Origin of the sequence: Paraglaciecola sp. T6c (assembly GCF_000014225.1) — a bacterium.
Lineage (GTDB): Bacteria > Pseudomonadota > Gammaproteobacteria > Enterobacterales > Alteromonadaceae > Paraglaciecola > Paraglaciecola atlantica_A.
The window spans coordinates 1,038,086-1,153,428 of sequence record NC_008228.1 but is presented as its reverse complement, the minus strand read 5'-3'; the positions used below and the strand labels follow the sequence as shown (position 1 = coordinate 1,153,428).

The following is a 115,343-nucleotide window of genomic DNA, read 5'->3' as shown; positions in this document are numbered from 1 at the left end:
CTTTGTGCAGCTTTTTGCTGGCGGCGTAATTTTATGGCCTTAGTGGCGTCTTCGCCCACATGCGCTTCGTTACGTTCGCGCGCAAGGTTCACCTGCTTCTCACGCTCACGAAAGCGTTTAAGTTGCTCTTCGCTATGCGTACCATGACATTTAGGGCAACTGGCTCCAGCTTCAAAAAGTGGGCTTGCCTTATCTTCTTCGGTAATGGGCAAACGACAGGCATAACACTGGTCGTATTCACTTTTTTGTAAGTCATGATTGACCGCAACCCGGTTATCGAAGACAAAACAATCCCCTTCCCATAAGGTGTCGTCTTTCGGGACTTCTTCCAAGTACTTAAGAATGCCGCCTTCTAAGTGGTAAACCTCGTCAAAACCTTGCTCTTTCAAGTACGCGGTTGATTTTTCACAACGAATACCACCCGTGCAGAACATAGCGACCTTCTTATTCTTAGACGGCTCTAAATTGTCTTTAACGTATTGCGGAAACTCACGAAAAGACTCGGTATTAGGATTAATGGCATTTTTGAAGGTACCGATTTCGATTTCATAATCGTTGCGAGTATCGATAACGGTGACATCAGGATCTGAGATTAACGCGTTCCAATCTTTCGGCTTCACATAGGTACCCACAGTACGAAGAGGGTCTATGCCTTCCACGCCCATGGTGACGATTTCTTTCTTTAACTTTACTTTGGTGCGATGAAAAGGCTGGGTTTCGTCCAACGATTCTTTATGAGAAATAGGCGCAATGCGCGGGTCTTCATTCAGGTAATTCAATAACGCATTGATACCCTCGCGAGAACCAGAAACGGTGCCATTGATCCCCTCTTCCGCTAACAACAACGTTCCTTTAATACCGTTATCTTGCATAAACGTTAACAGGGGTTGGCGCATTTCTTCAAAGTTTTCGAGGGTCACGAATTTGTATAAAGCGCACACGACAACCGGCGCAGATGTTTGATTTTGCATTGTAGTTCCTTGCGATTTGGACCGTAAATCCAGAGCAGTTAATGGGATGCTTAAAAAAGCGCCGGAAATATAGCAAAACCGCATCCAGATTAAAAGTGTAAGCGCAGTTGGCCAGCGTTTTACTGACCTAAATCAACCTTTTTTCACGCTTACTACAAAAGCGTACTCTGACTCAGCAACTGTAATGGTCAAAAAAACCATTTTTTAGTCATTTAACAAAACAAACGTTTATATTTCACAACCAAAAAATCAAGGGGAACCCTAACCCATTGTTTTTATTGTATTTTAAAATTGGCACTCGGGTTGCAATCACTAAATTAACAAGACGACACATTGCAAACACTTATTAGAATACTGATTAAAACACTGATTAACTAAAGGAAATACACCATGAAAACATTGACTAAAACGATTGCCGCTTCTCTACTTTCTTTTGCTGTTTTAGGTGCTGCACATGCAAACCAAGAATTGGTCCCTACTGATAACGAAGCTGGCACTAAGTTATGTATTGCAGCGACGACAGGTAGCGTTATCAAAATGAATAAGGCCATGAAATCCAGCAAGGTCACCAAACGTTATGTGACTGAAAAAATGACCTGTAATGGTCAAAACATGGTGGCATTTGTCGAGCAATACGGCGAGAAAGCAGAAAAAATGAATAACTTTCTAACCAACGGTAAGTACAGTGAAGAGCGAAACGTCATCGCCAGTGTAAACGCACACTAATCGTTTGGCCGCTAGGAGGCCGAGCGATAACGCCCCGAAAGCCAAATAAAAAATCCGCCTTGAGCGGATTTTTAATGCGTAGCGTTTACCCTGCGATGCTGAGCTCTCGATGTAACCAAGCCTTACCAAACTGCCCATCGCGCTCTATAGTCCTCGGCGACACCGCATAAAATTGTGCGATGTCACTCACTGTTGAGCCAGCGAAAAACTGCAACTCTAAGATTTCAGCTTTTCGTTTATCAAATTTTGCTAAAGCCGATAACGCCGCGTCTAATTCAACAACATCATGGCTAACGGGTTGCTCTGCATATTTATAATCAACGAGAGTGACACGCCTCACCCCTGCCCCACGTTTTTGACTACTGTGTGCCCGAGCGTGATCAACCAAAATACGGCGCATCATATTACTGGCTAGTCGATAGAAATGGGCGCGATCGGCGAAGTCTAATTGGGCCTGTAGTAAATCGATAAAGACTTCATTCACTAACGCTGTAGCTTGCAATGTATGCCCAGCGCGCTCGTAAGACATGTGCTTTTGTGCTCTGCGGTGCAATTCAGAGTAAACCAACTGACTTAAATCTGTAAATGCCTGTTCGCTTCCTGATTGCCAGTCTCGAAGTAGCTGCGTGATATCGCGATCGTTGTTCATATCTTTACACATTGAATAATGGAATAGAGTTGCATAATTCTAGCACAGGAATAGACTATTTTTTAACCGCTCGATATGTATAAACCCTGCCGTTAATACATTTTGCGTAAAGGATTAAGGCAAATGAAACACAATGAATGGCAAACAGTACAAGACATCTTTCATCACGCAATTTCTCTGCCCGCAGAGCAACGCAGCGCGTACGTTCAGCAGCAATGCAAAAATGACTCATCCCTCTATCAAGAGATCATATCCTTATTAGACCATCATGAGAAAAGCACTGAAATTGACGCCATCGTAGATTACGCAGCCCATTGCGTTGTTAACCAGACACCACAGAAGATCGGTGATCTGGTAGACCGTTATCGCTTAGTTGAAATGATTGGACAAGGAGGAATGGGCGATATCTACCTGGCCGAAAGAGCTGATGAACACTACACCCAACGTGTGGCAATAAAAATTAATCGAAATGCACTTGCCAATGCTGACCGTGCATTACGCTTTAAAACCGAGCGACAAATCTTAGCCAACTTAGAACACCCAAACATTGCGCGCTTGCTAGATGGCGGAACCACGCTTACAAATCAGCCCTATCTAGTAATGGAATTCATAGAAGGCACACCTATCGACCAGTACTGCCAAGAAAATAACCTGAGCCTTAATCAACGCCTTAGACTGTTTCAAAAAGTCTGCGACGCAGTGCAGTATGCTCATCAGCACTTGGTGGTGCATTGTGACTTAAAGCCATCAAACATACTCATTACCTCACAGGGGGAGCCTAAATTACTCGATTTCGGTATTTCTAGATTACTCGACCCACAACAGCCCAGCGAACAACATCCAGTTGATGCCAATGCTGATCGCATGCTTAGCCTTCATTATTCAAGCCCAGAGCAAATTTGCGGCGATCCCCTGTCCACCAGCACAGACATTTATTCTCTGGGTGTGCTCCTATACAAGCTACTGACCCAACAGCTCCCCTACGAGAACGCACCCGGCAGTTTACATGACGCCATTCTAAAATTTACGCCAGAACCCCCAAGCAAATTGCTGCTGCATGATAAATCTCCTCTGGGAAGTGCCCGCAATACTCAGCACACCATGATAAAGGCAAAGGACGTCGCTGGTGATTTAGACGCTATCACTTTAAAAGCGCTGCACAACAGAGCATCCTTGCGCTATAAAAACGTTACTCAGTTTTCTAACGACCTTGATTGTTACCTGAACCATTTTCCCGTCATGGCGCACCGTAACACTTGGCTTGTTCGTAGTAGAAAATTTCTGCGGCGCAATCGACTTTCTAGCGCACTGGCTGCTTTATTCTTGATTACGATGACCACAACAAGCAGCGCTATTTTCATCCAGTCTCAACGCATTGCTCAAGAGCGTGACACCGCTGAGCAAGAGCGCGGTAAAGCAGTTGCTATCACTGACTTTTTGCACAACATGTTTTTTTCTATTCAGCCTGATAAAGCCCAAGGTGAAGTTATCACAGTAAGGGAAATATTAGATAAAGCCAGTGAGGAACTTAATGAGAGTGACGACCACACACTTTTAGCACAACCTATGATACAGGCTGCGGTACGGCGCACCATTGGCGATATATATTATCGATTGGGCGTTATTCAACCAGCAATTGAGCACTTAGAAAAAGCCTTAGCACTGCACAGAAAGCATCAAGGGGATGACGCAGGATTCTATCGAGTGCTCAGGGCCTTAGCTAATTCTTATAATCGCGCTGATAAATTTGATTTGCAGCGGCCAATTTTGGAAGAATCAATAGATGTCGCCAAGCGTATTTTTGGTGAAAATGATGAAAAAACATTGGGCGTCATGTCTAATCTTGCCGGCCTTTACAATGATACAGGCAATTCATTTCTGGCAATTAAGCTGCACAATGAAATCTACGATAAAAGCTTACGCGCTTTAGGCCCGTCCAATATTGTCACCATACTTGCCATCACCAGTCTTGGGGCTGACTATTATGCGTTGGGTGACTATCAAAAAGCCGAAGAATATTTTACCCAAGGGTTAGAAGCATGCTTAAAAGAATGGAACGAGAACCATGGATTGGCTTTGTATAATTTGGCTGGTGTTGGGTATGTACTGGAGCGCTTGGGGCAGTTTGAAGCAGGGTTCATACCTACAAAAAAACGCTTAGAGCGCGCGCTACATGTACTAGGTGAGCAACACCAAGACACCCTAGACGCCAAGCTGAGTATGGGCCGTATTCAGCTCGGGTTAGGCGAATTCGCTCAAGCGGAGGCTCTGTTCAATAATATTCTACTGGCTTTAACGCACCGTACCGGTAGCCATCACGCCCTCAACTATTCGACGCGCTTTGCCTTAGCACAGCTATATATAAAAACAGATCGCGCCGCTTTAGCATTACCCTTAGCTCAGCAAACCTTAGTTAAAGCCAAAGCAGTATGGGCAGAAGATAACTTGAAGGTACTGTTTGGCACCCAGATATTGGCCGATGCGCTCGTCGCTGAGCAGCAATACCAAAAAGCTATCACGCATTATCAACAAATTTTGAACAGTCGCCAGCGCAGTATCGAAAAGGAGCAAATGCAAAATAAACAATTTGAAATTGATCACCAGCAGGTCAAATACGTCGAAGCGTATAATGCCCACTTAGGGTTGGCCAAGGCGTATATAAAGCTAGAGCAAAGTGCCGACAGCATCGAACACTTGCGCGGTGCATTGAGATTGAATCAAGCCCATCCGTCCATGGTAGCGACTGACCTACCATGGGTGTTGGCCTCCTTACTTAACGAATACGAAGACTCAGGAAGCACAAAACAAGCTTCAAACATACGTGCTCAGCTTATCGCACTAGACCCGCGCTCTCCCTAACTATCCGCATTTAAAAGGTATACTTAACCGATGCCCACCACCGTGAAGCGTCTTTGAATTGCCCGAACTGACCATTGGGATCTCCAAACGCCCAATCAATTCCGGTTTGTAGTTTCAAGTTGTCACTGTAATCATAAGAAATACTCGGTCTTAGTGCGCCATCACCTTGGTTAACACTTCCCATAAGTTCCATTTTAAATAGCAGCCTAGCGTTAAAAAAACTGCGCTGGGCGCGCAATGTGAGCAAGGTATCCGTACTTGGACGCACCAATTCAAATTGCTTTTTGTCCAGATAGTCCACGACTAACTGGGCATTTACAAACCAGTTGTTAGGAGCGCTCCAGTCAAGTCCCCCCCCTATTAGCAGCCGCTTGCTGCGAGCTTGCGCTAATGGCACTTCAGCAAGCACATTTAACGGCTGGTCGGGAATGTAAGCCAGCTCCATTCGCCACACTAGCGTATCTTGAGTAACATCATAAGTGGCGCCTATCACAGTGCGGCGCAAGTAATCGAAGCTGACGTTTATCGGTGCATTTGCAGTAATTGCCGTGGCGAGCCTAAGGACAGGGTCGGTATCAGGGCCTCGATATAACATAAACGACATATCACCTTCGCCCAGTGCATGGCCGACTTTTACTCCTAGGGTACTATGAGCGATTATATGTTCTCGTTTTGATGTGTTTATCATCAAGACTTGCTCTAAACGGCTATGGCTTTCTTGACCCAAAAGACCTAAATCAGTAATTGATAATCCACCAGTAAAGCGGGTCGAGGTTAAAAAAAAGGTATCACCAACTTTTGCCTGTTGCGTGCTCGTTCCATCGAATGCAAAAGAGGTATCTACTCGCCAGCCATCAAATTTACTACGCCAACGTACACCCCACCGTGCGATCCGTTCTGGGCGAGTATCAGTGAAAACAAAGTCACGGCGGCGCACAGGATCGAATCGATCCGTCACTTGCACGCCATCCAGTACGCCCCAAGGCGTAACTTGCTTGCCGATAACGAAACTGGTGGCACGTTTACGCCACATTAAAAATGCCCGAGTTAGCTCCACACGCGTCTCTGAATTATCGACAATGGGGCGATTAAACGAGGTGTAATTGTCTGTGCTTCCCAGACCAGTTTCTTCAAAAGCGACTTGAGACAGGGTGTCTATCTGAGCGCTCCATTGCGGGCTCAATCTCAACTTATGCTTGGACCATAAACTCACTCTAGACAGATCCAACTCACTGTCTCTTAAATTAATCGCCCCGCGATATTCCAAAGAAACTTGGCTTGACTGCAACGTCACTTCTGCTTTGACTTGAAGAGCAAACACCCCAGCAACTGCGAGCAATGAGCACACGGCTGCATTATTCAATCCTTTTCGCGGGATCTGACGCTTATAAACAAACGAATGACTGTTCATGTTATTCCCTTCATTCTTTAACGGCGTTTCGCTGCCACCATACCCAACCATCTACAACCCTGCGATATTGGGCACGCCGTAACTGAGCTCATCAGCGCTCAAAATACTTTCAGGTAAGTCTGGAATGTGTTTCACATCACTTAGCACAACGTCCGTTCTATGCGCGAGTTGCGCATTCATCACAGTGAAGTTGGTTGCCACCCACGCATCGGCTATGCGCTCTAATCGTTTTACCGATATGGTTTTTAGGGGCAATCCGTCGGTATCTGTGTAATCAATTTTCAAAGGGAAATAAGTCTCAGGGTCGATCAGCGCTATAAAACTGCTGTACCCGAGTTCTACTTTTTTGGCGGTCGTTTTCGTTGTCCCTTTTAAGACGTAATATTCCTTTTGCTCAATCACTTGCTTCTCGCCTACAGTGAAGTCCCAATCTGTTAGGGTAAATTTGAAGTTATCTTTAATATCTCCGTAGGTCAGGTCCGTTCCCATAAAATAGTTACCTTTGCTTGACGCGGGTAACTTACGCACGCGATCTGTCGCTGGTAAATACAGCCAATTTTCATCACTGCCCGATACCTTGTCATAACTTAAAAAACCGGTGTTTTGCAGCGCCGCTGGTGCGGTAAAATATATTCCCATTTTGGTATCGCCTTGATCAACAGAATGAACAAATAACGCTGAGCGTTTTCGTACCCCCCCAGCATCATTATGCAAGGTAAAGTGCATATTCCCCGCGCGACCGTCATTCGCCGCTCTGGCTACCACATTATTCGCTAATTCTAAGGCGCTCAACTGGGTATTGGCCTGTGCTGAAACCGCATGCATAGCGAGTAAACAGCATCCCCAAAAACACATGAAAATACGGCTCATACGGTCTTCTTTTTGGCTCACGGTTGGCAATTTTTTTGCGTTAAAGAGTTTCATTACACACTCCCTCTTACATCGATAACAAATGGCGTGGGTGCACACAGGGCGTAACACGCCGGAATAACAATAATTGCCCCTGCTAAGCTACCAATAGACGCAGACGCCACGAGTGCACCAAACCACTGCAATGGCGGTGCTGAACTTAAGCAGATAACCCCCAACGCAAACGCCAAGGCCACAGCTGAAAATACGCACGCTCTGGCAATGACCACATAATGTCCGCTAAAAGCGGCACGAGGGCTCGAGCCTTTTTGTAGTGACTGGCGAACACCAGAGATAAGATGAATGGCAAAGTCGACCCCCAAGCCAGTTGAAATGGCCGCCGTCATGGAGGTAGCAGGGGCTATATCTATCTTTAAAAGCCCCATCATTGCATAGGTAAACAGGACCCCTGTAAGTATCGGAACCAGGCTCAATAATGCGGCCCAAAATGAGCGAAAGGCGAGAAGCGAAGCACAAAAAACAAAGGCAATAGCCAAACCGAGTCCGGCAAAATGAGAAGCTCCGAGTAGCTTCATCCACCCTGAATTAACCGCCACTCGTCCGCTCACGTTGGCCTCTAGATCATATTCCTGAGACCAAATTTCAGCAATTCTCTCAAATTCAGACACCACAGGACTCACCTGACTAAATCGATCTGTCGTTAGTTGTGCGCGAATAAGGGTATGCTGATAGGTAAAGTCAATTTCCTCTTTGAAATCACCTGGGTCTCCTGCCGCCTCATATAAAAACATGTACTGTGCCGGCGCATGCTCAGCGCTAGGTAACTCACCAACAGATGCGTTAGTCAATGCCCGATGCATTAACCCCATGTAATCGCTGATGGAGGTGCTTTTAACCACGAGTGGTAGCTTATTAATACGTTGCTGCAATATGGCTATGGCATGCATCGCATCTGGTGTCATTAAATCGCCAGCTTGTTTACCTGACACCACCACATCTAAAAAATTGAGCCCTTGCAAATGGGTATTTAAGGTCACGTCAGCCAAACGGACCTCTTCATCCGCTTGAAAATAACGTTGGCGCTCATAATCGAATCGCGCTTGAGTAGCAAAATAAATAAAGACGCAAAGTACCAGTATTAAGCTGGAAGAGGTTGTCCAAGGGTGATTAAACGCGTTTTGCGTTAGGCGATAAACCAACGCATCCACTAGGCTGTCTTGTACATATTGTGGCTGTTTTTTGCTGCCCAGCCCAATCAATAACATAACCGCAGGCAAGGCGCTTAAACTCAAGATCCACGCGGCGATCACCCCGGATGCTGCAAACCAGCCAAATTCGGCAATGGGCTGCATTGACGAGCCTATTGCCAGACCCACAAACCCGGCAACGGTCGTTACCGTCGTCAGAGTAACGGGCAAGAAAGTTTGATTGAGCGTGGCCAATAGCAAGTCGGCCTTGCTTTTACTTGGCTCAACACGGCATTTTTCCATAAAGATAGTAGATACATGCAAACTATCAGCTATTGATATCGCCATAATGATCACAGGCAACGCCGTGGTGATTAAGTAATATCTGGCATCCAACCACCCCATCAAGCCTACTGTCATCGCCGCCGAGCCAGCAATAACCAATAATGGGCCGGGTAATCCACGCCATTCACGCAAAGCAATAAAGATCACCAACAGTGCAGTGATAATCGCCATAGGAATGAATATGCGCGTATCTTGATTGACCATCTGCGCCAAACGCCCATTCATTGATGCCACACCGGTCACGTGCACCTCTGCATTCTCAGGCCGGTGCGTTTGGCCAATTGCCAGCACCTGTTGGTAGGTTTGCGTCGCGTGGTTGGCGTCTTGAACCGGTATGATTAAGGTCAGTGTGTCACCGTTTTTGGATGCAAGCAGGCCGTCCATCATAGGCATGCTGCGCAACCTCTCTAACGCTATCACCGCTTTGTTATGTGTCACCTCCCCCGTCGGTAGAATTGGCTCTACGAGCAAATCCCCCTCATCCCCATAGATAGCATTCTCGGTCAAAATACTGATCAGAGCATTTTTTTTAACATTATCTAGCCCGCGTACGTCCTGTTGGATCAAGCCTAACGCTTGAATAATATCGGCGCTAAAGGCAGATTGGTTATCGTTAGCCACAATGCCCAGTACGATGGGATCTTCAATGCCAAACAGTTCACTTGCTCTATCTCTGGCAAGCGCAGCAGGATGATCGTTAGGAACAAACGCATCCACAGAGGGGTCTTTGTGAACATGTTTAAGCCCAACTCCCATGGCGACAATCAGCAGCGTGGCGATCAGTAGGATCCATTTTGGGTTATGGATAACGAAGGTAAAATAACGTTCTTTATAGGTTTTTCTGGCTATTTTCATGGTCATGATTGCTGTCCTTGTTTTAGCTGGGAAACACGCGACAAACTGTTCACTGCCCAAGCTAGCTGCCAATTGAAGAACTTTGCGACCCAGCTACAATGGCTTAACCAGTCATTAATAGCGGATCCCAAGACGTCACATCTTCCATTCTCATCAAGATAAAAGCAGGGCTTCTGCTCTCTTTATCTTGTCGCTTTTCTTATCAGCGAAATTCCCACTACAAATCCGCCAATTTATTTTCATTTTCGATAAATTAATTTATTAAGTGCACTGTAAACGGTGTTATCTAGCCACTTAGTTTTGCGCTTTTTACAGCGCGAAACCTCTGACCAACAGAGCACTGTAGTTGACGCGCAGTACGTCGAGCTAGCCGACGAAACAGACATGCGAAGCTTAGAAAAAGACAACTAACGAAAGCTATTTTGGGCACATCCATCAGCGCCAAGCGCATCACTTCATGTTGTTTATCGCTCAATAGTCGCTTAGCAGACTGTTTACTGCTTATGGCTTGTCTGGGGCGCGCTTTGGCAGGTAATGAAATTGACGTTAATTGGTTGTCCATTGCATTTGCAGATGAGTAAAGTAATGCCGTTGTATCAGAATTAGGGTCTGATTTATTCAGTGAGGCATCACGTAAAATATTCTCAGGGCTGGCCTGAATCGCTATCGCTGGCCAACTAATCAGCCAAGCCGAAAAAAACAAGGCTTTAGTGCCAAACGCTATTGGTTGGTGAAACGCTCTTGAGCACATATCACACTCCTGTTTGTTAAGTCTCACTTCCTATAAGCGCAATTTTTAGAAGGGAACCGCCACATCGTTTGTTATTTCTGCACGTGACGCTTTATTCAGTAGGTCCTGTTTGCCCGTCAATCGGGTTATAATCTGTTTATCAGCAATACACAGGATGAAATATGTGTGAGTTATTAGGCATGTCTGCGAATGTTCCAACTGACATTTGCTTTAGTTTCAAGGGTCTTCGGGAAAGGGGCGGCCGCGTCGGCCCCCACAGAGACGGTTGGGGCGTGGCATTCTACGAACAAAAAGGGGTGTGTATTTTTAAGGATCGCCTGCCTAGTTACGAATCTGAAATAGCACGCTTAGTTTCTGACTATCCGATTAAAAGCACGGCCGTTATTGCCCACGTGCGCCAGGCCAATCGTGGCCGTATCGGCATGGAAAACACGCATCCGTTTAGCCGAGAGCTATGGGGCAGAAACTGGACCTACGCCCACAATGGGCAGTTAAGTGGTTACGCTGATTTACCTATCGACAGGTTTACCCCAGTAGGCACCACCGATAGCGAGCGGGCTTTTTGCTATTTGATGAGTGCATTAGATAATCGCTTCCCTAAGCGCCCAAGTAAACGCATATCCGCATTCAATTTTCTGCAGCGTGAAGCCAAAAAACTGAATAAGCTCGGCGTATTTAATATGCTAATCACTGATGGTGAGTACTTACTTGCATTTTGCTCGACGAAATTGCAATGGATCACCCGTCGCGCTCCTTTTGGCAAGGCACACTTATCAGATATTGATGTAGATATCGACTTCGCTAAAGAAACCACACCGAATGACATTGTGACCGTTATTGCCACCGAGCCACTCACGGGAAACGAAGATTGGCATAAAATGCAGCCCGGCGAAGGGCAGATTTTTCGTTTTGGTGAGCCACTAAAAAAGCAAATTAAGTGAAATGGCTATCGTAGAGTTACGTGAATACAAATTAAAGCCGAATATGAAACAAGCTTGGCTGGCATGGATAATACCATTCCACGTTAATAAGTGATCACTCAGCGAGAGTTTAAAAGGGCTTAAACAAGGCGCATGACTGAATGAATAGTTGTTCTCTTTCGAAGTCATGCAAAGCAGTGTAAGCCCTTTTAAAACTCGCCTGAAAGGAATGCCCCAGCAGCTTTTGCTCTGCGTTCTCACTATTCGAAAGGGAACAACCATTACTTCATAGCGACGCCTTAATCAAAAACTGCTGGACGCATTCTGAGGGGGCACTTATTAATGCGGATTGGTATAAAAGCAGAATTGCTGCCTTATCAAATATCTCAAGGTATGCGCGTCCTGCAAACTTATATTTATAAAGATGAAAACGGTGATGAATGGTTTGTGTGGTTAAGAGAGTTTGACGACGAACAAGCTCGTCAGGCCTTATATAAGAAAACCTATAACCAGTGGTGGAAGGATGAAATTCGCCCTAGGGTGTTTACTATGATTGAGCAGGACGACATAAGAGTGCGCTTGCTCAATCCAGTAAAACTCGTCTGATTAACCAGACTTTTTCAAAAACAAATTCATCAGAGTATTCTGATCTGGCACGCCGGTTTGGGCCAAACCACGATCACGTTGAAAGTGCTTAAAGGCATCTAATGTCTCCTGATCGAAATCATCGCTTCCCAACGCGTTTAAATAGTCCATTTTGATTAATCTTTGTTTCGCGCGTTTGAGAATTTCTACGTAAAAATAGCTTTTAGCGTCATTCACATCTATCACGACCAGTGCAGATTCAGCAGACAAACGAATAGGAAACAATGCTTTAAGCAAGCCATTGGTAACGGTTAAAAAGTGCGTGTCTTTAGCGTTTTCACAATCTTGTTGCAACAGCGCTAGCAGTAGCTCTGTTGTTTGCCACGGCGTTGCATCATAGTTCTGGGGCTGAAATCGGTTATAGGCACTGATATAACCCTCAAGCCATCCGCCATACAAATAATAATCAGTGCTCTTTTGCGCTGACGCTAATAAAAAGTTACTACATAAGCGCTTTCCTGCACCTTTAACCGCAAATTTGCCGTCTTCATCTGCTGCACTAGCAACGCCAACGTGTGTGCTTAGTAACATTGCCAGTGCAATCGCTTTAAAACTGTTCATGCTTTACTACTTACCCTATAAAACCAAAAAACCCAGTTCAATACATCGAACTGGGTGACTTTATACCAATTTCGATAAATTTTTACTAAATGGCAAATTATTTAATGAAGTTGGTATTAATCTCTTAAAAAGTGATTAAAACCTCTTTCGACGCAAACCACATAAACCAATCAGTGATAAGGCAAAGATTGCCAATGTACCCGGTGCTGAAACCGCGACACTGTCATCAACAAATTGTGTGATAGGTGATTGCACCACACCAAACTGACCGCCTTCACTAAATGCCACACCGGTAACGAACGCTAACGGATCAGTCGGATCTAAGGCGAGTTCAACGTTAATACTAGAGATCGTGAATTCAGGCACGGGCATGTCAAATTCAAACGTTTGACCACTGGTTAACGCCACCACTTGTTCAACTCCATTGACTAAATAACTGAGTAAATACCCATCACTGTCATTCACGCTCAGCAAGGTCGGGGCGGTTACGCTAGCAAACATGCCACCGTCTGTTGCTGTATAGGTATAACCAGTGGCAACATCAGGATCGAACCAGATCGTTTCCCCTGCATCGACTTCAGGTAATGTGAATACGAAGTCTCCATCATCGCTAGTTTCATCAGGCATAATAGGGGTGAATTCAGATTCCCCTCCCTCTGAGTCGAAGTTACCAAAGCTGCTTAGAAATATAGTGGTATCTAGTGCCGCATCCGACGCATCCGCCAATAGAAGAGTAAAGGTGTTGCCTGTACTGCCTGGTTCAACAGGGATATCAAACTGCAAAATCGGAATACCATTAGGCGCTAGCATGCCGTTTAACTCTGTTCCTTCGACTGGGGCAAAATCAGGATGATTAATATTGATCAGCGCCGGCGCACCATCGGTTGAACCATCTGTCACTTCAGCACGGGCTAAATTTACACCATTAAGGAACATGCCAAAGCCATCGACAAATTCAGAATTAACCCAGTCAGGGAACTCTTCAGAGCCAAAGGCACCGACAAATGAGATTACTGAAACACTGTCGTCCACATCAAAGGTAATGCTCAGTTCGACGGGGTCGAAATGTTCAGCCTGTCCTGTTATCTGAGTTAAAAGCGCATTTTGCTCATCAGTGGCAGAATTAGTCTGTTCAAAATCGAGAGCACCAGGTACATCTTGATCTTGTGTATTGGTGCCACTTTCTGGGCCTAAATCAGTGCTGCTTGGTTCTACAGTCGATGTTTGCCCTTCACTTTGAGTTGAAAAAGACGGTCCTGAGCTAGCTGAAAATTGAGAAAAACTTTGCAGTTCTACGCAACCACCTTCGCAATCCCCGCCGCCTTCACCATCTCCAGGACCATCGTCGTTGCCAGGGAGCTCGCCATTGCTTTCACCGCCTGAGTTATTATTTGGCCCATCTTCATAGTCATTAACATTACCGGTACTAAACACCACACCGCCAGCACTAGGCAACCCGTAAGTACCAGAGTGATTAGTGTATGTTCCTGCTTGGGTACTGAAATCAACATCGTTCATGCCACCGCTTAATACCGCACTGGTAACAGTGACGCCGCTATTAGGAATGATCAATGTATCTGAAAGAACAGAGGCATCGTCCGTGGATGTGATTTCGATACCGTGAACAACCGACGAGCTAAGTGCTAGTGACACCGCACAGAATGATAAAGACAACTTTTTACTTACGAACATTTCTTATTTCCTATAAATTTCGTATTAACGTCAAAAATAATATTTCCTAGGAAAACGCTTCAGCAAGAATCAAACCAAAACAGTGAAATATAACTCGTTGATTTTAAAGAATAAAAAAGGAAACAAAACTTACCTACAGTTAAATAGTAAAGAAAACTGACAAATGATAAGTTTAAAATAAGACAGGGTGATTTATTTATATAAATCATAATGATAACGATTGAAAAATAGACAAACGCAGGACTCAACCTAAAATAGTCACCAAGCACATACAAATTAATGCAAAGTGTAAAGACACGTACCTAATATGCTTAGATACGTGTTTGTTGCAGGTAGAATAACCCGTGGTTACACGCGAGTACCGCCATCTAGCTCAATGGTGCGCCCAGTGAAGTAATCGTTTTCAAAAATGTACCTCGCTGTATGCGCAAGTTCCTCTACTTCCGCTAAGCGGCGCATCGGGACGGTATTTAAAAATGCTTGGCGCATCTCAGGGCGCATCTGTGCCGCCATGGCGGTTTCAACTAAACCAGGTGCGATACACCCTGTACGAATACCAAAGCGCGCTAGCTCCTTCGCCCATGAGACTGTCATGGTAGCCACCGCCGCTTTCGACGCTGAATAGTTTGTTTGCCCCATGTTGCCGGCCCGAGACACTGACGAAACGTTAATGATCACCCCATCGCTTTTGCTCTCAATCATTTGCTTCGCCGCTTCACGGCCGCACAAAAAGGTGCCTGTTACGTTAACATCGAGTACTGATTGAAACTGTTCTTTGGACATCTTGCTGACAACCTTGCCCTCTTTCACCTTAAGCAGCATGCCGTCGCGCATGATACCGGCGCTGTTAATCAAACCATTTAGCTGACCAAAGTCCATGCCGATGTCAGCAAACGCGACTTCTACTTCGGCCTCATTTGTAACGTTAACCACGTAATATTCAACTTTAACGCCAAGGCTGCGCAGCTCCTTGGCTGCCTGCTGCAACGCGGCCTCTTGCATATCAATCAAGGCGACACTAGCACCTTGTTGCGCGACTTCTTGTGCCATCGCACGACCTAACCCTTGAGCAGCGCCGGTAATGGCAATAACTGAACCTTCTAATTGCATAATTCTACTATCCTAATGTTGATCAATTTGAATCTAGCTTACCAGTGGATCTCCACATGCTATTTATTTGACGCTGAAAATAACTCGAAAATACTTGAGAAATCACGTTGCCCGCTTCCCTGCATGCTGTGCATGTTGTACAGGTTTTGCGCCATCGCGCCCATGGGCGTGCTGGAATGACTTTTAAGGGCAGTGTCCAACGCTAGGCCTAAATCTTTACGCATCAAATCCACCATAAAACCACCTTTATAATCATTTGATGACGGTACGTTTGGCATCACATCTGGACATGGGTTATATAGCTCTAGTGTCCAGTTTCGCCCTGAGCTTTGTAGCATAATATCTGACATGACTTTTGGATCTAAACCGTTATCAATGGCCATTTGTAAGGCTTCTGACGTGCCCACCATCAATACAGACAACAACATGTTATTGCAGATTTTTGCAATTTGCCCTGCGCCATTTTGTCCTGCATGAAAAATGTTCTTACCCATAGCACTCAGTACAGGTAAAGCCTTTTCATAAGCGGTTTTCTCACCGCCCACAATAAAGGTGAGCGTGCCCGCAGCAGCGCCCGCTGTTCCACCGGACACAGGCGCATCAGCAAACACGATCCCTCTTTCAGCCAACGTTTTGGCAACCAAAATAGAGGTTGCTGCGTCAATAGTACTGGAGTCAATCACTAACGTATTTTGCCCAAGCACATCAATCAAACCTGCAGTGCCGCGCTCGCTGTCTCCTAAATATAAACTTTGCACGTGTTTACCCGCAGGCAGCATGGAAATAACGATATCTGCACCTTTCACAGCATCCTCGGCGCTCTGCGCTGCTCGTGCACCTTGGCTTTCTAATTCCGCAACCGCTTGGGGTACTAAGTCAAAAACACAGACCTTGGCGTGAGCTTTAAGTAAATTGCTCGCCATAGGCCCGCCCATATTACCCAAACCAATAAAGGCGATACTGTAATTTGATAATGACATGATTACTCCTTGGCTAAATCTTGAAGAGGGTGCGCATTTGCTTGCCATGGACTATCAAAAAACCACACCATGGTCTCATTTGGCACCTGGTCAATGCTTGTGTAACGCCACTTTGGCTGATGGTCTTTATCCACCAATAATGCCCTAACCCCTTCTTGGAATTCACCAAACTCACCACAGCGGCATGACATGGTTAATTCCATTTCAAAACATTGGGCCAAGGTCAGGCTTTGCCCGTGTTGAAGCTGCTTGAAAACTAAACTGGCGCTAATAGGCGAGCCCGTTTGCAAGGTCTTTTGTGCTTTACTTAGCCACTTATCGCCTTGTGCATCAAGCCCCATGATCTGATCTGCCACGTCAGCGGCGCTGGTTTTCATAGCAAGTTCATCAAGTGTGCTTTGTAAAGGCTGTACCTTTGCTTCTGGCAGCAATGCCTGATGTTGTTGATGCTGCTTGGCGCATAACACACTCAACTGATCGCTGTTGGCTGCGCTATTATTGCCCCACGGCACGTGCTTCAAACTTTCAAGCCATTGGGGTTTTAAATCATTTGGCATAAAGTAGTCAGCCATATTGACGTACAAGGCATCAGTGGCATTCATACTGGCACCTGTCATGCCTAAAAATAGGCCGCAGCCTGGGGGCATATTATTTAAGAACCAACTGCCGCCCACATCTGGGTATAGCCCAATGCTGATTTCGGGCATGGCAAGACGCGATGTATCGGTCACAATGCGATGACTGCCACCATTCATCAAACCCATACCGCCCCCCATCACGATCCCCGCTCCCCATACAGCGAACGGTTTAGTGTAGGTATGGATCAAGTAATCAAGTTGATATTCTTGGGTGAAAAAGGCCTGCAAAGATTCAGGCATACTTTTAGGCTGGCTTGCCATGGCGTTGTGCATGGCCACTACGTCACCACCGGCACACAACGCTTTCTCGCCGCTGCCATCTAAAAGCACCATGCAGATATTTTCGTCTCGTTGCCACGCTAGCAGTTGCGGCATCAGTAGCTGAATCATGTCCATGTTTAGCGCATTGTGGGCGCTAGGCCGATTAAGCGTAGCATGCCCTATTTTCATGCCGCTGTTGGTAGTAAGCTCTTGAAATATAACGCTGTCAGACACAGTCTACTCCTTTTGTAAGATGCAAATGCAAGCCTTAAAGTACAGACTCTGATATGCAAAAAATCCCGATAGCTCAGGATGTTTATACTCGCTCTACAGTATGCTCCCGGCGTCGTCCGCCAAAAGACGTCGACCCACAATCATGCGCATAATCTCATTAGTTCCTTCCAGAATTTGATGTACCCGCACATCACGTACATGACGCTCTAATGGGTATTCTTGAATGTAGCCGTAGCCACCATGAATTTGCAGGGCTTGATTACACACTTCAAAGCCAATATCGGTGGCAAAACGTTTTGCCATGGCACAATAAGCACTGCGCTCAGGGTCTTTATTGTCCAATTTAAACGCAGCTAGGCGCACCATCTGACGGGCCGCGACCAGTTCGGTTGCCATATCTGCGAGTTTAAATTGCAATGCTTGAAAGGCAGCGAGTGGCTTACCGAATTGCGTACGCTCTTTCATGTAAGCGGTAGCGGTATTCAGAGCCTGCTGAGCAGTACCGATGGAGCATGTCGCAATGTTGACTCGGCCACCATCTAAACCTTGCATAGCGAAACTAAAGCCTTGGCCTTCATCCCCAAGCAAATTGATGTGACTGACGCGCACATTATCAAACGTAATTAAGCGCGTGGGCTGCGCATTCCAGCCCATTTTTTCTTCCGCTTTGCCATAAGTGATACCTTGTGCATCTGCTGGCACTAAAAACGCAGATATCCCTTTAGGGCCTTCTCCGCCGGTGCGAGCCATCACCACTAACACATCGGTTTCACCCGCGCCTGAGATAAACATTTTCGAGCCGTTAAGCACATAATCATCGCCGTCCAACTTGGCACTGGTTCGAAGTGCTGCGGCATCTGAGCCAGAACCTGGCTCTGTTAAGCAATATGACGCCAGTAATTTACCTGTGACCAAATCGGGGCACCACTTGGCTTTTAATGCTGGTTTGCCCCATTTTGCGATCATCCAGGTCGCCATATTGTGAATAGTCATCATGGCCGTGGTGGCAGTGCACCCCATGGATAACTGTTCGAAAATAATTGATGAGTCCAAACGACTTAACCCCAAACCACCGTCTTCTTCACTGGTGTATAGGCCGCAAAAACCTAACTCCCCTGCTTGTTGAATAACGTCTTTCGGGAAATGGTGCTCTTTGTCCCACTTAGCTGCATTAGGGGCTAGGGCTTGCTCTGCAAATTGACGAGCGGTATCCGCAAACGCTTGCTGATCTTCGCTTAAATCAAAGTTCATAATGGGCTCCTTTACTTCAATTCGATAGTCATGTTTGGACCACTAGGAATATCGTTCTCAAACCAACGGGCTGTCACAGTTTTGGTTTCAGTGTAAAAACGTACTGCCTGCTTACCGTAGGCGTGTAAGTCCCCATAGAAAGAATTCTTCCAACCGGTAAACGAAAAAAACGGTAAAGGAACAGGAATAGGTACGTTGATTCCCACTTGGCCAACTTCTATTTCGTGCTGGTATTTGCGCGCTGCAGCGCCGCTAGCGGTGAAAATTGATGTGCCGTTACCAAAGGGATTGCGATTAACCAGCGCGATCGCTTCTTCGAGTGTATCCACTACCATGCAACATAAAACAGGGCCAAAAATTTCCTGTTTATATATTTCCATGTCCGTAGTCACATCGCTAAAAACAGTGGGCCCAACCCAATTACCCTCTTCGTAGCCAGGTAATGTGAAATCGCTACCATCCAATAAACATTTCGCACCTTCATCCTTACCTTGCTGAATAAGTGATAACACGCGGGCTTTTGCCTGCGGGCTAATAAGTGGGCCGTAAGCCGCATCTTTGTCATCCCATAAGCCTGGTTTGACTTGGCCAATCATCTGGGCGAGTTCGTCAATCCACTGACTTGATGCGCCAACAAATACAGCCACAGAAATCGCCATACAACGCTGACCGGCAGCGCCAACTGAAGCCCCGACTAGGTTGTTTAGTACTTGCTTTACGTTGGCATCAGGCATGATCACAGAATGATTTTTAGCACCCGCAAAACACTGTGCCCGTTTCATATTATCGGTTGCTGTTTTATATACATGTTGACCTACAGGGACTGAGCCCACGAATGACACTGCGCGCACATCATCATGGTTAAGCAATTTATTGACTTGATCTTTACCACCGTGAACAACATTTAACACCCCTTTGGGCGCGCCAGCTTCAATAAACAATTCAGCCAAGCGTGTGGGCGTAAGCGGGTCTTGCTCTGACGGTTTAAGAATGAATGTATTGCCACAAGCAACAGCCATCGGGAACATCCACAGCGGGATCATCGCAGGGAAGTTAAATGGCGTGATCCCTAGGCACACACCCAGCGGTTGAATATAGCTGTAGGTGTCTATACCACGAGCCACATTTTCCGCGGTCTCCCCCATCATCATTGAGGGCGCGTTCATGGCTTGCTCAACGACTTCAATCCCCCGCCACACGTCACCTTTTGCATCATCAAAGGTCTTGCCGGTTTCACTGCTCAGTAACGTGGCAATTTCATCATGATGCTCTTTTAACAATTGCTGGTAGCGCATCATCACGCGAGCACGCTCAGGCACAGGTACTTCTCGCCACGTTAAAAAGGCTTCTTTGGCACTGGCCACCGCGGCTTCTAGTTCAGCGTCAGTGGCAATGGGCGCCTTGGCGATGACAGAATTATTCGCAGGATTGGTAACGTCGATAAATTGCTGCGATTGGGATGAAATAAACTCACCGTTGATAAGTAAAGGAACGTGTTGCATAAGTAGCCCTATTTAAAGCGCTTTGATTTTAACGGCAAACCAAAACTGTTAACAAAGTGTTATCAAGATTACCAAACAATTTACCTTTACGTTAACGTCAGTTCAATAATTTATTCTATTAACTGACAACTTCTGTATACATAGCTATGGTATTTCAGCAAACTAGGCCTCTAATGTTTCCCTTAAGCAAATAACGACACGTATTCTTTTTCCTTGCTATGCTACTGATTATGATGAAAAAAGATTTTAAAATCCGAAAGGCCCTTCATGTCACTAAGTGATATCAAAGTCGCTATTGTTGAAGACAATGGCATGGCTCGTATCAACCTGCGCAATCATTTAATGGAAATGGGCTTTAGCGAAATCGGCTGTTTTAGCAACGGTCGGGAGTTAAAAGCCCACGCACGCCTGCGTCGCATCGATTTGTTAATAATGGATTATCATTTAGGCCAAAACAAAAATGGCGTAGAAGTGGTACAAGAATTACAAGAGCTGGGATTATTAAAAAGCTCTACCAGTATTATTTTTATCACCTCAGATCGCTTACCTATGATAGTGGGTCAAATCGTCGATGTGCACCCTGACGCACTTGTCATCAAACCGTATACCATTCGCAGTATCGAAAAAAACATTTCCGCATGTTTGAATTTTCACCACTATTTAATGCCCGTTTTCAAACTCATGGACGAAGACGAATTCGCTCACGCGTTAGATAAGTTAAATTACATGCTTGAGCGCAACAGCCGCCCTCGCATGCGCAGTCAAATGGTTAAGCTGCAGGCGCGTTTACTCATAAAAGTAAAGCGCTTCAAAGAAGCCGCAAGCGTGTACAACGATGTACTTCGCGGCTCAAACAAAATCATTTGGGCCAAGTGGGGGCTGATCCAGAGCCTGTATTTAGATGGTCAAATAAAGCAAAGTGAAGACATGCTTTTGGCACTCACGGGGACTCAGCTCACCAGTGATAAAGCCCGGGAGTGGCTAGCGCGAATTTGTATCGACGCCAACCAATATGCTCAAGCAGAAGATCACATCAACGCAATTCGCGAAGGTGAGATGTCGGTCTCTGCTGCTCGCCTCAAAGCTTATATATATCAAGCCCAAGAGCGCAATGACGAAGCGATTCAATTACTTGAGAAAAAGCGAGAGTCGAATCGTGGCATCCGAGAACGTTACGATGAGCTATCTCTAGATTTAGCCCGATGTTATTTGCAAGAAGCTGAGGGTAAAAAAGCCAATGAGCGAGAGAAAACCCTGCAAGTCGCAAAATTTTTGATTGGCTCGGCTGGACGTAAAAACTTGGATCAAAAATTAATCATTAAAAAAGATTTTTTGTATGCGGCAGCAGCTGTCATGGCGGGAAATATAGAGAAAGCCTCAGAGCTTCTCAATCGTGAGGGCATGGATGACATGACCGATAGCGACGTCCTGCAGATGACAGATGCTATTTCCGCGTGGAAAGGCGTAGGTAACGATGAAAAAGCCTCAGAAATATTAGCCTTGTGCAAGATGCGCCTTTCTCAACTAGACGATGGCAATGAGACTACCGTTGCCAACATGCAGGTGGTGAAACGTGAAGAGAGCATTGGCGAACGCCGGCCTGAAGCAATGAAGTTAAACAAAACAGGCTTAGAACATTACATAAAGCAGGACTATCAAAAAGCCACACGGGATTTTTACCAAGCCTATTTACTCTTTCCTCGAGAGGTGGCCTTTAGTTTAAATCTGCTTCAAAGCTTAGTTGAAGCTGAACAAGGGGCTTATAAAACGATTAATACACGGCAGTTTTTATCTGAACTTTCCCGTCGCCAAATGGCCCCTAACAATCAAAAACGTTTGGAAGATATCGCTAAAAAAGTCGAAAAGTCCCCGAAAATTTTTAGCTAATTCTTTTAGGCTACTGTGTTTTATCCGTCAGCGGAATAGACATATAACGCAGCCCGTTACTCTGCTTTTGAGGTAACTTCCCTGCTTGCAAGTTGACTTGCAGGGAGGGATACAGCAGTTTCGGCACCGCCAGCGTAGCATCTCGTTTGTTGCGAAGCGCCACGTACTGCGCCTTATCTATTTGATTATTCACATGAATATTCGCCGCTTGGCTTTGCGCCACTGTCGTTTGATATTGTAGCTCTCTGTTGTCGGGCTGGTAATCATGACATACCCAAATTTTGTAATGTGCCGGTAAGTGATGAAGGCGGTTTATGCTGTCCCATAACAACCCTGCATCGCCCCCAGGGAAATCACATCTTGCCGTGCCACCGTCAGGCATAAATAGCGTGTCGCCGACGAAGACATTGTCATCAATAATGTAACTAAGGCTGTCACTTGTGTGACCTGGCGTACTCATGCACACCAGCGTGGCTGAGCCAAACTGCAATGACTCACCGTCTTGTAATAATTTGTCGAACGCGTCAAAGCGATGGCCTTCCTCAGGTGGAAAATTGAACGTCTTAGCAAAGCGTGCTTCCACCGCCTTAATCCCTTCCCCTATACACGTTTTAACGCCTGTTTTTGAGTGTAAATAATGGGCAGCACTTAAGTGATCTGCATGGGCATGGGTGTCTAATATCCAGTCCAACGTTAGCTGATTTTCGTGCAGAAATGCCAATTGCTTATCAGCAAAAGTAGAGGACACTTCCCCTGAAAAGAGATCAAAGTCTAAAACGCTGTCGATGATCACTGCGTGCTTGCGTTCACTGTCTGACACTATATAACTGACTGTGCCCGTTGCATCATGATAAAAACCATTTACTTGAACTGTCATAAATTACCTCTTGCTAATTTGCACAACAATATCGTATATTGTAAATATACAATATTAATCAAAGTTTGTACAAGTTTATGTTTCTGATGTTGCTATTAAGCGCAGGGTTAATCGGGCTAAGTCTAGGGCTGTTAGGTGCGGGAGGCTCCATTTTAACTGTGCCTGCCCTGACCTTATTTTTGGGGCTAGATGAAAAAAGCGCTATTACCAGCTCGATGCTAATAGTGGGCCTTATCTCAGCAGTGGGCGGTATCAAAGCCTATCGAAATCGGCAGTTAGATTTATCGATCCTTGTTAGCTTCGGCATTGTTAGCTTGCCTTTTGCTGCAGTGGGCGCGCGTCTAGGCATATGGCTCCCTCAAGGTAGTCAAACCCTGTTGTTGGTGGCCATTATGTGCATTGCTGCTTATAAAATGTTTGCCGGGACTGTCCGCGCGGGCTCAGACAATTCTTCATCTTCCCATACCGCTTCAATGGCTACGTCTGTTTCTGCGCCCCCACCGAGCAAGCGCAATCTACTCATCGCCGCAGCCTCTGTGGGGTTGATAACAGGTGTGGTCGGTGTGGGCGGTGGTTTTTTAATTGTTCCCGCTTTGGTGTTTTTTACCGGTGTAAACATGCAAAAAGCAGTCGCAAATAGTTTAGTGCTTATCGTAATCAACGCATTTACCGCTTTTACCACCATCGCGGCAGGTGGGCACGGTGTTGAGCTAAACGGCATCATCATTATCACCATGGCCAGTATCGGCTCTATTTGTGTGCTGGCTGGGCAAAGCATTTCATCTCATTTGGACCAGCGAATACTCAAACGAGGATTTTCCACTTTGATCGTACTTGTTGCCATTTGGCTGTTAATCAACTTACTTTACTGAGGTATCAATGATGCAAAACCGTGTATTAGATTATTCCCAATATATCCAACAAGTGCGACAAACCATCAAAGAAGTGACGTGCGAAGAATACGCCAAAGATCCCAGCGTTTATCCCGTACTGATTGATGTGCGCGAGGATGAAGAATGTCAGTTGGGTGTGCTGCCGGGTGCGCATATAATTCCTCGTGGGCTACTTGAGGCTAAGCTAAGTGGGGTGGCTATTGGTCATGGCGAAATCGAGCCGTTAGACTGGTTAGCCCAACGCAATATACTGCTATATTGTCGCACGGGAGGGCGTTCCGCGCTGGCGGCACAATCGCTGACGCGTATGGGGTTCACCCATATCTACTCACTCGCAGGGGGAACCCAGCGCTGGTGTGAACTTGGCTATGCTATTGCTCAAGAATAAGTACGAAGCACATGCCATTCGTTGTAGTGTGTTAACTAATAAAGGTGTCAACTAATAAGTGTGTTAACTAATAAGTGTGTTAACTAATAAGTGTGTCAACTAATAAGAATGTTAACTAATAAGAATGTTAACTAATAAGAGTGATAGATAACCAGCGTGTTGAATAAAACACGTTTGCATCAAAGCGTAAACCAAGTGCTAGCGCAATGGCTAACAGCAATAAGCAGTTTTAACGGTGAGTGCTTGCGCTTGCGTTAAGGGTATAACTTGACGATACCGCTTTTTCCTTCCCAGTCCCCCACCATCCATATTTGTTCAAAGGGGTGTGCTGGGGGCACATCAATTTCATGCTGCAACGCTTCAATTTGCTCACGATCCCAAGCCGGGTGCGCATTACGGATAACCAGCCAAACACGTTCAGAGCGGTAATACTTGCCTGACTTATTAAGCAATATTCTGTTCAACGCTTTAACCAAACGCGCCTCAGGCTCGGTATGTGCTGTTAGCTGCCTAAGCTCGGCGCATGTTTTGTCATCAAGGTGACGTCCTAAAATCTGTTTTGCTTCTAGCTCAGTTCCGTATAAATGCGCAATTTCGAGATCTAAGCGTTTACCGTCTAACTTACATGACACATCAGGTTTTCTAGGCTTATTATGCCAAAGATGCCTGATTTCATGGCCGCTTTCACGTTCATAACAACGCATAAAAATTTTAGCCGCCTGATGTTCAAGCCCAACCTTTTCTTGCTCGCTACAACTGAGCTGCTTCACGCGTTTCTCCCGATATTGTGCTTCGTTTCATTTAAAACCATTTTCAATAGGTAATTTCGCAAGACCCACTATTTTATTTCAATCATGAACCAGCCCTTGAATATTTACCCCATGCAGTTAGACACTAGGTTAATGCTCTGTTTAACAAGTAAATAAATATAATCAAAATACTGAATTAATGTACACATTCTTTAAATAGGCTATTAAAAACAATAATAATTCGATATTACCGAACGGTAAAGTCGATTTATTGCAGCAATAAAACTATTTTTTTTGATTTTTCGTCCCTATCTAGTAGTCACACATTAACTTAGCTAGAGACACACACATGCGTACACTCCTTATTATTATTGCCTTACTCGGCAGCTACTTTGTTACCCCTTCTGCTCACGCCGCAAAGCAAGGTATCGCGGTTGATTACCTTTTAGGCTCAGATGACATTCAAGGCATACGATTAGCTTATCGCCCTTATGCAACACAGTTAACACAAATTAAATGGTTGGGAAATTTAGACATTTACTGGGAAGTCAGTATGAACTTCTGGGAAGTGGGTGAGCAGAACCGCCATGAAACAAACTACGCTGTAGCGATATCACCGGTCATTTCTAAGCAGTTCGCGACCATCGCCAACAAATATCCCCTAAGATGGGAGTTCGGTATCGGTGTTTCGTTAGTAGAAGACACCCGGTTTGCAGGTAAAGATATTGGCTCTCACTATCAGTTTGAAGACCGCTTGGGCTTAGTGACCGATTTTGGTGAGAACATGAATCACTCAGTGGCATTACGCTACATGCACTATTCGAATGGCGGGTTGAACGATCATAACCCAGGCGTGGACTTTCTTAACGTGTCATACGCGGTGTACTTTTAGTGGTTACCTTTACAGCGTCAACACATCGCAAACGGCTCGCCCAAAAGCTTAGCTAAAGTGGGCGAGCGTATTACTGAGTTACCCTAGCACGTGCTATTTGCTATCATTTTTTACACTTTCAGCATAATCATGAGCTTGTTGTAACACTCTAAGGGCATTGCCGCCCCAAATATCTGCTAAGTCGCTTTTGCTGTAGCCTTCATCAAGTAGACGTTTTGTGATCTTAGGTAGATTAACCACATCCATCATGTCATCAACACCACCGCCGCCATCCCAGTCTGCGCCAATACCAACATGCTTAGGCCCAACAACATTTAATGCATGAAGAAAGTGTTCCATATACACTTCAAACGATGCTTTAACAGCGGGATGCTCATGATCGATTTCTCGTCGTTTCTCGAGTAACACACTGCGCTCACTTCCCTCTTTAACTAACTTCATCAGCCCTTTATAGGCTTCTTTACGCTGTGGATCGTCAGGCAATTTTTCAAGGTACTCACTGTACGCATTCATCTGAATAACACCGCCGGACTCAGCTAGCTGTTTAAGCAAAGCATCGTCAACGTTACGCGGATGATCGTAAATCGCTTTACTGCCAGTGTGCGACAAAATAATCGGTGTCTTTGACAAACGGATCATGTCTTTTACCGTTTCATCATGAGCATGGGAGCCATCAAGCACAATCCCTAAACGATTAGCCTCTGCTACCAGCTCTTCGCCTAAAGGCGATAATCCATCCCACTGTGTGCCACCGGGATCGGTGGAGCTATCACCAAACTGATTGTTTTTGAAATGCACTGGGCCTGCCATACGCAAACCAAACTTATAGAATGTTTCAAGCAAGCTAATATCCGTCCCTAGCGGGTAGGCATTTTCCATGCTCATGTACACAATATGCTTGCTGTTCTTCTTTATTTTTGCGGCATCAGCAGATTCAGTGGCAAATTCAAACACTTGTGGGTTTGCCGACACCATAGTACGAATCGCCAAAGCACGCAGTAAGGCGGTATCACGACTTTGCTCATAGCCCCCTTTGGTCAGCTCACCTTGGGGAGAATACACAGCCCAAAAGCCACCATCCAATGCGCCTTCTTGCATACGCGGCACATCCACCTGAGAATAATCATGCCCATAGGAATGCCGTTCAAGAATATTAAAGCCAGGCACAACCAGATTTGCCGGTGTATCCAGGTGGGTATCCAAAGTGATTAAGCTGCGCTGAATAGCCGTTGCATCTTCTATTGATACAGCGGCATTTGCTGCCTGACAGCACAATAAACCAAGAGTAATGGAAAGCACCTTTTTATTAAATTTATACATATGTTTACTCATATTTATTAAAACGCCACGGTTAGAGAGGCTTGAAAATTACGTGGATTAAGCGGGCGATAAAAGGCCGAGCCGACAAACGCAAAGGACAACACTTCTTCGTCAAATAAGTTGTCCACATTGAAGCGAAGACTCACGTTTTCCGGCATACCAAACGGATTGACGCCGCCTAAATCCACGTACGCGCTGACAATAGTGTAACTGTCCATCGAATAGGTTTCAGCGTAATCGGTAAATCGGCTCCCCGTATACTTTGCTGACATATTCGCCACTAACCACTCTGTTGGCTCATACGTGATCCCAGCGGTCATCAACCATTCTGGGCTGTCCGCTAAGCGGCTTCCTTCGGGATTACTGCCAAAACCATCAGCCAAGGTAGCATCTTTGTAAGATATGTTAGCGTTCAAATACAGCTGCTTGTTAAATGCCTCGGGTTGATAGACACCACTTAACTCAAAACCATAGGCTTCTGATGCGCCGCCGTTGATGTAGAAACTTTCTGGTTGCTGAGTCGCGGGGTTAAAAACGTTGCTGGCAAACAGGCGGTTATCGAATCGCGTGTAGAAAAGTGCCAATGCGGCATTAAACGTTTCTTGATTGGTTCGGTAACCCACTTCAAAGTTATCTGCTTCTTCCCCCTCAGGTGTTTCAGGCTCAAAACTCAAGGCGTTATCGTAAATATCGTCGGTGCCGCTGGGTAGCGCATAGTTTTTAGAGTAAGAAGCAAAGACTTGATCCGTGTCATTTACGCTGTACACAGCGCCGATAGAAGGTAAAAAGTGTTTACTGAACTCTCCACCGACAGATTGCGGACCATAGCCAGCTTCACTGTTTATTTCATAATCCGCATAATCTCGATAGCCATCTAGGGTGTAATCCACACTTAAAGACTTAATACCCAGCTCTAGCTTTAACGCATCATCGAGTAAGCTTATGGTGTCTTTCAGGTAAAACTGAGTGGTTTCTCGTACTGCAGTATAATCACGTCTGTAATAGGCAACTTCATCCCAAATCACGTCCCCATCGACGCTACCGCCGGTTTTGTTCAAGCGTTGTTGGGTTCGATTGTAGGTGTCTTTTTCTTGCCAACCACCAAACTCAATCACATTGTTTTCAAGCTCTAAGGTAAAATCAGCCACAAAGCCTTTACGATCACCGCCCACCGAAGAAAGTCCATATTGCACCCCGCGCGGGTGCACTACATCAAGCCCTGCTGCGGCTTGGCGTTCATAAATACCCAAGGTATTTGTATAGGAATCAGGTGATACGCCGTACCCATCCTTGTCTTCAAAGTAATAGGTACCGGCAAACTGCAGATTGTCGGTTAAGTAAGTTTCAAGTTGCAAAGAGTAGAGTTGATCGTCTCGTACATTCACTCTGTCTTCATAGTAACTTGTACAATTGCTACCAGTGAATACAGGGGTGAAGTCGCTATCATTTATCGAGCCATCTTGATTGAAATCATATACTTGTGGCATCGCCCCGATACAACCTTCGGGGATCGATTCTAGGTAGCTGTAGTAATAGTCGTTATCAAACGTGGCTTCGGTGCCAGAGGGTGAGTCATAGTCGAAAAAGTCGTTTGAAACATAATTAAATGACAGTTTGGTATCAGCACTAAACGCGTAAACCGCTTTGGCCTCAATATGTTCTCGGTCAATGGTGCCGGGGCCGCGCCATAAATCACTGTCGGTTTTTGAGCGGCTCACAAACGCTTTAAAACCATTGAGATCACCCGTTTCTAATTTAATGAACGAGCGCTGTAAATCGTCATCTCCCACGGTTAGTGACATCATACCGCCCATCTCATCTGATGGGTCAACCGAGTAGTAAGACGCGATAGGGCCAAGTGTGGAATAACTAGGCGCTGACACATCTCCTGCACCGGGTGAAGCAACTACAGAGGCTAAGTTCTCGTTGTCCACGTATCTGAAAATCGGACTACCACCAAATGCGTCTGAACGCCCCATCGGCACGCCATTTAATACGAAGCCCATTTGGCTTAAGTTAAACGCTCGCACATTGACCGAGTTACCAAATTCATATAAACCCAGAGCCCCATCTGTTTGCACGTTAAAACCCGGTAGACTCTCAAGCATTTTTAAGCCTGAAATTCCCCCAGGGGCTGACAGCAATGCTTCACGGGTCACGGCCAGCGTGTTAGTTACCTCGCCCGTTCCTATCGCCACTTCGGTTTCAGATATTCGGCGGCCCATCACCTGAATTTTTTCAGGCGCATCTTCCATTGCATTGTCATCAACCTCTTGGGCTAATACAGGGTTAACGGTGAATAACGCGGCAAGCGACACGCTAAGTAAAGTAGGACGAAAATATTGGTTGGCTGTTTTCATGTGCGTGGTTCCTGGTCTATTTACATTGGTGTTAGCTACTTTCAAATACCATTTCGTGGAATAGCGTTTCGATAAATACCTTCTGCGAGGATTAACCAACCCATCACAATAAATGTACCAATCGGATTAAAAGTGCTTGTAAAAAATCAACCGAGGCACGAAAACACACGTTTTTACTGCGATTGAACACAGATCTGACGAGTAAATAAACCTTAAACAAAAGATGGTACTGACGTACCACGGTCAACCGAATACCCAACCCCTGCACCACAAAGAATAAAAACGCACCAAAAATGCAAATTGTAACAAATAATAAATTCGGGCAATATAATTGGCGAAAACCCCGTATTTATTAGCCTGAGCAAGGTCTAACCAGTACTAGAAGTGATTGCGCGGCGTGCAAAACAGGTCGAAACTGAGCTGTTAATTCAATCGCGACATTCCTACAAAGCAATAAGAAGGGATAACCCCTCGAGCATATGCAGGTCCGTCATTTGGGAAATTAACAAGAACGCGATAAAGCGATAGGCATCGCTAAAAACAATTCATTGAAAGGGACACACTATGCAAAGCACACACACAATAAATTTCACCTCTACACCTGTCAGTTCATCTGCCGGTCACTCCTGTAGCACCAGAATATTACGCCATTCAGCCCTAGCACTGATGGTCAGCGCGGCCTTAAGTGGAACCAGTCTGCACGCACAAGAAAACAGTGCCCAAGCACAAAAAGAAGCTGAACCCTACGAGCGAGTCATAGTCACATCACGTAAGCGCTCAGAGTCAATGAACGACGTGCCCATTAGTATTAACGTAGTGGGTGAAGGTTTGATTGAAAATTTAGGCGCCGCTGACTTCACTGATTTGCTTGGTGTGGTGCCCAGCCTTACAGCGTACGAGAATGGCCCCGGCCGGACGCGCTTATCTATTCGTGGCGTAGCAAACGGCGGGGGTAACGACAACGACACCCAAAACCAAGAAACCGTGGGCATTTACCTAGATGAAATTCCCATTTCAATGGGCGGCATGAACCCAGAATTGGCTTTGTTTGATTTAAAACGGGTCGAAGTATTACGTGGGCCACAGGGTACGCTGTTTGGCGCAGGCTCAATGACAGGCACCGTACGCTTAGTGTCTAATGATCCAGACCTATCCAAATTTGAAGGCAAGTACGAACTTAGCGCATCAAAAATAGAGCATGGTAGCAACAATAAATCCGTTAAAGCGTTAGTCAACGTGCCCATTATCGAAAACGAATTGGCCGTACGCGTCAGTGGTTATTATCTTGATAATGGTGGCTATATTGATAACAGCTTAACCGGTGAAAAAAACCTTAACGATGGATTATCCAAAGGAGCCAAAATAGCGGCTTTATATATTCCTACTAACGAATTAAGCATTGAGCTTAGTTACTTACACCACGACTATTCAGATGATGGGCGTCCTGTAGATATCGACTCCACGCCCCTATTTGTGCGCGATTATCCCTCCTTCGATGGTTACGACGATACCATGGACATAGGTAACCTGACCCTAACCTACGATCTAGATTGGGCTGAGTTAACGAGCTCTACGTCCTACTTTGACCGTTCTATCGTTAACCCTCGTTCACTGGATCTGTTATTTGAATCAGCTCTACCACCGGGCATAACACCTCATGAATTGGTCGACTTAACGGACTCAGAAGTCTTCGTGCAAGAGTTGCGCTTAGCCTCAACCACCGACAGTGATTTACAATGGACGGTAGGTGCATACGCTGATAAAAAAGACGTGTTTTATGAAAATACCTTCCCTGTTCCTGGGGCTGATGCAATTCTAGGGGTGCCCTCTTCCGCCTTTGGTGCCCCCGAGGATCACTTATTTTATGGCTTTGATGATTTAACCGTGAAAACCTACGCCTTTTTCGGCGAACTCTACTATGACATTGGTGACTTATCCATCACCGCAGGCTTACGTTACTTTAACTGGGAACAAGAGATTGAATTTTATCAGTCAGGCTTGTTCAATGGCGAAGCCAACAGTGATACACGCCCTAAAGGCAAAGTCGATGGCTACAACCCTAAGCTTAATGTGTCGTATCATTTAAATCGCGATAATTTAGTCTATGTACAAGCCGCAAAAGGCTTCCGTTACGGGGGAATTAACGGCGCTATTCCTGAATCAGTGTGTGCCGATGAGCTGGCACAGGTTGAACGTGATGGTGGCGATACACGCTTCTTCGACCCGGATGAAATCTGGAACTACGAAGTCGGTGTAAAAGGCAGTGACACCCAAGGCACCGTGAGCTACAACGCCACATACTTCCACATCGACTGGAGCGACATGCAAACCAGCCGCAGCTTTGAATGTGGTTTTGGTTTCAAAGAAAATGTTGGGGATGCCACCAGTAAAGGCCTTGAACTAGAAGTCACAGTGAAACCTCTTGATGGCTTGGTGCTATCGGCTGGCGGCGCTTACATCGACACCACGTTGGATGCAGATGTACCCAATCTAGATGCGCAAAAAGGCGACCCAGCCCCTTTCGTACCTGAGTTCTCTTTCACGACATCAGCGGAATACTCCACTGAATTAAACGAAGATCTTGAAGGTTTCGGTTGGGTCAATGTGCAATACACGGATGATCGCTCAACCGAATTCAGTGAGCAAAACTCGAACTATCGCAAGATGGACGCCTACACAGTGGCAAATATGCGCGTGGGTATTCGCTTCTCTGGTTACGAGATATCCTTGTTTGCCAACAACATGTTTGATGACGATGGTGTAGTCAGAGCCATTGGTCGCCCACCGTTTGATCCACCTGCCAGCATACGTGTTACACCGCGTACCATAGGCATGACCTTTAGAGGTGGTTTTTAAGACGTATTACGTCAATCATTAAGCGCGAGATAACCCTATGCGGCACAAGTGCATAGGGTCATCTTTGTGAGTATTATTAGTGAATAACTGAAGCGTGAACCCACAACAGAACAAATTCGTTGTGTGAATAAAAAGAATAAATAAAGACCACAGCCAAACACAACCACATTCAAATGGAGTGACTTATAATGTTTAACCCGCTACGAAAAGGCGCCATACCATTCTTGCTCGCCGCGCTACTATGCTGCTCGTTCAGTGTATTGGCCGACACTAAGAACGCCCCCGAGGCAACCCAAGCCGTCAATAACGTACTCGATGGCTTGCATGAAGCCGCCAGCCAAGCAGACCTAAGCAAATACCTAGGCTCATTTACCGATACTGGCGTATTTATGGGCACGGATGACTGGGAGCGCTGGTCGCGTCCAAAAACATTAGACAAATACGTGGCGGAGCGCTTCGCAAGTGGCACCGGTTGGACGTACAAATCCGTGGAGCGCAACATCAACTTCTCTGCAGAGCAAAACATCGCCTGGTTTGACGAGATTACCGTGTCTGAGAAGTGGGGCCGCTTTCGCGGAACCGGTGTGCTGGTATATGACAACGGCCAATGGAAAATCGCCCACTACGCCATGTCTGTGCTCGTCCCTAATGAAGCATGGGAAAAGGTCGCCGAAATCAATATCAAGACCTTTGCTGAGCGAGCAAAGAAATAATCTTAAACGGGCCTTTAAGGCGCAATTACCAACTAAATTAGTATCTAGCGCAGCAAATAACGAAAAGAAATAGGGCTTATTCTGCTAATTTGCGGCGATAAAATAATCTCTATTTAGTTTATTGCAAATCAAAAGTGTTTAGTATTTACTAAAAAAAGTAGCGACAGAACGCTTCAACAAGAGTGTTTTTTGTTTCTTGCTACTTTTTTAGTTATATATATTTCAGTTCGAAGCCAAATTTTTGAATTGCCTAGAGTCAGGACAAAAATTTCGATCTCTACCACGTAATTTCACTAATTTTTTGTGACGTTTTGTCGCATTTTTACAGGACATTTCCCTCTCAATATTTACATATTTTGGGAGTAACTTTTGTGTTGGTTGATTTCAACCGTGTAAAACAGCGAGGATTAGAAATGCAAGAAGACTTAATAAATAAAAAATCTATCCTTTCGGTTTTTTCAGAGTGCAAGTCGTCCTTAGCTAACGTGGTGCGACGATACGTTAAAAAAGAATACGAGTTAGAAGATATCCTACAAGAGGCCTTCGTAAAGACTTTTGTCGCAGATAGAAAAAATCAAATAAAATTCCCTAAGTTGTATTTATACAAAACCACAAAAAACTTAGCGATCCGTGAAAATAGTAAAATTTCTACCCGAATTACTGAATATATAGAGGATTCTAGTGAGTCATTGCTCATTAGCAAAGAACAAGATGCTTTTGCCCATTTATCGGAGCAACAAGAAAAAGCATTATTGCTAGCCGCATTAAATTCGCTACCAAAACAGTGCCAAGAAGTAACGCGATTAAGGTTGATAGAAGGAGTTAGGGTAAAGGATATTGCGCTAAAATTGAGCATTGCGGTTAGCACTGCAGAGAAGCATATCGCTAAAGGGTTAGAGCGCTGTGATGATTACATTACTAGACAGCAGGAAATAGGATTCACTAAGCAAAGTGATATCGAACGAAATATGAATCAAAGAAAGAGTAAATAGGAATGACTCAGGTAGTTAAATTTCCGAATGATAAAAAAAGAGTGAAGCGCGAAGCAAGTGAATGGATAGCCCGTATGGAGCAAGATGAACTTACAGCCTCAGATAAAACTGAATTAAATGCATGGCTCGCAATAAGCCCCGAACATGAAAAACAGCTAAAGCGACTTGCGCAGTTATGGGACAAAATGTCAGAAATAGGTGAGCGCTCATCACTTCAAGAGCAATCAACTGAGAAACACAAAAAATATTCTCTTTTTGGCCACAGACTTGCTCAACTTTCATATAAAACAGCGGCCTTTGCAGCATTGGTGTTGGCGATTCCAATTATTTTTTATTTGCAGGGCTCGCTAGAGAACTCCTCGAAAAATGGCCAGTACTTTACAAAAATTGGGGAGCAAAAAAATATAATTCTCACCGATGGTTCAGAGCTTTTATTAAACACCAATAGTATTGTTGAAGTGAATTACACTCGCAAGCAACGAAATATTACTCTTTTTCAGGGAGAAGCTAATTTCGGCGTAGCTCGTGATAAAAGCAGGCCTTTCACCGTAAAAGCAGGAACAGGGGATGTTCGCGCATTAGGTACCAACTTTTCAGTGCGTCTTAAGGGCAATTTGGTCAATGTTTTAGTATCTCATGGAACGGTAAGAGTTAGAGCGAATGAAAATATTGATGCAACTCATCACGCAGACAACTTTGCTCATAAAGACAAAAACCAAGTCATTGTTAGTGCGGGTAATAACGTGGTATTTGATGACATTGAAGTCGAGTCTGTTGAACAAGTAAGCGATGAATCTATTGCGAAAAAACTCTATTGGAGGAAAGGCTTTCTGTCTTTCGATGATGAACCACTATCGGATGTGGTAGCTGAATTATCGCGTTACACCAACCTAAATATTGTTATTGCAGACAAATCAATACAAGCGATGAAAGTGGGAGGATTTTACCCTATCGATAATCTCGAAACAGTTTTCACTACATTGGAATTAAATCTTGGTTTGCACGTTAAAAAAATGAGTGGTGGGTATTACTACATAACGAATCCAAACAGCTAAACATATTCTCAATCACGCTATTTCTAGTTATTTCAAAAAAAGTAGAGGATTTATCTTTTTCATTACTCTGTATAAGTAGGTTGAGCTACAGCCAACGATTCGCTGTGAATGCTTCGTTGGAAAATGGTGCTGTTCAACCTGAATTTGGAAAAACATTGATTCGAAAGATACTAAACTTTGTTGCATTTACATTGCTCGTATACAAATCAGCTTTCGCTCTAGCGACGGAAGATTTGACAGAACAAAAAATAACGACTGTGTATTTTGACATTCCTGAAAAATCTGCCGGAGATGGGTTAAGAAGTTTTGCTCAAGCGACTAACTTAGCTTTAATTTTTCCTCAAGCACTTGTGACCTCAGTGACTACAAATGAACTACGGGGTCATTTTTCAGTTGAAGCTGGTCTTCTCGCGTTACTAGCTGGGACGGGCCTCAAAGGGACCATTTACGCTAACTCTACAATTTTTGTTGAATCAAGCGCTGATGATCCGAGAAGTCTCAACAGCTCGCGCAAAGTAGATAACATGAAAAAAGCAACATTAACGAAAAAAACAAAGTCTAGTACTTCGAATAAGAATGCCCAAGCGGGGCTCTCTTCACCTTCATCCTCTATAGAAAATATAGTGGTGACAGGAGTACGGGGAAACCCTAGAACAGTTGTCAAAAGCCCTATACCCATTGATGTTTTCACTGCTGAACAACTTGAACAGCAAGGTCAAGCAGGACTCTTTGAGGCGTTGCGCTTTCTTGTTCCATCACTAAATTTACCGCAACGTTCAGGAGGGGGCACGGGAACGATTATAGCTTCAGCAGGCTTAAGAGGCTTAAATCCAGATCAAACACTGGTATTAGTTAATGGCAAGAGGCGCCACAAGACCGCATTAATCAATACCAGCACTGGCTTATTTAGTGGTTCAGCTGGAGTCGACTTGAATATGCTCCCTACCTCCGCAATAAAGCGTATTGAAGTGCTGCGGGATGGTGCATCAGCTCAATATGGCTCCGATGCTATCGCTGGGGTAATTAATGTTATTTTGAAGGATAAACCTAAAAAGGGTAGAGCTGTCTTTAGCTCCGGAGAGAACTTCGATCGCAGTGATGGAGAAAATATCAGTCTAGGTATAAACAATGGCTTTACTCTAGGTGAAAGTGGTTTTATCAACTTATCCTACGATTATAAAGAAAGTAAATTATCTAATCGTGCCCACACGCTGGCTTTGCCAGAAGATGGAGGACGAAACTTATTTGCCCTTTTAGAAGACGGAAGCTTTGATCCTAGAGAAAGCGGTCTTGATCGTATGGTGACCAAAAATTTTGGTAACTTCCCGCAAGCGACAAATATTTTTGGGGTTAATGCTAAAGCGAGCCTTCAAGACATGCAGCTTTATGGTTTCGCGTCTTACGCTCATCGAAAATCAGATCTAACATTTACTTACCGACTTCCTGGCGACATACGTAATATTATCGATATTTTCCCTTTAGGTTTTCGTCCAGAAGAGCAAATAAAAGAAAATGACTTCGAACTAGTCGCTGGTATTACAAGTACCAAGGCTGAGTTCGATTGGGATTTTTCAATGAGCTACGGTTTTGATGATACTACTTGGAATAATACCAACGGTCTGAATGCCAGTTTAGGCTTAAATAGCCCGACATCATTTTTTCTGGGTAACATGAATTCAGACGAAATGATAATTCAACTGGATACCACCCGCTCCCTCGTAATAGAAAATAGCGATCTGCAATTCTCATTTGGTCTGCAATATCGACGAGAAGGTTTCGAAATACTTAAAGGGGAGTACTTAAGTTACGCAGACGGGAATAATGGTTTAGAGCCTGGTGCACAAGGTTATCCTGGTTTTTCTCCTGAAGCCGAAAGTAACGTTTCTCGTAATAATATAAACGGTTACTTAGATTTAGCATGGGATGTTTCTGAAACGCTCTTTTTGGCAAGCGCACTACGTTACGAAAAGTTTAGTGACTCTGCTGGAGATGAAATTTTATGGAAAGTTAACCTGCGGTATGAGCTCAGTGACAGTGTCGCGTTTCGGTCTTCGGTGAATACTGGTTTTAGAGCACCAAGTATTCAGCAAATAGGCTTCCGGGGTAGTCGTGGGCAATTCACCGATTTAGACAACGACGGTTTCGCTGAAATTATTGTGCTACGTAAGACTTTACCTGCAACTAATCCTGCTGCAAAGGCTTTAGGAGCAACCCCCTTAGCACCTGAGACATCGGTTAATGTTAGCGCAGGCATTAGCTACACCCCGCGAGAGACTATATCGTTTACCATGGATTTTTATCAAATTGATGTAGATGACCGTATCGCTCAATCTTCTCAATTTAATCGCGGTGATAAACGTTTGGCTTTATCTGGCGGTACTATAGGTAATGAAATTTCAGCGCTTCTTGATGAAGCAGGTTTTGACGCATCATTAGGCGCTCTAAACTATTTTACAAATGCCATTGATACACGAAGTCGTGGTGTCGATATCGTTGCTACTTGGTCGCCTAAAATGGTGATGGGTCATCTAATCCTCAGCGGTGCATACAATTACAACAAAGTTGATGTTGTTAATTCGCTCGACAATCCTCAGGAGTTATCAGGTTTGGTATTAGCTGATGGCTCGCAAATAGCACAGTTCGATCGTGAACGTTTAGGTACCTATACCGATGCAGTACCTGATTCTAAACTTAGTATTTCTGCCAACTACGGATTAGATAAATGGCTAATAAATGTTCGCGCCACTCGCTTCGGCCAATGGACAGTCAAAGGTATTACTGAGAACCTCGATACAAAAAACCAAGCAAAATGGATAGTTAACCTAGAAGCCGGTTATCAATTAGAAAACGGACTCGCGTTCTTTGCTGGTGCTAACAACATCCTCAATGTTTATCCAAAGGAACGCTCAGCTAATTCTTTAGGGACTAACTTCTATGATACCTATTCACCATATGGTTTCACTGGAGGAAGCTGGTACATACGTACTTCTTATGTGTGGTAATCAAAATGATTGCTCGTAAGCCAATGATAATAGGAATGTTTAATAATGATGAAAAATAAATTTTTCAAGGCGAGCTTATCAACATTGTTTAGCACTTTGCTAAACAGCATTTCAGCAACTTTTACGTTGATTCAACGCAAAATATTTAATACTGCGGGCTTCTTTTCCTGCGCATGGGGTTAAAACAATGAGTAAGATTTTAAAGAATGGGATCCTAGGGTTAACGTGTTTGTTTTCACTTAACACCATAGCGGAAACTTATACTATTGGTACTGGTAGCCAGAGCGGTACCTATTATCCACTTGGGGGTATGCTAGCCAAGGTCTGGAGCGAAAATATTGAAGACTTTGATATGCGAGCTGAAGTGACGGCCGCTTCCGTAGAAAATACCATCAAAGTTGCTACAAAAAAACAACTCGCAGGGATAGCCATGGGTAATGTGGCTTTACAAGCACATGAAGGCGTTAAGCCTTTCCCTCGAAAAATGGATGTATCCGTTTTATTTGCTTTATATCCAAATGTAGTTCAATTCGTTGTATCAGCGGACTCAGATATACACACAATTCAAGATTTAAAAGGTAAACGTATTTCATTAGGTGCACCAGGCTCTGGTACACGCGTGAGTGCAACTAATATTCTTTTAGCTTTAGGCATAAGAGACAATGATATTGATGCCCAATCTCTAAATTACACTGCAACCACTAATGCTATTTCTGCCGGTCAAATTGATGCAGGTGTAATCGTAGGCAGCATAGGTGTTGGGGCAATCACTGAATTGGCGTTCACTCATAAGATTCGAATTCTATCGTTTACACCAGAAGAGCTTAAAGCTGTCTCTGATAACAATGCTTCATATCAAGCAATTGAAGTAGCAGAAGAAAGCTACAAAGGTGTTACCGCATTTAGGGCACCAGCGGTATGGAATATTCTTATCGTAAACAAAGCTCTTGATACCGACCTTGCTTATCAAATGACAAAAGTTGCTTTTGAGAACATGAAAAAAATCAATCAGGTTATTAGCGTCACAAAATATACGACGCTTGAAAATATGAACAGGCTAGACGGAATCGACTTACACCCAGGTTCGTTAAAATATTTAAAAGAACAAATGTAAGTTGCAGGCAACTAAACAATCACGCTGATGAGTGGTAATTGACGCGAATAATAAATCTTGATTGCAGTAAATAAGCATTCAAACCGCAGCAATCAAGTAACAGCCTAAATTCGAAATACAATAATGAGTGAGTTGGTAGCAATCAAGACTACCTTCGGAGAGTCGCATGACTGATCAAACAAGCTTCAGTAATTGGGTTACAAATAAAGTTGTGTTAATTGCTGCATTGGCAGCAATAGCATTATCTATTTTTCAAATTTGGCAGGGTATAACCTCAGAGTTATCCGCGCCTGTTTTTAGACCTATACATTTAAGTTGGGTCTTAATCCTAGTATTCTTAACTACCCCCCTAATTAAACCTCTACAGTCCCCATTTCTCTATCTATCTGCTCGTTGTATTGACATAGTTTTTATCATTGCCACTGCGTGGGCTTCATATCACATTGTTTCCTTTGATTACGATGATATTTCTTTTCTACTCGATGGGTTAACGACGCTGGATCAATTGTCCGGTTTAATTATTATCGTGTTACTGCTCGAAGCAACACGCCGCACAGTTGGTGTGGTAATGGTATTAATTGCGGCACTATTTTTACTCTATGCAATTTTTGGCGACGCATTGCCTGCAACCGTCGCCAGTAGAGGGTTTTCAGTGGAAGAAATTGTCCGATTCCATGTATTTTCAACCAATGGTATCTACGGTGCTCCACTTGCTATTGCAGCAGGTGTCGTATTTATTTTTGTGTTATTTGGGGCGTTTTTGCAGGTTACCGGTGCTGGTAAGTTCTTTATAGACGCCTCTTTTTCAATTGCCGGAAAGTACAGAGGCGGACCAGCTAAAGCCAGCGTTATTGCATCTGCAGCGCTAGGTTCAATCTCCGGATCCGCTATAGCCAATACCGTGACAACTGGCGCATTAACAATCCCTATGATGAAAAAGCTTGGTTATAAACCAGAGCAAGCTGCCGGTATTGAAGCCGCTGCATCAACAGGTGGGCAGATCATGCCGCCTGTAATGGGCGCTGGTGCTTTTGTGATGGCACAATTTACCGGGATTCCTTACAGTGAGATATTATTAGTCTCTATTGCACCAGCCATATTATATTTTACCTGCACCTTGCTATATGTGCACTTGATGGCGTGTAAGTTAGGTTTACAAGGTATGAAGGTAACTGAAAAAATTTCCGTAGTGCTAAAAGATGGATGGCACTTTCTAGTACCATTGATTTTAATAACCACCCTACTGTTAATGAGTTATTCGCCCATATTGGTAGGTATTTCTGGTTGTGTAGCGATATTAGTTGCGGCAATGTGCAGAAAACATAGCCGAATTAGCATCGCGGTATTTTTTGCTGGTATGAAAGAAGGGGCATTACTTGCGCTTCCTATTTCAGTAGCATGTGGAACCGCGGGCATTGTGGTGGGTGTAGTTGGTCAAACAGGCATAGGTTTACAATTTACACAGTTTTTAATGGCGCTTTCAGGCGGGTATTTGTGGTCGGTACTAGGGCTTATCGCTATCGCGGCCATTATTCTGGGCATGGGCTTACCTGTAACTGCTGCTTATATTGTGTTGTCCATCATGGCTGTTCCAAGCTTAACGGAGTTAGGAGTAGGCTTGCTGGCTGCGCACATGGTTGTATTTTGGTTGTCGCAAACCTCGAACGTCACCCCACCTATTGCTTTAGCTGCTTTTGCCGCGGCAGGTATTGCCAACACATCACCAATGAAGTCTGCAGTCCAAGCTTTTAAACTCGCCCAAGGTTTTTTTATTATACCGATCATGATGGCATTTTCTGGGTTGATCTGGATGGAGGGTCAAAATATTGATTTTGTAATGGCGATTATTCTAACGATTGGTTTGATCATTTCTTTTGCAGGAGCCATTGAAGGAAGGTTAGCGACAATGTTACCAATAGCTGCCAGGGGCTTATTATTGATAGCGGGGTTAACGATGTTGGCCCCTAACCTTTATATCAATATTTTGGGTATAGCCATTATCGTAATCACGATGCTAACCAACTATCGCGCCTCTAGGTTGGAAGCGTTACAACCTTCCCCTCTAAACTAAAAGTAGCTTGGCTCAGCTATTGGACCGAAATGTCCAATAGCTGCTCTCTCCCACATTGACAAAGTTACTTATCGCAGTTCCCAAAAACAAAAAATGAATATAGTAAAGTATGTTGCGCAGCCTATTATGGCGTGAGCTTTAACCGAAACTGTAACAACCAGTCCAGCGTTTAATATTCAAACGCTTCTGCATTCCTCAATATAAAACAAACATAGATTTCATTAAGTTTAATTACCTCGATTCAGTCGAGTTGAATAAACGAGTATCTGCGCACATTGCCTTCTTCACTGACGTTCGGCCCCATCAATACCGATAATTTACACTACCAATAAATGATTGGTTACGGCTAATTTTACAAAAAAGTAGAGGTTTTTTATTTTTCATTGCTCTGTATAGATAGGTTGAATTGAATGGGTAGCTTAATGCGAACATTCGCAGCGACTGTCTGTACATATCAGCCTTAAACTGGAAAAACGTTGATTCGAAAGGTATTTAACTTTGTTGTACTTACATTGCTCAGAAGCCTGTCGGTTTTAGTTTAACAGCCAAAATTTCGACTAAGTGAGCCTCTGAAACTATGTATTTTAACATACCCGAAAAATCTGCCGGAGATAAGTTAAGAGTGTTGCACAGCAACTGGCTTAGCTTTGATTTTTCCTCAAGCACTTGTGACCTCAAAAACATAAAACACACTGAGAGGTCACTTTTCAGTTGAAGCCGGTTTTATTGCTTTGTTAATCGAGACAGGCCTAACAATGACCTTTACTCGAATTTCACAATTCATATTGTGAGCAAATGTTGATGACCCGAGTGCTTCCTAGGACTAACAAAGAGCAGAGAATATGAAAAATAAAAACGTAAAGGGTAAAGTAAAAACTGGCACTTATGGTCTTATCGCATCAATCATGGCCGCTTCGTCGGCAGTAGCTCAAGAAGGTGACCTCCCCTCAAGCAGCGATAATAAAACAACCGACTTAGAAAACATCGTTGTAACTGGGGTACGAGGTAACCCTAGAACGGTTATTGAAAGTCCAACTCCTATTGACGTGTTCTCCAGTGAACAACTCGAGCAACAAGGACAAACAGGATTATTCGAGTCTCTACGATTTCTTGTTCCATCCCTAAATCTTCCACAACGCTCTGGCGGTGGCACCGGAACCTTTATTGCTTCTGCAGGCTTGCGCGGCTTAAACCCCGACCAGACTCTCGTGTTGGTGAATGGCAAAAGGCGTCATAAAACGGCTTTAATCAACACCAGTACCGGTTTATTTAGCGGCTCAGCAGGCGTAGATTTGAACATGATCCCCTCTTCTGCCATTGAGCGCATTGAAGTGCTGAGAGATGGTGCATCAGCCCAATATGGTTCTGACGCAATAGCAGGGGTTGTCAACATCATCCTAAAAGATGACTCTGAGGGTGGAAAAGCAACCGTTAGTACTGGAGAAAATTTCGACCGCGGTGACGGTGAGTTTTTCAGTGTCGCCCTTAACAATGGTTTCGAATTTGGCGATGATGGCTTCATTAACTTATCGTATGACTACAAGGAAACTAAGCTATCTAATCGAGCTCGCACTTTAGCATTACCTGAAGATGGAGGAAAAAACTTATTTTTACCCCTTGATGATGGAAGTTGGGACCCTAGAGAAGCGAGTGTAGACCGTCAAGTCACCAAAAATTTTGGAAACTTTCCACAGCAAACCAGCGCGTTCGGTTTAAATGCGGGGACTAATATAGGAGAAGTAGCACTCTATACCTTTGCTACATACGCTAACCGAAGTTCTGACCTTACATTTACTTATCGCAGCGCATATGATTCTCGTAATATCGAAGAGATATTCCCTCGAGGATTTCGCCCTGAAGAGCAAATTCAAGAGGATGACGTCGAAATCATTACCGGTATAAAAGGGACCCATTTCGATTTTGACTGGGATTTTTCTGTAAGTTATGGCAGCAATGAAAGTAGTTGGTATAACACCAATGGCTTAAACGCAAGTCTTGGCGCTGCAAGCCCTACATCTTTTTTCCTAGGTGAAATGAATGCGGACGAAATGATTGCGCAACTTGATGCTACACGCGCAGTTTCTCTTGATAACAGTGATTTGCAAGTATCTTTTGGTATGCAATTCCGAAAAGAATCTTTTGAGATTATTAAAGGTGAGCTCCTTAGTTACGCTGATGGTAACAATGGCTTAGCGCCTGGCGCCCAAGGCTTTCCAGGTTTTGAACCAGAGGCAGAAAACGATGTATCACGTAATAATATTAACGCCTATATAGATTTAGCCTGGGATGCAACGGATAAACTGTTTATTGCTGGAGCACTCCGCTACGAAGACTTTAATGACTCAGCAGGCGAAGAAGTGTTAGGTAAATTAAATGCTCGTTACGAGATTAATGATTCAGTCGCATTAAGATCATCAGTTAGTACGGGATTTAGAGCGCCGAGTATCCAACAATTGGGGTTTCGCGGAAGCCGTGGACAGTTCACTGATTTAGATAATGACGGTATAGCCGAAACCATCGTATTACGCCAGACTTTACCGCCAACAGACCTTGCAGCTTCGGCGCTTGGCGCAGCTCCTTTAACTCCAGAAACATCTGTCAATTTTAGCGCTGGCATTAGCTATACGCCGGCAAAAAATATGTCATTTACGATAGATGTTTATCAAATTGATGTCGATGATCGCATTGCTCAATCTTCTCAATTTAATAGAGGTGATACTCGATTAGCATCATCAGGCGGTACAATAGGTGATGAGATATCAGCGCTGCTTGATAGCGCTGGCTTTGATGCCTCATTAGGTGCTGTCAACTACTTTACCAATGCAATAGATACACGCAGTAAAGGCGTTGATTTAGTCGCCACATGGACCCCTGAAATTGACGTTGGTGAGCTTACCCTTAGCGGAGCTTATAATTACAACAAGGTCGATGTCGTCAGCATTGACGATAACCCCGAAGAATTGTCTGGTTTAGTCCTCGCAGACGGTTCACAGATAGAGCAGTTCGATCGCACGCGCTTAGGCACTTATACCGATGCTGTCCCTGATTCCAAAGCCAGTTTATCTGCTAATTATCGTCAGGACGGCTGGGTTCTAAATCTGCGTGCGACACGCTTTGGTGAGTGGACGGTGGTACGCAGCAGCGAAGCATTAGATACAACGAACGAGGCGAAATGGATTGTCAATATGGAAGTGGGTTATCAGATGGAAAGTGGTGTAGAGCTTTTTGCTGGTGCAAACAACATTTTTAATACATATCCAGAAGAACGTACTGAAAACTCCTTAGGAACTAATTTCTACGATACATACTCGCCCTACGGTTTTACAGGTGGTAGCTGGTATGCGCGAACATCATATGCTTGGTAATTAGTTGTTTTCTAAGGAGGAGTTGGGATTGTCTCACCTCCTCCGCATTCAACTGTGTTTTATAATTCACAACCACTGTTCCATAAATTTGGTCTATTTTCACGGGGGCCTTACCTCAGTAATAACCGAGCGAAAATTGACAAACAAGTTAGATGGTCGATAGGGGAAATTTAATGTCAAAAACTAGATATCTTAAGATGCATACAATTGCTGCGGTATGCTCTCTCGTATGTGTTAGTGCTATAGCTTCACCGACAAAGTTTACGTCAATTCAAACTGAGACCTTTAATACTCCAGGCTCAGTTTCTAATGCCTGGGGCGATTACGACAAAGACGGGGATCTCGATTTATTAGTCTCTATAAAGGGTGGAGAAGTTCGACTTTATCGCAATGATGACGGTATTTTTGTAAGTGTCGGCAAAGTATTAGGCCTCCCGATTAAAGGTGATCAAATACGTGGTGTGTCATGGGGGGATTACGATAACGATGGGGACTTGGATATATTAGGAGGCTCAAATGAGATGCCAATACCAAGTCGGAGCTATGTTTTTAGAAATGATAATGGAGAAGCGTTTGTGGAAGTCGCTGAGTCCATCGGACTAGCTATACCAGGCCGTATTAGCCGCCAGTCAAACTGGATTGATTACGATAATGACGGAGACTCTGACCTCTATGCAGCCAACCGTACTGGAGCAAACCAACTTTTGCAAAACGAAAATGGCGTATTCAAACCGCTAGGGTATGCATCAGGTGTATATGATTCCAGAAGAACTGTCGGGACTTGTTGGTTTGATATTGATAATGATGGTGATCTGGACTTTTTCTTAGCCAATCAGTCAGGTGACAGCGATACGGTTGGTAGAAACGATATTGATAAGTTTGTTGATATAGCGCCTGAACTTGGCATGGATGAAACGCAACGTCTTTATTCGGAAGGCGGCGTAGGTTGTGCTTTAGGCGACTACAATAACGACGGTTATATAGACCTGTATGTCACTACCTATGGAGATAACCTACTGTATAAAAATAACGGCGATGGTAGTTTTTCTGAGGTAGGAAAATCGATGGGCGTTGTCGATCCAGATCATACAGTTGCCGCCGCTTGGGGTGATTATGATAACGATGGATACCTCGATTTAATCGCGGTTGGGTATCACAAAGTCAATGGAAAATCAGAGCCCTACGGCAAACTTTATCGTAATACAGGTACAAAATTTGAAGTAGATAATAGGTATCCAGAATTAACTTCAGCTGGCGATCATGGAGTGGAATGGGTTGATTTTGACAACGACGGCGACTTAGATCTTTCAGTCACTGATGGTTACGGGGCTGTCGGCGGACATTTTGTTTTTAGAAACGAAATGGATGCAGCAACAAGAGCTAAAAGCATTTCAGTTCTTGTATTGGATAATCAAGGTAACTATACCCAACAAGGCGCTATCGTTAAGTTCTTTGATGCAAAAGGTAAAATACTAGGCTCCAGAATTGTATCAACAGGGGGCGGATACAACGCGCAAAGCGCTAGACCGGTATATTTTACCTTGCCAAGCTTACAACCCATTACGGTTGAAGTGAATTTTATGGGAAATGAAAAACTAAGTGTAGAGGTCAAAGATATCAAAACTCTAGCCAATAAAGCGTTAATGGTGCATAGGCCTGCTAATTCTAAATAACCTCTAAGTGCAAACTTCATAACTGTATCATGAAGTTTGCTGCTTTTTCATCACACCTTCAGCCCGCTCATTTATTCATAAGGAGTTATACATTTGCGGTCTACATATTGAGGTAATATTGCTTCAATTCACGTGCCTAATAGCCTTTTTTGACAATGTTATATATCGCTAAAGCGGCAAGCATACCCCGAGATATATATTATTTATATCTCGTGTTTAAGCACCAGTCCCTCATACAACTACACAGCTAAACAGTTTTAGAATCCCCGGAGTGTCGGCAACACCTTTTCGATGTGTTCATTGTATAAAACTTACTGCGATGGCTATTGACGTCTACGACTTCAAGAATGGGCTATATCTATTGAAATTTATCTAGACACTCACTAGCAATACAAAGGAGTGCGAGTGGTTCTTTGGCCCACTCACACATCACAGACCTAGTTTATTTCACACTTTCTGTAGGAATGATTGGAAGCACTATTTTTGACGGATACTTTTTACTCATATGGATTGTTTGATTGGCAATTTTCATTTCAGAACTCTTGGCAAAACCGGCTCCTGTATTTAAGTTTCTAGCCAATCTTGGAAAATTACTGCTAGTAATATCAATTCTTATACGGTCACCAGGAGATAACTTATAACTGGTTGCCCACATATCAATATTGTACTTGTACACCTTACCTGGCTCGATCAACTGAGGCTTATCAAAACCTTCTCTGTAACGAGCACGAATAACGCCATCGACAAGATTAAGAGCGCTGCCATCAGGTTTAACAACAATTAACTTTGCCATAAAGTCAGTATCAGGAGCGCTGCTTGAAGCATATATTTCAGCACTAATCGGGCCTGTAATTTCTGTTGCTTGCGTAACGGGTTCGGTTACAAATCTCAGGATATCTTTCCGCCCATCTAGTGGCTTTTGGTCAAAAGGTCCGCGTAATTTTGCTGACATAATATTTCCGCCTAACGTCGGCACAGGGTCAGCTGGATCATAGTCATATTTCATACTGGCTGACTTAGCAGCTGAGGCCTCTTCAGAAAGTGAATTGTCAGCATGCATATAGAATGGACGATACGTAGTTCTCGCTAAAGGCCACTCCTGTTCATCCCGCCACACGTTTTCTCCCATAACATAAATTCTAACTGGCGCGTCGCTCTCATTTAAACTATTTGGCTTAGCGTCGCTTTTCATCCAATAGTTGAACCATTCAAGCAACATATCGGGTGCATCTATAAGGGAATTATCACCTAGCTGCATGTCACCAATTTTCGTTTTCTGGTTCCATCCATGAGGCCAAGGTCCAATGATAAGACGTTGTCCATTTCTCGCGGTTTCAGTTGCAGCCTCTTCAGTCATTGTTTTATAGCTACCAATAGTGCTTCGCAAGAAAACGTCGTACCACCCGCCAATATTCATCGCGGGTACTGCCATTTCATTAGCTCGCGCTTCTAAATTCAATGGTTTCCAATACGCATCATCAGATGGATGATCAATCCAATCCTGAAAATGCTTAACGTTGAAACCGATACTTTCAGCCAAAGTATTAAGTGGCAGATGTTTAATTTCACTTACCCAATCGATCGGAAACGACATATTTGTTTTGCTACCAACTAGCCCTATTCCCCAACTAGCACGTGAGAGTAACGAAAATGCCCCCCCGGGATATGCTACATCGCGATAGTAATTCCCAGGGCTTACGGCTGGTGCTATTGCCACTAATGCGGGGTTGCGATTCACGGCAGCAAGCCATTGGACCGAAGCTAAGTACGAGGACCCAAACATGCCAACTTTACCGTCAGACCAGGTTTGCTTTGCGATCCAACTAAGAGTGTCGTCACCATCATTTATTTCCTGAAAGTAGGGATACCATTTTCCATCCGAATCATACCTACCACGAACAGACTGAAAGACAAGCGCATAACCGTTAGTGGTGGCAAATTTAGCGTACTTTTGCCTCCCAGCTGCAGAGCCATTGGTATATATATCCCGTATCAAAAGTGTTGGAAAATGTCCCGTTTCTTTTGGAAGATAAACATCGGTTGCGAGTTCAATTCCATCTCGCATAGCGACTGGGATGTGATACATAGCTTTAACCGTTTCAGGGAAGTCATCGTTATATTCTGCAAAGCTTTGCGACTGCGCCACTGACGTTGATCCTAGCGCCACTAGCAGGCCAAAAATTAGGTTACGAAATCTCATAAAATCCTCACAAGTTATATTTTTTATTAAGGTCCAATATTAAGGAGCAATCACTGGCGTTTTTCCGCTATTGTTTTAGGTAAACTTCGACTAATTATTTTAATTAGCCTAGAAAAACCGAATAACATCAGAAATACAAGAAAACCTAATGACTCTAAAATCCGACTCAAGGCAGTTTTTTGCAGTAAATGTCAACTTCTCAAGTCCAGTAAAACATTACTTGATAAGCTAACCACTTATGTAGAAACACCCAAAGAGCCTTTATGCGCCAAACACTCATTTATTGTTTACTCAGCCTGCCGATAGTGATCATGCTGGGCTGGTTTTATTTCGACAAGCGCAAGCTAAAACGCAAAAAAGCACGGCGCGCTGTATTAAGTGCTAAACCGTTAGCACCTGAATATCTGCAGATTTTAAAAAACCAATACCCATTGTATTCACGCCTGCCTAACGAACTGCAGCGTAAGCTCGTTGGCCACATGCAAGTGTTTTTAGATGAAAAAGACATCATTGGCCGAGGTGAATTCGACGTCACCGATACGGTGCGCGTGTTAATCGCTGCACAAGCATGCACCTTATTGCTCAATCGCCCGGGTGATTACTACCCTGGTTTTCGGACGATTTTGGTTTACCCCGACACTTATGTGGCTAGCAGCACCCAACATGATGGCTTGTTGCAGGTCACGTCCACCAGCACTCGCGCGGGTGAGTCTTGGCATCGCGGGCCAATTGTTCTCGCTTGGGAGCACGTGCTACAAGGCGCCCTTGATAGCCGTGATGGGCACAACGTAGTGATGCATGAATTCGCCCACAAATTAGATGAAGAAAATGCCGCCATGGACGGCCTGCCATTATTACCTACAGCCGAACAATACCAACAATGGTCACAGGTGTTAGGCGCTGAATTCGCCGTGCAACAACAAAAATTGGCCAATGGCGATAACGATGTGATCGACAGTTATGGCGCAACCTCCCCGGCCGAATTTTTCGCTGTTGTGACAGAAACCTTCTTTGAAAAGCCGCATCAACTGCAACGCCACCACCCGAAACTGTATGAACAGTTCAAGCAGTGTTACCTGCTTAACCCATTGGAGTGGCGGGAATTGAAACAGTCGTAAAACATACGTCCTTTTTAATTGAAAACGGCCTATTCGAGCACACAATAACGTTTCTATGTATAAGACTTAAGAGCAAAGGAATGAAATGAATATAAACCTAAGGCCAGTAACTAAAGATAATTTTGAAGAAGTAAGTGAGCTAGCGGTAAGCGAAGGGCAACAAGAGTATGTGGCTGATAATAGCTGGTCATTGCTGGAATCAAAATACCATACAGGCTATACCTGTCGAGGCATATACCAAGGTAGCACGCCCGTGGGCTTTTTTATGTGGGTCGCTGAAAGTCCTCGTAAAATATCTATTTGGCGCTTTATGGTAGACGAGCAGTATCAAAAACACGGTATTGGCCGAGTTGCTATGGAGCTTGCGCTACATGAAATAAAGCAAACAACGGGTTTACAAGAAATAGAGATTTGCTATAACCCTGACAATCCTGTGGCAAAGTCGTTTTACCAAAGCTTTGGCTTTACCGAAGTCGGGATGGATGAAGACGACGATGACATGCTTGCCATCATCAACTTATAGGAAGTTGCCCTTAGGTTGGGGATCTAGAAAGCAAAGTGGTAGCTAGCAAGAAGTGAAACAGGCGCAAAAAACACCAAAGCTGCAGGAAGAATCAAAAGAGCGTGACCATAAGCATCTCTTACGATCACGCGCGATATCTGAAGCGGTCTTGAACAATTACTCTGGCAAGGTAATGTTCAACTCCAAGACAGAACAATCTTCATTGTTGTCTAACTGAACAATCACTTGCTCTTCATCTATGTTCACGTATTTACGAATAACGTCCATGATTTCTTTTTGCATCAAGGGTAAGTAGTCAGGCTGTTGGCGCTTGCTGCGCTCGTGCGCCACAATAATCTGCAAGCGCTCTTTGGCCAGCGATGCTGAACTCTTTTTCTCTTTCTTTAAAAAGTAATTGAAAATGCTCACTATTTACCTCCTAGTAATCGCTTCAAGAATCCTTTTTTCTGTACATCAAGGAAACGGTGTTTGACGTCTTCGCCAAGCAACCGTGACACAGCATCAAGATAAGCCTGACCCGCTTCAGACTCTTGATCTAAAATAACCGGTGCACCTTGGTTAGATGCTTTTAATACCGCTTCAGACTCAGGAATAACGCCAAGCAAAGGTACAGCCAGAATATCTTCAACATCCGCTACACTGAGCATTTCTGCTGAGGCAACGCGCTCTGGGTTATATCGGGTAAGCAACAAGTGCTCTTTGACCGTTCCGCCTTGCTCTGCTTTAAGTGATTTGCTTTGCAAAATACCGATAATGCGATCTGAATCTCGCACCGATGATACTTCAGGGTTCGTTACCACAATCGCTTCATCCGCGAAGTACAAGGCCATTTGCGCACCCTGCTCAATCCCTGCTGGTGAGTCACATATGATGTACTCAAAGTCTTTGGCTAGGTTCTCTAGCACGGTTTGCACGCCTTCCATCGACAGGGCGTCTTTGTCCCGCGTTTGCGACGCTGGCAAAATAAACAAACCTGGGGTGCGTTTGTCTTTGATCAACGCTTGATTCAATGTGGCTTCTTTTTTGATGACGTTCACAAAGTCATACACCACACGGCGCTCACAACCCATGATCAAGTCTAGGTTTCGCAAGCCCACATCAAAATCGATTACCACGGTTTTAAAGCCACGCATCGCTAAGCCTGTTGCTATCGCTGCGCTTGTTGTTGTTTTCCCTACGCCACCTTTACCGGACGTTACCACTATAATTTTAGCCACTACATTCCCTCACTAACTGTTTTAGCCAACCCACTGATTGCAGTTTATCGACGACACGTGTTTCTCGCTTTGTTCTCGCTTAGCTCACACGAAATGCCCGTTAAATCACCGCAACTTGTATGGATTCACCCTCTAAAAATGCATGTGCCGGTTCTTTCCAGCACAGCTCACGTAATTTTTCATTCATCACAAAGTAGCCAGCAATCGAAACCAGCTCAGCTTCCATCTGTCGACAAAAAACCCGTGCATTTGTATCACCCTTCACACCAGCCAATGCGCGGCCTCGTAAAGGGCCATAAACGTGTATATGTCCATCGGCTAATACTTCAGCCCCTTCACTGACTGCTGCCATCACGATTAAATCGCAACCTTCTGCGTACACCTGCTGACCAGAGCGCACCGGTTTAGTGATCACCTTACTTGGGCGAACGACCGGAGCCGGCTCGGCAACGGTTTGTTCTGGCTCAACCTGTTTCACTTTCGCTTGCACAGGTTCAGCTGGGATCTCAGTACTTCTGGTCTTGGCTGCTGGCAGTGACGCAAGCCCCAACCCCATTACGGTGTAGCGCAATTCGGGCGTAGCGCCTCTACATGCGATCGGTTGTAATCCTTCCTCACGGCACACGGCAACAATATGTTCAAGTTGCTCATCTTCAAGCTGACCTTCGAATGAAGCTAAGTTGAGCACCAAAGGAGACGCATTGAAAAACTGTGGAGCGGTATCAATTTTTTGCTTTAGCTGCGCACGAAATAAGTCCGCGGAATACGCCTGAAGATCCATCACCACTGCTGTAAACGCAGTGCCTTTCATCTGAAAACACACTTTTGCCATTGGGCAACCTTAACCTACGAATAAGAACCAACGCACCTGTCGCAATCTGTGAATTCCCTAGTTACTCAGTAAAATAACTAAAAGACAGCGAAAAATAGCTAACAAGTACAAAAACTGGACGCCACTTTAACAAATAGAATTAACATCCGGAAATGAAACTACAAGAAGAATGAAAGATTTATGCCGAAATGGCTAAAGTCATAGATTTAAGGGCTTTTTAGCACGCATTATGCGCGAACCAACCCGGTTTCGTATCAATTCGGTAACAGCGGCGCGAGTATCTTGGGCGATACTCACCAGAATATTTACCCTGAAGTCAAAATACCTCCCTGTCCGCAATAATTGCCTTAAGTTTATTAGTGAATTGTGTTCACATAATCTGGCAACCTTGTAACGAATCAATTCACTCTGGCTATTAGCCACACCTTTTCTTCACACATCTAATTCGAGCGTATCTCTGGGGGATAAAAACAGCACAGGCGCGCCGGGTTTGACCGTTTTTTCGGTGTAGTTTACCCAGTCAATTCTGTTTTTCTGGTCATCATGCAGCTTGATCACGTCCCCTGTATTCGCTAGTCGAATTTTACCGAGCTGTTTTACCACTGTTGACTCACCCGGCTTTAACGTGACTTGCCCTACCGCAACAGCGTTGTCTTGATTGTCAGACAGGCTCCAGCCTGTTAGGTCAATCGCATCCGCGCCGAGATTAATTAGCCCTATCCACTCAGTGCCCTTGTCACTGCCTTCAGGGTTAACCATGGCAGCACTGATAAATATATCCACCACGTCGTCTTTTACCGTTTGCCTAGGCCCTGACGTGTTTTGAATATCACTTGGCTTGGCCACTTCAATCAGCTCAGGCGTTAAAATTGGCTCACCATTAACACTGTTCGGCCCGCGGGTATGAGTGCTCGAATCGCAATGGGTCATAGGGTTAGCGTGGTAAACCTCTGGCTCGAATTGCAATCCTGTCAGCTCTTCAATGTAAGTGACTGTGGTTTGATAAGTTTGGTTATTGTATTTTTTGCGCCCAGATTTGTCCGCTAAGGCTTTTTCGTCTTGAAACATGACAAACGCGCGCACCTCCAATTCATTCGCCTGATTGACAAAGCACACGATTTTGAAAAAGCCCGCAGGCACTAATGCCAACGCATGGCCACTTGGATGCACGCTACGATCATAATCTGCATAAAAAGGGCCAGAGAACGAGCTGATCTTACCGTCTTTATCTAAGTCTAAACCGTACACCCAGTCTTCAAGCCCTAGCCATTCATCTTGGTTTAGATTGGCATGTTGCAGGCACGCATTTGTGTAGTAAAACGTTTCGTTAGACGCGCGCTGGGCATCAATTGCGTTATCACCCCACGCGGCAGTGGTGCGCCTTGCCATATGGCCGCGATCCCAGTCGTTATTGCGATAATAGGTATTATCTAACTGAAACTTACTGCCAATACGGCCGTCAATGCGCCAGCGATTACTGCGACTGGTTTGCTTGTGTTTATTCTGATCAACGTTAAGTGCCACGTAAACAGCGGAGCGCCTTTCTGGCGCACCGTTCATGACCAATGAATAGTGCACATAATCAGCCACATAATGCTCAGTTAAATCATCATCTCGCACGATGCTTTCATCAAGGTGCGGCGCAAAGCTTGGTAAGGGTAAAAGAAAGTCATCAAGAAAATCAGGATCGTAAGCGCTCATCAGCAAAACTCCTTCCAAAAATGAATGAAGAGAAGACTGCGTACTACCAACTCTGTAGTGATACCTCAGATATGTTCATGACTAAGGTTAGTAAAGGATCTCACTTTACGATGAAACAAATATGAAGTTAAGTTGAAGAGCCAGAGGTAAAAAGCGAAAAACTGAAAGGTGAAGAGCTAAAAAGGGAGAGGCTACAAAAACAAAGGATTCTGGTAAATTTGTATGCCCTTTAATAACTCACCAATGCCAGGGGCATTAATCTGTGCACTTTGGTGGGTAACTATTCTTTTGTACAGAGGACTTAACGACGTTAACACGCATGAGTGGGCATTAAGGAGCAATAATCAATATTTGATTAAGGTGCGTGTTTCAATGCTCTTACGGGGGACATTCACGTTCCCGTCCTCTTTCATATCCAGTGCGCTGTGCGCTAAATGTGGCCGCCCTTGGTTATCATATATATTGAATATAATCGCTTCATCGGGTCTCATGTGTGATTGATAAAACCACTCATGCTCAGGGTTTTCGGCCACCCCTAATATTTGCCCAGTGCGGTCAGGGTAAATCAACTCGATGTTCATCCAATCATCCAACTGCATAGAGCTTGGGCGAATAAAGCCAAGTGGCGATGACATTATCGGTTGCGCAACGGGGCGCCACACATTCACAAAGCCATAATGCCCTTTTTGAAATTCTTTGGCGCGCTCTGCCCCCACTATGTCAACCAAACGTCTATTAACGCCCGCCTCGCTGTAATCATTATGCACATTACGCGCAGGTCGGCGGGTAGCGTTTGGGTCATCAACTCGCACTGTGTGATCAAAAATCACCACGCCTTTTGCACCAATAGTATGCTTAAGTAAATTGCTCAGCTCTGGCTCATAAAGGTCTTTCCAACTATCGCCATGTTCAAAATCCTTTACCTGAGTATTCGCCTCAACAAACACAATGCCATCTTGCGAAAAATTGACCGCGTTCGCTTGGCTGCGCACATCACGAACCGTTACATTGGCTGGCGTTAGCTCGGGTGAAATAATATTGCCAACAATACCATCAACATCAAATTGGAAAGCCTGAGGCACATCACGTCTAACGTGATAATTAACCCTTGCCGTCGTCATAGTCACCCTCCTCAATCGACCGAAATCAGGTCAGTCATTTGCTTGAATATTTTCCTGTAACCTAGGCTGCGAAATATAAGGCGTTAAGGGGCCGGGATAAACAGCAAGCCCGTATAAACAGAATCTTTAAATGAATGATAATGGCGGGGTTCAATCGAAGCTCTGACACTGAGATAGTTTATCTACGTTCGTACTCTATGTTTTCTATCGGACCAGACGGCCTAATTAATCACGTCACTCGATAAGCGATAAGTCAATGATTAGGCGCTCTATTCATGAAAAAAAGTACCATTGTGCCCGGTAAATCTATAAAAACGAGTACTCACGCTTTTCTAGCAACGAATTTCAGGGGACAGCCATGACAGACTTCAGAGTCAAAACACGCATCACAGATATGCTCGGTATTGAAAAACCCATCATACAAGCAGCAATGGGGTGGATTGCACGCTCACAGCTTTCATCTGCGGTATCGAACGCTGGCGGCATGGGCATAATCGAAACCAGCTCTGGGGAGCTTGATGCCATTCGCGAAGAAATTTTAAAGATGCGTGACCTAACCGACAAGCCTTTTGGTGTAAATATTGCTCAGGCGTTTGTTCGAGATCCTAAGATTTTGGATTTCATTATCGATCAAGGCATTAGGTTTGTAACCACCTCAGCGGGTGACCCAACAAAATACACCACCCAACTAAAAGAGGCTGGCCTCACCGTATTTCATGTTGTGCCGCACCTTAAAGGCGCATTAAAAGCGGTTGAAGCAGGCGTTGATGGGCTTATCGTTGAAGGCGGCGAAGGCGGCGGTTTCAAGAATGCGGATGACGTATCAAGTATGGTGCTTATTCCGCAAGTATGTGAAGCGGTAAACGTTCCTATTGTCGCAGCGGGGGGTATTATGGACGGGCGCAGTATGGCCGCCGCCATGGCATTAGGTGCAGAAGGGGTGCTTATGGGAACGCGTATTTTAAGCGCAACAGAAAGCCCGGTGCACCAGAACTGGAAAAACGCCATCATAGATGCCGATTCAACTGACACTGTGTTTCTTAATCGAACTGGTCCTGGCCCTGCCCTTCGTGCCCTGCGTACAGAACGTTCAACGCGTATTCTGAATGAAGGTTCAGCAAATATTTTCAGCGAATTTCAAGATACCCAAGCCGTATATTTCGGCGGTGACTTAGAAGCAGGAATAGCGCTAACAGGCCAAGTTGCAGGGCGGATAAAAGAAACAAAATCGATTAGGCAAATATTCGATGAAACAATGATGGAGTTTGGCGAAGTGACCGGACGTTTAGCCGCCTTAAGCAACCTATTAGAGCGTTAAGCAATTGGAGTCATCACAAAAAATAAAGCAGGCACATAGCTGCGCCTGCTCGTTTGGATAAAGCGCTTTGACTAAGCCGAGAGTTCTTTGCGAATAATCTCAGTGCCGGCGCTTAACGCATTCAGCTTAGCGCTTGTTACCTCCTGGGATAAAGGCACCATGCCGCAGTTGGTGCACGGATAAAGATTTTCGGCATCAACATACTGCAGTGCGTTTCGAAGGGTATCGGCCACCTCTTCTGGAGTTTCTATGGTATTGGTTGCCACATCAATGGCCCCTACCATGACTTTCTTGCCACGAAGTAGCCCGATTAATTCCATGGGCACTCGGGAGTTTTGGCACTCCAATGAAATAATATCGATATTGGATGATTGTAGCTTAGGGAAAATCTCTTCGTACTGTCGCCACTGTGTCCCTAAGGTCTTTTTCCAATCGGTATTGGCTTTAATGCCGTAGCCATAACAAATATGGACTGCAGTTTGGCATTCAAGCCCCTCTACTGCGCGCTCTAACGCGGCTATACCCCAATCATTAACCTCATCAAAAAAGACATTAAACGCCGGCTCGTCAAATTGGATAATATCCACACCTGCGGCTTCAAGTTCTTTCGCTTCTTGATTGAGTATCTCAGCGAATTTCCACGCGAGCTTTTCGCGACTTTTATAATGGTCATCATAAAGGGTATCGACCATGGTCATAGGCCCCGGCAGCGCCCATTTGATCGGTTGCTTAGTTTGCGAGCGTAAGAATTTGGCATCTTCTACAAATACCGGTTTTTGCCGAGTCACGGGGCCCACTACCATGGGTACGCTGGCGTCGTAGCGGTTACGTATTTTAACCGTCTTACGGTTCTCGAAATCTACACCACTGAGGTGCTCGATAAAGGTGGTCACAAAGTGTTGCCGCGATTGCTCCCCATCACTGATGATATTAATGCCCGCTTGCTGCTGATTTAACAATGACAAACGCAGCGCGTCCTGTTTCCCCTGAACCAGTTCATCGTCTTGCAACTTCCAAGGTGACCAAAGTGTTTCAGGTTGAGCGAGCCAAGACGGTTTAGGCAGGCTACCGGCGATGGTAATAGGTAAAAGTGTTTTCATGCTCTCTCTCTAATCGGGTCTCTGTAATCAGTTCGTTTATTCAGTTGTTCTTATTCAAATGTTTTTGTTCAGTTGTTCTTGTTCAGTTGTTTTTGTTCAGTTGTTTTTTTCAATATTTCAGCCAATGCATTAAAAGGCGCTGTTTGCAGACCACTGCTCAAGAATAGGCTTATAGGGTTTGATGAAGTGCTCTTCAACAAACTTGCCTTGCTCAACCGCTAACTGGTTTCGCTCTTCTCGATCGTATTCAATTTGGGTCAGCGAATGATCTTGATGGCGTAAATTCGGTTGATAATGCTTACCTGCTACCGCGTTAGCGTTATAAATCTCAGGGCGGTAAATTTTCTGAAAGGTTTCCATGGTGCTGATAGTGCTGATTAACTCAAGATTGGTGTAATCATTAAGTAAATCCCCCGAAAAGTAGAACGCCAAAGGCGCAACACTGTTCGCAGGCATAAAGTAGCGAACCGTTAAGCCCATCTTTGCGAAGTACTGTTCTGTTAACGACGAACCGTTCGGCTTATATTCATAACCTAATACAGGATGTTGATTTTCAGTGCGCTGATAGGTTTTGTTTTCTGACACGCTCAGGCAAATAACAGGGGGTTTACTAAAGTTTTTCTGGTACACGTCTGAGTCTACGAAATGCTTAAACAGCTTGCCGTGCAAATCGCCAAAATCATCGGGAATACTAAACGACGCTTTGCCTTTATTGTGCTGTGACAAAATAACGCTAAAGTCATAATCACGCACATAAGAGGAAAAGTTATTACCCACAATCCCTTCAATACGCTGGTTGGTGACGTGATCAATAATATTGCTTTTTAAGATCTCAATGGTAGGGAATGTTTCGCCTTTTCCTTCAACGTCTATATCTACCGAAATAATCTCAAGCTCAGCCGAGTAACGATCGCCTTTTTGGTTATCCCAAAATGCTAAGGCATTGAAACGGTTATTGATCATCTGTAAAGCATTGCGCAAATTCTGTTGGCGACGCTTCCCTCTGGCCAAGTTAGCGAAATTCGTGGTAATACGGGTATTGTCCGACGGATGGTAATTTTCATCGAAACAAATACGCTTAATGGAAAATGTAAAATGGTTATTCATCGTGACCTGACATTCCGTTTATTGAAATAAAATCTATAGGGTAACTGCTGATAGGTGCACTTGGTGCTCAAGCAAACTCGTCGCTAAAACCCAAATTTAAAAATGCTAATAACATCAAACGCCTCAAGCGTTAGCAGCAGAGTGTGTTTTATACGTGGAAGGTTAGATGAATAAAAATGATTTGATCTCATTAATACATGAAAAAAACTCATAGATTGAAATTATCAATTGTGGTGGATATTCAATATTACAGGCACCCCACTGTGAATTCAGCTAAGGGGGCTGGGCAAAGGGAGAGTTTCTGACAGCATCGCCAAAGTCAAAAGTCAAAAGTCAAAATCAGGCAGTCTAAAACCCCATGCAACAACAAGCCCCATGAAAACGTAGGGCTCCAGTCATCATTTTGCAAAAAGCGAGTGAATCCCTTTCACCGCGCTACAGGCCATAGAATTCATGTTTTTAAGTGCATATAATGTAACTGTGGCAGAGTAAACGTGCTAAATAACCTTGGAAATTATCAGCTAATACACTGCCCCAATGGTCTCAAGTTATTTTTATATGTAGAGTGACTCAATACATGCTAGTGATGAGATTCTATTCGAATACAGCTGAAACGAAGCACATGTATCAACGGCGACTTTTAATGGAGGGATCATTTGAATATAAATTTACGCGAAAGCCATCTTTGCGATTTGTCAGAATAGTCCAAGCGTTTATTTTAAACTGTCATACGGAATTAAATTAATACCGTTAAAACTTTCATGCAGATAGACCTCCAATAAGTAACCAGTGTTCACCAGATACTCCCTCAGGCTTGTTATCATTATCAAGTAGACATTGTAATTTGAGCATTGACTCCGTTAAAAGAACGTCTTCCGCCATCATTGATGTATAGCCAACATTAGTAACAATATCCACGTTGTCATATTGAAGTAAAATTTCTGCTAACTCATGGGTTTTCATTTCGTCAATAACACCTTACTGGTTTAGTCTTATTTAAAATTGAATACGTCACAATAATTTGTCAAAAGCGTTTACTGTAGCCAAATTTTTTAAACAAAGTGCTTAACCTGATTAGAATAACTCACCCTTTTTTAATATGTTTAGCGTAATAGTTAATCCTGCTTAGTTTCTTGACCTTCATCAATTTTATCCATTTTAATAAACTCCTCTAGCGCTGCGCCAGGGTCTTCTTCTCCCGCGATAGACTCTGCAATCGGACTTGCCGCCTCAGCTTCGGAATCTTCGAGTACAAGGTCTTTTTTATCTTTTACTTCATCATTTTTATTCATCATTAACGTTCCTATATTTGGTTGATTAGACTTGCTGTTAACACTGCTCTGACTGAGTTGCGGCTTTCCTCGCTTTGAGTCCACGGATAAGCTCCTCTAAATAGGGTATGAGCTCCAGCGCTACCGCTATAAATAATACTGTTATTAGATAGGTCGTGGGCAGGGGGGCTTCCTTTAGAGTAAGTGAAAGATCAGGAGGAAAACCACTAGCCGAAAACAGTGACGTAAAATGAGGCCAATGACGTGCAATAATTAGCACTAACGCTAGAAGAGGAATCATTTCTAAAAAGCTGTGCACATGCTGTTCAATAGGACCCACGCGTCTTTTACTGACTGCATAGGAGACATCCCAAAGTGCGGTTAATTCGTGAAGAATGAAGAGCAAGATACTGATACCAATGATCAGCGCATTAACCTCAAATAATAGGACGAGCATGAGTGGGATCCCGACCTCAGCAAACATGAGTAAATGAATGAAGGACTCTTTTGCACCGCTTGTTTTTGCAATATTGCTGCGTCGATGACAAAACCAGTCTACAACTCCTGCTAGAAGCCAAACCGGAATGACAAAATACATTAAAATCATAAGAGTAGGATCACTCATAAAGACTATCTCCCTACATCTAATAGATGGGGTGTTCACGCGTTATCAGCGAGTACACCACTAAGTTCACTTTAAAATTTCATAATTAATTGGTTTGTATTTAAAGTTATTCGATTCGCCAGCTGAGCACGCCGTTAAACCTACTATTAGGTCCATGGAGGCTTCAAATATAGTGTAATCACCGGCTTTACTTTTCGGTGGAAGAACTTTGAAGCTACCGTCCTCACCCACCGAAACATTCATGAATGTGTTGAAGGTCGTTCCGATTAAATGCTCAGGTATACCGAATTCAGAAAATGCATTCACTAAATTTCCATGACACCCAGGAACAGGCTTTTCATTTGGGTAAAAATACTTGAATGTATCAACACTGCAAGGCGTTAATAGAAAGTCGTGATCTTCAACCATGTCTTCAACAATTTTCAGCATAACGTCGCTTTGATTGGAGTAAAGTTTACTGCCCACCTTAAATGTCAGCGATTCGTTATAATCTAACGAACGACCAGAAGACAAAAACTCCTTAAAATTATGTTCATTAAAGCAATATATATCGGCGACTTGCTCCCCTAAAGGATCGGTAACTTTCAACCGTTCCCCTTTCTTCAATTTAAATGCTGTGCCGCTTCTAGGTTTTATTTCGTTACTCATCTTTTTTCCTCGTTGAAAATGGACATCTCCATGAATTGCTGACCGCCCTACCGCTGTATTGCCGGGCTTCAGAAAGTTCACCATGGTCGTATAAATTTGGGTTAGGTGAGCCAGAAAAAACTTCTTCATTTGTTCTGATTCTGTCTCTTAATGCCGTGAACTTGTTTGTTTCCTTCAATATTTGAAATTGGCTATGCAGGTTAAAAACGATAGTGGGGTGTTCGAATCTTCTCGCTCTTCGCTCTGCAAATGGTGAGAGACCTATGATGAAAAATGCTTCTCCGCCGAGACTAAAGCTAAATTCACTATCATCCGGGTTATCGCTCACTCTTCTATCCCACGTGTGGGTCATTGAGTCTCGGTTATACAAATTTTGGAGCTTACTCCACAAGGCGTCTTCGAACTCTTTCTCACTCGTTAATATCGAGTTTTTAAAAGTGGCCACAAAGCTAAAATATAAAGGCTTACTCGAATTATAAATAGTTATAAATTGATATAGCTCATCAAGTATATTTTGATTATTTTGATTTGAGAAAATATCACCAAAATCACGTGTGACGATTTGATCTTTATTTAATGCTATCTTTGCTCCGACACAGGGAAAACCATCCTGCTTAATGAAGTTTTCTATCGATGAAGGTCGTTCTCCTTGAGAATTCATAAATTAATTCCCCCTCTGACTTAAGTAAGAAATAACAATGAAATTAGGAGTTATTCATTGAAAAATTAGATAATGCTTGTGATCTTGCTGCTGTCTTAAGAAGTATGAGAATTACAATTCAATTGATATGCCATATTTATTGAAGTGGATGAATTTCGCTGTGGCACAAGGCAGCACAGTAATTGAAGAATTAAAATTTGAGACTGGGCGTAAATTTCACTAGACAAGTAGAAAATAATACCCCTTCACATGTAAGTTTTTCATTTAATCTTTGTCAATCCATTTATCTCAAATTGATAATTGTAATTAAGAGCAGATGACAAGCTAAAAAATTAGAGCCAACATTGAGGTAGACCAATGCTTCCTCAACCTATTTAACTTATCGATTGAATTACAAGGATACAGGCTGTCATAAAGCACATATTCTGCGAGACTGATGCTTTAAGTTTTGATGCTTTCAACTTTGAATTACGCTGCACGTTTCAAAGGGATAAGGAAGGATTTGTTAGAGATACTGAGTCAGGGGAAGATCTTAAAGAGATTAAGTTATCTATAAATCTACAATCGTGCAGAGCATTTGTGGCTTAAAAATTTGTAGAACTGGGATGCGGTTAGAAATAGTGTGACGTGGTGAGCTGGGCCCACCACGTCGTGTACTTACACTTCGTGCATTGTCACGTCGTACTGTTACGCACTAGCAACTTTCACGTCGTCAAAGTGTTTAAATGTCTCTTTAATTACATCTTTTTGATCACTATTGTCATAGTGCACTCCGACTAGCACAGAGCCCTCTTCAATCGCGTCTTCGTAAAATTTCACTTCATGCTCAGGGATTGCTAGGCCTATCGCACCACCAATGATCCCGCCTGCAGCCGCGCCCGCTCCGCCTGCCGCTAGAGCTGCCACTAATGGACCACTCGCAAGTACCCCTACCCCGCCGGTAGCAACCACTCCAACAGCAGCAAGCCCCCCGACAATCGCCGCCAAGACACCACCTGATGAAGCACCTATGGCAACTCCCTCTGGTAATTTAGAATGGTCAGTCAGGGCGAAACTGTCTTTGGTAATTGAATCGTTAGCCACTAGCGAAATATTCGCGTCGCTGAAGCCTTTGTGTTCAAGCATGGTTATGGCTGCACTTGCTTCGGCGGGATTTTTGAATAGTCCTGTAATGATATCACTCATAATTATCTCCTTTGATTGAGAGCGTTATTGCTCTTGACTTACACCTAGATACAGCAACCTTCGAGCCATTAATATAGGCAACAAAATATCAGGCTGAAGTGGGCGTAATATAAGGACAAAGCGAATTTTCTGTTAAAAATTAAGGCTTTGGGTAATGGGAATAAATTACCTGCCCCGTGTGCTTCACCGTGTAAAAAAGTGCTCAAAACCATTGGTTTTTATGGTGCTCACATATTCCATACAGTGCCTTTTAGGGCATATCAGGCGCTTTACCCTGACGTTACGCTGGTAGGTTACAACGCGGTCAACGTTTGTATGATGACCCAGCCTATCTGCCTTTTGGAATTTAGCTAACTGACTCGCACCTTTGATGTGCTTTGATTAAGTAACAGTGCTACTGGGGTCTTCCGCTCGTGCGCAGTGCGGCTTCAATACCAAACTTATGGCGCCGAACTTAAGTTCTTTTGAGTTTTTCGTGCATTTATAACGAGCTGCTATAACAAACTGCATTTTTAGCGCTATCTATTGAAGTGAGCGGACCAATTAGCCACCACGTGCTGGTTCTGACTGTCATTCATTTATCAATGTGGCTTGCTCTTTGCTGCATAGGCTTAATATTGGCAACTTAAATGCGCTAATAAAATCACTTTCAAGCGTCACCTCGTCGTAATGTGACCTAAAACAAGAACAACAAATTTTATGCATTGGGAGATTAAATGAATGTAAAGTTGGTCGCAAAGCGCGCACTCGTGCAGGCTGTTACAACAGTAGCCGTATTGCTTTTTACGTGGTTGATAATAGGAAACAGCAAAATATTCCTTGTTGCTTTCGGAGGGATCTTGATTGCCGTAATGTTTTCTGGCTCTGCTCGTTGGCTCGCGAAAAAGACGAACATCACGGCGAAAGTATGGCTTCCAATTTCTATGCTCGCTCCTGTATTGCTGTTAGGCCTTTTAATGACTTACGCTGCCCCCAAGATATCAACGCAAGCGAATGAATTGGTCGATAGAATGCCAGAAGCGCTAGAGTTCGTTCGAGGCCAATTCACAGAATTCAGCTCAATCGGAAAGTTTAACGATAATCTAGACAAAATCACCAACTATGATCCAAAGATGAGTACAGTAATGAATGCTGTCTCTAGCTTATTATCATCAACCATAAATGGCTTCGGAAACTTCATATTCGCTATTATTTTGGCAATATTTTTATCTATAAACCCCAAATGGTATGTTAACGGCGGCCTTAGTTTGGTTCCTTTACAGCATAAGAATAAAGCGCAAGATCTTTTAAAGCGTTGCGAGACTGCTTTAGCAGGTTGGCTACTCGCTAAATTAGCATCAATGGTCATGGTCGGCCTGTTTACAACTGTTGGCCTGTGGGCATTGGGGATCGATTTAGCGTTAATACTGGGGATTATTGCTGCTCTTTTATCTTTCATTCCTAACCTTGGGCCTCTGTTGGCATTTATACCCGCAGGTTTAGTAAGTATTCTTACTGGAATTGATACATTGCTTTACGTTTCTATTTTGTATGTTGGAGTACAAACTGTAGAAAGTTACGTTCTCACACCAATACTTCAAGCTGAGATTGCAAGCTTACCCCCCGCTTTGGTTCTGTTGGTTCAAGTGTTACTAGCCAGTATGGTGGGTATGGCGGGTGTGTTACTAGCTGCCCCACTGACCGTCTTACTCATCGTTATTACCAACCAACTTTACGTAAAACGCCTTCAAGGTTATAAAGAACAGGATAGTAGTTAGCATTTTACAACCCGTTTCTTGATAGCCAATGTTGCATGACATATACACAGCGTAATTAAGGAGATAGACATGCTTGTTAACGATCCACTAGCGGACCTTTTCTTGCGAGCAATAGTGTTAACGGGAATAGCTATGTTCTGGGTCGTTTTACTTGTGCGAGTAAATGGTTTGAGGTCGTTTTCTAAGATGACCAACTTTGATTTTGTTATGACAGTCGCCATTGGCTCTTTGCTGGCAGGAGCAAGCCAGTCAACCGACTGGACCAGTTTCGTGCAGACAATTCTCTCTATGGCAATGCTCTTCATCGTCCAATTTACCACCGCTACTATTCGTAAAAAATCATCAACGTTCGAGTCTGTGATGCAAAATCAGCCCGCTTTACTCATGAAAGACGGAGTCATTTTGCATGCCGCCTTAAAAGCCACTCGTGTTGCAGAAAATGATCTCATCGCGAAGCTTCGAGAAGCAAATGTTTTGCACCTCTCACAAGTTCGTGCTGTTGTGCTGGAAACCACTGGCGACATTTCTGTCATCCATGGCGACAGCTGCTCTGATGCCATACTACAAGGTGTTCGAACGGTGAAGTGAAAGTAGAAGTGGAAGTGGAAGCCAACAATCAGTGCACTACCTGTTTACTATCGCAACGAGTTGTTAAGCCAATACTCTTCTATGGCTTTTTCCGCTACGGCACTTAACACATCTCTATTAAGGGCTTCTGAGTAACCCATAGTTGATCTTGCTAATTCTCTATCGACAATTGCAGTCGCGACCAAGTCGACAGCGTCGTCTAATGACTCACCTGCTTCGCAATAACGAACGTGATGCTCACAGTTTGAGATGTGCCGTTGATTGCCAGCAAACCACTTTTTGAAAACCTGTAGCGCTAATGCCTTATATCTAGGTTGGTGTCCGCCGAAGACGATCATAAAGATGTTAGAGCTGGGGTAATCGTCCTCACTGCAGACCCTTTCAAGGTTACTCACAAGGTTATCTATCTCATCATTAACGGCTTCGGTCATCAATTTGGCATATATTGACTCTAGCTCTTGTTGATACAGGCTCATTGCACTGTGAGGTAGCACATTTGAATGTTCGATTCGTTCTAGCAGTTTCATGGTTACATCGGCGACTTCTTTACCTAGGCTCAGCGGAGCCTGTTGGCGAATTTGTGACACCCACCTGTTCACCTGACAAAGAGTGGCCTCATCTACTGAATGACACAGTTGATAGTACACCGCTAATGTCCCATGACTCATCGCTTTCAGGCTTTGATAGCGCTCATCGTTTATGACATATTCTTTTACTTTACTTCCCGCTTTAACGATAAGCCTGCTATCAATACGACAAATTAGCATGACCTCCCCATCATTAATGCTTGCAACCGCTTTTGCTTTCTCAACTTGATAAAGTCGATGAAATTGAGCATTAATTTCTCCTAAAGGATTGCCTTTAGGTTCTTGTATCGAGTCTTCAACAATAATTGCCATTATATTCACCTCAAGCGTTCTGCTTCGCGCACAATAATGTGCTCACCTTTATCTTCGCCCTCAACGTAAAAACGAATCCACAGCAAGCTTAGTGCTGTTCACTGAATTGCTCTTGTCATCACAGTAGGCGGTATACAAAACGCATTCCACAACGATACATAATCGTCCATTACATCTAAGTGGCATACAGATTGCGTTGTAGATACGGCAAATTCAATAATATCTAGGAGGACTTTATGAGTAATCAATACGATAAAAATAGTATTTCGGAAACGTTTGCAGATGCCATAAGTGAAGAGGAGAAGCGCAAGTTATACAAAGCGGTTTCCAACCAACGTCACAAAGCGATGAGTACGCTAACTGGGGTAAAAACCTTTGTCAAAGCCAACCCTATCAAGGCTACTGGGCTAGCGGTATTAGGCGGGTTATTAATTACGTCCATTTTCAAAGGTAAATCCCACCACTAATTTCACGGTAATCAATGCAGCGGAGCACCCATGGCTCTCATCACCTGTTTCGCTGCAGTTCTACAATTCCAACAATAATGTTTTCAATGCCGCCGATACAAGCGCCACTTGACGTATATGACGCATACCATAAACCGACAATCTTCCTTATCAGTAGCTATTATTTTTAGCTTAAATACGGCATTGACGTGTAATTTTTTCCTCATGCTGATGCATTAATGACAAAAACCCTTCCACATCCTCATGCTCTATATTTAGCAACAGTACTAATGAATAGCTAAATCACTCATCGCAAAGTCCTTTCACTACTAATCGAGGCCTTTGGCACATCTATTGCTGAATTTCATGTGAGAAACCAAACAAGTGAATAGTCGTAGATCTTAAACTGTTAGAGGGGATACAAAGTGAAAACATTCCAAGATAGATATAATTTGCACGTTGATATTGATGCCATTGAAAATCACATAGACGGCACATTTCGCAAGCTCAACCGTACTACCCGCTCATTACATAAACCAATCCCCAGCCACCGCAGAGACAAATGGCAAGACCATAACCTAGAGCGATTATCAAGCCGTTAATCACGTTCAATTAGATCCCATCCATTCATAAAAGATACATTGTGTGAAGGAGTTTTCGAAAATGAAAAAAAATCAATTTACGATGCAGGATCCCAGAAGCCAGTATCACATGAGCGATACTGAAAAAGACAGCGAACAACCCGACCCCGGCTTAGATGAAATATTAAAGCCTAAAGCGGATCATGGTGAAGATACTTATCTTGGAAGTAACAGGTTGAAAGGTCGAAAAGCATTAATAACCGGAGGGGACTCTGGCATTGGCAGAGCTGTTGCCATTGCGTTTGCAAGAGAGGGAGCTGATGTCGTTATTAACTATCTGCCAAGTGAAGAAGAAGATGCAAAAGACACGTTACAGGTCTTAAAAGCAAGTGGCATTAACGCTTTCGGGATCCCTGGGGACATATCTGACGAAGAGTTTTGCAAAAGCTTAGTCACTCAGAGTGCTGAATGCCTCGGCTCAATCGATATATTGGTAAACAACGCGGGGAAACAACAGTTCGTCGCCGACTTAGAAGATTTAACGACTGAGCAATTCTGTCAAACTTACGCGACTAATGTGTTTGGTATGTTTTGGATAACCAAAGCTGCGGTAAAACATATGCCGCCGGGCGCCAGTATTATCAACAGTACGTCAATTCAGAGTTATCAGCCTTCAGCTGGTCTACTGGATTATGCATCAACTAAAGGTGCAATCACCAGTTTCACTAAGGGCGTAGCAAAAATGCTGATTGATAAAGGCATTCGAGTTAATGGCGTTGCTCCAGGTCCCATTTGGACACCGCTGCAGCAAAGTGGTGGACAACCAGCAAAAAAATTACCGACATTTGGTGAGAACGTTCCCATTGGCAGGCCTGGACAACCAGCTGAGTTAGCCCCTGTTTATGTGTATTTAGCTTCACAAGAATCTAGTTATGTCACCGCTGAAATCATGGGTGTAACGGGTGGACAACATCTCCCCTAATTGACATCCCCCTGAGCATGTAAACATTTTTGCTTAGAAATTAAATAAGGGATGTTGAGCATAAAATGGTTTAATACTCCTAAACTCAGGCGGTAGTGGCTTTATGATGTTCTGGCACATTAAACCATTACACGCCTTAAATCCGCTCCGATGTTATAGGGGGACTGTAACGGCTCACTAAGCATCGGGATAAGGGTCGTGCTTATTCGTACTCTGCAGTTTGCTTGCACAGTAGTACATGCAACGCTATCTCCGCGCTGCAGTGGTGTCGAAATACCCATCAATCATATTGGGTATATAGACTTTTGTTTCACCATCGCTCCACTGCACTTTGACGCTCTCCACGTGTGTACAGTTTCCTAAACCAAACAACAGCTGATTGTTGTAGGAGTCTGCGTAGGCAGAAGATGAGGCACCTACTTGTTGCTGCCATTGTCTACCGCAGGCTTGTAGCGTCGCTTTAGCCGCCAATTGCGTCGCCTTACCTGACGGAGAGCCACCTACCATAACACCGAGAAAATGATGGCTAGATTGACCGGATGTGTGATTTTCAAAGAGCCGCCATGTGCCGCGTTCATTGGCGGTAACGAGATCAAGGTCGCCGTCTTTATCGAAATCGATAACGTCTGCGCCTGCTCCCGTTGCCCCTAAGTCGTTAATAACAATGCCGTGATCCTTATGCTCAACGAAGCCATTTCCTTTATCGTTCAGATACATAATTGGCTTGTGAGGCTTCGCCATGTTGCCGTATCGCATAAACAATAAGTCCGTCCATCCGTCATTATCAAAATCAGCGGCCACCACGCTCGCCGTGGGCTGTTGGATATCAATGCCTTTAACGGCAGTCACTTCAACGTAATGCCCATTTTGGTTTTCTAATAATTTAACCGGCAGTCGCTCGATAGTGGTTGGCGTTGGTCCATCAGTCACATTTAACACAACCCCAGCAGTGGGTGAGCGCGTTTGGCTGCAGATACGCCATTTATCGTCACCTAAATAGCCGATATACAATCCAGGCTTAGACTCTGGTGATAAATACTTCATCTTAACGCCTTCAGGGCAAATATCGCTTGGCCAGCCAAGCGCTTGCTGGGGTTCAATATTCAGCGCCCGACTGCCACTTAAATCCGATTCATAGCTTTTGATGTCCTTTCGCCCGGCAATATTAAGCTTGCTTTTATTTTGGCCGAGGTAAATATCAAAATCAGGATAAGCCATTTGCAAATTAACGAGATGAAAGTTGCCATTAATGGATAGCTCTTCAATATACAGTGGCTGAAACCGGGAAAAGAAGGCATAGCGTTGCTGCGCTTTATCATAAAAAAGTTGATGACTAAATTGGTGCTTAGCGCGACTAATCGCTAAATCAAGATCCCCATCGTTGTCGTAATCAAGCTGAGCAATGGCACTAACTTCAGTCGTCTTGTAAGCATCACCTAGCACGGCTTTAGTCGCATCGATGAATTCAAAATCGGGCCCGCCGAGGGCAGCTACCATTTTCCCACCACCGAAAATAATCACATCGGGGTCATCATCATCGTTAATGTTCGTCACTATGGTTTTATAACTTAACCGTTGTGAGTAGGGTAAATTCCCCTCAAAGGTAAATGCGCCGGTGCCGTCATTTGAATACAGGTGATTTGCACCAGCTTTCGCTTGTTCAGGGGTCGCAAAGCCCGTCAGGAAGAGGTCGACACTGCCATCTTGATTTGCATCCAGCGTTTTCACCGCCCGCCCTCGCCCTTTTTCAAAGTGGTTTAACACTCTGTTTTCAGTTAGCTGGCGCGCTTTTGTTATCTCAATATGTTTAGGCTTTCTTGGGTTACTGCCATTGCCGCCGCCTTGAGCGATAATGACCTCAAGTAGGCCGTCGTTGTCAAAATCAGCAATACCCGTGCCGTGCATATCCCCAGTTTGTAACGTGTCAGGTTGGCTAAACTTACCCTTCTCATTCCAAAAAATAAGGATTTTATCGGCGTGTTCCGTCAGCAAAAGATCTTGCCAGCCGTCACCGTCTAAATCACCGACTATGGGGCCGTCCCACTTTCTACTTGCTCGCTTAGGGGATGGCAGTGCATCTTGGTTTTCTGAGAACAAAGTCTGGGCTTGGTTAGATTGTTGCGCCAGTAGTTGACTCGCAGCTTCGTTAGTAGAAGAGCGAGATGGCAACTCACATCCCATCACTATCAATGAAGAGCCAAGCAGTAAAAAGGCTTGGGCTGAAATCTTGAACGTCATCATATGTGTCTCCGGTAGTTGCTAGCTAAGCGTCGAATCGTGATGCCTTTTGGGCAAATGACCCAAGCCCAGCTCAGAGCAAATTAAAGTGCAAATTAAAGTGCAAATTAAAGTGCAAATTAAAATATTAAATAAAGGTGAGAATCACTGTGCAAAGAAAAATCAGGCCTTATTTGCTTGCCAAACGGGCCTGAGAATAAGCAAAATATAGAAAAGGCCAATCAAAACGTGAGTGGCGCTTCGATTAGCCTAACGGTGCACATCACCGAAAAAGGGTTAAATCTCTAGAGGCTATTTCCACACAACTGGAACGAACACGGTCATCTCTGCTGTGCCCCTGTTACTCCACGCGTAGTAAGGTATGAATTGCGCCTGATGTGATCCCCAGGTAGGTTTTTGTACTTCATCATACATATTTTGTGTATTGTCTTGACGCACCAACAATTGGGTTTTAATAGTCGTCATGCCGCCCAAAAAGCTTTGGTCGAACTGAGCGTCAAACTGTGCGTCAGAAGCGATATAAGCATCCAAGATCCCGGTATTCTCTGGCAAGTCCGGTGTCTCAATACAATAAACAAGTGGCCCACGTTTAACCGCAACTTGATTACGTATTTCTTCTATACGGGGGTGCCCTTCAACAAATGTGGTGTTCATGGGTAGGTCAATAGCAATTTTGTCGCCTTCGCGCCATTGGCGAGACAACGTCAGGTATTCACCGTTCTTAACGCCGTTTATCGTTTCGCCGTTCACGGTAACGGTTGCGTCTTTTGCCCACCCTGGAATACGCACTGCGATGTCAAACGATTCGGTCTTACACGCCTTTACATCTATGCAGATTGCGCCATCCCAAGGGAAATTAGTGACTTGGCTTAAAGACAAGTCACTGCCATCAAGCAGTTTTGTGTTTAAATTATTGCTGCCGAATAAGTTAACCGCTACGCCATTATCCGTAAGGCTGTAAGCCCATGCAGATACTTGCGCTATGGTCCTAACCAAATTTGGTGGACAGCAGAAACATTCGATATAAGCTTCTCTATCTGGAGATTCAGTGCAATCACAGTGGTCAGAATAGTCACGCTGGCCGAAGTTCATACGCAATGGATTGGCGTAAAAGTACTTTTCACCGTCAGCACTGATCCCCACCATCGCACTATTGTGCAGTACTAACTCAACGTTATCTGCATGCTTAGCATCACCGGTTATACCAAGCATGCGCCAGTTGAACATAGCATTCGATATATTCGCGCAGGTTTCGTTGTAGGCGGTCGAATTAGGCATAAGGTAATCATCAATAAACCCTTCGTGGATCATATTCTGATCGTCATACGCACCGTGATGGCATTGACCTAACGCACCCGTAACATACATTTTGCGCTCGTTGGCACTTGACCAAATGCTTTGCAGCGAGTCAATTAAGGCGGTTTCACCTGTTTCTGCATATACGTCTGCCGCACCAGAGTACAAGTACATGCCGGTAACAGCATGGCCAACCGCTTCTGTTTCTTCCCTTAACGGGGTTTTCATTTGGCACTGATCGCCCGTAAACCAATAAGGCACCGAGTCATGTAATTCCATCGGAACAGAGCCGCGCATTGTCACAAAAATATCCGCTAACTCAAGGTACTTGTTCACACCCGTTTCACGGTAAAGCTCAACCAAGGCCATGATTTGCGAGGGGTTAAATCCGAAACGAGCGAGTTCTTCGTCTTTAGAGGTAAATACACCATAAAGGTAATCAGCATGCTTAATAGATAAATCGAGCCAATTGGTTTGGCCGGTAACGCGGTGGTGAATAACCCCCCCTAGAATAAGGTGACCACTGTTGTAAAGCTCATGATCACATACCGCTTTCCAGCGAGGCTTGCCGAGTATTTGATTATGGGTATGCAAATAGCCATCGCTACACATGGCGCTTGCGAGCACACTGATGATCTCATCTAGTTCCGTTAATAATGCGGTGTCTTTATTGATTCCGTACACATAAATGCAGGCTTCCATCCACTTGTAGAAGTCACCGTCGTGCCACAACATGCCTTTTGCTTCGCCGTCCTGCATTTTCGCAGCAATTTTGAAATTGTTGTAAGCGTGACCAACATCCCCTTTAAGCAATTCCCCCATATGTGGCACCATGATGGTCTCGGCTTGCTTGAATTTGTCAGCCCAGAATCCCTCTGTCCACTGGCAGTCACCAATATTAATGCTTCGAAACTTTACAAACGGGCTTTTACTATTGGCGTTGATCGCTTTGTTGTGGGCATATTTTGTATTCACAATACGTTTCCTATTCATTCAGATGCTTTCGCGCCCTTGCAGGTTAGGTTTGACTCAACCTAATTCTTGGGTGCCACACGTCATTCAAATTGTTCATCAGCTATCAATACGGGATAGCATACTGACTGTTCAACAATACATTAACGTGGTTGTATCATAATTGCAAACATATGATGTTTAAATTATTCGAGAAATTTACTATATAGACTAAGTGTTATTTTGTTGTCTACTTGCCTAGATGTGTAACAGACTGAAGTGCTGATTTGCTTAGCGTGTCGGCACAAAAATGAAGAGAGGAATGAGCACATTAGCGAGGGTTGCGTCAAAAGTCCGTGGGGTCAATCAAAAGGCATCGTCGTGATAGCGGCGTATAACAGTACGCTGTTGGCACTCACTTCACTCGCTGGGGCGCAAAGCTTAGCGTAAGAAACTATTATAGGTGGGTGTAAATTATTATAGGTGGGTGTCAATGTTAGCGTTTCTTTAGCTGTCTCTGTCCATCTTGGAATTATTTTTTTTCTCCTTTTAATTTTAATTTTACCTAAAATGAAAATATTCACCATAGATATAAAGTGGGCAGCTCTCTCTTTGGCGCTATATTTGATTTATTTTTTGTCCTTTTAACGGGTGGTGAAATCATTTATATCAATAAAAAAACTCCTAGTTTGAATTGGATTTTGGATGAGGAAATAGATTGAAATTTTCTATCGACAATAGTTTTATTGATTCGCTTTAATCTTTATTTTAAAGCTGTTGATGCAGAGTTTACTCTAAAGCAAAAAACTGGATCCTGTAAGCCTGCTTTTTTCGCTTCTATTTTATTTATATTCTTCGAGCTAATCCTTTCTTTTTTTAGCGATGGTCCAGACTATGATATTGAGAAAATATTATATCAAGCATTAGCACTAGGAGTAGAAGAAGAACTTATGTTTAGAGGTCTTCTTTTATATACCTTCTCATTCGCAATTATTTCCACTCGTTTTGATATGCTTGGTGCACAAATCAATGTTGCAGGTTTGTTATTATTTTTATTATTTGGCTTAGTCCATGGGATAATGTATAACGGTGGAGAGTGGTGTTTTTCTTTAATAATTGTACTGCTTACAGGCTGTTATAGTTTTATTTATTGTGGTTAAGTGAAAAAACTGAGAGTTTAATTTCTAACAAGGCGTTCAAACGGACAAACAATAGCTAGCTGTTGTTCGTGCCTTACACATTTTAGCCCACTAGAATTTGTTCTTAAGGGGCGTCAGGGCTTAGTATTGACTCAATTAGGGGTAACATTTGACTAAATTGTACTTATTGTTAACGGTACTTGGTATTGCCATTCCTTTTGGCGCATTTATCCCCTGGGTGGTAACCAACGGTTTAGACTTTATCGCTTTATTCAATGCGGCCATTGCCAATCCAATTAGCATTTTTGCTTGGCTTGACGTTTTGGTTTCTGCTTTGGTGCTATTAACATTTATCGTTGTAGACGGTAAAAGAAATAAGGTTAAATACCACTGGTTAGCAGTTCTTGGAACTCTATGTGTTGGGGTGTCATTTGGTTTTCCCCTTTATTTGTATCTAAAAGAAAAACAGCACCTTAATTCAATAGTGCCCTAACGCGACGTTCTAACGAATCCCCTCATAATTTTTAGCAGAAACAATAATATAGACTCGCATGGCACCGAATTATATAGACACCCATGGTAATTCAAGGGGAATTATATAGACACCCATCTTTAGAGTCGTGCCACCGAATTATATAGACACCCATCTTTAGAGTCGTGCAAAAAACGCCCCTGCTTAGAACGAAAAAATCCCCTCAATGAGCGTCAAAGTACTTTTGGGTTTAGTGATTGAGAATTTTCCTGGAATATTGAGTGCTGAGTAAGTAAGCGGCCCGCAAGGTCAATTTTTACGCAAGGGATTAGGCTACAAGATATGCATGATATGTACTGTTCGAATGATTTAGCCGCGCCTTAATAACTCTTTTGCTTTGGTCATTCCTCGCAGCCGTTGATGGTGGGTATGGCGTTTAAATGCATTCATCATTTGCTCCGCACCTGCTGCGTAGCAGAAGTGTTTTTCGAACTCCGTTGTTAACGTTAACCACTGAGCAGCATCTAAGCCTAATCTTTGTAGAATAGGACTGTGGATATTATCGATATGACCGGCCTTATCATCTCGAATGAATCGGCCTGTCGTGTCTACCAATTCACAATAGTCTTTGAGTGAATATGCGATACCTTGAGGCATTTCTTCACGAGGATTTCCTACGAAGGGCATTAAAATGCACTGTTGTGATTGTTGATTCTTAGCGGCATGAATGCGCTTTTTGATACTGGTGTGCCTTGACGTTTCAGGTGTTTTTGCTATTTTTGCACGAATGGGGTTTAAGTCCACATAGGCCATACACGCTAGCACCGCACTTTCATCTAACAGGGCTTGTGATTTAAATCGCCCCTCCCAGAAACGACCGGTGCAGCCATCCTCTTTATTGGCTTCACGAGCAATATACTCATTTAAGTCACGCATAAACCAGCTTATGTCGTACAAACGTTGCCGATAGGTTTCAACGGTCTCTTCAAAGGTGATTAGCTCGCTTTGGCTCAGTGCATCGCCATTCATGAATTTCTGAGTCAGCAAAGTGCCTCTGTGCAGCTTGTGATAACGCCTCAACACTTCATGGCTATCCCAATTATCAGCCATTGTTTTATCCACACATAGCACCACATGCGTGTGATTATTCATGACCGCATAGGCACAGATGTCTATGGCGAATACCGTAGATAAAAACAACAAGCGCGCTTCAACCCAGCCTCGGCGATGCTCGTAACTCTGACCAGAATGCGTATCGACTCCGCACAAGAATGACTGGCGTACACACCGGGAAACGCAATGGTAATAAGGGGTATCGATTAAACTGATTTGGCTTTTTCGAGGTTGAGGCATAATCCATCGACCTGACAAAAATGAGACACCAACCAAGTCTAGTTAAGCCCTGAAAATTTACCATTTTTATTATGGGTGTCTATATACAGCCTTCTATATACAGCCTCTTTATACTGTCGGTGTCTTTATACTGTTTATACTGAAGAATATAAATTAGCTATTAACGCCATAGTCTCTTGTTATGCGTTTTTTCGCTGGGCGATATTATTTAAGACACTATTTTTGAACATGTTGGCAACAGTTATTACTGCTGTTTTCCGTGAAACAAAACGAGGTACTAATGATGTTAAATAATTAACGCATCCAGATACTACGTATACACGGTTTTTCCCATATGCACTTAATGCATTGTTTACAACTTTTCCTGTTGATGAAAACTTCATTTTTGATGTATCTGCATTTGCTCTTTTCATAAAGTTAGATTCGGTTACACCAGGGCATAAGGCCATAACTCGAATGTTTGTATCTAACAATTCACCTGATAAAGCTTCTGAAAAGTTCAATACGAAAGCCTTACAGGCGCCATAGACTGCTTGGTAAGGTAATGGTTGAAAAGATCCTGTAGAGCCAACATTAATAATACCACCACTGTTTTGCTTTTTCATATGCGGGAGAAATAAGTGAGTAAGCTCGACAAGGGCATGCATATTGAGCATCATCATTTTATGATAGTTTGAAAAGGTTTCGTCTGAAAATTCACAAAACTTTCCAAAGCCGGCATTATTTATTAAAAAATTTACTGGTAAATCCATGTCGTCAATTTTTGAAAATAGCAATTGGGCACCACCAGGTTCACTAAGATCAACATCTATTGTTTTTACCCAAATACTCGAATTTTTAGACTGTAATTCTTTCGCTACCTCAACAAGAACACTGTTTGTTCTGGCTGTAATGATTAAGTTTGCATTCTGGCTGGCAAGTTGATGGGCGAACTCTTTACCAATACCAGAAGATGCTCCAGTGATTAGTACCGTTTTGTTCTTGAACGTTAAGTTTTTCATTATAATTATCTCTGTAATAAATTTAGAAATAAAATATAACCCTTGCCCCTAAGGGCAAGGTCAAGAAAACTTTGTCATTAAATCGATTTTAAATTTTTTTAATTCTCTAATCTTAGATTGTAAGGCTTCGGATTCTTTTTCTAACTCGATTACTTTTCCATCTATATGAGCAGAAACAAGTGGAATAGGAAGTTTTTTTTCAGTGATTTTTTTAGATACAATCTCTTTCAATTCATTGAGACTAAACCCTAGGAATTGAGCTCTTCGAATCATGCTTATGACCATTACATCATGTTCGCTATAAGTACGATAAGTCCCACTTCTTATTGGAGAGGGTATTAATTCTATGGATTCATAATAACGAATTGCTTTACGAGTAGCGCCTGTAATTTCAGCAACTTTACCAATTAACAAAATAGAACTCCCAGATTGATAAACACATAACGCCTCATCCTAACGAATCCCCTCATAATTTTTAGCAGAAACAATAATATAGACGTACATGGTGATATTTATATTTTACACGATTTGCTCAAAAAGCATTGCCCTAATCTACATACCAAACACCTTTCCTGTTTGATGTTTGCCCCCCTATTTCTGCTAGATGGTCAACAACTATCGTTGACCGAATTGGGACGAAATATTTCAGGCTCAGTGGCCCTAAATCACAATAAAAAACGCATCCACAGACTGCTTGATAATAGCAACCTACATAACGAACGGCTCGATATCTAACGTTGGCACGCTCGTGTGCTTTGCGGTGCCAACCCCATCCCTGTTGTCTTTGTAGATTGGTCTGGAGTGCGGGACCAACTTAGGCATTTAGAGTTACGCTCTTCGGTCAGTGTTCAAGATCGCTCTATTGCGCTTTATGAGTGCGTATTCTCCTTTGCTGAATACAACTCTCCTATCAGTCACAACACCCTATTACGTCAGTTAGCGAGTATCCTGCCATCTGGGTGTTGCCCATTGATTATTACCGATGCAGGTTATCACAGTCCCTAGCCTCGTTTGGCTTTTCAAAAATACGCCAAGTTATTAATTTAACTATGGAAAATATTTTCACATAGGTTTTAATAGGAAGCAGAACGTTTCGTTAAACTGAGGTCTCCTTTTGCTTTTGCTTTTGCTTTTGCTTTTGCTTTTGCTTTTGCTTTTGCTTTTGCTTTTGCAACTCAGAGTGGTTTTACTCGCACGATAGTAAAAAATACTGAATAAAATCAGAAGCTAGGAATTTAAAATGACGAAAGCAACAATCAAATCGAGAAGTTACATATACGACATGCTCGGTAATAGGCGTTAGAAATTAAAGGTAAACATCGAGTATGAATAGCGTTTTAGTAATCGTTTTAAGTTTGATTTTAGCCGCATGTGCCGGGCCAATTGCGAAAGGTTCTAAATTCATTAAACATACATATATAGCAAACAATGCTTCGCTGGTTTATTTGTACAAGCCATATAGTAATGACGGTGTAACGGTATGTTTAAAGGTGCTTTTAAATGATATTGAGCGTGGGTGTTTAAGCGGTAAAGGGTTTATTCGACTCAACCTTGAACCAGGCAATTATAAAGTGGTTTTAAAGCCTGATGCATTCCTGACCCACAACTTGATGGAATTTGATGTTTCACTTCAACCAAATCAGGTCAGCTATTTTGAATATACCACTACATCAGATACTCCGCCCAAAGATGCAGTTGCAAAAAGGTTCTATTCATTTGCAGGTATTTCTGGCCACAATCTAATTGTGGAAAGAGAAGAGAATGACGCTTTAAAAACACTGTCGAGGCTATTTGAATCAAATTAATTGCTAACAAGTGCATCATGGTGAGAATTTTAATCGCTGGAAAAGTGCTCCTCAAATCCCCATATGCCAAGCTTAAAATCATCAAGCTAGAACGGCTGTTATTTGCTCTTTTAAGCCTTTAGAGGCTGCCCCGTAACGACCGATTCGGTGCATCAAATAGTGGTGTATCTTTGGGGTAAAAATCAGCCGATAAACCTCTTATGAACAAAAACACCAGCCTAAGCTGATGTTTCATTATTTGTCGCTTACTTACTGAGTCATGTTAGCTACGGGCTATTTGTACTTAGCGACTTTATCAAGCAAACGGTGATCTGCATCTTTAAGCAGGTTTGCGGTTAGCTCTTCTGCCAAGTTCGCATTGCGGCTGGCAATGGCGTTACACACTTCACGGTGAAATGGCACTGAGGTTTTATTTGCTCTTGGATCTTTGTTGGTTAAGCGAATACTAACTAACAAAGCAGAGTAAATGACGCCCTCCATCGCTTTTAAAAACTCATTGTGGGCGGCTCTCAAAACCGCGCGGTGAAACTCAGCATCAGCGATAATGAAGTTCTCCACCGTGCCTTCTTCTTGCTCCATAGCGACACAAGCGGCTTCGATTTCAGCTATGTCTTCATCTGTTGCACGCTCAGCTGCCCAGCGAGAGGCTTTAGGCTCAAACGCTAAGCGGATTTCCATCAACTGCTTTAAGAAAGAAGGGTTAGGTGGTGCAGATAAGTGCCATGCAAGCACATCATCATCCAGCATGGACCATTGATCCCGAGCGCGAACGCGGGTACCAATCCCTCGGCGTACATCGAGTAAGCCCTTGCCGACTAATATTTTAACTGCATCGCGAATAACCACTCGGCTGACCTGGTAACGATTCGCTAAGGTGTTTTCTTCATCGATAAGTGTGCCTGGCTCATAAGTGCCAGCAACAATGCGTCTGCCTAATTCACGTGCCACTTGAACCGGCATACTCGGTGTCATGGTCGCCGTGCGCTTAAGATCGTAATATACGAGTTCGCTCATGATAATTGTCTAAACATAATATGTTAAGTGATGCCATAAATGTATCACGCTTACATCATGATACAAAGCACATTACCCATCAGCCTGGGTAAATTATTGCGAAGTCAATTGTTAACCATACGCTCCTATGGACTGAGACTGTTCATTTGTCATCACACTCACACCTTTACTAAATCACGTTCGATGTCTTCAATGCTTTTGCCCTTAGTTTCCGGCAGTATTTTTGCCATAACCAACATGCCAATAAACGCGATAATGCCGTAGTTTAAGAAGGTATTCGCCGCACCTAAATTCTCAAGCTGCCAAGGAAAAAACTGCTGTATTACGTAGCTTGAAATACTCTGCACGAACGCTGCAACAGGTAAGGCCACGCTGCGCACGTTGTTCGGGAAGATTTCAGAAAATATCACCCACATAACAGGCCCTATCGACATATTAAATGCCGCTAAGAATGCAAAAAGTCCAAACAGAACAAAGAATGCATTGATGCTAATGGTCGAGTTAATAATCGCACCACTGACCAAGGGTAAGTCCTTTTTACTATAAATGCCGGTTAACTCTCGCTTAAGATCAACGTCCGTGGCGTAGGTTTTACCTACTAGCGGTTGCAGTAGTGTCACGTCAATGTCGCTTTGCTGAATTTTTACGATTGCCTCTTGGCTCAACTCATAATGGGCGGACTTAAATCCGTACCAGATAGAGGTATGAGCAATACTGATGAATAGCAACCCGATGAGGGTCAAATTCCGGCGCCCCCATTTTTCTACAAAACGAATGGCGACTAAGGTAAAAATAACCGCTACCAAACCGAGAATAACGGTTTGCATAAAGGTGTCTTCTACCGACATACCAATTTGCTCGAATACCGTAGGCGCATAGAACAACACAGCGTTCATACCACTTGCCCCTTGCACAATGGCATACCCAAACGCCACACATAGTACGAGTGTAAAGCGCTTACTGAAAAGTGTTTTCAACTGAGTAATCGGTGTGTTTTTCGACTCTTTGTTCAGGCTATCTTGCACGGCAACAATTAAGCTTTCTATTTGCTCTTTAGGGGCTATTTTTGCAAACGCTTCGCGCGCTTCTTCCAAGTGACCTTTAGCGACCAACCACCGAGGCGAGCGAGGCACAGTTAATAGCAGCAGAAACCAGATGATGTTTGGTACTAGCTCAAAACCGAGCATCAAGCGCCATACGTTTTCGTTGTCTATCCACGCGATAGAGTCCATAGATAAAACAAGGCAATAGTTAGCCAAGAAGGCCATCAAGCTACCTAGTGTGATTAATAGCTGGTTGATAGAGACAAACTTGCCCCGTTTGTCCGCTGGTGCAATTTCACCAATATACATGGCCGACACGGTAATCGAGGCAAACGCCACTCCGCCAATGAAGCGCCCCACCACCAGCATGGTGTAACTCGTGGCAAATGCAGAGAGCAAAGTAGACAAAGAATACGTAAGAGCAATGGCAAGCAAGACCTTACGACGACCAAATTTGTCGCAAAAAGACCCGGTGAACAAAAGCGCTAAAATAACGCCTAAAATAGCCACCCCAACCACGGTGCCCGTTTGCATGCTGCTGAGTTCGAATTGCGAGTTTACAAAACGCAGCGCACCCGAAATATTGGCAGCATCTAAACCGAATACAAAGCCGCCAAAAGCAGCGATGATCGCGAACTTAGTGACATTCCTGTCGACTTCACTGTTGCGCATGTTAAATTCCAACTTGGTTAGTGGTCAGTCGATGCGTATACGATCACAGCTGCACAGTGGCTATAAGCGCGGTGCGTTGACTCACCTGATATTTTTATTATGAAATGTAAGAGACGTTGAAGTTTATCCCTTAATTGCCCTTCGTTTTGGCCTGCGCCGCGCGACATGCACGTACATACCCTTGAGCATTTTCAGTGACTTGCTCCACAGTCATGCCGGCTTTATATAAGCCTGAGCCCAAACCAAAACCACCCGCGCCAACGTCAACAAAGCCACTCATGGTTTCATTTGATACACCGCCTACAGGTAACACGGGTACGTCTTTGGGTAACACGGCCATCATGCCCTTAAGGCCTGCAGCCCCTAGCGTATCAGCCGGGAAGAGCTTTATCCCATCGGCCCCCGCCTCAATGGCGCTAAACGCTTCTGATACCGTGTAAAAACCAGGCACTGAATACAGACCTTTGGCTTTTGCATGGCGTATAACATCGGCGTTAACATTGGGTGAAATAATAATGCGACCACCCACAGCCTGAACTTGGTCAACCTGCGCGCAGCTTAAAACAGTGCCTGCGCCGATAATCAACTCATCACCAAAGACCTCGACTAAGCGCTTAATGCTTTCTAAGGGTTGAGGTGAATTGAGCGGTACCTCAATAATATTAAACCCTTCAGCTTTCAATGCTCTGGCCACTGGGATGACTTCATCTGGGGTGATCCCACGTAAAATAGCAACCAGTGGCAGTGCATTCATGGCGGCTTGTAATGTCATTGAACTCATTGTGCTTCCTTTGAAATTTTTGTTAGCCCGTCGGGTGTATAAGTTTGTGCCCGGCAGTGACGCCGCCTACAATTTACCGGCGACTTTGGCAATATTGAGCATGCCCAAGCAAGATGCAGTTTCAGCATCAACGCAGCGTACATTGAGGGATGTGCTGGCAATTACTCGCTTATAAAGTTTGCTCAGTGCGGGCGCTCCCACAAGGATAATCTGAGTATGAGGCCCCCCTGAATTAGTATTTTCGGCAGTATTGATATCATTGGGTTGATACACACTGAGCATGTCAAACACTTCGGTGCCAATCAGCATTCCTGACAAATAACTGTGCACACCCGAGGCGAGCAAATCGTTATTCAGTACTTTGCTGCGCGCGCTGAATAATTTGTGTAGTAACGAACCTGGTGCGCGGGCGGTTTTTACCCCTTCATCAAAGGCTTCACCATCAAACATCTCGCCGCTATTGGTATTTTCAGGATTAGCAACGTGCTGACACATTTTGCCTAAAATACTATGGGTGTTGAGTAGCGCAAACAATTCCCCTGTCATATAAGTACTGAACTGGGTAATGTGAGAGAGCGCAATGCTATTACTGCTAAGGCCGCTAGCCTCGATAGGTGCCATCGTAACCTGCGCCCATTTAGAATGAGTGCCCGGCAAACACACAAGTGGGGTTGCTTGGACGGCATTTGGATAAGTTGCGCATAGCGCCCCAAAAATTTGCACCTCTTCCCCGCGCATCACGTCGACTTGGCCGAAATTGGACAGTCCTTTTACGCCAGGCACAATATAGGGTTGTCGCTGTCTATCATGGGCTACTGAATTTGCTACCGAGCATAAATTTTTGGCTAAGTCAGCCAGTGTGGCTGGGCAAGCAACATAACCTGCATCCTGCCAACCTTGGGCGCTGCCTACCATGCCCGCCAACATAACGGGTACTGCTTTCTCTCTCAGCCACGGCTGTAATAACCCGCTCAACTCAGGGCCATATTGCCCCGCGCTAAAATTCAACACTCCTTTATCGCTTTGCAGGCGTGCTAATACCTCACCCATGCCATCAATAAGATAAGCGCGTAAGTTAGAGCTGCCCCAATCAACGCAAATCAAGACTGCTCGATTAAAGTCAATCATTGGGGTTAATACCCTACTGAGTATTTTTTAATGAAGTCGAGGTTTGGCTCAATCCCAAGACCCGGGCCTTTAGGCAATGCAACAAAACCATCATTGCGTTTCACTTGTTCGTTTATCTCTAATGAGTCGACCAATAACTCCTCACGGAAGCGATTAGGGGTCGTGTCATATTCGAGCATAGGTTGGACTGGGTGGGCCGCTCCAGGGAAGTCCGGCAATGCTGCCAACAGATGCATATTAGTGGCAACCGCAACAGCTGACCCCCAAACATGGTTCACAACAGGCACAAAATGAGCTTGAGCCATCGCCAGTACCTTTTGGTAATGGGTAATCCCGCCTAGGCCACACACTTCTGGTTGGAGTATGTCTACGCAGCGATTTTTAATTAAATCTCGGAATCCCCACACAGTGAACTCCCCTTCACCACCGGCAATGTTTACATCAAGGGCCTCGCATAGATCGCGGTAGCCTTGTAAATCTTCTGGTGCAACAGGCTCTTCAAACCAAGCGACGCCTAGACGCTCTAATTCGCGCCCTAAAGGTATTGCTTCACGTGTTGTGTAAGCATGATTGGCATCGACCATTAATGGCACATCTGGCCCAATGGATTTACGCACGGCTTCTACTAAGCGCACGTCTTTTTCCACCCCAAGGCCAATCTTCATTTTCATGGCTTTGAAACCTTTGTCTAAAATAGCGGCGCTTTCAAGCTCAAATCTGTGCTCTAAATCCGGTACGCGCTGTAACATCATGCCATAACCGTAAACACCAATTTTCTCTCTAAAGGCACCACCAAGCAATTGATAAACAGGAACATTATGAATTTTACCTGCGATGTCCCACAACGCGATATCAATGCCTGACAAAGATTGAATAGGCATGCCTTTTTGGCCGTGGTCACGCATCAAGTTATAAGCTTTGTGCCAGATCACTTCGCGATCTAGTGGATTCATGCCCAATATCATCGGCTGAATCACTTTCTCAACAATGGTTTTATTGGCTAGCGCAATATTGCCGCCGCCAAAACACTCCCCCCAACCTGTCACGCCAATATCCGTGCGGATCTCGACTAGGTGCGTCGTGCGCTTAAAATAATATTGCTGGGAATACCCTAATTCTTCGTCTAAGTCGTACTGTAAAACGTGGCTAATAACTTGAGTAATTTTCATTATGCTTGTCCTTTGCCTAACGCAGTAGAGATGCGCTTAACGGTGAAATATTCTTCTAGTGAAAGATGTGAGCAGTCAACGCCCACGCCGGATTGCTTTACACCGCAATGGGGCAAGTGAATAGCATATTTAACGCCATTAACATGCACCTCACCAAAGCGTAAACGCTTGGCAATACGCTGCGCGCGCTCTTCGTTTGCAGTAAAAATGAAGGACGATAAACCTGCGTCTGTGTCATTGGCATCTTTGACCACTTGCGCCTCTTCATCAAAGGTCAGTATGCTGATCACAGGTCCGAAGACTTCTTCGCGATAGATGTTGGCATCTCGTGTCACACCTTTAAGCACGGTAGGGGCATAAAACGCGCCCTTAGGTAAATGCGCCGGGCGGCCTGAGCCGATAAGCACTTCAGCACCTTTTGCCACCGCATCGTTGACTAAAGCGTCAATGCGTTGCCATGCTTGCTGATCAATTACCGGGCCCATATCGATAGCGTCATTACGGTCGAAGCCAACCTTTACCGCTTGGGTGCGAGCCAATACTTTTTGATAGAATATTTCAGCCACATCACGGTGCACAAAAACCCGATTCGGCGCGACACAAATTTGACCTGCGTTCTCAAACTTCAATCCACAGACAATATCAGCGGCTAAATCTACATCTGCATCGTCAAAAATAAGAACGGGTGCATTGCCCCCTAGTTCCATGGAATAACGCTTGATTGATGTTGCCCCTTGCTGCATCACATGCTTACCGGTTTCAGTAGAGCCAATAAGGGTAAGTAAGGCCGGAATGGGTGAAGATGAAATCGCATCACCAATTTCTTGATCAGGCCCACAAACGATGTTCACCACACCTGCAGGCAAGCCTATTTGTTGGCAAATTTCCCCAACCGCGAGGGCGGAAAGGGGTGTTTTTAGAGACGGTTTAACCACGATGGGGCAACCAGAAGCGAGCGCTGGGCCTAACTTATAGGCTAAATTCAACAGGGGGAAATTCCACGCTAAAAAGGCCGCGACCACACCAACCGACTCTCGCACGAGCACATGGGAATGAGTGCCTTCTTTGTCTTCTAAAGTTTCAGCCGCTTGCTTTTGAATGTCGCTAGCGAAAAAGTCCAGGCTGTCTAACAGCATTTCAAAATCGCCTTGGGTACTCGCCCAGCTCTTACCCATTTCAAGGTGAATACACTCCCGTAGGTGAGTTTCGTTTTCTTTAAGCGCGGTCTTTAACTTCATCATCCATTCAACGCGCTCGCTAATAGATGTACTTGACCAACTGTCGTAGGCAGCATCAGCTGCTTCTAGTGCCTTTAGCGCAAGAGCCCCATCAGCAACGCTAACCTCGGCGACGACTTTATCGTTAGCGGGGTTAATAATAGAGACCGATGCATGACCGCTGTGCAAGGTGCCATTGATGTACATTTGTTTAGTAAGAGTCATGTCCGTCCCTTAATGCGAATAACGAAATGGATTAAAGCGTATGAACACATTTAAACATATGATGTTTAAATTAACAATATGTATTGGTGACGAAATTGTTAACTAAATTTGCAGTGTAATGGAGGAATTGTGGGTATCTGGCGAATAATAAATATAAAGAGGCAACATGCACATAAATGATGGCGTGCACTCGGGTGGGGCAAAGAAAGAAAAACAGCGGAAACGGGTGGGCTAATGGGTCCAGGCTTTAAGGACTAAGAGATAAGGGCTAGGGCTAAGGGCTTAACAAGAATAACCAGAGTAAAAAGTAACACGCTGGGTATCTTTTCATTGTATTAGTGTGGTGCCTAACCCCCTAACAAGAAAAATGCTGACTGTTGTAAAGTCAGCATTGCTCTGGCCATTATTGTGTTTTTATTCTAAGCGTTTTGGTACGCGGTACTTGTCCATGCGATTTAAATCGTATTCCTCAAACTGGCGCTTAAGCAACCATAATGGGCGCTCTAGTGTCATTTCCCAACTGAAGAAATCTTTGTACATTTGCTTAACACGCTCAGGCTCTTGGGCGGCTAAGTTATGTTGTTCACCAATGTCATTAGCAAGGTTATACAATTCTGCAGGACGGTCTGGGAAGCGCAATAACTTCCAATCTCCTTGGCGAATAGCTGCGCGAGTTTCTTTTTTCCAGTACATGCTCTCGTGAGGTGCCTTGTTATTTTGGCCTGTTATATAAGGCATCAAATCCACGCCATCCAATTCAGACATCACCTCTTCACCGCCACCCGCTTTAAAGAATGTGGGTAATAAGTCGAGCGTACTGACGGGTTTATCGTATACCTTTCCAGCAGCTAGCTTAGCAGGCCATTTAACCAGAAAAGGCACGCGTATTCCCCCTTCCAAAAAGTTTGATTTAGTCCCTGCTAATGGGTAGTTAGATGAGGCGTTTTTATCCGTAGGGCCGCCATTGTCGTTGCTGAACACCACAAGAGTGTCATCTTCCAAACCCAGCTCCTTGAGTTTGTTTAGCACTGCTCCGCTGGCTCTATCAAGTGCGAGGGTCATGGCTGCAACTTCCTTGCGCTTGCCTTTTAACTGAGGAAACTTCGCTAAATCTTCTGGCGTGGCTTCCATTGGTGTATGCACTGCGTTAAATGATAAGAAAATAAAGAACGGTTTATCAGGCGCTTTTTCAATAAATTGATTGGCTTTCTCGGCTAACACATCGGTCAAATACCCTTCGTGCTCTTGAAATTGATCAATACCGTGTTCAAGTTTTTTGTCAGTAAATACGGCAGATTTGCGCTCAGGGGCATTGACTTCATAGGCCCAGTAGCTGCGATCGCCGCCGCGAAAGCCATAAAATTCGTCGAAGCCACGGTGCATAGGGTGCAATTCATCCGTACCACCTAAGTGCCATTTACCGTAGAACGCCGTGCGATACCCAAGAGATTTCATGTAGTCACCCATAGTGACTTCATCTAACGGGATCCCCATTTCTGCCCCTTTTATAGCAGAGTGCTCACTCATATAACCCGGCACGTTTATTTCTTCGTAACCGAATTTTTGCTGGTAGCGCCCTGTCATGATGCCCGCCCGAGATGGGCCGCAAGTAGAGTCCGACACATAACCTTGGGTAAATCTAACACCTTCGCTAGCAAGCTGATCCAAATTGGGTGTTTTCATTGTTTCGCTGCCTTGAAAACCAAAGTCAGCATACCCTGCATCATCGGAAAACAGAAAAACGATATTCGGTTGCTTGGCGTAACTTAACGAAGTGCACGCCACACTGATAGAAAGCGCTGCTACAACGCGATGAAAAACTGATTTCATAATGTAAACCCCAATAAGGTAAGTCATCTTAAAAGCGCCATTCGCGCTAGTGTTTAGTCGACGCTTTCGTCAACCGTGTGTTGCAACCGCTCGCTGGCATCACGCAGTAATCGGTCGGTTAATTGTTCAGCCTTAGTGCCATCTCGGTTAGCAATGGCTTGGAAAACTTCAAAGTGAAAAGGCAGCGATGTGCCGTTCTCGATGGGATCTTTATTGGTGACGCGAATACTGACCAATAAAGCCGAATAAATGACACCTTCAATGTCTTGCAAAAATTCATTGTGCGCCGCGAGCAATATGGCGCGGTGAAACATTGCATCGGCTTTGATGAACTTAGTGACTGACAGCTCATCAGCTTGTTGATACTCGTATTTAACCATGTCTTGATATGCCGCTTCGATATTGGCTATGTCGGTATCCGTCGCGCGCTCTGCCGCCCATCGTGCAGCCTTGGGCTCAAATGCTAATCGAATTTCCATCAGTTGTTTTAAAAAGCCTGGTGCTGGCGGCGCTGATAGGTGCCATGCTAAAACATCATCATCTAGCATTAACCAGCGGTTTCGAGAATTAACCTTGGTACCTATGCCTCGCCTTACTTCAAGTAAGCCCTTACTAACCAATATTTTCACCGCATCTCGTATTACGACTCGACTGACCTGATAGCGCTCTGATAATGCGTTTTCATCGTCAATCAAAGTGCCTGGTTCAAATTTCCCAGCAACAATACGTCTACCAAGCTCACGAGCAACCTGCACAGACATGCTGTGAGATATCGTTCCGGCTTGCTTTAAATCATAAAAAGTCATTTCATTCATAGATTAAATATAAACATATGATGTTTATATTTCAAGTGAATTCTGTATTTATAATATTTAGCGTTTAGTAAGGTGCTGACGTTCATCACGGTTGAACAAAACCAGTGAAATATTGGAAGCTAGATTGCAGTAACCCTTCTCGCCTAATCACGTCTCGCACGAAGCCTGCAAGCTACCTTGCACTTGTTTGATGCTGTCGAAGCATCAATAGCGGCGAGACTTATCTGTCACACTTGAACTGATAGCCCGCAGTATCGGAATTGCTCGTTTTATTCAATTAATACACCCCATTTACACCGAGCGTGGTATTTCTATTGCACATTTTGTTTATATTGGCAGGTACATTTACACGAGCCCTTCGCCACAGGCCTTAATCGACAAGCTGTTACAAGACGAAATAAGCCCTTCACAACTTAGGTGCATTCAAAACATAAAATGACTCTACTTTTTGCTTGAGTGCGTCACTAAGCGATAGCCTTGAAAGCTGCCAAAAAGCGCCCCTAGCGATTAAAAAGTCTGGGTGTTTTAGCATATCGCTGTAATGTTGCTTCACATTTTCACTGAGTAAGCCTTGCCGCTTTACCAGTTCAAATACCATGTTCACATTCTCGTAAACTCGCCACTGTGATGCACTTTCCACTAAACGGTCAGCCCATTTTTGTTCGAGCGTGCCTTCGTGCTTGACCGAGAATTCGGTCACTGATGCCAGTACTGCTCGCCCGAGCTTGTCGTTGGGCGCAAATCTATCCTTGGCTTGTAATTGCTTAATGTTGTCTAAGCCTAGAAGCTCAGCCATCGCATTGTAATAATCCTTGTAGGGGAGGGTTTCTAAGTATTTAAGGGCTGGTCCAATCAAAGCTGGGGTCTGTCGCTTTAACAGTGTAACCACTAAGTGCCGGGTATCAGCATCGGCTACCGATAATCGCGTTAACTGCTCTAGCGCAAACTCGCGAGAGCGGATAGCCTCGCTTCGCCTCATCCTGCGCTCTTGCTGCTCAGCTACAGCATTGTTACTGCGCAATAGCGCTTTTAGTTTCGAGGTGCCCATTGCATCGCCAACAATGTCCCGTATCAGTTTACCAATAGGCCCATTGGCATAGTGCCACAAGGTGTAGCATGTCCATATCGCCCCTTCAATATAATCAGACTTGCGGATAATCACAGTAGCACCTGTCATTGCATCCGCCCCATTGCCCCCTGATTGCTTGCGTACCAATTCGTCCTTGTGTAACTCACTGAGTCCAGAGTGCCTATTGGCTAAAATCTGTTGTAATTTAGGGTAGTCTTGTGGTGCGAAATCCAGGCCATCGCCTTTTTCTAATGTCACGCCTTCTTTGAGCGTGAAGTGACTAAAAAAGCCCTGTTCATTCCAAAAGAGACGCACAGGATCCACTCGGCATACATCATCACCACAAAAGACCGAACGCACATCCAGGTAGAATTGCCAGTGCACTGATTCATCACCTTTTGATTCAACCACTTGTTGATATAACACCCCCGTTTCAGGTAGAGGCGATTTGCTGGCCTTGTGCGAAAACGTGATGTGATGTGAGATGGTATCTGCCTTGTCTGGCCCAGAGCACGCCCAAAGCAAAACACTCGGCGCAAGCAACAAAAGCCTGCAACACGACCCAGAAAAACCTAATCGTGATGTACCTAGCGTCCCTAGCATTAGGAGTACGCTCTCACCTCAAATAACTTAGCGGTCGATTTACCGTAAGTTTCACTCAAACTGATACGCAAAGCAGTTACATCACGCTGTGAAAATTGACTGCGGATCAATCGGCTGCGATTATCATTTACACTAGACAATGTTTGCCATTGGCCTTTAATACGCGCTTCAATTGCAAGTGATTTCATCATTTCTGGTGGCACACCATTGAAGAACAGTTCGTCGTTCTTTGAATCTTTGCGCATCATGATATTGCGCTTCACATTGGTATCGCATTTAATTTCTACTGAGGAAATACTCACCGGCTCTTCCCACTCAAACTGCACAAAGGCAGGCAGCGACTCTGATTGCCAATGATGTACTGTGCTATCTATATCTCGAGACATCCCGTCGACCAGTAGTTTTGCGTCACCGGTGCGTGTTGACGAGGCAAATATAGCGTTAGCTCTTCTGGCTAAATCCAGCGGATCGCTCGCTGGACGTTTAGGAATGAACATATCATCGCGCAATAAGGCTTCTTGCAATGTGTTGATATGCTGTTGAGCTAGCTGTCTCGGCGTTATTCCCTTTTGTAGACACAGGTAAGCAGCGGTCCCCACGGCTTGGCCCATTAGCGCGCAGGTAGCCATGATGCGTGATGATGCCAACGCAATGTGAGTTTGACTGACATTTCGACCTGCAAATAGCAGGTTAGGGATATTCTTTGAATACAAACTGCGAAACGGTATTTGATACACCTCATCAAAGTGGGCATGAAAGGTAGTCGGTGCTAATGCTGTGTTTTCAATTCCTCCAGGGTTGTGCTCATCGATCCCCCAGCCCCCAAATGCCACGGCGTCAGCAAAGTGTTTATAGCCCGTTAAGTCTCGCTCAGAATGAATGTAATCGCCGATAAAACGTCGTGACTCGCGTCTTGATGGTAAGGAGCCTACCCAGTCTAAGGCGAGGTTCTCAGATTCTGGAAACTTTCCTGAATTTTTTATGTAATCCCAGACACCATGCAAATACCCCATGAGTTTGTGGCGGTTGATTTCCTGATCGCCAATAATATCCTCGTCACTTCCGACTTCTACCCACCATATACCTTCGTGATAGGCATTAAACTTGCGTCTTTCATGGGCATTTTCCGCATCGTATTTCAGTGCGTAAGACGGGGGTTTGTAAGGCATAGGTCGGCCCATATCTTTGGCTGACATCAATAAGGTCGCGCCCATTTGCCAACCGTCAGGCTCATCAGGTGCAAAGGTTTCATTAAATTCGGCCTTCCCTTCTCTACCGGTGCGATATTCAGCACCCGCGCTTGCTGCGAGTAGCCCATCCCCCGAGCAATCGATAAAAAGCGGCGCCTGAATGATAATTTCTTTTTCTGTGGTTAACTGCCAGCAGCGTGCCGCAGCGACTTTGTCACCATCCATTATTGCTTCGATGGCCTGCGTATTTAGCATCAACTCGATATTCGGCTCTCGTACGACAAAGTCGTAGAGCACGTGGTCCCAAACGGGAAACGATTCCTGTGCATTTTCAAAACGGTTGTGCAGTAACATTTCTTCGATAATCCCCGTTTCTCGCTCGGCCAATCCAGTTTTAAGGCGATTGACGCCGTTAAGGTGCACACGCATTTCACTGGATGCATTGCCTCCTAAGACGGGGCGGTCTTGGACTAAAACCGTTTTTGCTCCCTTTCGAGCTGCGGCAACTGCGGCGCAAATACCTGCCGCCCCACCACCAATAACCGCAACGTCGACGTTCAGCTCCGATCGGCGCTGCGGCTGCTGATGCTTCTTACCGGTTCCTAACTGATACCAATCGTCTGCGTGGCGGTCGCTTATTCCAAAAGGCAAGGGCTTTGCCTGACTGCTCAAAGGTGCTAATCCAGCGGCCACTAAGCTGGCCGAGCCCATTTTAAAAAATGCTCGTCTTTTCATCGTGTTTGTCCTGCGATTGAGGGTTCTCTTAATGACGCTTTACTGATTTGCCAACCCGCATAGAGTTGTTTGAGTAGTTTGGCCACTTGTTTTGGGTGTTGTTTGGCAACATTGATGCTTTCGTTAGGATCATGTTGATGATCATACAACTCTAAGTACAAAGGACGGCTATTCTTAGCTAAACGGGTATCTTGCCAAGCCACCAGCCGATATCGCTCGGTACGTATAGCATTGCCCATCAAGTGTTGTTCAAATAGTTCTCGATCCCATTTGTCTTTTTGTTGGTCTTTGATGCGCTGTTCAACTCGTTTAATAAGCGGCCCGAAGTAAGTTTCCCGCATACCAGAACGCAGCGGATAAGCCCCCCATTCTCTCAATGCTGGCGTAGGAAATTGACTAAACACAGCCGGTTTCCAAGAGTGAGCAGGATTGGTCAAAAGCGGCACCATGCTTTGCCCTTCCCATTGGGGTAAGTTATTCAAGCCTGCAAGTGCTGACAACGTCGGATAAATATCGACCAGTTCGACCAGAGCATCTGTTTTTTGCCCTTGAATGTCTTTTTTCATATCTGGCGTGGCAATAATAAGCGGAACTCGGGTGGCTATATCGTAGTTCGTGGCTTTGCCCCAGATACCCATTTCGCCTAAGTGCCAGCCATGGTCACTCCACACGATCACGATGGTATTATCTAAGATCCCTTGCTCTTCAAGGGCTGCAAGCATTTTCCCAATCTGCGCGTCCACATAACTGATGTTGGCTAAATAAGCATGCTTGAGTGTGCGCGCTAGAGTCGGTGCTATAGGCCCTTTTTTGGGAATATTGGAAAAAGTGCGAAGTTCAAAAGATGCGTGTAAACCCATTGCTGCGCCATCAATAGGCGCTGTGTCGTTCTCAGCTAGAGTAATGTCATCTGGGTTATAAAGGTCCCAATATTTTTGCGGCGCGATCCATGGCAAGTGCGGCTTCATCATCCCAAATCCGATAAACAAAGGCTTATCACGATTATTCAACTGCTCTTTCATCGTAGCAATGGCAAGCTCGGTGTTATAACCGTCGTGGTAGGCCGTATCTGGCACGTCTGCAGATTCATATGCTGGCCCACTACCTAAGCCAAATTTAGCTTGTTCACCGTACTTGGCGAACATAGCCTTACGGTTATCTTGCTGAATTTTTTGGTTGGCTTTTAATGCATAACGTTTGGGTTTTGCTAACCCAGGAGGTAGCTTGTGATAAGCGGGCTCAACATTCCAAGACAGTGCTTCGTCTTTGTCGGTGTGATGGAAGATTTTACCCACGTAAAATGCTTCATAACCATTGTTAGCAAAATGCTGAGGCAGGGTAACCACGTCCTCAAGTTTATGTCTGAACAATTGATAATTATGATGTACATCAAGTGAATCAGGTCGAATGCCTGTTAATATGCTGGCGCGAGATGGCCCACATATCGCTTGCTGTGCATGAGCTTGATTAAACTGTACGCCGCGCTTCGCCAAAGCATCTAAATTGGGTGTTATGGCAATATCAGAACCGTAACTGCCCAGCTCAGGGCGCAAGTCATCAATCGAGATAAATAATACATTTGGCTTTTTAGTTGGTGCAGCTTTGCTAGCAGCTACGGCAGTGTTCTTTGGTACATCAGCAAGCACAGGTGAACAACCAGCCAAGATCAGTAACATTATTAAATATTTACGCATATCAGGTACCTTTTTACGTTACAAGCATGGTTCTGTGCCTGCAGCATTTTGAGTTTCAAGCTGGAATTAACATTGACCAAAACACATGCTCGTCAGTGGTAAACCACTTAACCTATAAGGCCACAATCGCTAGTAATACTGGCGATAAACGCACGGCTCTAGCGTTTAGCGCTTACCAATGGTGTGAACTGTGTCACTTGTTACATGCTGCTGAGTGAATACTTCGCCATTACTCCAACGCACAGTCACCTTATCAACGCTGGTGCATTGGCCTAGACCAAAGTGCAATGTAGAAGGCAGTGACTGGGTGTATGGCGCTGCGCTGTCGGCAAAACGTTGGGTTTGAGTAATGCCGCAAGCATTCATAGTCACTAAAGCATCACGTGACGAAGCACCGCCTTGCGGTGAATCACCTAGGCTTATTTTTAGATAATGTGTAGCTCTGTCATTGCTAGCGCCCTTGTCTTTGAACATATGCCATTTCCCGCGCTCGTTGGCATAGACCAAGTCAAGTTTGCCGTCCAAATCAAAATCAATTACATCGGCGCCAGAGCCTGTTGCACCTAGTTCTGGTGAAGTAACACCATGATTGGAGTCCGCTTTGAACGTACCGTCACCTTGATTCAGAAGCACTTTTTGTTGATTAGCCGTTGCCATATTGCCTCGTGTTACCACGAATAAATCCGCAAAACCGTTGTTGTCGAAATCACCAACGGCCACCCCGGTATTGTTGACGTTATCTAGCAGATTTGCTTTATCGGTTATATCAACAAAATGGCCGCTTTGGTTTTCAAGGAGTATATCGTTAGGACCATTAGCAAGTTCCTTAGATGTGTAATGTTTAACGTTTTTGATAACGCCGGTAGTTGGCGGGTTGGTTGTGCCAGCAATGCGCCATGTATCATTGCCTATGTACCCAATATAAATGCCTTTCTTGGTCGGTTTGTCTGGCCAGCCCAGCGCCAAGCTGCTCACAAGACGAATGTTCTGCCCCCCATGAAATTCCCCGGGGAATTGATAAGGGTAACCACTTTCACCGATAAAAACGTCTTGATCTGGATAAGATGTTTGCAGATTTTCTATTTCAAGTACTTCGCCAATAAGTAAATCATCTAATTGAAATTTCCCCCGTTTAGTATAAAACGCCAGTGTCGATGTTTGTGGGTCGTAAAAGGTATCCCCTGAGTTCAGGCCTCTACCTCGGGTGAGGTACAAGTCAAAGTCTCCGTCATTGTCAAAATCAATCTGCGCTATGCCGGTTACATCAGTAATGTCTCTGCCAAGAACACTCTGCGTCACATCTTTAAAACCAAATTTGCCGTTTCCTTGCAGTGCCTTAATCGCACCATTGCCGTATAGCAAAATGTCATTAAGCTGATCTTGATTAAAGTCGGTGATCAGCATTTTTTGCCCGTCCCGGTGGGTGCGAGGTAAATTTCCCACTTGAATCATTTTACCGTCGCCATCATTGCGATATAGGTAGTTTTCACCTTTTGGGCCAGCATACATAGAGGGAAACCCTAGTAGCGCCAAATCAAGATCGCCATCATTGTCTGCATCAAAAAACTTGCTGGTGCGGCCACGCATGTTGCGTAATGGTGGTGAAAACTGCTCACCTTCTGTGATGGTACGATCTCGGCTTATATGAAATAACTTAGCGTTTCGAGCATTAGCCCCTGAGCCGCCACCTCGGGAAATAAGCACATCCATGACACCATCTTTATCGAAGTCCCCTACGCCAATTCCATGCATATCGCCCACGATAAGATCATATCCTTTGCCGAAAACGCCTTTATTGTTCCAATACAACTTGATGCTGTAACCATGGTCGGTCAGCAGTAAATCGTCATAGCCATCTTGGTCTAAATCAGCGATAACCGGGTTATCCCATTTGCGCCTATTCATATCCTCAAGGGAAATAGCATTATCAGCGCTCACAAAGTGCGACTGTTGACCGGCGTGCTTTGCGCTTGTTACGGCAATGTTTGAATTTGATTTGTTCGGCGTTAATTCTGAAGGTGTCTGTGTGGCAGTTTGACAACCTACTATTGCGCTAACCAAAACGCTTAAAGTGGCAATAGCGTAGCCTGAAAAATTAGTTTTCATTTGATGTTAGACCTCGTATTTATCCTGCAAGAAGCTTGTCTTTGAGAATGCCGCGCTGCGGAGGATCGCCGCAGTATGACCAAAAGGGTAAAGGGAGATTTAGGCGGTGCTTGAGCTGCATTCAAGCACTGCCTAATTGATTAAGGATTAATGCCCTTTTTTGCTATTGCTGCGTGTGTTGTCTCCAACCTGAAACGTTTGGTCGAAACGTGGCATGGCTTTTAAACGCCACTGGGCACCTTCAGCGGACTGATGAAACCACTTAGGTTGTTGGTTGTTCCATGACCAAGATTCCATGGACGACACCATGTCACGCAAGATGTCAGGGTGCTGGGCGCTAATGTCATTATCTTCTGAGATGTCTTGGGCAATGTTGTACAACTTCCAATCATCGTTATGATTTTTGACCGCTTTGAATTGGTTGCGTCTGGCTGCGGCGTCGCTGTATCCATTGCGATGACGAAGGACGTAAATAAACTCATCTTTGTGAGGCGCGGTATTCGCTTGAATATCAGCCCAGATGTCTTTGCCATCGAGCTTTTTATCCTCTGGTAATACTGCACCGCCTAGCCCTGCAAAGGTTGGGTATAAGTCTAACGCCAGAACAGGGTGAGAAAAACGGCTGCCCGCTTTCATATGTTTTGGCCAGTGCACCAACATAGGTGTTCTAAAGCCACCTTCTTGTACACTGCCCTTACCTTCTTTGAGCGGGTAATTGTTAGCGCCTTGACCTAACTTGCCCCCGTTATCACTCGTAAAAACGATAACCGTATTGTCGAATTGCCCGTTCTTTTTAAGCTGCTCGACAATTCGGCCCACGCCTCTGTCTACCGCATACACCATACCTGCATAGGTGCGGCGCTTTTTGTCTTTGATTTGGCTGAACATAGCCATGTCTTCTTCTTTGGCTTGCAGTGGCACATGAGGGGCGTTATAGGCAAGGTACAAAAAGAACGGCTTTTTCTTAGCTGCTGCTTTATCCACGAAGTTGACTGCTTCGCGGCTTAAACCGTCAGTAATGTACTCGGTTTCTCTCACTTCTTTGCCGTTGTGCTCAAGGGGCGTGAGGTACATGTTTATATTGGTCATGCCTTGGGCAACACGTTTATTGTAAGCCGCTTCAAATTGCTCAGGAAAGTAGTTATGCCCGCCGCCTAAAAAGCCATAAAATTCATCAAACCCGTGTTTGTTAGGGTGATATTCAGAGGCTTCACCTAAATGCCATTTCCCCATGGCGCCAGTGAAATAGCCGGCACTTTTCATAGTTTGTGCAATGAAAAGTTCATCAGCTGACACCCCAACATTGGAATTGTCTTCGGGCAAATTAAATTGGGCACCTATTTTATGCGGGTAACGTCCGGTCATAATAGCGGCGCGGCTTGGTCCACAAAAAGGATGAGCAACATATGCGGCATCAAAGGTCATACCGTTTTTGGCCAGTCCGTCCAAATTCGGGGTTTTGATATCGGTAGAGCCGTTAAACCCCACATCGTTGTAGCCTAAATCATCTGCTAACACGAAAAGAATATTGGGTTTTTCGTTTGATTCATCTGCTTTACTTTGCCCAGCATCAGCGGCGCTTGCATTGCCAACTGATATAGCAATGAGAGTACCCCAAAGCAGTGTGCTCACTTTTTTATTAAAGGTCATTCTGTTGTCCTTACACAAAACTTATCTATACGGCCCAGCCTGCTCTTGAAATGGGCTGGGCTCATTCAATCAAAATTAGTCAACGTTATAGGCTTGGCTAGTGCCCTCTTTGCTTCGATAGCCCGCGACTTGATAGCGGAACTTTTCTATTGATGGGTCTTTGATACGCACGAGCTCGTCTTCCATCAGTTGCACCATATGGCGTAGCTGCTTAGTGTATTTTTTGTCTTTGATGAGGTTGTTGACTTCGATGGGATCATTTTTCAGATCGTACAATTCGTCACGGTTATCACCTGGGTTCCAAACGAATTTCATCTCTGGGGTACGCAAAGCGCGAATGCCGAACCAGCCGCCGTTGTACCATTCATAAGCATATAACGCTTGATCGACTCTGCCTTTATCAGCAATGTCGCCTTGCTCCATCAAATTCACTAAACTTCTGCCGTCCACGTCTCCGTCAGGCTCCAGTGACATCATTTCGCTAATTGTCGGCGCAATGTCGAGCATTGAAACTTGCTTGTTAACAATTCTAGGCTCTACATTTGGCGCGCGAATGATTAAAGGCATGCGCATCAATTCGTCGTAAGCATAAGGGCCTTTATCGTACAGATTATGCTCTCCCAACATGCTTCCCTGATCGCCTAGCACGATAATCGTTAAGTCATCGTACATGCCCACGTCTTTGGCCGTTTTGATGATATCCCCAACCGCATGGTCGATCATGGCAATGGCACCGTAATAAAAGGTGCGTGACTTGCGCCAATCCATATCCGTCATATGGCCCACATCATGCCAAGGCCACCAATCTTCATCTTGAGCCATCGGCTTAAACTGACGTTTCACAGCGTGATTAGCGGGTAATTTAACTGTTTTCGGATCGAACATACTGGCGTATGGCTCTGGTACTCGATAAGGAGGATGCGGCTGTTCGAAGCTGATGACGCCAAAGAATGGTTCATCCATTTTGGCCGCTTCACGTAGCATTTTTTGCCCCATATCCACGTTTTCAGCGGTATGGCTTGTTTCGTATGTACCAGGCAAGGTTTGGTAATATTCGTGCTTCTCGCCATTTTCGTCCCGCTCGCCGCGATTGTATTGCGCCATTTTGGCTTGTTTTTCATAAGGCACGTAGGGGCGAGAATGACGGGCCTGAGAATGTTCTTTGCCCCACATAAAATCAGCACCTCGTAGCGCTGGGCCTTGGGGGCCAAGGTGCCACTTGCCCACATATCCTACGTGGTATCCGGTGTCTGCAGCACGGCGTATCACGCCTCCTTCTTCTTCACTTAGTTCATCCACATGAGAATGGTACAAACCTACGTTATCATCTAGGCCGGTTTTATGTCCCCAACGCCCTGTAAACAACGCAGCACGTGAAGGTGAACACAAGCCAGTGGTTGTCATGGCATTATCAAAGCGGGTGCCGTCGTTGGCTAGGGCATCAATGTTAGGGGTAGGAACTGGACCGCCACGATACGAGAATGTATCAAAACGCATGTCGTCAAACATAAGAACCAATACGTTTGGTTGTTTGGTTTGCACAGTTTCTTGCTCTGGTTCATTGGCAGCTAAGCTACTGTGACAAAGCAAGGCAGTTGCCATGCCCGCGATAAAAAACGTTAACTTCATTATGTTTTCCTTACTCTGGAATTGCTAATAACTAACCTTCTACCTAATGCGCTTAATTGCTAAGTAATGGATGAACAAGGTCAGTGTTCTGTCGTTACTCTGGGAAGAAGCGTGTTGCTGTCGCTGAAAAATCGGCTCTGTCATTTGTCACTGAGCCTGGCAAGCGGTGATGCTGCACTCGAGTGATAATCGGTAACCTAGTGTAAGAATCCGGGTTCATTATCTTTCGCCTTAATATGCCGTCCTAGCAGATCATCTAAATGCCTTATATGCATCTAATGTCGCGCAAAATCTCCGAAGATAGCGTTTAATGACTGCGACTCATCTCATTAACCTAGCCGAAGAACATCTACCGTCGTCTATGTCTTCCCAGTAATCTAAACATATGATGTTTGCACTTGCAATATCTTTTGTTGCGCATTTGTAAATTGTTGAAACAGTGGTAGAGCAAATGAATTGACTCAACTCAAGCTACTTCTTATTTACATTTTCACCCAAACGCTTCGCCAAATTCCCCACAGCATTTTCTAATCAAGTTGTAGCAGAATGCTTAAACGTCTTATGCTGGCGCTTGCTGCTAGGTTTTATTTCCCTGAGCAGTGATTCAAGCATTACAGTTGCAGGACAATCCTATTCAACAAGGACGTGTTATGTCGTGATTGTTCCCACTTTTTAAGCTCCTAATGCTAGTACAAAGAAATTTTTAGCATGGAATGTTGCTAGCTAACTAGATGATTCATCCCTTCGCTAAAAACGAATAACTTCGACCTATTCATTCCTTATCCCATTGATATAAGTTCTTATTTTAGTGCTCACCATAGAGAACTTAGGGATTGATAAACCCCGAACGTTTGAACTAATGTTACGTAAAAGTTAAAAAACATATTGCGGATGCAAACATCATATGTTTATATTTGTATGAGATTTGTAACTGCTTGTATCAAATAGTTTGAAGTTGGCGTGGATGGCAGAGGCTCAGTCATTGAAACATCACTCCATATGTTTGAGTTACAAAACGCGCTGAAAGTAGCATGCGTTAACGAATGAACACTGCACCTAATGACGCAAGTACACGACACATGATTGCGCAGATGAAATGTTCAATTTAGAAGGCAACGCACACACTTTCCTTTTAAACACGCATGTAAATATTTAAAAAGAACGCGGGAAATATCATGAGAACACATTTTAGATTAAACGCTTTATCACTGGCGGTTATGACAACTTTTCTGAGCACACATACTGTCGCTCAAGAGTCCGAGCAACCACCAGCAGAGCCTGTCCAGTCAAAACTCGCTTCAGAAGAAGATATAGAAGTCATTGATGTGACGGGTTTTCGTAGCAGTTTGATGAAATCAATGAATGCTAAGCGATTCTCTGACACTGTCAGTGACTCAATTCACGCAGAAGATGTGGGTAAATCTACCGACCAAAACATTGCGGACGCGTTATCCCGCGTGACTGGTGTCACAGTACAAGAAGAGGCTGGCGAAGGAACACGTATTTCAGTACGCGGTGCTGGCCCATCACTAAACCAGATTTCTATCAACGGTGTGGCGTTAACTGGCGGCATTAGCAATGACGGTTCCAACAACAATGCAACCAATAACAACAGTGTTGATTTAAGTTCTTTCTCATCAGATATTTTGTCCTCAATTGACGTGGTAAAAACTGCGGCCGCCGATCAAGATGAGGGCTCCCTTGGTGCAAACATCGTACTTCGAACCGTCAGACCATTAAACCTGAAAAAGCCCAGACGTTCATTCACCATTGAAGGGCGTTATAACGAGTTCGCTGACGACAACGATTTCAGAATTAACGGTAGCTTCGCTGACAAGTACTTCGATGAAAAATTGGGATTTATCATTACTGCCTCCAGAGACGTTCAAAACACGCGGCAGGACAGAATTTCAACGGACTTTGAAACTGGTGCAATTCCAATAAATGACTTAAATGACGGTGGGCGTACCGCAACCGATTTAGCTACAGGTCAGCCTATTCGCGTATTGGGTTATCAACGCGACGATCAAGGAAACGTATTACGAGATGATAGCGGACAAGCGTTAGTCAACCCTATTGAGAGCTTGGTTGATTATGACCCAACAACGCAACAGCTGGTTGAAGGCGACCTTTTCGTATTGGCAAGAGACTCAGTCAATTTTGGTCTTAATACGGATAAGCGAGAACGTTTTTCACTGTCAACGGGGGTGCAGTACCGCCCTGACGAAAAAACAGATATTCAATGGGATGTGACATACACCAAACAAGATATTCTGCAAGATAACCATAGCGTAAATATGAATATTTCTCCGTTAGTGTTGATCCACCCAGATGATGATAATACCGCACTCAATGTGGTTGATCTTCGCACCAATACCCTAGAACGTTCAACGAGTCGCTCGATTGGCGGTACCACAAACCGCACAACAGGTCTGCGTGAAATCGAAACAAAGGTCAGCACATTGGATTTCACTCGTCATCTTACGGATAACCTCACTATGAACATAGTGGCCGGATATTCTCAGACCGTTGATGAAACGCCTGATGATGATGAAGAAAATAGATTCCTTTCAATCGGAACAGCTCAATGGGGAACCGCCGGAAGAAATGCCGTAGAAGCCCAGCCGGACGACATACTTGAGCTTGTAGGTTACGACTGCTCAACGGGCTCGACAGCAGACTGTGATTATTTTAGTGGATCAACACTGGCGCAATTTGATGCCTTCGACGGCTCTGTGACGTCGGTAACTAGTCGCTTTAACCCTTTCGATTTAGAACACAATCATTTAGGTCAGTTGTTATTTCGTAAAAACAAGCTGACTGACACCAACAAGTCCGTATTCTTAAACTTTGATTGGGTGCTGGATTACGAACATGTGAGATCCGTTGAATTTGGTGCCAAATGGGCTGACCGCTCACGGGATGTGAATATTGAGAACACCCGTATCACCAATGGCGAAGATCTCATCGATGTTGATGACCCATCCGCACCATTTGAAGTCAGAGGCCTGGCGACCATTCGTGTTGCCGACATCATCAGTGGCGAAGCATTCCCTTATGATAACTTTGGCGAAGACTTGCAGGCGAATCGCAGCAACGCGTTATTTGGTGGATGGCCATTGTTGGATGCAGAAAAAGCCTTAGAACTTGTCGGCGGTAAAAATGCTGGTGAACTTGGGGTTAACCGTTCACGTGCCGGTAGCCGAGAAATTGCAACCGAAACGATGGCAGCCTACGTTAAAACTAACTTCGAGTTTTTCGATGGTAAGCTTACAGGTAATATTGGCGTGCGCTACGTTCGTGACGAATCGGACGCGTCAGGTCTTGGTAGTATCAATTATATTCGCGCCCCGCAAATGCTGGACCCATACGATCTAATCGTTACGCGCGGGCTGGCTAATATGAGTAATCCCGCTTGTCCTGAAGCCGTCATCAGCAACAACGATACACGTTTTACACCAGAGAATGACGACCAGTTGAGAAACTGTTGGGCGTTTGCAGTGACACATGGCTACAACTTTAATAACCAAGCCACCATTCCTTACGATACAGCCACAGGGCAGTTCCTTATCCCTGGCGCAGATGGCCAAGTTGGCCCGGATGTTAACCGTATACTATTCGTAGATGGTTCAGGAAATATCGTTACCAGTAATGAACTGCCAGCACAAATTTACGACCAAAACGGCAACCTTGTTCCCACTAGCGCATCTGAATGGGCAAGATTTAATTCAAACGGTTTGATTTGGCCATTCCTAGACAGAAGCACCGCCTTTACTGGGCCTAATGGCACTGGGCAAGAAGTGCAACAACGGGAAGCACCGGTGTCGGACTCAGGTACTAACGAGGCTTGGCTGCCTAGCTTGTCCCTTAACTATGCGTTGAACGAAGAGACAATATTACGTTTTGCAGCAACAAAAACCATGACTCGCCCGAGCTTCGATTCGTTAAATCCGGGTAACAGTATTCGCGAGCAACAATTCGGAACCGGTAACGGACGCGCAGGCAATACCCAGTTGAAAAACCTAACCTCGACTAACCTCGACTTCTCTTACGAGTGGTATTTCAATGAATCAGGCTTGTTATCCGCGGCACTGTTTTACAAAGATATGCAAGATTTTGAAGAAACCATTATCACGCCGTTCCATTATAAAGATGTACGCGATCAGATAGATTTAGAAAGTGCTGACCTACTACTCGATTTTGATCCCAATCGCACCCCTGGTGACGAAGATAATTGTCATCCATTGCGCTACGCCGCTGGCTTTTTCGATAAGTGGACGATTGAGTGCGATGTGGTCAATGTTGCCACTGTAACTAATGGTGACGGCGCCACGATTAAAGGCATTGAGTTAGGTTACACTCAAAACTACACCATGTTACCAGGGGTATTATCTGCTCTCGGGATAAGCGTTAATTACACCTACCAAGACTCAGAATCAGAAGCACAAGAAATTGGCTCAACAGGTCGTTTCTTGCGCCCACTACCACAGCCGTTTACGCCGAAACATTCTGCCAACATGACCATTTACTGGGAAAAGGACGGCATCCAACTGCGCTTGGCCAATCGCTATACCGATGTGCAAGCGGTTTCAAGGAACAATGGCGGGGCAATATGGCAAGAAGCGAGCTCTCGTCTTGATTTCAGCGGCAGCTACGCCATCAACAAAAATTTTACTGTGACCTTCAATGCGTTGAACTTGACCGACGAAACCATGCGTAATTTTTACACCTCCTCAGGTACGGTTGATGCGACCAATTTGAATTCTCAAGAAGTGGTGTTGGACGAAGGCAATGTTTTTGATGACAGCGGCATAACGACAAACAGAACCGTTGCTCTATTCAAAACTGGGCGTCAATTCCGTATCGGTTTACGCGGCACTTTCTGATACGCCTTATTCAATAACACTTTAAGAACAGGTTGAGCCCGTTGTGCTTGCATACTTCGCTCACATCACGTGCTCGACCTACATAACAGGATTTTGGAGAAGTAAGATGAAAAAACACTTACTAGTAAACAAAGTAACAGCAGCCGTGCTTGCCACGCTTTTAGCCGGCTGTGGCGGCGGTACTGACGAAGGGTACGACCCTGATTTTTCAGCGTCTGAGATTGTGACCTTTGATACGGCGACGCTTAACGCGTCTTTTGAAGAAGAAACCGGTACCCAAGAAGTTGATTTACTGGCTGGGGCCATGGCTGATGGCAAACCACTGGCCGGCAATATCAATGTTTCAGACTTTAACTTCACCGTTGATCAAAACTTTGTCACGCCACAAATAAGAGGTAATGGTTTAGCCAATCAGACCGTGTCACCTTTTTCTGAACAAGACGGCAAGCTCATCATTGATACTGACAAATTTGCTGACCGTCTCAGCACCTGTGACACCACTGATATCATTGGAGGCCCGCGGGATGAGGATGACAATCCAACACCTGACGGCTTCTTAGATACCCCGCCCCAAGTGACTTATACAATCGATTTTGCAGTGGATAACGGCTTTGATTTAGCCCCCGGGGAAGTATTGCCCAGACGCACTTTAATATTGACCATGAATGCAGTGTTCGACGCTGTTGAAAGTGTGACGGCTGAGCCAATTCGCGTATTGATGGGCCAAGAAGCCACTCTTTTTGCCACTGTGCTTCCTGAAAAAGCATGCGATCAGGGCCTAACTTATTCGATAGCCGACCCGTCCATCGCGAGCATAGATGACAACGGCAATATCACTACCATTGAGGCTGGGCAAACCACGGTAACAGTGACCAGCGTCAGTGCGCCTGATAAGTCAATTACAGTAGACCTAGAAGTCTTTTCTGAATTCACCTTAGCAATTTCCAACAGAGACATGGACAGCAATGGGCTGCCAAGTGAAACGAAAGAGGTACCCGCCTGCGTAACCGCAGGATTTAACGTTACCCCTACCCCAGCGTTTGGAGACACCTTAAGCGGTGATTATGCCTACGCGTGGACCTCAAGCAACGACGTAGACTTCCCTGCTACATCTGTTAACTATGGCGAAAGTGGTGTTGGCATGTACTCAGTGGGTGACGCCTCAACCGTTGGCTTTACGTTTGATGCATCCGTTTCTTTAGCGTCTGGCGATACCGGAGCAACCGCTTTTGCCGATGTGATGAGTCAAGATATTACCGCGACTGTGGTCAGAAACCTGATGTGCGAAACCGGCGTATCAGCTCACCCTGCTGGATTCAACACTGACTTTAATCTCGACGGTGCAGGCGCTCCTTGGAAAGGCGGCACTGTTGCTGCTTCTGACGTCAGTCTTTCGGGCAAAGCCTTGGAAATTACTGCTGGCGCCGATGAGGCAACAAAAGTCCTCCAGCAAGTGTTCAACAAACAACGGAATTGGCACAGTGCAACCTATGGCTTAGGCGGAAGCTCTATCGGCCAGACCTACAAATATTCAGTCTGGGTAAAACTACCGGAGCTACCAACACAAGACATCACCCTTAAACATGTCCTGTTAGCGTGGACATATGACGGCGGCCCAAGTGGCCCGGGCTTTGATTTTAGAAGACCTACAGCCGGTATTTTGTCCGCGACACTGCAGAAAACCACCGAATGGCAATTGGTCGAGTTTATCAATGAAGCAACTGGCGATAGAGAATGGTCCGTGCCACCCCAGTGGAATGTCTCCACCGATGTATTCCAATTTTGGGAAGTGTATGGCCTACCAGAAGGCGAGAAAATCCTACTTGACGAATACGCAGTCATGCCAGTGCAATAAAAAGCAACCTAAGCCTTCGATTTAGCAAACTGCATCGCAAAAAATAAACACAAATTAACATGTGCGGCTGATACATCTGGCCGCACAGTAGGAGAACAAATGAAACATCATCTTTTAGGGGCAAGTATTGCTTCAGCACTCATACTTAGTTTAGGTTGCAGCCAATCAACCGAACCTAAACAGGTATTGGAAATAGCGACCGAAAAAGTTGAATCTGTCAGCCCACTTGAGCAACAAGCTAAAGCAAAATTGGACAAGCTCAAAGGTATGATGGACGAAGCACGAAGCAAGAAAATAGACGTTACCCGAGAAGAAACGCTAGTGTGGTTTTCTGAGCAGTTTATCAAATTCGCGAATTGGGATGAAGCGAACCCTAAAGCAATTGAAGCCGCTTTTGGGTACGAACGTTATTACGCTGCCGATAAAGTTGAATTAGCAGCTTCTTTACCTGACTTCGAACGCCAAAAAGTAAACGAAATTTTAGATAAAGGCATAACGGTGCTCGCACAAGTACTACGCGGTGACATAAAACGCCGACCAGTAAACAAGGTTGATTGGCAGGGTACCAAAGCTGGCGACAATATGTTTGTGAGTAATGGGAAACCTATCTTCCCTTACGATTACTTTTCTAAATCGGTTGGCCAACCACTGACCAATACCGACGTGTATAACGACCATTTAGGTGCACTATACCACGGTGGTGAAAACCTCTATCCAGTAGATCATGACCGCGCCATTAACTCCTTTTTATTGAAGGAAGACGGGACCTTTGACGAAGAACTGATGAAGGAACTCACCGATATTCCTGATACGAATATTGGCTTCCTATATTACTGGATCATGGGGATCCCAGAGTGGGTTGAAAAGCAAGAACCTGAAGTACGTAAGGGTCGTTCACTCTTTACCGGATTCGACATAGACAACCCTTTAGCACGTGATTTGTGGGGTAAAATCATCCGTAGAACAGGTGAGCTAACAAAAGGCAAAAAAGTAACAGAGCTGGGCTTTGTGCTGGCTAATGAACCTCATTGGTTTGCAGAAAAAGACTTTTGGACCGCTCGCTTCGACGAGATGACTTCAATTTCCTCCTACACACTCAACAATTTCCGCACTTGGCTAAACGATAAGTACGAAGGCGACTTAGCTCAGCTTAATGCCAATTGGCGAGCCGACTTTGCGAGTTTCGATGATGTGACTATCGACATACCGATAGATCCTGCTTTGCAAGGCCAGCCAATTTGGTTTGACTGGTCACGTTACAACATGGATAGAAGTACTAACTGGTTTGCATTTATGCAAAATCAGTTACATTCAGTTAATCCAGATGCCGACACGCATATTAAAATAATGCCGCGTATGTTTATGGATAATGTTCGCTCAGGTGGCATAGATACCGAAGCATTAGCGGAATTAACCACCATGGTAGGCCATGATGCTAAATCATTTGGCAGCAAGAATATTAGGCCAGGTAAATCCTCAAAATGGATGGAAAAGTACGCTTATTACTGGGGATACGTTGCCATGTTCCACGACTTTATGGAGTCAGTGGCACCAAATAAAATTAATGTTAACTCAGAATCACATTTCTTATCGTCAGGCCAATGGCGCGATTTAGACACTCGCCCAAGCTATGTTCGCAGTGTCTATTGGTTGGCCACATTACTAGGAATGGATGCCAACACCGGTTGGTTTTGGGCGCGGGATCCCGACGGCTCCCCTGAGGACAGATTAGAAGGCGAGTTAGACTTTTTCGATCCAGGTTTGGCTGGTGCCTATGCTGGGTCTAACAACATGCAACCTCAAGTCACCAATGAAGTGACTCAGGTGATGTTTGACTTGAATAGTTTTTCAGAAGAGATCATCGAACTGCGGGAACAACCTCGTCCGCTACGTTTGTTTTACTCTGAAACTACAGCCATCAACACTGATGACTACATGACCAAAGGGTACAAGCTCTATGAAGAGCTGTTTTTTGAAGGCTTACCGTTGGGCTTTGTCACCAAAAATATTATTGAAAAACAAGACAATAGCGCTTGGGATACGGTCATTGTTTACAACAACCCAAATGTGAGTGACGCTGAATTTGCTGCATTACAGTCTTATTTAGAGCAAGGCGGTACCGTCATTCTCGATACTAAAAGCTTGCAATTTAACGAATACGGCCAAATCCGCAAACAGTCACTGAAAGCAAGTAAAGGGAAACTAATCGCACTTGAGGCAGAAGCTGATATTGCAAAAATCAAGCAAGTGGCTCTAGCAGAAATTGCCGACAGCATGCCTGATATTTTGCTAAAAGAAGATAACGGCGAGCCGTTCAAAACGACCACATGGCGCACAATCAAACAGCCTGACGGTAGCTACCTAGTGAATATTCTGAATGTTGGGCGTAATGTCGCCAAGCTTGAATTATCACTGGCAAATGGAAAGCCTGCGATCCTCACCAACATGATGACCAGCAATCCAATAAATAGCCATTTCGAACTTGAGTCAGAAGGCGTATTGCTGCTAAAAGTCTCCCCTCAATAACCGCTATTTCAACACCCCAGTGTGACGAAACCACTACCTTTAACAAAGGTGGTGGTTTCGTTTAGACTGAGAAGGATAAATACACGCAACCTGTGCGAAGCGATAAGGCGTATAGTGCACTTGCCCACCATGCGGCGCAGGAAAAAAATGACTGATTTGTCTCACAGATTAGTTCAACACTGAGGTAAATATATGACACTCGTGAAGCTCATACTCATTGGTACCTTACTCGGAATACTGTCTTCCTGCACTCATCAACGCCCCGTAAAAAGTGGCTGGCATACCCTATTCAATGGGGAGAATTTAGACGGCTGGACAGTAAAAATTCATCATCATGAAGTGGGTGATAATGTGGACGATACCTTTCGTGTTGAAAATGGTTTATTACGTGTCAGTTACGATCAATACGATACCTTTGACAAACAGTTTGGCCATCTATACTTCAATCAACCCTTCAGCAACTTTCACCTAAAGCTGGACTATCACTTCTACGGTGACTTCCTATCTGATGCCCCTCATTACGCTGAGCGAAACAGTGGTCTTATGTATTACAGCCAAGCGCCTGATACGATACTGAAAGAACAAGACTGGCCCATCTCGGTGGAAATGCAGTTTTTAGCTGGCCTAGATGATGGTAAAGCACGGCCAACAGGCAATATGTGCTCCCCAGGCACGGACATCGAATACCAAGGCGCTGTTTACACCGATCACTGCTTGATGTCATCATCACCAACGATTCCGGTGGGTGAATGGGTTAGCGCAGAACTAATAGTCAATAATGGCAATGTGACCCACATCATTAACGGTGACATCGTATTGCAATATACCCGCCCGACGATGGGAGGTAAGTTTGTAAAAGGGTATGACCCTGCAATATGGACACCGAGCGCACCACTACACTCTGGATACATTGCTTTGCAAAGTGAAGGGCATCCCATTGAGTTTAAAAATATCAAAATTAAAGCATTGTAGTGCTGGTGTGGACTGAGTCTTCGGCATTAAATAAAGTAAATACCGGCTCTTGAAAGACAAACAAAGCCACAGCTACCCTCTGCCAGCAGCCTCCTCAAAAAGAGAAAATGTTATCTTTCACTTTTCTCACTAGGTTGATTTAGGAGCGACCCTGGCAACATGTATTAAACTTGCCAATTTAATAAAGGGTTTAATAAGTAGTTGGGCACTGCCTGCTATAAATAACCAGGTGCCATCTTCAACAAGAGATTCACTTAGAAAGAAAAAACTGCCAATCAAAAACCAGACAGCGATCAGTAAATCATTAAAAGCACCTAATGCTTCGTATCGACGCTGTATTACAATGTGTCGCTTACCTAAATCTAAGTCCAACTCAAAACCTTGCTTCATCACCCATCCCCAATTGCACTTTGCTTAAGCCAACGCCAATAAATAATCTCAGATTCAACTTCTAAGCGCACCACTTAGTTTAACTTTATCTGGACAGCCATGTTAAATACAGCCCCCTTAAAATGCACTTAATTGATTCACAGTCGATTGGCACTGCTTGCTCATATGCTATGTGAAGAAGTTTTTAGTCGAAATGAGTGCAACTCAAAGGGATTAAACAGAATTTTGTAAATTTCGGGCAGAGGTTTAGCCATGCTTGGGTAGGGTGAACTGATCTACTCTTTTCAGCTTGTCGCGGGAAACAGTTTTATGCTTGTTTTAACAACTCTTTGGCTTTACCCATCCCTCGCAGTCTCTGATGGTGGGTATGACGCTTGAACATGCTCATCATTTGCTCCGCACCTGCGGCGTAGCAAAAATGCTTTTCGAACTCAGTGGATAGGGTTAGCCACTGCGCCGTGCCTAACCCGAGTCTTTCTAAAATAAGACTTTGCTTATTATCCATATAACCTGTCTTATCATCACGAATGCAGCGGCTTGTGGTATCTATAAGCTCGTAATAATCATTGAGTAAATACGTGAGACCTTTGGGCATTTCTTTACGATAGCAGCCCACAAAGGGCATCAAGGCGCTAGGCTGCGACTGTTGATTTTTAGCCGCGTCGATCCGCTTTTTAATACTGGTGTGACTTGCCGTTTCGGGTTTTTCTGCCATTTTTGCGCGTATAGGATTTAGGTCAACGTATGCCGTACACAGCGGGAAATACAATGACAAATTTATCGGGAATAAAATTTGAACAGCTTTAGCTGGCTTCGAAGAAGTGAACGACATGGATGTTGTGAATAAAATAGGTGTATCGATTAAACTGATTTGGCTTTTTCGCGACTGAGGCATAACCAACAACTTGATCAAATAGAACACCTATCAAGCTTAGTTTAGGAATGAAAATAACTAATTTTAACTTGGGTGTCTTTATAATAGAGAGGTGGTGGATATTTCTCGATTATCTGAAAATCTGCGCTCCGATATGTACTCTGTACTAGTCGGAATTCACAATGCATGGCCGGCTGAAGTGTTAACGCTTCACGCCTTCAAGGTGTGAGTCTTTTCAGATAAGGTCTTAACATCTGAATTGTGCTTGCTGTGATATTCACTGATAAGTCACTAACTTTTCCCTATGCGAACGCTACCGTTTTAATTATTGCTAGCAACAGTGTCATGAAAAGCAGTATTAACGTTATAACTCAGCCTTAAAATCTGGTTGCCAAGGCGTTTTGTTACCCTTCGCTTTTAAGAAGCGCGCACTAGTTTGTTGATACCACTCATGCAGTTTTTTGCGCAACGAAGCGACTCGTTCGGGCGCTTGGTTTGCTAGGTCTATTTGTTCGCCTATGTCATTGGCAAGGTTATACAAATGCACCTTACCGTCTTCGAAGCGCTCAATTAACTTCCAGTTACCCTGACGGATTGCTGCGCCAGGGAATCCCCCCTGATTCGAGTAATGAGGGTAGTGAAAATACAAAGGCCTTCGCATTAGCGCGTCGCGCTTTGCGCCGGGCGAAAAGTACTGATTTAAATCTACTCCATCCAAGTGTTGCTGAGGCAGCAAATCGAGGTGCCCAGCACTGAGTAAGGTGGGATACAAATCAGTAGAGGTCACGGGCTCATTGATCTGTAGGTGCTTGTGTTTCTTCTGGGGTAATTTAACCAATAACGGCACTCTAATTCCCCCTTCGTATAACCAACCTTTGCCGCCACGCAAAGGCAAATTTGAAGTCGGTGAGCCTTCGGCACTTGATAGCCCGCCATTGTCCGAGGTAAACACAACAAGCGTGCTTTCTTCCATACCCGCTTGCTTTAATTTGGCTAATAGTCTGCCTACTTGGGTATCCATTTGTTTGACCATAGCAGCATACGTGGGGTGATTTTGCTTCACCCTCACCTCCCGTTTCTCCGCAGTCGGCCAAACCTGCTCTTCCCTTTGAAACTCGTCGTTATGGGCGTATTGGCGTATTTTTGCTTGATACTCTTGTACGTCTTTGTTCGGCGCAGCTAAAGGCGTATGTACCGTATAAAAAGACAGCATCATAAAAAACGGAACGGTTTGTTTGCTGTATTTATCCACCAAGGATATAGCTTCATTGGTTAAGCGCTGTGTCAAATACTCGCCTTTGGGACCATCCGTTAATCGTGCATTTTTATAGGGTGAAAAGTACCCAGCTGCAGGGTGACCATTTTTAGTACCTGCAATATTGACATCAAAGCCTTGGTTCTCAGGCCACAGATCTTCGGTTTTCCCTAAATGCCACTTACCTAAGAAAGCAGTGTTGTAACCATTTTGTTTGAACGCCTCAGCCAAGGTGATTTCAGACAATGGTAAAGCGTCATTAAACTCAGCGGGAAGAAAGCGCCCTGCCCGTGCGGGTTTATCATTAGCTGGAAACCAATCAGTCGCTTTGCCTCGGGTTGGGTGTTTGCCTGTCAGCAGCGCGAATCTTGAGGGGCTACACACAGGGTTAGCCGCATATCCGTTGGTGAACATAACACTCTGACTAGCAAGCTTATCGATGTTGGGCGTGTCGTAAAAACTATTTTCGTTGTACGCTTTTATATCTGAGTAGCCTAAGTCATCCACTAGAATCAGCAGTACGTTAGGCTTTGTTACAACTTGTGCAGCGCAGGAATTCAGCACACTTTCACAGACAATCAACGTTATGAATAATAGATAACTTAAACGCTGAAGATGGCGACGTTCGAATGTTATAAGCATAAATTCCCCTTATTGATATAGACTACTGCCCAAGTTGTTCTGGCTTTTGCCACACGCGGATGTATTCCACCTCGAAGTCCACGACGCCATCATTTTTCAAATGCTCAGGGCTATTCTTTTCCAAATCCTCTTTACTGTTGGGGTAGCCGTGCCACGGGAAGGTTTCCATGTCTAGCCAGAGGTTTATCGGCTTTGTCGCCACGTAGCCATTGTAGTCTTCGGGGAGTCCTTCGCGGTTCTTCTTAGCCCACGCGGTGACCTGCTCTGCACTGACCGTTGACAGCAACTCGCCGTCGACATAGTACTTAACCCCATTTTCATTCCATTCTACGCCGTATACATGAAAGTCATCGGCCATTCTAAAGCCAAGATCTTTGTGTTCGGTGTAACTCGGCTTACCTCCAACGGGCTTTTCCCAATCTCGGATAGACCACCATAATTCACTGTCCAGGTGGTCTTTTTTGGGATCTTCTCGGCTGTCACCAAAAGACTCAAAAAAATCAAATTCCAACTTAGGTCCCATTGACCAAAAAGCGCTAGTCACTTCAGCATCAGCAGATTTACTTTTGATTTCAATGTAGCCGTACGTAAATGAACGGCGGTTGATTAGGCAAGGAACGGTAATATTTTCATGTTTCATCGGCTCACCAAACACCGGCTTTCTGATTTCATCGGAAAAGGGGAAATCTGGCTCCCAGCGGGCTTCTAGCATTAGCTTTCCGTCTTCCAAGCGATGATTTCGCCCGGAAAATTGCGACGGTGCCCTGCCCTTCCATACCCATTTATCGGGTTTGTCAGGGTGAATATATTGCGGCTTACCGTCTTTAAACTTACCGACAATAAACCAGCGGTCTTCATCGAGTGTGCTGTTATCGAACTCGTCACTCACAGCGGTATTTAATGACCAATTCCCCTTATTATCTGGGTCGGACAATGGCAAAAGCATTTTAGTACTCGCCTGAGAATGAAGCGCAAAAAAAGCGCTGAAAGCGAGCGCCCTAATGACATAAACTTGCTTGATCATATTTACCTTCTTTAATGGTCTATATAGAAATAATTTTTGAGCTTAGTTACAAATATCGCGAGGCTGAATATAAAGCCTGAATCAAAAATTTGACTTACGTGCCTCACACTTTCATAACTAACACCTACTCTTTCGCTTCTAGCTAGAGCGTTCAGCAGTGACTAGTTCGCTTAACGAGGCTAGCCAATACTGAACAACACGTTACTTATTGATGAAATCTGTAGCAGTACTGCCGTTGGGGTTACGCATATCACCGCGATACAAAATCAAGGTATCTTCAGGTAAACCATCAGAAACGATATTCGCTTTAGAGAAATCCACAGGGTAGAAGCCAAATTTAGCGGATTCATTGCCTACTTCTGTTGCAGATAACATGGATAAGGCGAGAACAGGTGCCGTTGGAAATATTTTATACCAACGCGTACCTGACGGATTATCAAAGCTTTCTGGGGTCAATGCGGCTAACTGCTCAGGTGTTTGCTGGCCGATGATCTTCTTCTGCTGTAAATCATTTCGGGTCAGTTGATCGATGTTTTTATCGTTGAGGTTAGCTAAATAACGTCTGTTGGCATCGGTTATCAAGTACGTAATGTTATTGCCCACCTCTGCAACAGGGGCATCAAATACGGTTTGTCTTAGGGTGATATCCCCTTTAATCACTAAATTATTAATACGACCTCGGGTTAGGTCGCGACAACGGGTTTTACAATTGAACGACCCTTTACCGACTAATAAGGCCGTACCGCTGTCTATCGCTTCGATATTTTCTACACTGATGTCTTTCATGATTTTTGAATGGGGTTTTAACCACACACCAGTGAAACCATTGGTGACCTTCACATTAGTGATATTGATTTTGTTCATAGACGAAAAGTAAGGCCCCGAACGATTGAAGTTATCGTTGTCTGTACCATTACCCGCTTCTAAGCGAACGCCGATACCGTTGAAGGCTTCAATGTTATCGATTTCTATCCAATCTCCGCCATATACTTGCACTACGCCGTAACCAGTATGGGCATGGCTTGCCTTAATATTTTTGATTGACCCTTTAACTGGTGTGCGACCGTAAGTGGGGTTACGTTGAATGGCAAACATATCAGGCACAACATCACCAGTCTCATCAATGAAGTCGCCATTATCGTTGGTGGCTAACGGGATATTTACGGGGTTCATCGGCTTATTGAGATTCGGGCTTCCTGCCGGATTTTTTACATAGCGCTCTTCCAAAAATAGCGGTGTAGGGCCAAAGCGATAAGCAAATGCACCGTCCTTGTAATCAGCGTCAGCGAACATCTGCACAGCAACCGATTCCGTGTGATTATCTTCAATATTGATATCTGAAATCGCGAAGTTCTTCACGTAAAACAAACCAACAGGGATGGCGCGGGTTAGGTTTACCACGCCATTACCATTACCACCGTTCATGTAACCATAGTTATGCGGCATGTTGGTGGTGGCATCTATGGTGAACTTCTGACCAGGTATAGTCGAGCGAACTTCTACATTTTCGACCCGCTCGGCTAATAAATTGCCTGGGCCGTTACTCCGGCCGAACGAGAACAAAAACTGACGATTGGGTTTATTCTTAT

88 protein-coding genes and 2 pseudogenes (2 of these 90 running past the window's edge) are annotated in these 115,343 nt (G+C 44.4%); 33 read left to right on the top strand and 57 right to left on the bottom strand.

Features of this window, described 5'->3' with window-relative positions; genetic code table 11:
- Window positions 1–971: the 5' portion of a rhodanese-related sulfurtransferase gene (locus PATL_RS04915; RefSeq protein WP_011573850.1), read on the bottom strand. 40 nt of this gene lie to the left of the window's left edge; the window shows 971 of its 1,011 coding nt (coding positions 1–971); it begins with the start codon at window positions 969–971; its stop codon lies beyond the left edge, outside the window.
- A 390-nt stretch (window positions 972–1,361) separates the two neighbouring features.
- On the opposite strand from PATL_RS04915, the gene PATL_RS04910 reads away from it, so the two are divergent.
- Window positions 1,362–1,697 carry a DUF3718 domain-containing protein gene (locus PATL_RS04910; RefSeq protein ID WP_011573849.1) on the top strand — a complete coding sequence of 112 codons (336 nt, stop codon included), beginning with the start codon at window positions 1,362–1,364 and terminating at the stop codon, window positions 1,695–1,697.
- Window positions 1,698–1,782: 85 nt separating this feature from the next.
- Here the strand turns inward: PATL_RS04910 and PATL_RS04905 are convergent, their stop codons facing one another.
- A complete protein-coding gene (locus tag PATL_RS04905) occupies window positions 1,783–2,346 on the bottom strand; it encodes an ECF-type sigma factor (RefSeq protein ID WP_041714248.1) in 564 nt (187 codons plus the stop codon).
- A gap of 123 nt (window positions 2,347–2,469) precedes the next feature.
- Between PATL_RS04905 and PATL_RS04900 the strand changes: the two genes are divergently transcribed.
- Window positions 2,470–5,205: a serine/threonine-protein kinase gene (locus PATL_RS04900; RefSeq protein ID WP_011573847.1), complete on the top strand. Its 2,736-nt coding sequence runs from the start codon at window positions 2,470–2,472 to the stop codon at window positions 5,203–5,205.
- A 10-nt stretch (window positions 5,206–5,215) separates the two neighbouring features.
- Here PATL_RS04900 and PATL_RS04895 read toward each other — a convergent pair whose 3' ends face one another.
- From PATL_RS04895 to PATL_RS04880, 4 genes are all read right to left on the bottom strand, one after another.
- Window positions 5,216–6,616, bottom strand: coding sequence for a DUF1302 family protein (locus PATL_RS04895; protein WP_041714247.1), 1,401 nt, complete (start codon window positions 6,614–6,616; stop codon window positions 5,216–5,218).
- 51 nt (window positions 6,617–6,667) lie between these two features.
- Complete coding sequence (locus PATL_RS04890) at window positions 6,668–7,540, bottom strand: outer membrane lipoprotein-sorting protein (RefSeq protein ID WP_011573845.1); 873 nt, start codon at window positions 7,538–7,540, stop codon at window positions 6,668–6,670.
- Window positions 7,540–9,879: an efflux RND transporter permease subunit gene (locus PATL_RS04885; protein WP_011573844.1), complete on the bottom strand. Its 2,340-nt coding sequence runs from the start codon at window positions 9,877–9,879 to the stop codon at window positions 7,540–7,542. The genes PATL_RS04890 and PATL_RS04885 overlap by 1 nt, the downstream gene beginning before the upstream one ends.
- 280 nt (window positions 9,880–10,159) lie before the next feature.
- Entirely contained in the window at window positions 10,160–10,624 is a 465-nt protein-coding gene (locus PATL_RS04880; RefSeq protein ID WP_041713354.1) for a hypothetical protein, read from the bottom strand.
- A 161-nt stretch (window positions 10,625–10,785) separates the two neighbouring features.
- On the opposite strand from PATL_RS04880, the gene PATL_RS04875 reads away from it, so the two are divergent.
- Both PATL_RS04875 and PATL_RS04870 read left to right on the top strand, forming a co-directional pair.
- Entirely contained in the window at window positions 10,786–11,565 is a 780-nt protein-coding gene (locus PATL_RS04875; protein ID WP_011573842.1) for a class II glutamine amidotransferase, read from the top strand.
- A gap of 321 nt (window positions 11,566–11,886) precedes the next feature.
- Window positions 11,887–12,150, top strand: a complete 264-nt coding sequence (locus PATL_RS04870; protein WP_011573841.1) for a hypothetical protein — start codon at window positions 11,887–11,889, stop codon at window positions 12,148–12,150.
- On the opposite strand, the gene PATL_RS04865 is transcribed toward PATL_RS04870, so the two are convergent.
- The 7 genes from PATL_RS04865 to PATL_RS04835 form a co-directional block, all read right to left on the bottom strand.
- Entirely contained in the window at window positions 12,151–12,750 is a 600-nt protein-coding gene (locus PATL_RS04865; RefSeq protein WP_011573840.1) for a peptidoglycan-binding domain-containing protein, read from the bottom strand.
- 135 nt (window positions 12,751–12,885) lie between these two features.
- Entirely contained in the window at window positions 12,886–14,442 is a 1,557-nt protein-coding gene (locus tag PATL_RS04860; RefSeq protein WP_011573839.1) for a choice-of-anchor L domain-containing protein, read from the bottom strand.
- Window positions 14,443–14,790: 348 nt separating this feature from the next.
- The gene (locus tag PATL_RS04855) at window positions 14,791–15,552 is read right to left on the bottom strand and encodes an SDR family oxidoreductase (RefSeq protein ID WP_011573838.1); all 762 of its coding nucleotides are present in this window, start codon (window positions 15,550–15,552) and stop codon (window positions 14,791–14,793) included.
- 59 nt (window positions 15,553–15,611) lie between these two features.
- Window positions 15,612–16,532: a 3-hydroxyisobutyrate dehydrogenase gene (gene mmsB, locus PATL_RS04850; RefSeq protein WP_011573837.1), complete on the bottom strand. Its 921-nt coding sequence runs from the start codon at window positions 16,530–16,532 to the stop codon at window positions 15,612–15,614.
- Window positions 16,533–16,534: 2 nt separating this feature from the next.
- Window positions 16,535–17,665: an enoyl-CoA hydratase/isomerase family protein gene (locus PATL_RS04845; RefSeq protein ID WP_011573836.1), complete on the bottom strand. Its 1,131-nt coding sequence runs from the start codon at window positions 17,663–17,665 to the stop codon at window positions 16,535–16,537.
- Window positions 17,666–17,758: 93 nt separating this feature from the next.
- A complete protein-coding gene (locus PATL_RS04840) occupies window positions 17,759–18,916 on the bottom strand; it encodes an acyl-CoA dehydrogenase family protein (RefSeq protein ID WP_011573835.1) in 1,158 nt (385 codons plus the stop codon).
- A gap of 11 nt (window positions 18,917–18,927) precedes the next feature.
- Window positions 18,928–20,418, bottom strand: coding sequence for a CoA-acylating methylmalonate-semialdehyde dehydrogenase (locus PATL_RS04835; RefSeq protein WP_011573834.1), 1,491 nt, complete (start codon window positions 20,416–20,418; stop codon window positions 18,928–18,930).
- A 267-nt stretch (window positions 20,419–20,685) separates the two neighbouring features.
- Between PATL_RS04835 and PATL_RS04830 the strand changes: the two genes are divergently transcribed.
- Complete coding sequence (locus PATL_RS04830) at window positions 20,686–22,305, top strand: response regulator (RefSeq protein WP_011573833.1); 1,620 nt, start codon at window positions 20,686–20,688, stop codon at window positions 22,303–22,305.
- A 10-nt stretch (window positions 22,306–22,315) separates the two neighbouring features.
- Here PATL_RS04830 and PATL_RS04825 read toward each other — a convergent pair whose 3' ends face one another.
- Window positions 22,316–23,182 carry an MBL fold metallo-hydrolase gene (locus PATL_RS04825; RefSeq protein WP_011573832.1) on the bottom strand — a complete coding sequence of 289 codons (867 nt, stop codon included), beginning with the start codon at window positions 23,180–23,182 and terminating at the stop codon, window positions 22,316–22,318.
- 86 nt (window positions 23,183–23,268) lie between these two features.
- Here PATL_RS04825 and PATL_RS04820 point away from each other — a divergent pair, with 86 nt between their 5' ends.
- Together PATL_RS04820 and PATL_RS04815 are read left to right on the top strand one after the other, a co-directional pair.
- Window positions 23,269–24,054, top strand: coding sequence for a sulfite exporter TauE/SafE family protein (locus PATL_RS04820; protein WP_232283287.1), 786 nt, complete (start codon window positions 23,269–23,271; stop codon window positions 24,052–24,054).
- 7 nt (window positions 24,055–24,061) lie between these two features.
- On the top strand, window positions 24,062–24,463 hold the full coding sequence (locus tag PATL_RS04815; RefSeq protein ID WP_011573830.1) for a rhodanese-like domain-containing protein: 402 nt from the start codon (window positions 24,062–24,064) through the stop codon (window positions 24,461–24,463).
- Between the two features lie 254 nt (window positions 24,464–24,717).
- Here the strand turns inward: PATL_RS04815 and PATL_RS04810 are convergent, their stop codons facing one another.
- Complete coding sequence (locus PATL_RS04810) at window positions 24,718–25,233, bottom strand: hypothetical protein (protein ID WP_011573829.1); 516 nt, start codon at window positions 25,231–25,233, stop codon at window positions 24,718–24,720.
- Window positions 25,234–25,561: 328 nt separating this feature from the next.
- Between PATL_RS04810 and PATL_RS04805 the strand changes: the two genes are divergently transcribed.
- Window positions 25,562–26,104: an acyloxyacyl hydrolase gene (locus PATL_RS04805; protein ID WP_011573828.1), complete on the top strand. Its 543-nt coding sequence runs from the start codon at window positions 25,562–25,564 to the stop codon at window positions 26,102–26,104.
- 93 nt (window positions 26,105–26,197) lie between these two features.
- Here PATL_RS04805 and PATL_RS04800 read toward each other — a convergent pair whose 3' ends face one another.
- Entirely contained in the window at window positions 26,198–27,424 is a 1,227-nt protein-coding gene (locus tag PATL_RS04800) for a dipeptidase (RefSeq protein WP_198136259.1), read from the bottom strand.
- A 17-nt stretch (window positions 27,425–27,441) separates the two neighbouring features.
- Complete coding sequence (locus tag PATL_RS04795) at window positions 27,442–29,784, bottom strand: TonB-dependent receptor (protein ID WP_011573826.1); 2,343 nt, start codon at window positions 29,782–29,784, stop codon at window positions 27,442–27,444.
- A 564-nt stretch (window positions 29,785–30,348) separates the two neighbouring features.
- Here PATL_RS04795 and PATL_RS04790 point away from each other — a divergent pair.
- From PATL_RS04790 to PATL_RS04750, 9 genes are all read left to right on the top strand, one after another.
- Window positions 30,349–32,640 carry a TonB-dependent receptor gene (locus tag PATL_RS04790; protein ID WP_011573825.1) on the top strand — a complete coding sequence of 764 codons (2,292 nt, stop codon included), beginning with the start codon at window positions 30,349–30,351 and terminating at the stop codon, window positions 32,638–32,640.
- Window positions 32,641–32,828: 188 nt separating this feature from the next.
- Entirely contained in the window at window positions 32,829–33,353 is a 525-nt protein-coding gene (locus PATL_RS04785; RefSeq protein ID WP_011573824.1) for a nuclear transport factor 2 family protein, read from the top strand.
- A gap of 413 nt (window positions 33,354–33,766) precedes the next feature.
- Entirely contained in the window at window positions 33,767–34,345 is a 579-nt protein-coding gene (locus tag PATL_RS04780; RefSeq protein WP_041713336.1) for an RNA polymerase sigma factor, read from the top strand.
- A 2-nt stretch (window positions 34,346–34,347) separates the two neighbouring features.
- Complete coding sequence (locus PATL_RS04775) at window positions 34,348–35,400, top strand: FecR family protein (RefSeq protein WP_011573822.1); 1,053 nt, start codon at window positions 34,348–34,350, stop codon at window positions 35,398–35,400.
- A 104-nt stretch (window positions 35,401–35,504) separates the two neighbouring features.
- On the top strand, window positions 35,505–38,402 hold the full coding sequence (locus tag PATL_RS04770; protein ID WP_049765853.1) for a TonB-dependent receptor plug domain-containing protein: 2,898 nt from the start codon (window positions 35,505–35,507) through the stop codon (window positions 38,400–38,402).
- 187 nt (window positions 38,403–38,589) lie between these two features.
- On the top strand, window positions 38,590–39,516 hold the full coding sequence (locus PATL_RS04765; protein ID WP_011573820.1) for a TAXI family TRAP transporter solute-binding subunit: 927 nt from the start codon (window positions 38,590–38,592) through the stop codon (window positions 39,514–39,516).
- A gap of 166 nt (window positions 39,517–39,682) precedes the next feature.
- Window positions 39,683–41,587: a TRAP transporter permease gene (locus PATL_RS04760; RefSeq protein WP_011573819.1), complete on the top strand. Its 1,905-nt coding sequence runs from the start codon at window positions 39,683–39,685 to the stop codon at window positions 41,585–41,587.
- Window positions 41,588–42,429: 842 nt separating this feature from the next.
- Window positions 42,430–44,952 (top strand): TonB-dependent receptor plug domain-containing protein, encoded by a 2,523-nt coding sequence (locus PATL_RS04755; RefSeq protein ID WP_011573818.1) that lies wholly within the window; start codon window positions 42,430–42,432, stop codon window positions 44,950–44,952.
- Window positions 44,953–45,125: 173 nt separating this feature from the next.
- On the top strand, window positions 45,126–46,625 hold the full coding sequence (locus PATL_RS04750; RefSeq protein ID WP_011573817.1) for an FG-GAP repeat domain-containing protein: 1,500 nt from the start codon (window positions 45,126–45,128) through the stop codon (window positions 46,623–46,625).
- Between the two features lie 442 nt (window positions 46,626–47,067).
- On the opposite strand, the gene PATL_RS04745 is transcribed toward PATL_RS04750, so the two are convergent.
- A complete protein-coding gene (locus PATL_RS04745; RefSeq protein WP_198136258.1) occupies window positions 47,068–48,771 on the bottom strand; it encodes a CocE/NonD family hydrolase in 1,704 nt (567 codons plus the stop codon).
- Window positions 48,772–49,088: 317 nt separating this feature from the next.
- Here PATL_RS04745 and PATL_RS04740 point away from each other — a divergent pair, with 317 nt between their 5' ends.
- Window positions 49,089–49,943: a zinc-dependent peptidase gene (locus tag PATL_RS04740; RefSeq protein ID WP_011573815.1), complete on the top strand. Its 855-nt coding sequence runs from the start codon at window positions 49,089–49,091 to the stop codon at window positions 49,941–49,943.
- Between the two features lie 85 nt (window positions 49,944–50,028).
- Window positions 50,029–50,466: a GNAT family N-acetyltransferase gene (locus tag PATL_RS04735; protein WP_011573814.1), complete on the top strand. Its 438-nt coding sequence runs from the start codon at window positions 50,029–50,031 to the stop codon at window positions 50,464–50,466.
- Window positions 50,467–50,622: 156 nt separating this feature from the next.
- Here PATL_RS04735 and minE read toward each other — a convergent pair whose 3' ends face one another.
- From minE to PATL_RS04710, 5 genes are all read right to left on the bottom strand, one after another.
- Window positions 50,623–50,874, bottom strand: coding sequence for a cell division topological specificity factor MinE (minE, locus tag PATL_RS04730; protein ID WP_011573813.1), 252 nt, complete (start codon window positions 50,872–50,874; stop codon window positions 50,623–50,625).
- Window positions 50,874–51,683 carry a septum site-determining protein MinD gene (minD, locus tag PATL_RS04725; RefSeq protein ID WP_011573812.1) on the bottom strand — a complete coding sequence of 270 codons (810 nt, stop codon included), beginning with the start codon at window positions 51,681–51,683 and terminating at the stop codon, window positions 50,874–50,876. Before minD ends, minE begins: the two co-directional genes overlap by 1 nt.
- A 100-nt stretch (window positions 51,684–51,783) precedes the next feature.
- On the bottom strand, window positions 51,784–52,515 hold the full coding sequence (gene minC / locus PATL_RS04720; RefSeq protein ID WP_011573811.1) for a septum site-determining protein MinC: 732 nt from the start codon (window positions 52,513–52,515) through the stop codon (window positions 51,784–51,786).
- A 432-nt stretch (window positions 52,516–52,947) separates the two neighbouring features.
- Window positions 52,948–54,216, bottom strand: coding sequence for a DNA/RNA non-specific endonuclease (locus tag PATL_RS04715; RefSeq protein ID WP_011573810.1), 1,269 nt, complete (start codon window positions 54,214–54,216; stop codon window positions 52,948–52,950).
- Window positions 54,217–54,560: 344 nt separating this feature from the next.
- On the bottom strand, window positions 54,561–55,337 hold the full coding sequence (locus PATL_RS04710; RefSeq protein WP_011573809.1) for a CmcJ/NvfI family oxidoreductase: 777 nt from the start codon (window positions 55,335–55,337) through the stop codon (window positions 54,561–54,563).
- Between the two features lie 358 nt (window positions 55,338–55,695).
- On the opposite strand from PATL_RS04710, the gene PATL_RS04705 reads away from it, so the two are divergent.
- A complete protein-coding gene (locus PATL_RS04705; RefSeq protein ID WP_011573808.1) occupies window positions 55,696–56,655 on the top strand; it encodes an NAD(P)H-dependent flavin oxidoreductase in 960 nt (319 codons plus the stop codon).
- Between the two features lie 71 nt (window positions 56,656–56,726).
- Here the strand turns inward: PATL_RS04705 and PATL_RS04700 are convergent, their stop codons facing one another.
- The 8 genes from PATL_RS04700 to PATL_RS04665 all read right to left on the bottom strand — a co-directional run bounded on the left by PATL_RS04700 (window position 56,727) and on the right by PATL_RS04665 (window position 63,252).
- Window positions 56,727–57,755 carry a methionine synthase gene (locus PATL_RS04700; RefSeq protein WP_011573807.1) on the bottom strand — a complete coding sequence of 343 codons (1,029 nt, stop codon included), beginning with the start codon at window positions 57,753–57,755 and terminating at the stop codon, window positions 56,727–56,729.
- 129 nt (window positions 57,756–57,884) lie between these two features.
- Window positions 57,885–58,862: a DUF1852 domain-containing protein gene (locus PATL_RS04695; RefSeq protein ID WP_011573806.1), complete on the bottom strand. Its 978-nt coding sequence runs from the start codon at window positions 58,860–58,862 to the stop codon at window positions 57,885–57,887.
- Window positions 58,863–59,621: 759 nt separating this feature from the next.
- Window positions 59,622–59,825 carry a hypothetical protein gene (locus PATL_RS04690; RefSeq protein WP_041713332.1) on the bottom strand — a complete coding sequence of 68 codons (204 nt, stop codon included), beginning with the start codon at window positions 59,823–59,825 and terminating at the stop codon, window positions 59,622–59,624.
- Between the two features lie 152 nt (window positions 59,826–59,977).
- On the bottom strand, window positions 59,978–60,157 hold the full coding sequence (locus PATL_RS04685; protein WP_041713330.1) for a hypothetical protein: 180 nt from the start codon (window positions 60,155–60,157) through the stop codon (window positions 59,978–59,980).
- 34 nt (window positions 60,158–60,191) lie between these two features.
- A complete protein-coding gene (locus tag PATL_RS04680; RefSeq protein ID WP_011573805.1) occupies window positions 60,192–60,758 on the bottom strand; it encodes a hypothetical protein in 567 nt (188 codons plus the stop codon).
- A 66-nt stretch (window positions 60,759–60,824) separates the two neighbouring features.
- Window positions 60,825–61,406, bottom strand: coding sequence for a DUF1989 domain-containing protein (locus tag PATL_RS04675; RefSeq protein WP_011573804.1), 582 nt, complete (start codon window positions 61,404–61,406; stop codon window positions 60,825–60,827).
- A complete protein-coding gene (gene gntA / locus PATL_RS04670; protein ID WP_011573803.1) occupies window positions 61,399–62,067 on the bottom strand; it encodes a guanitoxin biosynthesis heme-dependent pre-guanitoxin N-hydroxylase GntA in 669 nt (222 codons plus the stop codon). Before gntA ends, PATL_RS04675 begins: the two co-directional genes overlap by 8 nt.
- A gap of 687 nt (window positions 62,068–62,754) precedes the next feature.
- Complete coding sequence (locus PATL_RS04665) at window positions 62,755–63,252, bottom strand: hypothetical protein (protein WP_011573802.1); 498 nt, start codon at window positions 63,250–63,252, stop codon at window positions 62,755–62,757.
- 716 nt (window positions 63,253–63,968) lie between these two features.
- Between PATL_RS04665 and PATL_RS04660 the strand changes: the two genes are divergently transcribed.
- Both PATL_RS04660 and PATL_RS04655 read left to right on the top strand, forming a co-directional pair.
- Window positions 63,969–65,009, top strand: a complete 1,041-nt coding sequence (locus PATL_RS04660; protein WP_011573801.1) for an AI-2E family transporter — start codon at window positions 63,969–63,971, stop codon at window positions 65,007–65,009.
- Between the two features lie 69 nt (window positions 65,010–65,078).
- Window positions 65,079–65,597 (top strand): DUF421 domain-containing protein, encoded by a 519-nt coding sequence (locus tag PATL_RS04655; RefSeq protein ID WP_011573800.1) that lies wholly within the window; start codon window positions 65,079–65,081, stop codon window positions 65,595–65,597.
- A 47-nt stretch (window positions 65,598–65,644) separates the two neighbouring features.
- Here PATL_RS04655 and PATL_RS04650 read toward each other — a convergent pair whose 3' ends face one another.
- Window positions 65,645–66,496 (bottom strand): hypothetical protein, encoded by an 852-nt coding sequence (locus tag PATL_RS04650; protein ID WP_011573799.1) that lies wholly within the window; start codon window positions 66,494–66,496, stop codon window positions 65,645–65,647.
- 236 nt (window positions 66,497–66,732) lie between these two features.
- Here PATL_RS04650 and PATL_RS04645 point away from each other — a divergent pair, with 236 nt between their 5' ends.
- From PATL_RS04645 to PATL_RS04640, 3 genes are all read left to right on the top strand, one after another.
- A complete protein-coding gene (locus tag PATL_RS04645) occupies window positions 66,733–66,963 on the top strand; it encodes a hypothetical protein (protein WP_041713328.1) in 231 nt (76 codons plus the stop codon).
- Window positions 66,964–67,367: 404 nt separating this feature from the next.
- Window positions 67,368–67,544 (top strand): hypothetical protein, encoded by a 177-nt coding sequence (locus PATL_RS22770; protein ID WP_198136257.1) that lies wholly within the window; start codon window positions 67,368–67,370, stop codon window positions 67,542–67,544.
- 61 nt (window positions 67,545–67,605) lie between these two features.
- Window positions 67,606–68,505, top strand: a complete 900-nt coding sequence (locus PATL_RS04640; protein ID WP_011573798.1) for an SDR family oxidoreductase — start codon at window positions 67,606–67,608, stop codon at window positions 68,503–68,505.
- Between the two features lie 246 nt (window positions 68,506–68,751).
- Here PATL_RS04640 and PATL_RS04635 read toward each other — a convergent pair whose 3' ends face one another.
- On the bottom strand, window positions 68,752–70,746 hold the full coding sequence (locus PATL_RS04635; protein WP_011573797.1) for a CRTAC1 family protein: 1,995 nt from the start codon (window positions 70,744–70,746) through the stop codon (window positions 68,752–68,754).
- A gap of 288 nt (window positions 70,747–71,034) precedes the next feature.
- Complete coding sequence (locus PATL_RS04630) at window positions 71,035–73,014, bottom strand: glycoside hydrolase family 127 protein (protein WP_157043392.1); 1,980 nt, start codon at window positions 73,012–73,014, stop codon at window positions 71,035–71,037.
- 722 nt (window positions 73,015–73,736) lie between these two features.
- Between PATL_RS04630 and PATL_RS22175 the strand changes: the two genes are divergently transcribed.
- Both PATL_RS22175 and PATL_RS04620 read left to right on the top strand, forming a co-directional pair.
- A complete protein-coding gene (locus PATL_RS22175) occupies window positions 73,737–74,150 on the top strand; it encodes a CPBP family glutamic-type intramembrane protease (RefSeq protein WP_011573795.1) in 414 nt (137 codons plus the stop codon).
- 148 nt (window positions 74,151–74,298) lie between these two features.
- A complete protein-coding gene (locus tag PATL_RS04620) occupies window positions 74,299–74,622 on the top strand; it encodes a DUF2834 domain-containing protein (RefSeq protein WP_011573794.1) in 324 nt (107 codons plus the stop codon).
- Between the two features lie 348 nt (window positions 74,623–74,970).
- On the opposite strand, the gene PATL_RS04615 is transcribed toward PATL_RS04620, so the two are convergent.
- The 3 genes from PATL_RS04615 to PATL_RS04605 all read right to left on the bottom strand — a co-directional run bounded on the left by PATL_RS04615 (window position 74,971) and on the right by PATL_RS04605 (window position 77,369).
- On the bottom strand, window positions 74,971–75,954 hold the full coding sequence (locus tag PATL_RS04615) for a hypothetical protein (protein WP_011573793.1): 984 nt from the start codon (window positions 75,952–75,954) through the stop codon (window positions 74,971–74,973).
- A gap of 179 nt (window positions 75,955–76,133) precedes the next feature.
- The gene (locus PATL_RS04610) at window positions 76,134–76,955 is read right to left on the bottom strand and encodes an SDR family NAD(P)-dependent oxidoreductase (RefSeq protein WP_011573792.1); all 822 of its coding nucleotides are present in this window, start codon (window positions 76,953–76,955) and stop codon (window positions 76,134–76,136) included.
- Between the two features lie 60 nt (window positions 76,956–77,015).
- Window positions 77,016–77,369, bottom strand: coding sequence for a MerR family transcriptional regulator (locus tag PATL_RS04605; RefSeq protein ID WP_011573791.1), 354 nt, complete (start codon window positions 77,367–77,369; stop codon window positions 77,016–77,018).
- 78 nt (window positions 77,370–77,447) lie between these two features.
- Here PATL_RS04605 and PATL_RS22350 point away from each other — a divergent pair.
- Together PATL_RS22350 and PATL_RS04600 are read left to right on the top strand one after the other, a co-directional pair.
- Window positions 77,448–77,957 (top strand): annotated as a pseudogene (locus PATL_RS22350) (IS4 family transposase); the annotation flags it as partial.
- A 323-nt stretch (window positions 77,958–78,280) separates the two neighbouring features.
- Window positions 78,281–78,760 carry a DUF2846 domain-containing protein gene (locus tag PATL_RS04600; protein WP_011573788.1) on the top strand — a complete coding sequence of 160 codons (480 nt, stop codon included), beginning with the start codon at window positions 78,281–78,283 and terminating at the stop codon, window positions 78,758–78,760.
- Between the two features lie 273 nt (window positions 78,761–79,033).
- On the opposite strand, the gene PATL_RS04595 is transcribed toward PATL_RS04600, so the two are convergent.
- The 15 genes from PATL_RS04595 to PATL_RS23030 form a co-directional block, all read right to left on the bottom strand.
- Window positions 79,034–79,774 (bottom strand): FadR/GntR family transcriptional regulator, encoded by a 741-nt coding sequence (locus tag PATL_RS04595; protein ID WP_011573787.1) that lies wholly within the window; start codon window positions 79,772–79,774, stop codon window positions 79,034–79,036.
- A 158-nt stretch (window positions 79,775–79,932) separates the two neighbouring features.
- Entirely contained in the window at window positions 79,933–81,489 is a 1,557-nt protein-coding gene (locus tag PATL_RS04590; protein ID WP_011573786.1) for an MFS transporter, read from the bottom strand.
- Window positions 81,490–81,619: 130 nt separating this feature from the next.
- On the bottom strand, window positions 81,620–82,270 hold the full coding sequence (locus tag PATL_RS04585) for a 2-dehydro-3-deoxy-6-phosphogalactonate aldolase (protein WP_011573785.1): 651 nt from the start codon (window positions 82,268–82,270) through the stop codon (window positions 81,620–81,622).
- A 66-nt stretch (window positions 82,271–82,336) separates the two neighbouring features.
- The gene (locus PATL_RS04580; RefSeq protein WP_011573784.1) at window positions 82,337–83,398 is read right to left on the bottom strand and encodes a 2-dehydro-3-deoxygalactonokinase; all 1,062 of its coding nucleotides are present in this window, start codon (window positions 83,396–83,398) and stop codon (window positions 82,337–82,339) included.
- A 5-nt stretch (window positions 83,399–83,403) separates the two neighbouring features.
- Window positions 83,404–84,567: a mandelate racemase/muconate lactonizing enzyme family protein gene (locus tag PATL_RS04575; protein WP_011573783.1), complete on the bottom strand. Its 1,164-nt coding sequence runs from the start codon at window positions 84,565–84,567 to the stop codon at window positions 83,404–83,406.
- Entirely contained in the window at window positions 84,567–86,009 is a 1,443-nt protein-coding gene (locus tag PATL_RS04570) for an NAD-dependent succinate-semialdehyde dehydrogenase (protein WP_011573782.1), read from the bottom strand. The genes PATL_RS04575 and PATL_RS04570 overlap by 1 nt, the downstream gene beginning before the upstream one ends.
- 414 nt (window positions 86,010–86,423) lie before the next feature.
- Complete coding sequence (locus PATL_RS04565) at window positions 86,424–87,839, bottom strand: sulfatase (RefSeq protein WP_011573781.1); 1,416 nt, start codon at window positions 87,837–87,839, stop codon at window positions 86,424–86,426.
- A gap of 53 nt (window positions 87,840–87,892) precedes the next feature.
- Window positions 87,893–88,645 carry a FadR/GntR family transcriptional regulator gene (locus PATL_RS04560; RefSeq protein WP_367643636.1) on the bottom strand — a complete coding sequence of 251 codons (753 nt, stop codon included), beginning with the start codon at window positions 88,643–88,645 and terminating at the stop codon, window positions 87,893–87,895.
- 415 nt (window positions 88,646–89,060) lie between these two features.
- On the bottom strand, window positions 89,061–90,326 hold the full coding sequence (locus tag PATL_RS04555) for a hypothetical protein (RefSeq protein ID WP_011573779.1): 1,266 nt from the start codon (window positions 90,324–90,326) through the stop codon (window positions 89,061–89,063).
- The gene (locus tag PATL_RS04550) at window positions 90,326–92,251 is read right to left on the bottom strand and encodes an FAD-dependent oxidoreductase (RefSeq protein WP_011573778.1); all 1,926 of its coding nucleotides are present in this window, start codon (window positions 92,249–92,251) and stop codon (window positions 90,326–90,328) included. The genes PATL_RS04555 and PATL_RS04550 overlap by 1 nt, the downstream gene beginning before the upstream one ends.
- A complete protein-coding gene (locus tag PATL_RS04545; RefSeq protein ID WP_011573777.1) occupies window positions 92,248–93,945 on the bottom strand; it encodes a sulfatase in 1,698 nt (565 codons plus the stop codon). Before PATL_RS04545 ends, PATL_RS04550 begins: the two co-directional genes overlap by 4 nt.
- Before the next feature lie 165 nt (window positions 93,946–94,110).
- A complete protein-coding gene (locus PATL_RS04540; protein ID WP_011573776.1) occupies window positions 94,111–96,051 on the bottom strand; it encodes a CRTAC1 family protein in 1,941 nt (646 codons plus the stop codon).
- Between the two features lie 147 nt (window positions 96,052–96,198).
- Entirely contained in the window at window positions 96,199–97,701 is a 1,503-nt protein-coding gene (locus tag PATL_RS04535) for a sulfatase-like hydrolase/transferase (RefSeq protein ID WP_011573775.1), read from the bottom strand.
- Window positions 97,702–97,776: 75 nt separating this feature from the next.
- Complete coding sequence (locus PATL_RS04530; RefSeq protein WP_011573774.1) at window positions 97,777–99,330, bottom strand: sulfatase-like hydrolase/transferase; 1,554 nt, start codon at window positions 99,328–99,330, stop codon at window positions 97,777–97,779.
- Window positions 99,331–99,424: 94 nt separating this feature from the next.
- Complete coding sequence (locus PATL_RS23030; protein WP_301547049.1) at window positions 99,425–99,550, bottom strand: hypothetical protein; 126 nt, start codon at window positions 99,548–99,550, stop codon at window positions 99,425–99,427.
- Between the two features lie 955 nt (window positions 99,551–100,505).
- Between PATL_RS23030 and PATL_RS04525 the strand changes: the two genes are divergently transcribed.
- The 4 genes from PATL_RS04525 to PATL_RS04510 all read left to right on the top strand — a co-directional run bounded on the left by PATL_RS04525 (window position 100,506) and on the right by PATL_RS04510 (window position 109,569).
- On the top strand, window positions 100,506–104,216 hold the full coding sequence (locus tag PATL_RS04525) for a TonB-dependent receptor (protein WP_011573773.1): 3,711 nt from the start codon (window positions 100,506–100,508) through the stop codon (window positions 104,214–104,216).
- Between the two features lie 106 nt (window positions 104,217–104,322).
- Complete coding sequence (locus tag PATL_RS04520) at window positions 104,323–106,071, top strand: Ig-like domain-containing protein (RefSeq protein WP_011573772.1); 1,749 nt, start codon at window positions 104,323–104,325, stop codon at window positions 106,069–106,071.
- Between the two features lie 99 nt (window positions 106,072–106,170).
- Window positions 106,171–108,597: an alpha-amylase family protein gene (locus PATL_RS04515; protein WP_011573771.1), complete on the top strand. Its 2,427-nt coding sequence runs from the start codon at window positions 106,171–106,173 to the stop codon at window positions 108,595–108,597.
- 192 nt (window positions 108,598–108,789) lie between these two features.
- Window positions 108,790–109,569, top strand: a complete 780-nt coding sequence (locus tag PATL_RS04510; RefSeq protein WP_011573770.1) for a 3-keto-disaccharide hydrolase — start codon at window positions 108,790–108,792, stop codon at window positions 109,567–109,569.
- A 129-nt stretch (window positions 109,570–109,698) separates the two neighbouring features.
- Here the strand turns inward: PATL_RS04510 and PATL_RS04505 are convergent, their stop codons facing one another.
- The 5 genes and pseudogenes from PATL_RS04505 to PATL_RS04485 form a co-directional block, all read right to left on the bottom strand.
- The gene (locus PATL_RS04505) at window positions 109,699–109,959 is read right to left on the bottom strand and encodes a YrhK family protein (protein WP_041713324.1); all 261 of its coding nucleotides are present in this window, start codon (window positions 109,957–109,959) and stop codon (window positions 109,699–109,701) included.
- A 307-nt stretch (window positions 109,960–110,266) separates the two neighbouring features.
- Window positions 110,267–110,713 (bottom strand): annotated as a pseudogene (locus tag PATL_RS04500) (hypothetical protein); the annotation flags it as partial.
- A gap of 484 nt (window positions 110,714–111,197) precedes the next feature.
- Window positions 111,198–112,730, bottom strand: coding sequence for a sulfatase (locus PATL_RS04495; RefSeq protein ID WP_011573767.1), 1,533 nt, complete (start codon window positions 112,728–112,730; stop codon window positions 111,198–111,200).
- Between the two features lie 22 nt (window positions 112,731–112,752).
- Window positions 112,753–113,754, bottom strand: a complete 1,002-nt coding sequence (locus PATL_RS04490; RefSeq protein ID WP_011573766.1) for a family 16 glycosylhydrolase — start codon at window positions 113,752–113,754, stop codon at window positions 112,753–112,755.
- 201 nt (window positions 113,755–113,955) lie between these two features.
- Window positions 113,956–115,343: the 3' portion of a hypothetical protein gene (locus tag PATL_RS04485; protein ID WP_011573765.1), read on the bottom strand. The gene runs 1,237 nt beyond the window's last position; 1,388 of the gene's 2,625 nt are visible here — the last part of the coding sequence; its start codon lies beyond the right edge, outside the window; it ends in the stop codon at window positions 113,956–113,958.

What these genes read in the sequence shown, in the direction of transcription:
- PATL_RS04575 (WP_011573783.1), bottom strand. Translation starts at nt 84,567, where the DNA reads ATGAAAATTACTCAAGTTATTAGCCACGTTTTACAGTACGACTTAGAC.
- PATL_RS04525 (WP_011573773.1), top strand. Translation starts at nt 100,506, where the DNA reads ATGAGAACACATTTTAGATTAAACGCTTTATCACTGGCGGTTATGACA.
- PATL_RS04695 (WP_011573806.1), bottom strand. Translation starts at nt 58,862, where the DNA reads ATGAATAACCATTTTACATTTTCCATTAAGCGTATTTGTTTCGATGAA.
- PATL_RS04785 (WP_011573824.1), top strand. Translation starts at nt 32,829, where the DNA reads ATGTTTAACCCGCTACGAAAAGGCGCCATACCATTCTTGCTCGCCGCG.
- PATL_RS23030 (WP_301547049.1), bottom strand. Translation starts at nt 99,550, where the DNA reads ATGAACCCGGATTCTTACACTAGGTTACCGATTATCACTCGAGTGCAG.
- PATL_RS04870 (WP_011573841.1), top strand. Translation starts at nt 11,887, where the DNA reads ATGCGGATTGGTATAAAAGCAGAATTGCTGCCTTATCAAATATCTCAA.
- PATL_RS04840 (WP_011573835.1), bottom strand. Translation starts at nt 18,916, where the DNA reads ATGAACTTTGATTTAAGCGAAGATCAGCAAGCGTTTGCGGATACCGCT.
- PATL_RS04705 (WP_011573808.1), top strand. Translation starts at nt 55,696, where the DNA reads ATGACAGACTTCAGAGTCAAAACACGCATCACAGATATGCTCGGTATT.
- PATL_RS04880 (WP_041713354.1), bottom strand. Translation starts at nt 10,624, where the DNA reads ATGTGCTCAAGAGCGTTTCACCAACCAATAGCGTTTGGCACTAAAGCC.
- PATL_RS04530 (WP_011573774.1), bottom strand. Translation starts at nt 99,330, where the DNA reads ATGAAGTTAACGTTTTTTATCGCGGGCATGGCAACTGCCTTGCTTTGT.
- PATL_RS04875 (WP_011573842.1), top strand. Translation starts at nt 10,786, where the DNA reads ATGTGTGAGTTATTAGGCATGTCTGCGAATGTTCCAACTGACATTTGC.
- PATL_RS04655 (WP_011573800.1), top strand. Translation starts at nt 65,079, where the DNA reads ATGCTTGTTAACGATCCACTAGCGGACCTTTTCTTGCGAGCAATAGTG.
- PATL_RS04690 (WP_041713332.1), bottom strand. Translation starts at nt 59,825, where the DNA reads ATGAAAACCCATGAGTTAGCAGAAATTTTACTTCAATATGACAACGTG.
- PATL_RS04820 (WP_232283287.1), top strand. Translation starts at nt 23,269, where the DNA reads ATGTTGCTATTAAGCGCAGGGTTAATCGGGCTAAGTCTAGGGCTGTTA.
- PATL_RS04590 (WP_011573786.1), bottom strand. Translation starts at nt 81,489, where the DNA reads ATGCGCAACAGTGAAGTCGACAGGAATGTCACTAAGTTCGCGATCATC.
- PATL_RS04760 (WP_011573819.1), top strand. Translation starts at nt 39,683, where the DNA reads ATGACTGATCAAACAAGCTTCAGTAATTGGGTTACAAATAAAGTTGTG.
- PATL_RS04595 (WP_011573787.1), bottom strand. Translation starts at nt 79,774, where the DNA reads ATGAGCGAACTCGTATATTACGATCTTAAGCGCACGGCGACCATGACA.
- PATL_RS04685 (WP_041713330.1), bottom strand. Translation starts at nt 60,157, where the DNA reads ATGATGAATAAAAATGATGAAGTAAAAGATAAAAAAGACCTTGTACTC.
- PATL_RS04775 (WP_011573822.1), top strand. Translation starts at nt 34,348, where the DNA reads ATGACTCAGGTAGTTAAATTTCCGAATGATAAAAAAAGAGTGAAGCGC.
- PATL_RS04675 (WP_011573804.1), bottom strand. Translation starts at nt 61,406, where the DNA reads ATGAGTAACGAAATAAAACCTAGAAGCGGCACAGCATTTAAATTGAAG.
- PATL_RS04735 (WP_011573814.1), top strand. Translation starts at nt 50,029, where the DNA reads ATGAATATAAACCTAAGGCCAGTAACTAAAGATAATTTTGAAGAAGTA.
- PATL_RS04805 (WP_011573828.1), top strand. Translation starts at nt 25,562, where the DNA reads ATGCGTACACTCCTTATTATTATTGCCTTACTCGGCAGCTACTTTGTT.
- PATL_RS04680 (WP_011573805.1), bottom strand. Translation starts at nt 60,758, where the DNA reads ATGAGTGATCCTACTCTTATGATTTTAATGTATTTTGTCATTCCGGTT.
- PATL_RS04790 (WP_011573825.1), top strand. Translation starts at nt 30,349, where the DNA reads ATGCAAAGCACACACACAATAAATTTCACCTCTACACCTGTCAGTTCA.
- PATL_RS04585 (WP_011573785.1), bottom strand. Translation starts at nt 82,270, where the DNA reads ATGAGTTCAATGACATTACAAGCCGCCATGAATGCACTGCCACTGGTT.
- PATL_RS04795 (WP_011573826.1), bottom strand. Translation starts at nt 29,784, where the DNA reads ATGAAAACAGCCAACCAATATTTTCGTCCTACTTTACTTAGCGTGTCG.
- PATL_RS04490 (WP_011573766.1), bottom strand. Translation starts at nt 113,754, where the DNA reads ATGATCAAGCAAGTTTATGTCATTAGGGCGCTCGCTTTCAGCGCTTTT.
- PATL_RS04665 (WP_011573802.1), bottom strand. Translation starts at nt 63,252, where the DNA reads ATGAGTGATATCATTACAGGACTATTCAAAAATCCCGCCGAAGCAAGT.
- PATL_RS04560 (WP_367643636.1), bottom strand. Translation starts at nt 88,645, where the DNA reads ATGACTTTTTATGATTTAAAGCAAGCCGGAACGATATCTCACAGCATG.
- PATL_RS04750 (WP_011573817.1), top strand. Translation starts at nt 45,126, where the DNA reads ATGTCAAAAACTAGATATCTTAAGATGCATACAATTGCTGCGGTATGC.
- PATL_RS04910 (WP_011573849.1), top strand. Translation starts at nt 1,362, where the DNA reads ATGAAAACATTGACTAAAACGATTGCCGCTTCTCTACTTTCTTTTGCT.
- PATL_RS04855 (WP_011573838.1), bottom strand. Translation starts at nt 15,552, where the DNA reads ATGCAATTAGAAGGTTCAGTTATTGCCATTACCGGCGCTGCTCAAGGG.
- PATL_RS04580 (WP_011573784.1), bottom strand. Translation starts at nt 83,398, where the DNA reads ATGATTGACTTTAATCGAGCAGTCTTGATTTGCGTTGATTGGGGCAGC.
- PATL_RS04515 (WP_011573771.1), top strand. Translation starts at nt 106,171, where the DNA reads ATGAAACATCATCTTTTAGGGGCAAGTATTGCTTCAGCACTCATACTT.
- PATL_RS04660 (WP_011573801.1), top strand. Translation starts at nt 63,969, where the DNA reads ATGAATGTAAAGTTGGTCGCAAAGCGCGCACTCGTGCAGGCTGTTACA.
- PATL_RS04535 (WP_011573775.1), bottom strand. Translation starts at nt 97,701, where the DNA reads ATGACCTTTAATAAAAAAGTGAGCACACTGCTTTGGGGTACTCTCATT.
- PATL_RS04700 (WP_011573807.1), bottom strand. Translation starts at nt 57,755, where the DNA reads ATGAAAACACTTTTACCTATTACCATCGCCGGTAGCCTGCCTAAACCG.
- PATL_RS04600 (WP_011573788.1), top strand. Translation starts at nt 78,281, where the DNA reads ATGAATAGCGTTTTAGTAATCGTTTTAAGTTTGATTTTAGCCGCATGT.
- PATL_RS04545 (WP_011573777.1), bottom strand. Translation starts at nt 93,945, where the DNA reads ATGCGTAAATATTTAATAATGTTACTGATCTTGGCTGGTTGTTCACCT.
- PATL_RS04520 (WP_011573772.1), top strand. Translation starts at nt 104,323, where the DNA reads ATGAAAAAACACTTACTAGTAAACAAAGTAACAGCAGCCGTGCTTGCC.
- minC (WP_011573811.1), bottom strand. Translation starts at nt 52,515, where the DNA reads ATGGCAAAAGTGTGTTTTCAGATGAAAGGCACTGCGTTTACAGCAGTG.
- PATL_RS04830 (WP_011573833.1), top strand. Translation starts at nt 20,686, where the DNA reads ATGTCACTAAGTGATATCAAAGTCGCTATTGTTGAAGACAATGGCATG.
- PATL_RS04645 (WP_041713328.1), top strand. Translation starts at nt 66,733, where the DNA reads ATGAGTAATCAATACGATAAAAATAGTATTTCGGAAACGTTTGCAGAT.
- PATL_RS04650 (WP_011573799.1), bottom strand. Translation starts at nt 66,496, where the DNA reads ATGGCAATTATTGTTGAAGACTCGATACAAGAACCTAAAGGCAATCCT.
- PATL_RS04865 (WP_011573840.1), bottom strand. Translation starts at nt 12,750, where the DNA reads ATGAACAGTTTTAAAGCGATTGCACTGGCAATGTTACTAAGCACACAC.
- PATL_RS04740 (WP_011573815.1), top strand. Translation starts at nt 49,089, where the DNA reads ATGCGCCAAACACTCATTTATTGTTTACTCAGCCTGCCGATAGTGATC.
- PATL_RS04710 (WP_011573809.1), bottom strand. Translation starts at nt 55,337, where the DNA reads ATGACGACGGCAAGGGTTAATTATCACGTTAGACGTGATGTGCCTCAG.
- PATL_RS04900 (WP_011573847.1), top strand. Translation starts at nt 2,470, where the DNA reads ATGAAACACAATGAATGGCAAACAGTACAAGACATCTTTCATCACGCA.
- PATL_RS04635 (WP_011573797.1), bottom strand. Translation starts at nt 70,746, where the DNA reads ATGATGACGTTCAAGATTTCAGCCCAAGCCTTTTTACTGCTTGGCTCT.
- PATL_RS04755 (WP_011573818.1), top strand. Translation starts at nt 42,430, where the DNA reads ATGAAAAATAAAAACGTAAAGGGTAAAGTAAAAACTGGCACTTATGGT.
- PATL_RS04640 (WP_011573798.1), top strand. Translation starts at nt 67,606, where the DNA reads ATGAAAAAAAATCAATTTACGATGCAGGATCCCAGAAGCCAGTATCAC.
- PATL_RS04860 (WP_011573839.1), bottom strand. Translation starts at nt 14,442, where the DNA reads ATGTTCGTAAGTAAAAAGTTGTCTTTATCATTCTGTGCGGTGTCACTA.
- PATL_RS04905 (WP_041714248.1), bottom strand. Translation starts at nt 2,346, where the DNA reads ATGAACAACGATCGCGATATCACGCAGCTACTTCGAGACTGGCAATCA.
- PATL_RS04765 (WP_011573820.1), top strand. Translation starts at nt 38,590, where the DNA reads ATGAGTAAGATTTTAAAGAATGGGATCCTAGGGTTAACGTGTTTGTTT.
- PATL_RS04565 (WP_011573781.1), bottom strand. Translation starts at nt 87,839, where the DNA reads ATGAAATCAGTTTTTCATCGCGTTGTAGCAGCGCTTTCTATCAGTGTG.
- PATL_RS04495 (WP_011573767.1), bottom strand. Translation starts at nt 112,730, where the DNA reads ATGCTTATAACATTCGAACGTCGCCATCTTCAGCGTTTAAGTTATCTA.
- PATL_RS04815 (WP_011573830.1), top strand. Translation starts at nt 24,062, where the DNA reads ATGATGCAAAACCGTGTATTAGATTATTCCCAATATATCCAACAAGTG.
- PATL_RS04610 (WP_011573792.1), bottom strand. Translation starts at nt 76,955, where the DNA reads ATGAAAAACTTAACGTTCAAGAACAAAACGGTACTAATCACTGGAGCA.
- PATL_RS04570 (WP_011573782.1), bottom strand. Translation starts at nt 86,009, where the DNA reads ATGACTCTTACTAAACAAATGTACATCAATGGCACCTTGCACAGCGGT.
- PATL_RS04615 (WP_011573793.1), bottom strand. Translation starts at nt 75,954, where the DNA reads ATGCCTCAACCTCGAAAAAGCCAAATCAGTTTAATCGATACCCCTTAT.
- PATL_RS04510 (WP_011573770.1), top strand. Translation starts at nt 108,790, where the DNA reads ATGACACTCGTGAAGCTCATACTCATTGGTACCTTACTCGGAATACTG.
- PATL_RS04890 (WP_011573845.1), bottom strand. Translation starts at nt 7,540, where the DNA reads ATGAAACTCTTTAACGCAAAAAAATTGCCAACCGTGAGCCAAAAAGAA.
- PATL_RS04800 (WP_198136259.1), bottom strand. Translation starts at nt 27,424, where the DNA reads ATGTATAAATTTAATAAAAAGGTGCTTTCCATTACTCTTGGTTTATTG.
- PATL_RS04555 (WP_011573779.1), bottom strand. Translation starts at nt 90,326, where the DNA reads ATGCTAGGGACGCTAGGTACATCACGATTAGGTTTTTCTGGGTCGTGT.
- PATL_RS04505 (WP_041713324.1), bottom strand. Translation starts at nt 109,959, where the DNA reads ATGAAGCAAGGTTTTGAGTTGGACTTAGATTTAGGTAAGCGACACATT.
- PATL_RS04780 (WP_041713336.1), top strand. Translation starts at nt 33,767, where the DNA reads ATGCAAGAAGACTTAATAAATAAAAAATCTATCCTTTCGGTTTTTTCA.
- PATL_RS04895 (WP_041714247.1), bottom strand. Translation starts at nt 6,616, where the DNA reads ATGAACAGTCATTCGTTTGTTTATAAGCGTCAGATCCCGCGAAAAGGA.
- mmsB (WP_011573837.1), bottom strand. Translation starts at nt 16,532, where the DNA reads ATGTCATTATCAAATTACAGTATCGCCTTTATTGGTTTGGGTAATATG.
- PATL_RS04825 (WP_011573832.1), bottom strand. Translation starts at nt 23,182, where the DNA reads ATGACAGTTCAAGTAAATGGTTTTTATCATGATGCAACGGGCACAGTC.
- PATL_RS04540 (WP_011573776.1), bottom strand. Translation starts at nt 96,051, where the DNA reads ATGAAAACTAATTTTTCAGGCTACGCTATTGCCACTTTAAGCGTTTTG.
- PATL_RS04550 (WP_011573778.1), bottom strand. Translation starts at nt 92,251, where the DNA reads ATGAAAAGACGAGCATTTTTTAAAATGGGCTCGGCCAGCTTAGTGGCC.
- gntA (WP_011573803.1), bottom strand. Translation starts at nt 62,067, where the DNA reads ATGAATTCTCAAGGAGAACGACCTTCATCGATAGAAAACTTCATTAAG.
- PATL_RS04715 (WP_011573810.1), bottom strand. Translation starts at nt 54,216, where the DNA reads ATGAGCGCTTACGATCCTGATTTTCTTGATGACTTTCTTTTACCCTTA.
- PATL_RS04835 (WP_011573834.1), bottom strand. Translation starts at nt 20,418, where the DNA reads ATGCAACACGTTCCTTTACTTATCAACGGTGAGTTTATTTCATCCCAA.
- PATL_RS04885 (WP_011573844.1), bottom strand. Translation starts at nt 9,879, where the DNA reads ATGACCATGAAAATAGCCAGAAAAACCTATAAAGAACGTTATTTTACC.